Origin of the sequence: Acuticoccus kalidii (assembly GCF_021556395.1) — a bacterium.
Lineage (GTDB): Bacteria > Pseudomonadota > Alphaproteobacteria > Rhizobiales > Amorphaceae > Acuticoccus > Acuticoccus kalidii.
On the sequence record NZ_JAKGCS010000033.1, the window covers coordinates 168,525 to 261,354 of the forward strand.

87 protein-coding genes (1 of these 87 running past the window's edge) are annotated in these 92,830 nt (G+C 66.7%); 55 read left to right on the top strand and 32 right to left on the bottom strand.

The window, feature by feature from the left end; genetic code table 11:
- On the bottom strand, window positions 1-400 hold the beginning of the coding sequence (lptF, locus tag L1787_RS19300; protein ID WP_235710742.1) for an LPS export ABC transporter permease LptF. It extends 770 nt beyond the left edge of the window; 400 of the gene's 1,170 nt are visible here — the first part of the coding sequence; its start codon is at window positions 398-400; its stop codon lies beyond the left edge, outside the window.
- Window positions 401-618: 218 nt separating this feature from the next.
- Between lptF and L1787_RS19305 the strand changes: the two genes are divergently transcribed.
- From L1787_RS19305 to L1787_RS19315, 3 genes are read left to right on the top strand one after another with little or no spacing between them, the layout of a single operon-like run.
- A complete protein-coding gene (locus L1787_RS19305; RefSeq protein WP_235710743.1) occupies window positions 619-2,148 on the top strand; it encodes a leucyl aminopeptidase in 1,530 nt (509 codons plus the stop codon).
- 10 nt (window positions 2,149-2,158) lie between these two features.
- A complete protein-coding gene (locus L1787_RS19310; protein ID WP_235710744.1) occupies window positions 2,159-2,770 on the top strand; it encodes a glutathione S-transferase family protein in 612 nt (203 codons plus the stop codon).
- Between the two features lie 5 nt (window positions 2,771-2,775).
- Window positions 2,776-3,228 (top strand): DNA polymerase III subunit chi, encoded by a 453-nt coding sequence (locus tag L1787_RS19315; protein ID WP_235710745.1) that lies wholly within the window; start codon window positions 2,776-2,778, stop codon window positions 3,226-3,228.
- Window positions 3,229-3,231: 3 nt separating this feature from the next.
- Here the strand turns inward: L1787_RS19315 and L1787_RS19320 are convergent, their stop codons facing one another.
- Entirely contained in the window at window positions 3,232-4,290 is a 1,059-nt protein-coding gene (locus tag L1787_RS19320) for a hypothetical protein (protein WP_235710746.1), read from the bottom strand.
- A 307-nt stretch (window positions 4,291-4,597) separates the two neighbouring features.
- Between L1787_RS19320 and rnhB the strand changes: the two genes are divergently transcribed.
- Window positions 4,598-5,179 (top strand): ribonuclease HII, encoded by a 582-nt coding sequence (rnhB, locus tag L1787_RS19325; RefSeq protein WP_235710747.1) that lies wholly within the window; start codon window positions 4,598-4,600, stop codon window positions 5,177-5,179.
- Between the two features lie 3 nt (window positions 5,180-5,182).
- On the opposite strand, the gene L1787_RS19330 is transcribed toward rnhB, so the two are convergent.
- Complete coding sequence (locus tag L1787_RS19330) at window positions 5,183-6,268, bottom strand: PA0069 family radical SAM protein (RefSeq protein ID WP_235710748.1); 1,086 nt, start codon at window positions 6,266-6,268, stop codon at window positions 5,183-5,185.
- A gap of 80 nt (window positions 6,269-6,348) precedes the next feature.
- The gene (gene moaB / locus L1787_RS19335) at window positions 6,349-6,879 is read right to left on the bottom strand and encodes a molybdenum cofactor biosynthesis protein B (protein ID WP_235710749.1); all 531 of its coding nucleotides are present in this window, start codon (window positions 6,877-6,879) and stop codon (window positions 6,349-6,351) included.
- 101 nt (window positions 6,880-6,980) lie between these two features.
- On the opposite strand from moaB, the gene L1787_RS19340 reads away from it, so the two are divergent.
- Window positions 6,981-9,257, top strand: a complete 2,277-nt coding sequence (locus L1787_RS19340; RefSeq protein WP_235710750.1) for an NADP-dependent malic enzyme — start codon at window positions 6,981-6,983, stop codon at window positions 9,255-9,257.
- Between the two features lie 70 nt (window positions 9,258-9,327).
- Here L1787_RS19340 and L1787_RS19345 read toward each other — a convergent pair whose 3' ends face one another.
- The 3 genes from L1787_RS19345 to L1787_RS19355 all read right to left on the bottom strand — a co-directional run bounded on the left by L1787_RS19345 (window position 9,328) and on the right by L1787_RS19355 (window position 12,235).
- Entirely contained in the window at window positions 9,328-10,629 is a 1,302-nt protein-coding gene (locus L1787_RS19345) for a TRAP transporter large permease (protein WP_439648303.1), read from the bottom strand.
- A 19-nt stretch (window positions 10,630-10,648) separates the two neighbouring features.
- Window positions 10,649-11,122 (bottom strand): TRAP transporter small permease, encoded by a 474-nt coding sequence (locus L1787_RS19350; RefSeq protein ID WP_235710751.1) that lies wholly within the window; start codon window positions 11,120-11,122, stop codon window positions 10,649-10,651.
- A gap of 102 nt (window positions 11,123-11,224) precedes the next feature.
- On the bottom strand, window positions 11,225-12,235 hold the full coding sequence (locus L1787_RS19355) for a TRAP transporter substrate-binding protein (protein ID WP_235710752.1): 1,011 nt from the start codon (window positions 12,233-12,235) through the stop codon (window positions 11,225-11,227).
- Between the two features lie 192 nt (window positions 12,236-12,427).
- On the opposite strand from L1787_RS19355, the gene hemH reads away from it, so the two are divergent.
- Window positions 12,428-13,516 carry a ferrochelatase gene (gene hemH, locus L1787_RS19360; protein WP_235710753.1) on the top strand — a complete coding sequence of 363 codons (1,089 nt, stop codon included), beginning with the start codon at window positions 12,428-12,430 and terminating at the stop codon, window positions 13,514-13,516.
- On the opposite strand, the gene L1787_RS19365 is transcribed toward hemH, so the two are convergent.
- On the bottom strand, window positions 13,500-14,855 hold the full coding sequence (locus L1787_RS19365) for a UDP-glucose dehydrogenase family protein (protein ID WP_235710754.1): 1,356 nt from the start codon (window positions 14,853-14,855) through the stop codon (window positions 13,500-13,502). The genes hemH and L1787_RS19365 overlap by 17 nt on opposite strands.
- 291 nt (window positions 14,856-15,146) lie before the next feature.
- Here L1787_RS19365 and L1787_RS19370 point away from each other — a divergent pair, with 291 nt between their 5' ends.
- The 4 genes from L1787_RS19370 to L1787_RS19385 all read left to right on the top strand — a co-directional run bounded on the left by L1787_RS19370 (window position 15,147) and on the right by L1787_RS19385 (window position 19,966).
- A complete protein-coding gene (locus tag L1787_RS19370; RefSeq protein WP_235710755.1) occupies window positions 15,147-16,331 on the top strand; it encodes a Gfo/Idh/MocA family protein in 1,185 nt (394 codons plus the stop codon).
- A gap of 248 nt (window positions 16,332-16,579) precedes the next feature.
- Window positions 16,580-16,915 carry a Sec62 family protein translocation protein gene (locus L1787_RS19375; protein ID WP_235710756.1) on the top strand — a complete coding sequence of 112 codons (336 nt, stop codon included), beginning with the start codon at window positions 16,580-16,582 and terminating at the stop codon, window positions 16,913-16,915.
- Window positions 16,912-19,371 (top strand): pyrroloquinoline quinone-dependent dehydrogenase, encoded by a 2,460-nt coding sequence (locus tag L1787_RS19380; protein ID WP_235710757.1) that lies wholly within the window; start codon window positions 16,912-16,914, stop codon window positions 19,369-19,371. Before L1787_RS19375 ends, L1787_RS19380 begins: the two co-directional genes overlap by 4 nt.
- Window positions 19,372-19,513: 142 nt before the next feature.
- The gene (locus tag L1787_RS19385) at window positions 19,514-19,966 is read left to right on the top strand and encodes a GNAT family N-acetyltransferase (protein ID WP_235710758.1); all 453 of its coding nucleotides are present in this window, start codon (window positions 19,514-19,516) and stop codon (window positions 19,964-19,966) included.
- 21 nt (window positions 19,967-19,987) lie between these two features.
- Here L1787_RS19385 and cls read toward each other — a convergent pair whose 3' ends face one another.
- The 4 genes from cls to L1787_RS19405 all read right to left on the bottom strand — a co-directional run bounded on the left by cls (window position 19,988) and on the right by L1787_RS19405 (window position 23,544).
- Window positions 19,988-21,412 carry a cardiolipin synthase gene (cls, locus tag L1787_RS19390; RefSeq protein ID WP_235710759.1) on the bottom strand — a complete coding sequence of 475 codons (1,425 nt, stop codon included), beginning with the start codon at window positions 21,410-21,412 and terminating at the stop codon, window positions 19,988-19,990.
- 7 nt (window positions 21,413-21,419) lie between these two features.
- A complete protein-coding gene (locus L1787_RS19395) occupies window positions 21,420-22,121 on the bottom strand; it encodes an endonuclease/exonuclease/phosphatase family protein (protein WP_235710760.1) in 702 nt (233 codons plus the stop codon).
- A gap of 100 nt (window positions 22,122-22,221) precedes the next feature.
- Complete coding sequence (locus L1787_RS19400; protein WP_235710761.1) at window positions 22,222-23,274, bottom strand: patatin-like phospholipase family protein; 1,053 nt, start codon at window positions 23,272-23,274, stop codon at window positions 22,222-22,224.
- A 48-nt stretch (window positions 23,275-23,322) separates the two neighbouring features.
- Window positions 23,323-23,544: a lipopolysaccharide assembly protein LapA domain-containing protein gene (locus L1787_RS19405; protein ID WP_235710762.1), complete on the bottom strand. Its 222-nt coding sequence runs from the start codon at window positions 23,542-23,544 to the stop codon at window positions 23,323-23,325.
- A gap of 185 nt (window positions 23,545-23,729) precedes the next feature.
- Between L1787_RS19405 and L1787_RS19410 the strand changes: the two genes are divergently transcribed.
- The 5 genes from L1787_RS19410 (at window position 23,730) to L1787_RS19430 (ending at window position 30,258) form a co-directional block, all read left to right on the top strand.
- The gene (locus tag L1787_RS19410) at window positions 23,730-24,632 is read left to right on the top strand and encodes a LysR family transcriptional regulator (RefSeq protein ID WP_235710763.1); all 903 of its coding nucleotides are present in this window, start codon (window positions 23,730-23,732) and stop codon (window positions 24,630-24,632) included.
- Between the two features lie 105 nt (window positions 24,633-24,737).
- Entirely contained in the window at window positions 24,738-25,640 is a 903-nt protein-coding gene (locus L1787_RS19415) for an HTD2 family dehydratase (protein ID WP_235710764.1), read from the top strand.
- Window positions 25,637-26,860, top strand: coding sequence for a CaiB/BaiF CoA transferase family protein (locus L1787_RS19420; RefSeq protein WP_235710765.1), 1,224 nt, complete (start codon window positions 25,637-25,639; stop codon window positions 26,858-26,860). The genes L1787_RS19415 and L1787_RS19420 overlap by 4 nt, the downstream gene beginning before the upstream one ends.
- 91 nt (window positions 26,861-26,951) lie before the next feature.
- Window positions 26,952-28,046, top strand: a complete 1,095-nt coding sequence (locus L1787_RS19425) for a Bug family tripartite tricarboxylate transporter substrate binding protein (protein WP_235710766.1) — start codon at window positions 26,952-26,954, stop codon at window positions 28,044-28,046.
- A 241-nt stretch (window positions 28,047-28,287) separates the two neighbouring features.
- Window positions 28,288-30,258 (top strand): tripartite tricarboxylate transporter permease, encoded by a 1,971-nt coding sequence (locus L1787_RS19430; protein ID WP_235710767.1) that lies wholly within the window; start codon window positions 28,288-28,290, stop codon window positions 30,256-30,258.
- A gap of 67 nt (window positions 30,259-30,325) precedes the next feature.
- On the opposite strand, the gene L1787_RS19435 is transcribed toward L1787_RS19430, so the two are convergent.
- The 5 genes from L1787_RS19435 to pdxH form a co-directional block, all read right to left on the bottom strand.
- On the bottom strand, window positions 30,326-31,093 hold the full coding sequence (locus L1787_RS19435; RefSeq protein WP_235710768.1) for an SDR family oxidoreductase: 768 nt from the start codon (window positions 31,091-31,093) through the stop codon (window positions 30,326-30,328).
- A gap of 13 nt (window positions 31,094-31,106) precedes the next feature.
- The gene (locus L1787_RS19440; RefSeq protein WP_235710769.1) at window positions 31,107-32,132 is read right to left on the bottom strand and encodes an ABC transporter permease; all 1,026 of its coding nucleotides are present in this window, start codon (window positions 32,130-32,132) and stop codon (window positions 31,107-31,109) included.
- Window positions 32,133-32,207: 75 nt separating this feature from the next.
- Window positions 32,208-33,257, bottom strand: a complete 1,050-nt coding sequence (locus L1787_RS19445) for a sugar ABC transporter substrate-binding protein (RefSeq protein ID WP_235710770.1) — start codon at window positions 33,255-33,257, stop codon at window positions 32,208-32,210.
- 16 nt (window positions 33,258-33,273) lie between these two features.
- Complete coding sequence (locus L1787_RS19450; protein WP_235710771.1) at window positions 33,274-34,074, bottom strand: ATP-binding cassette domain-containing protein; 801 nt, start codon at window positions 34,072-34,074, stop codon at window positions 33,274-33,276.
- A 272-nt stretch (window positions 34,075-34,346) separates the two neighbouring features.
- The gene (pdxH, locus tag L1787_RS19455) at window positions 34,347-34,961 is read right to left on the bottom strand and encodes a pyridoxamine 5'-phosphate oxidase (protein ID WP_235710772.1); all 615 of its coding nucleotides are present in this window, start codon (window positions 34,959-34,961) and stop codon (window positions 34,347-34,349) included.
- A gap of 104 nt (window positions 34,962-35,065) precedes the next feature.
- On the opposite strand from pdxH, the gene L1787_RS19460 reads away from it, so the two are divergent.
- Complete coding sequence (locus L1787_RS19460; RefSeq protein ID WP_235710773.1) at window positions 35,066-36,079, top strand: DnaJ C-terminal domain-containing protein; 1,014 nt, start codon at window positions 35,066-35,068, stop codon at window positions 36,077-36,079.
- Between the two features lie 37 nt (window positions 36,080-36,116).
- Here the strand turns inward: L1787_RS19460 and L1787_RS19465 are convergent, their stop codons facing one another.
- From L1787_RS19465 to L1787_RS19490, 6 genes are all read right to left on the bottom strand, one after another.
- Entirely contained in the window at window positions 36,117-36,656 is a 540-nt protein-coding gene (locus L1787_RS19465; RefSeq protein ID WP_235710774.1) for a pyroglutamyl-peptidase I family protein, read from the bottom strand.
- Window positions 36,653-37,612, bottom strand: coding sequence for a methylmalonyl Co-A mutase-associated GTPase MeaB (gene meaB, locus L1787_RS19470; protein WP_235710775.1), 960 nt, complete (start codon window positions 37,610-37,612; stop codon window positions 36,653-36,655). Before meaB ends, L1787_RS19465 begins: the two co-directional genes overlap by 4 nt.
- Entirely contained in the window at window positions 37,597-38,148 is a 552-nt protein-coding gene (locus tag L1787_RS19475; RefSeq protein ID WP_235710776.1) for a DUF1131 family protein, read from the bottom strand. Before L1787_RS19475 ends, meaB begins: the two co-directional genes overlap by 16 nt.
- A gap of 192 nt (window positions 38,149-38,340) precedes the next feature.
- Entirely contained in the window at window positions 38,341-38,784 is a 444-nt protein-coding gene (locus tag L1787_RS19480) for a cytidine deaminase (protein ID WP_235710777.1), read from the bottom strand.
- A 16-nt stretch (window positions 38,785-38,800) separates the two neighbouring features.
- A complete protein-coding gene (gene scpA, locus L1787_RS19485; RefSeq protein WP_235710778.1) occupies window positions 38,801-40,951 on the bottom strand; it encodes a methylmalonyl-CoA mutase in 2,151 nt (716 codons plus the stop codon).
- A gap of 4 nt (window positions 40,952-40,955) precedes the next feature.
- Window positions 40,956-42,425: a methylmalonyl-CoA mutase family protein gene (locus L1787_RS19490; protein ID WP_235710779.1), complete on the bottom strand. Its 1,470-nt coding sequence runs from the start codon at window positions 42,423-42,425 to the stop codon at window positions 40,956-40,958.
- Window positions 42,426-42,487: 62 nt separating this feature from the next.
- On the opposite strand from L1787_RS19490, the gene L1787_RS19495 reads away from it, so the two are divergent.
- Together L1787_RS19495 and L1787_RS19500 are read left to right on the top strand one after the other, a co-directional pair.
- Complete coding sequence (locus tag L1787_RS19495) at window positions 42,488-43,870, top strand: dipeptidase (RefSeq protein ID WP_235710780.1); 1,383 nt, start codon at window positions 42,488-42,490, stop codon at window positions 43,868-43,870.
- Window positions 43,871-44,127: 257 nt separating this feature from the next.
- A complete protein-coding gene (locus L1787_RS19500) occupies window positions 44,128-44,790 on the top strand; it encodes an HdeD family acid-resistance protein (protein WP_235710781.1) in 663 nt (220 codons plus the stop codon).
- A gap of 68 nt (window positions 44,791-44,858) precedes the next feature.
- Here L1787_RS19500 and L1787_RS19505 read toward each other — a convergent pair whose 3' ends face one another.
- On the bottom strand, window positions 44,859-45,515 hold the full coding sequence (locus tag L1787_RS19505; RefSeq protein ID WP_235710782.1) for a haloacid dehalogenase type II: 657 nt from the start codon (window positions 45,513-45,515) through the stop codon (window positions 44,859-44,861).
- Window positions 45,516-45,652: 137 nt separating this feature from the next.
- Here L1787_RS19505 and L1787_RS19510 point away from each other — a divergent pair, with 137 nt between their 5' ends.
- On the top strand, window positions 45,653-46,507 hold the full coding sequence (locus L1787_RS19510) for a branched-chain amino acid aminotransferase (RefSeq protein ID WP_235710783.1): 855 nt from the start codon (window positions 45,653-45,655) through the stop codon (window positions 46,505-46,507).
- A 114-nt stretch (window positions 46,508-46,621) separates the two neighbouring features.
- A complete protein-coding gene (locus tag L1787_RS19515) occupies window positions 46,622-47,218 on the top strand; it encodes a superoxide dismutase (protein WP_235710784.1) in 597 nt (198 codons plus the stop codon).
- Between the two features lie 78 nt (window positions 47,219-47,296).
- Here L1787_RS19515 and L1787_RS19520 read toward each other — a convergent pair whose 3' ends face one another.
- From L1787_RS19520 to msrB, 4 genes are all read right to left on the bottom strand, one after another.
- Window positions 47,297-47,620, bottom strand: a complete 324-nt coding sequence (locus L1787_RS19520) for a hypothetical protein (protein ID WP_235710785.1) — start codon at window positions 47,618-47,620, stop codon at window positions 47,297-47,299.
- A 186-nt stretch (window positions 47,621-47,806) separates the two neighbouring features.
- Window positions 47,807-48,124, bottom strand: a complete 318-nt coding sequence (locus L1787_RS19525; protein WP_235710786.1) for a hypothetical protein — start codon at window positions 48,122-48,124, stop codon at window positions 47,807-47,809.
- A 92-nt stretch (window positions 48,125-48,216) separates the two neighbouring features.
- Window positions 48,217-50,331 carry a S9 family peptidase gene (locus L1787_RS19530; RefSeq protein ID WP_235710787.1) on the bottom strand — a complete coding sequence of 705 codons (2,115 nt, stop codon included), beginning with the start codon at window positions 50,329-50,331 and terminating at the stop codon, window positions 48,217-48,219.
- Entirely contained in the window at window positions 50,328-50,756 is a 429-nt protein-coding gene (msrB, locus tag L1787_RS19535) for a peptide-methionine (R)-S-oxide reductase MsrB (RefSeq protein ID WP_235710788.1), read from the bottom strand. The genes L1787_RS19530 and msrB overlap by 4 nt, the downstream gene beginning before the upstream one ends.
- 148 nt (window positions 50,757-50,904) lie before the next feature.
- Between msrB and L1787_RS19540 the strand changes: the two genes are divergently transcribed.
- The 11 genes from L1787_RS19540 (at window position 50,905) to L1787_RS19590 (ending at window position 60,431) form a co-directional block, all read left to right on the top strand.
- Window positions 50,905-53,292, top strand: a complete 2,388-nt coding sequence (locus L1787_RS19540; RefSeq protein ID WP_235711022.1) for a putative monovalent cation/H+ antiporter subunit A — start codon at window positions 50,905-50,907, stop codon at window positions 53,290-53,292.
- Complete coding sequence (locus L1787_RS19545; RefSeq protein WP_235710789.1) at window positions 53,289-53,702, top strand: Na+/H+ antiporter subunit B; 414 nt, start codon at window positions 53,289-53,291, stop codon at window positions 53,700-53,702. Before L1787_RS19540 ends, L1787_RS19545 begins: the two co-directional genes overlap by 4 nt.
- Window positions 53,702-54,337 (top strand): NADH-quinone oxidoreductase subunit K, encoded by a 636-nt coding sequence (locus L1787_RS19550; protein ID WP_255720649.1) that lies wholly within the window; start codon window positions 53,702-53,704, stop codon window positions 54,335-54,337. Before L1787_RS19545 ends, L1787_RS19550 begins: the two co-directional genes overlap by 1 nt.
- Window positions 54,338-54,345: 8 nt before the next feature.
- Complete coding sequence (locus L1787_RS19555) at window positions 54,346-55,977, top strand: proton-conducting transporter transmembrane domain-containing protein (RefSeq protein ID WP_235710790.1); 1,632 nt, start codon at window positions 54,346-54,348, stop codon at window positions 55,975-55,977.
- 4 nt (window positions 55,978-55,981) lie between these two features.
- Window positions 55,982-56,458: a Na+/H+ antiporter subunit E gene (locus L1787_RS19560; protein ID WP_235710791.1), complete on the top strand. Its 477-nt coding sequence runs from the start codon at window positions 55,982-55,984 to the stop codon at window positions 56,456-56,458.
- The gene (locus L1787_RS19565) at window positions 56,455-56,778 is read left to right on the top strand and encodes a cation:proton antiporter (RefSeq protein WP_235710792.1); all 324 of its coding nucleotides are present in this window, start codon (window positions 56,455-56,457) and stop codon (window positions 56,776-56,778) included. The genes L1787_RS19560 and L1787_RS19565 overlap by 4 nt, the downstream gene beginning before the upstream one ends.
- Window positions 56,771-57,109, top strand: a complete 339-nt coding sequence (gene mnhG / locus L1787_RS19570) for a monovalent cation/H(+) antiporter subunit G (RefSeq protein ID WP_235710793.1) — start codon at window positions 56,771-56,773, stop codon at window positions 57,107-57,109. Before L1787_RS19565 ends, mnhG begins: the two co-directional genes overlap by 8 nt.
- 423 nt (window positions 57,110-57,532) lie before the next feature.
- On the top strand, window positions 57,533-57,979 hold the full coding sequence (locus tag L1787_RS19575) for a Ros/MucR family transcriptional regulator (protein WP_235710794.1): 447 nt from the start codon (window positions 57,533-57,535) through the stop codon (window positions 57,977-57,979).
- A gap of 796 nt (window positions 57,980-58,775) precedes the next feature.
- Window positions 58,776-59,084 (top strand): helix-turn-helix domain-containing protein, encoded by a 309-nt coding sequence (locus tag L1787_RS19580; protein WP_235710795.1) that lies wholly within the window; start codon window positions 58,776-58,778, stop codon window positions 59,082-59,084.
- Window positions 59,081-59,842 (top strand): DUF6456 domain-containing protein, encoded by a 762-nt coding sequence (locus L1787_RS19585; RefSeq protein WP_235710796.1) that lies wholly within the window; start codon window positions 59,081-59,083, stop codon window positions 59,840-59,842. The genes L1787_RS19580 and L1787_RS19585 overlap by 4 nt, the downstream gene beginning before the upstream one ends.
- Before the next feature lie 175 nt (window positions 59,843-60,017).
- Window positions 60,018-60,431, top strand: a complete 414-nt coding sequence (locus L1787_RS19590; protein WP_235710797.1) for a SufE family protein — start codon at window positions 60,018-60,020, stop codon at window positions 60,429-60,431.
- Between the two features lie 6 nt (window positions 60,432-60,437).
- On the opposite strand, the gene L1787_RS19595 is transcribed toward L1787_RS19590, so the two are convergent.
- The 3 genes from L1787_RS19595 to L1787_RS19605 all read right to left on the bottom strand — a co-directional run bounded on the left by L1787_RS19595 (window position 60,438) and on the right by L1787_RS19605 (window position 63,627).
- Window positions 60,438-61,535, bottom strand: a complete 1,098-nt coding sequence (locus tag L1787_RS19595; protein ID WP_235710798.1) for an FAD-dependent monooxygenase — start codon at window positions 61,533-61,535, stop codon at window positions 60,438-60,440.
- A gap of 124 nt (window positions 61,536-61,659) precedes the next feature.
- Window positions 61,660-61,920: a zinc-finger domain-containing protein gene (locus L1787_RS19600; protein WP_235710799.1), complete on the bottom strand. Its 261-nt coding sequence runs from the start codon at window positions 61,918-61,920 to the stop codon at window positions 61,660-61,662.
- Between the two features lie 45 nt (window positions 61,921-61,965).
- A complete protein-coding gene (locus L1787_RS19605) occupies window positions 61,966-63,627 on the bottom strand; it encodes an electron transfer flavoprotein-ubiquinone oxidoreductase (protein WP_235710800.1) in 1,662 nt (553 codons plus the stop codon).
- A gap of 147 nt (window positions 63,628-63,774) precedes the next feature.
- Here L1787_RS19605 and L1787_RS19610 point away from each other — a divergent pair, with 147 nt between their 5' ends.
- From L1787_RS19610 to L1787_RS19710, 21 genes are all read left to right on the top strand, one after another.
- Complete coding sequence (locus tag L1787_RS19610) at window positions 63,775-64,581, top strand: uracil-DNA glycosylase (RefSeq protein ID WP_235710801.1); 807 nt, start codon at window positions 63,775-63,777, stop codon at window positions 64,579-64,581.
- Between the two features lie 76 nt (window positions 64,582-64,657).
- Window positions 64,658-65,473 carry a S49 family peptidase gene (locus L1787_RS19615; protein ID WP_235710802.1) on the top strand — a complete coding sequence of 272 codons (816 nt, stop codon included), beginning with the start codon at window positions 64,658-64,660 and terminating at the stop codon, window positions 65,471-65,473.
- A 407-nt stretch (window positions 65,474-65,880) separates the two neighbouring features.
- Entirely contained in the window at window positions 65,881-66,882 is a 1,002-nt protein-coding gene (locus L1787_RS19620; RefSeq protein ID WP_235710803.1) for a LysR family transcriptional regulator, read from the top strand.
- A gap of 104 nt (window positions 66,883-66,986) precedes the next feature.
- Complete coding sequence (rfbA, locus tag L1787_RS19625) at window positions 66,987-67,862, top strand: glucose-1-phosphate thymidylyltransferase RfbA (RefSeq protein ID WP_235711024.1); 876 nt, start codon at window positions 66,987-66,989, stop codon at window positions 67,860-67,862.
- A 101-nt stretch (window positions 67,863-67,963) separates the two neighbouring features.
- Window positions 67,964-70,462: a glycosyltransferase gene (locus tag L1787_RS26145; RefSeq protein ID WP_235710804.1), complete on the top strand. Its 2,499-nt coding sequence runs from the start codon at window positions 67,964-67,966 to the stop codon at window positions 70,460-70,462.
- 1,066 nt (window positions 70,463-71,528) lie between these two features.
- On the top strand, window positions 71,529-72,218 hold the full coding sequence (rpiA, locus tag L1787_RS19635) for a ribose-5-phosphate isomerase RpiA (protein WP_235710805.1): 690 nt from the start codon (window positions 71,529-71,531) through the stop codon (window positions 72,216-72,218).
- Window positions 72,219-72,228: 10 nt separating this feature from the next.
- Complete coding sequence (locus L1787_RS19640) at window positions 72,229-73,905, top strand: TRAP transporter large permease subunit (RefSeq protein ID WP_235710806.1); 1,677 nt, start codon at window positions 72,229-72,231, stop codon at window positions 73,903-73,905.
- A 45-nt stretch (window positions 73,906-73,950) separates the two neighbouring features.
- Window positions 73,951-74,919 (top strand): TRAP transporter substrate-binding protein, encoded by a 969-nt coding sequence (locus L1787_RS19645; RefSeq protein ID WP_235710807.1) that lies wholly within the window; start codon window positions 73,951-73,953, stop codon window positions 74,917-74,919.
- Window positions 74,920-75,012: 93 nt separating this feature from the next.
- A complete protein-coding gene (locus L1787_RS19650) occupies window positions 75,013-76,107 on the top strand; it encodes a dipeptidase (protein WP_439648304.1) in 1,095 nt (364 codons plus the stop codon).
- Window positions 76,108-76,135: 28 nt separating this feature from the next.
- Window positions 76,136-76,579, top strand: coding sequence for a baeRF12 domain-containing protein (locus L1787_RS19655; RefSeq protein WP_235710809.1), 444 nt, complete (start codon window positions 76,136-76,138; stop codon window positions 76,577-76,579).
- A gap of 218 nt (window positions 76,580-76,797) precedes the next feature.
- Window positions 76,798-78,696: a 1-deoxy-D-xylulose-5-phosphate synthase gene (dxs, locus tag L1787_RS19660; protein ID WP_235710810.1), complete on the top strand. Its 1,899-nt coding sequence runs from the start codon at window positions 76,798-76,800 to the stop codon at window positions 78,694-78,696.
- Window positions 78,697-78,704: 8 nt separating this feature from the next.
- Entirely contained in the window at window positions 78,705-79,586 is an 882-nt protein-coding gene (locus L1787_RS19665) for an SMP-30/gluconolactonase/LRE family protein (protein ID WP_235710811.1), read from the top strand.
- Window positions 79,587-80,031: 445 nt separating this feature from the next.
- Window positions 80,032-80,463 (top strand): universal stress protein, encoded by a 432-nt coding sequence (locus L1787_RS19670; protein ID WP_235710812.1) that lies wholly within the window; start codon window positions 80,032-80,034, stop codon window positions 80,461-80,463.
- Window positions 80,464-80,626: 163 nt separating this feature from the next.
- Window positions 80,627-82,264 carry a BCCT family transporter gene (locus L1787_RS19675; protein WP_235710813.1) on the top strand — a complete coding sequence of 546 codons (1,638 nt, stop codon included), beginning with the start codon at window positions 80,627-80,629 and terminating at the stop codon, window positions 82,262-82,264.
- A gap of 130 nt (window positions 82,265-82,394) precedes the next feature.
- The gene (gene dusA, locus L1787_RS19680; RefSeq protein WP_439648305.1) at window positions 82,395-83,402 is read left to right on the top strand and encodes a tRNA dihydrouridine(20/20a) synthase DusA; all 1,008 of its coding nucleotides are present in this window, start codon (window positions 82,395-82,397) and stop codon (window positions 83,400-83,402) included.
- Window positions 83,399-84,166, top strand: coding sequence for an adenosylcobinamide-GDP ribazoletransferase (gene cobS / locus L1787_RS19685; protein ID WP_235710814.1), 768 nt, complete (start codon window positions 83,399-83,401; stop codon window positions 84,164-84,166). Before dusA ends, cobS begins: the two co-directional genes overlap by 4 nt.
- A gap of 60 nt (window positions 84,167-84,226) precedes the next feature.
- Window positions 84,227-84,952, top strand: a complete 726-nt coding sequence (locus tag L1787_RS19690; RefSeq protein ID WP_235711026.1) for a retropepsin-like aspartic protease family protein — start codon at window positions 84,227-84,229, stop codon at window positions 84,950-84,952.
- The gene (gene cobT / locus L1787_RS19695; RefSeq protein ID WP_235710815.1) at window positions 84,949-85,989 is read left to right on the top strand and encodes a nicotinate-nucleotide--dimethylbenzimidazole phosphoribosyltransferase; all 1,041 of its coding nucleotides are present in this window, start codon (window positions 84,949-84,951) and stop codon (window positions 85,987-85,989) included. The genes L1787_RS19690 and cobT overlap by 4 nt, the downstream gene beginning before the upstream one ends.
- A gap of 68 nt (window positions 85,990-86,057) precedes the next feature.
- Window positions 86,058-86,639 carry a uracil-DNA glycosylase family protein gene (locus L1787_RS19700; RefSeq protein WP_235711027.1) on the top strand — a complete coding sequence of 194 codons (582 nt, stop codon included), beginning with the start codon at window positions 86,058-86,060 and terminating at the stop codon, window positions 86,637-86,639.
- A 137-nt stretch (window positions 86,640-86,776) separates the two neighbouring features.
- Window positions 86,777-87,325 (top strand): hypothetical protein, encoded by a 549-nt coding sequence (locus L1787_RS19705; RefSeq protein WP_235710816.1) that lies wholly within the window; start codon window positions 86,777-86,779, stop codon window positions 87,323-87,325.
- Between the two features lie 405 nt (window positions 87,326-87,730).
- Window positions 87,731-88,882, top strand: coding sequence for a nitrogen regulation protein NR(II) (locus tag L1787_RS19710; RefSeq protein ID WP_235710817.1), 1,152 nt, complete (start codon window positions 87,731-87,733; stop codon window positions 88,880-88,882).
- A gap of 138 nt (window positions 88,883-89,020) precedes the next feature.
- Here L1787_RS19710 and rpsB read toward each other — a convergent pair whose 3' ends face one another.
- The gene (rpsB, locus tag L1787_RS19715; protein WP_235710818.1) at window positions 89,021-89,914 is read right to left on the bottom strand and encodes a 30S ribosomal protein S2; all 894 of its coding nucleotides are present in this window, start codon (window positions 89,912-89,914) and stop codon (window positions 89,021-89,023) included.
- A 347-nt stretch (window positions 89,915-90,261) separates the two neighbouring features.
- Here rpsB and L1787_RS19720 point away from each other — a divergent pair, with 347 nt between their 5' ends.
- The 3 genes from L1787_RS19720 (at window position 90,262) to pyrH (ending at window position 92,801) form a co-directional block, all read left to right on the top strand.
- A complete protein-coding gene (locus L1787_RS19720) occupies window positions 90,262-90,879 on the top strand; it encodes a carbonic anhydrase (protein WP_235710819.1) in 618 nt (205 codons plus the stop codon).
- A 258-nt stretch (window positions 90,880-91,137) separates the two neighbouring features.
- The gene (gene tsf, locus L1787_RS19725; RefSeq protein WP_235710820.1) at window positions 91,138-92,061 is read left to right on the top strand and encodes a translation elongation factor Ts; all 924 of its coding nucleotides are present in this window, start codon (window positions 91,138-91,140) and stop codon (window positions 92,059-92,061) included.
- A gap of 20 nt (window positions 92,062-92,081) precedes the next feature.
- Entirely contained in the window at window positions 92,082-92,801 is a 720-nt protein-coding gene (gene pyrH, locus L1787_RS19730) for a UMP kinase (protein ID WP_235710821.1), read from the top strand.
- Window positions 92,802-92,830: the final 29 nt, after the last annotated feature.

A 92,830-nucleotide genomic window follows, 5' to 3' on the forward strand; every position in this document is an offset into this window, starting at 1 on the left:
TCAGCAGGACGCGGGCCTCGGCGAGCCCTTTGGGGCCGAGATAGGCCGTTCCGAACGCGACGAGCGCGGCGCACACCGCGGCGGCGACCAGCGCCGGCTGAAGGAGGCGCAGCCGACCCGCCCCCGCGGCGCCGATGACGACGAGCTCGCTGTCACGGTTCATCGAGTCGTAGACGACGATCATCGCGATCACGAAGGCGATGGGCGCGAGCATCGTGGCGAGGAAAGGGACGGCGAGGGCGGTGAGGCCGAAGAAGACGGCGAAGGTCTGACCCTTCGCGGTGACGAGGTCGAGCCGCTGCAGCGCCTGGGTGGACCAGATCACTGCGGTCAGGATCAAAAGCGCTGCCGGAAAGATCGTCAGAATCCGCCGACACATATACCGATTGATCAGCGGCATGGACCTTCCAGACACCTCGGGCCAACACAAGCGCGCCGCAAGAGAAGGCATACGGCGCGCCCCACCCAATTCGCCTACACTAAGGATTGCCAGGGTTGAAGAATCGCTCGCAAGAACGGTGAACGAATGATTGAGAGCGTGGCTTCAGGGCCGCACTCCTAGCGGTTGTGAACAGGGCGGAAACGGTCTAGGTGCGAACGAGCATCGAAAGGATCGTCATGGCCAAGAGCCCCATCATCCAATTCCGCCCTGTAGAGTTGCCGAAATCCGGGACGCTGGTCGTCTTTGCCGGGGACAATATGGCCCTCGGCGAAGCGGCGCGACGCGTGGATGGGGCGACCGACGGGCTGATCACCTCCGCCGCAAACAGCCAGGGGTTCAAGGGAAAGCGGTCCGCGACGATGCTCGTGCCCTTGCCGCGCGGGCTCGATGCGAACGCGCTTCTCGTCGTCGGTCTCGGCGATCTCACGAAGTTGAAGGAGGCCGACTGGTCGAAGCTCGGCGGCACCGTGATGGGCGCGCTTCCCGGCGGCCCGCAGCGTGACGTCACCGTCTTCGCCGAAACGCCGGATGCGCCGTTCACGGCCTACCAGGCGGCCGATTTCGCGCTCGGCATGAGCCTGCGCGCCTACACGTTCGACATCTACAAGAGCAAGAAGAGCGACGAGGACGACGCCGTGCCGCGCACCGTCACGATCGCGCTCGCCGATGCCGCCGCCGCCGAGGCGCGTTGGACCGCCGCCGCCGCCATCGGCGAGGGTGTCTATGTCGCGCGCGATCTCACCAACGAGCCGCCCAACATTCTCGGCCCGGTGGAGTTCGCCGAGCGCGCCGCCCAGCTTCGCGATCTCGGCGTCGAGGTCACGATCATGGAGCCGGACGAGCTCGAGCGTCTCGAGATGCGCGCCCTTCTGGGCGTCGCGCAGGGGTCTTCCCGTCCGGCCCGCGTCGCCGTGATGGAGTGGAAGAACGGCCCGGCCGAGGTGAAGCCCGTCGCCTTCGTCGGCAAGGGCGTCGTGTTCGACACCGGCGGCATCTCGATCAAGCCGGCCGCCGGCATGGAGGACATGAAGGGCGACATGGCGGGCGCCGCCGCCGTCGTCGGAACGATGCACGCCCTCGCCGCGCGCAAGGCGAAGGTCAACGCGATCGGCGTGATCGGCCTCGTCGAGAACATGCCCGACGGCAATGCCCAGCGGCCCGGCGACATCGTGAAGTCGAAGTCCGGCCAGACGATCGAGATCATCAACACCGACGCCGAGGGCCGTCTGGTCCTCGCCGATCTCCTCACCTACACGATCGAGCGTTTCTCGCCGAGCGTCGTCATCGACCTCGCGACACTGACGGGTGCGATCATCGTCGCCCTCGGCAACTATCATGCGGGCCTTTATAGCGATGACGACACCGTCGCCGCCCAGCTTTCCGACTCGGGCAAGGCGACCGGCGATCTCGTCTGGCGGATGCCGCTCTCCAAGGACTACGATCAGCTTATCGATTCCAAGGTCGCGGACATGAAGAACACCGGCGGACGCTGGGGCGGATCGATCACCGCCGCGCAGTTCCTGCGCCGTTTCGCGAGCGATGCGACCTGGGTCCATCTCGACGTCGCGGGCACCGCCATGGGCTCGCCGTCGAACGAGACGAGCCGGACGTTCGGCTCGGGCTTCGGCGTGCGGCTCCTCGAGCGCTTCGTCGCCGATTTCTATGAAGACGGCGCCGACGCGATCCCGCGTGGCCCCGCGGCCTGAGGACACGCTGATGAAGCTCTACACCACACGGGCGACCCCCTTCGGTCGAACCGTCGAAATCGTCGCCCACGAGCTCGGCCTCCACGAGGATATCGAGCTCGTCGAGACGGTGGTCGCGCCGGCGAAGCCGAACCCCGATTATCTCGCCGTGACGCCGTTGCGGAAGATCCCGGCCCTCGTCGTCGAGGATGGAACGCTGATCGTCGATTCCGCGGTGATCACGGACTATCTCGCCGCCCGTGTCGGGGACACGCGCCTCTTCGCCCGTTCTTCGCCCGACCATTGGAAGGTGTTGAGCCGGTACGCGATCGCCCGCGGCATCGCCGATTGCGCGGTCGGCTCTCGTTACGAGATCGCCGCCCGTCCCGAGGACAAGCAGTGGCCCTTTTGGATCGAAGACCAGTTCGAGCGCGTGACCGCAGGGCTCGGCGTCTTCGAGGCCGATTTGCCGCCGGCGAGCGGGTCGATCACGATCGCCGACATCGCGCTCGGCGCGGCGCTCGGCTATCTCGACTTCCGCTTTGCGGACTATGGCTGGCGTGATCGCTTCCCGAACATCGCGGCGTGGATGAAGCCGATCGAGGCGCGCCCGTCCTTCGTCGCGACGTGCCCGCCGATCTGAGGGCGATGGCGGAGGTCCTCTTCTACCATCTGGAGCGGCAGACCCTCGAAGAGGTGCTGCCGACCCTTCTTGAAAAGACGCTCCAGCGCGGCTGGCGGGCGGTCGTCCAGGTCTCGGACGACGCGCTGCGCGATGCTCTCGACCGGCATTTGTGGGTCTATCGCGATGACAGCTTCCTGCCGCACGGGAGCCGGGCGGACGGCCACGCCCCCGACCGCCAGCCGATCTGGCTGACCGTCGAGAACGACAATCCGAACGGCGCCGAGGTCCGCTTCCTCGCCGATCGCGCGGTGCCGACCGACGTCGACGCCTATGAGCGGGTCGTCATCCTGTTTTCGGCCGATGATCCGGCCGCCGTGCAGGAGGCGCGGCGCCACTGGTCGCCGCTCAAGGCGGCCGGCCATACCTGCACCTATTGGCAGCAATCGGCGGGCGGGCGTTGGGAGAAGAAGGGCTGAGCCTCAGCGCCAGAGGCGGCGAGGCGTGGTGCGGGGCGGCGTGAACGGAAGCTCGATCTCGTCGCTCGGCGTAGCCTTTGCCGGCGTCACTGGCGCGGCGGCGATCTTGCGCGTCTGAATGCGCGCGTTCGCCGGTTGGCCGATTTCCGCGATGGCGCTCACCTTGGGCTTTGCCGGCTCGACGAGGGCGAGGCGTTCGGCCCGCCGCTCGGCGCGGATGTTCGAGCGGTTCTCCTCGAGCGCGAGGACGCGGCGCATCAGATGCGTGAGCATTCCTTCAAGCCGCGTGACGTCCGCCTTGGTGGCGAGAACCGCAAGCTCCTTCTGGATCACCGCGAGAAGCTCGTGATCGCGCGGCATCGGGCTCGCTTCGCGCCGGGTCGGCGCCTCGCCGTTGGCGGAGGAGGTTGCGTTCGCCCGCTGGGTGGTGCGGGCCTGCGCCGGCATCGCTCCTGCGGTGGCGGCGGCCCGGAACGGTTCCGGCTGCCGTACGGGTGCGGCTCGATCCTCGCTCAAGGGGCGCCGCGGGGAAGCCGCCGTCCTGCGGGCCGGCTCGGGGGCCGCGTTGCGATAGGTCTCGCGCACATCGTCGAGCCAGGACGCGGGGCGCGCCGTATCCTGCGGCGCGTCATGACGGTTCATCGGCCAGACGCGGCCGGTGGGGCGGACGGGCGCCTCGCCCGCGAAGGGGGCGCGCTCGCGCCGTGTCGACGCGGGGACATGTTGCGCCGGCCGCTGTGCGGCGGCAGCCTCGCCCGCCGGCGTCGCGGTGCGGCTCTTGATGCGCATCCGCTCGATGGTGCGGGCGAGATCGCGGAAGGTCTCGGCGCTCGCGTCGGCGCCGGAGGCAAACGAGGCGCGGATCGCGCTCGGCCGTTGCGGCTGTGGCTCGCGGGGTGTGTCTGCGGCGGGGGTGTTTCGGTTCGAGACGGGCCAGTCGCGCGCCTCGGCCTCGCGCCGGTCGGTCGCGATCGGGCGGAGGTCCGGCGCATCGTCCTCCCAGGCTTCGATCTCACCCTCGAAGACGGGATAGACGCTGTGTTGCGACATCGTTTTGAACATCGGCGCCCCTAAATCGTCCCAAAGTTCGGTCCCGTTGTGGAGGCGAATCAAGCAGCCGTTCCACGTATTGCATCGAAATTAGGACTAGGGATGATGCGGCAGCGCAAAGGCTCCCGGGCCTTTTGCACAGTCGGTGAGGGTGGCTGTCGCCCCGTCGTGGAAAACGGCGAATTTGTGGCAACGCGTTTACCATTGGTTCGTCATTCGCGACGCGCTCGCGTATGCTGATTCTCCTCCCCAGATAAACGCACGCTGAGGTGCCGAGGTGGCGTTGCGGATGACGCGCTATTGCCAAACGATATGTGGAGTGGACGAGGCCGGACGCGGACCGTGGGCGGGGCCCGTCGTGGTCGCGGCGGTGATCCTTCCCCGTGAGCGGCTGATCGACGGGATCGCCGATTCCAAGGTCCTCTCCCCGCAGGTCCGCAACGAGATTTATGAGATGATCGTGCGCGAGGCGATGGTCTCCACCGTCGTCGTCAGCGCGCCGCGGATCGACCGGATGAACATCCGCGCCGCGACGTTGTGGGGGATGGTCCGCGCCGTCGAGACGCTGCCCGACGCGCCGACCGTCGCGCTGATCGACGGGCGCGATCTACCGAATGGCCTCACCATCAAAGGGCGCGCGCTCGTCAAGGGCGATGGTCGCTCCACCGCGATCGGCGCCGCTTCGATCGTCGCCAAGGTGACGCGCGACCGGATGATGACCCGTCTCGCCCGCGCCTTTCCCGGTTACGGCTTCGAGCGCCACAAGGGGTACGGCACGGCCGAGCACCGTGAGGCGCTCGATAGGCTCGGCCCATGCCTCCATCACCGCCGCAGCTTCGCGCCGATCCGCGAGGCCTATGCGCGCCTCGCCGGCGAGACGATCGGCGAAGCGGCGGAGTAGGGCTCAGCCGAAGAGATCCATCTGCGCCGACGGGGCGCGGGGATGGACGAAACGGGTCGTGTCGAGCCGCACCGTGCCGATATTCATCCCGTGCCGCTTGGCCGCCAGCGCGAAACGCTCCGCGACGGCCTTCGCGAACGGTCCTTCGCCGCGCTGGCGCAGGCCCCATGTCGCGTCATAGTCCTTCCCGCCGCGCATCGCCTGCATCACCGACATCACCCGCCGCGCGCGGTCGGGGAAGTGCTTGGCGAGCCAGTCGCGCACGATGTCCTTCACCTCGTGCGGCAGGCGCAGGATCACGAAATTGACGTGCGTCGCGCCGGCGGCGGCGACCTCCGCGACGATCGCCTCGATCTCGTGATCGTTGATGGCGGGCAGGATCGGGGCGATGAGTGCGCTCACCGGCACCCCCGCATCGGCGAGCGCCTTGATCGCGGCGATGCGCTTTTTCGGCGTCGGCGCGCGCGGCTCCATCGTGCGGGAGAGGGTGGGGTTCAGCGTCGTCACCGAGAGGCCGACCTTGGTGAGGTTTTCGGCCGCCATCGGGGCGAGAATGTCGAGATCGCGCAGGACGAGGTCGGACTTCGTCACGATGCCGACGGGATGTTTCGTCTCCCGCAGGACCTCGAGGATCGAACGCGTGATGCCCCGCTTCTTCTCGATCGGTTGGTAGGGGTCGGTGTTGGTGCCGATGGCGATCGAGCGGCAGCGATAAGACGGCGCCGACAGCTCCCGCCGCAACAGTGCCGCGGCCTCGGGCTTGGCAAAAAGGCGCGTCTCGAAATCGAGGCCGGGGGAGAGGCCGAGATAGGCGTGGGTCGGCCGAGCGAAGCAATAGACGCAGCCATGCTCGCAGCCGCGATAGGCGTTGATCGACCGATCGAAGCCGATATCGGGCGAGGCGTTGCGGGTGATGATGGTCTTCGCCCGCTCCTCCGTCACCACGGTTTTCGGGCGGGTCTCGTCCTCCTCGATGTTCCATCCATCGTCGAAGGCTTCGCGCTGTTCGGCGTCGAAGCGGGGGTGGGGGTTGATGTCGGCCCCGCGCCCGCTCTTGCGTGATTTGGGAACGAAAAGTGTTTCGACCATGCTCGGCCACCCTGTTGAGGGGCCAAGCTAGCGCCGCTTCCGACCGCTCGCAAACACTTTTTGTTCCCTATTTGATCGCATTATTTTTCGGCGATCCGCGGCATGATCTCGATGAAATTGCACGGCTTGAAGCGGGAGTCGAACTGCTCGACCAGGATGTTGTCCCACGCGTCTTTGCACGCCCCGGGCGAACCCGGCAGCACGAAGACGAAGGTCTCGCCGATGAGGCCGGCGGTGCAGCGCGACTGGATCGTCGACGTGCCGATCACGGCGCGGCTGACGGCGTGGAACACGGCGGAAAAGCCGTCCATCCGCTTGTCGAACATCGGCTCGATCGTGTCGGGCGTAACGTCGCGGCCGGTGAAGCCGGTTCCGCCGGAGGTGATGATCACGTCGACCTCGGGGTCGGCGACGCCCGCCTCGACGGCGGCGCGGATCGCGGCCCGATCGTCCGGCACGATGGTCCGCGCGGCGAGGCGGTGGCCGGTGCCCTTGATGCGGCCTTCCAGCGTGTCGCCCGACTTGTCCGTCTCCGGATCGCGCGTGTCGGACACGATGATGACCGAAAAGCCAACCGGCTCGAATGGGAGCGTTTCGTCGATATGAGGCATGGTCGTCCTTCCTCTTTCCCCAGTGGCATCACCGCGCGGCACTCGTGCCCATTGCGCTTATGCCCCCGCGCCGCCTAAAGCCTATGGACGGGAGGGCCACGATGACCGAAGAACCGACAGCCGCCGACGCCGCAGCGCTCGCCTACCATAGGCTGGATCCTCCCGGAAAGCTCGAGGTCCGCGCCACCAAGCCGCTTTCGACCCAGCGCGACCTTTCGCTCGCTTATTCCCCCGGCGTCGCCGCGCCGAGCCTCGAGATCGCCCGCGATCCTCTGACGGCGCTCGATTACACCAATCGCGGCAACGTCGTCGCCGTCGTCACCAACGGGACGGCGGTCCTCGGGCTCGGCTCGATCGGACCGCTCGCCGCCAAGCCGGTGATGGAGGGCAAGGCGGTCCTCTTCAAGAAATTCGCCAATATCGACGGCATCGACATCGAGGTCGACGAGACCGATATCGACCGCTTCGTCGACATCGTGGCGGCGCTGGAGCCGTCCTTCGGCGGGATCAACCTCGAGGATATCCAGGGCCCCGCCTGCTTCGCGATCGAAGAAAAGCTGAAGGCGCGGATGGCGATCCCCGTCTTCCACGACGATCAGCACGGCACCGCGATCATCGTCTCCGCGGCGATCAAGAACGCGCTGCTGATCTCCGGCAAGGAATTGTCCGAGGTGAAGATCGTCACCGCCGGCGCGGGCGCCGCGGCGATCTCCTGCCTCAACCTCCTCGTCAGCCAGGGGGCGAAGCCGGAGAACATCATCGCGACCGACCTTCACGGCGTCGTCTATGAGGGTCGCGAGGTCGAGATGGACCCGTGGAAGGCCCGGCACGCCGTCAAGACCGACAAGCGCACCCTCGCCGAGGCGATCGAAGGAGCGGACATCTTTCTCGGCCTCTCGGCCGCCGGCGTCCTGAAGCCGGAGATGCTGAAGGGGATGGCGGCGAACCCGCTCATTCTGGCGCTCGCCAACCCGAATCCCGAGATCATGCCCGAGATCGTGGCCGAGCTGCGGCCCGACGCGCTGATGTGCACCGGCCGGTCGGACTATCCGAACCAGGTGAACAACGTCCTGTGCTTCCCCTTCCTGTTCCGCGGCGCGCTCGATGCCGGTGCGACCGGGATCGACGAGGCGATGAAGATCGCCGCCGTCGAGGCGATCGCCGCGCTCGCGCGTGAGCGGCCGACCGAGGAGGTGGCGCGCGCCTATGGCGGCACCGCGAAGAGCTTCGGGCCGGATTATCTGATTCCCGCGCCGTTCGATCCGCGCCTCATCCTGCGCATCGCCCCCGCCGTCGCCGAGACCGCGGCGCGCAGCGGCCTCGCCCAGCGCCCGATCACCGACCTCAAGGCCTACAAGGACCGCCTCAACCGCTTCGTCTTCCGCTCCGGCTCCATCATGAAGCCGCTCTTCGACAAAGCGAGCCAGTCGAAGACGCGCGTCGTCTATGCCGAGGGCGAGGACGAGCGCGTCCTGCGCGCCGCCGAGATCGTGCTCGAGGAGGGGATGGGGGTTCCGATCCTCATCGGCCGTCGCCGTGTCGTCGAGGCGCGGGCGCAGCGGGCGGGCCTGCGGCGCGTTCCGCGCGAGCTCGAGATCATCGACCCCGAGGACGACCCGCGTTATCGCGAATATGTCGACACCTATTTCTCCGTCGTCGGCCGCAAAGGCGTGACGCCGGAGGCGGCGCGCACGGTGGTGCGCACCAACTCGACGGTGATCGGCGCCCTCGCGGTCAAGCGCGGCGAGGCGGACGCGATGATCTGCGGCGTCGAGAGCCCGTTCAGCCAGCACGTGCGCGCCGTCCGGGACGTGATCGGGATGCGCGAGGGGGTGAGCGAGCTCGCCGCCCTGTCGCTCCTCCTCGAGGATCACGGGCCGCTCTTCCTCCTCGACACGCAGGTCTCCGACGCGCCGTCGGCCAAGCAGGTCGCCGAGATGACGCTTCTCGCGGCCGAGCAGGTGGAGGCCTTCGGCATCACCCCGCGCGTCGCGCTGTTGTCGGCCTCGCGCTTCGGTTCGCGTGACATCGAATCGGCGCGGGTGATGCGCGAGGCGCTCGAACGCCTCCACGCCGCCAAGCCCGATCTCCAGGTCGACGGCGAGATGAACGGCGAGGACGCGCTCGACGAGGTGGTGCGCAGCCGCGCAATGCCCGACGGCTCGCTGTCCGGCGCGGCGAACCTTCTGGTGTTCCCGAACATCGATGCCTCGCACATCGCGATGACGCTGCTGAAGTCGGTGACGAAGGCGCTCCATGTGGGGCCGATCCTTCTCGGCACGCGCCTTCCGGCGCACATCATCACCCAGTCCTCGACGGCCCGCGGCGTCCTCAACATGACGGCGATCGCGATCGTCGACGCGGAGTCGCGGACTTAGAGCGCGGCTGGGCGCCGGAGGACGAGAAACCGAAAGAGGGTCGCGCGAACGCCGGTTCGCGCGACCGGCTTTACCCCATCAGACTCGGCAGCCAGAGCGCGAGCCCCGGAATCGCGAGGATCAGCGCGACGCGCACGATGTCGGCGAGGATGAACGGCCCGACGCCGCGGAAGATCGTCCCGAGGGGGACGTCGGGCAGCACCGTCTTCAGGACGAAGACGTTGAGGCCGACCGGCGGTGTGATGAGGCTGATTTCCGTCATCACCACCACGAGAATGCCGAACCAGACGAGATCATAGCCGAGCCCCGCCACCAGCGGCGCGAAGATGGGCACCGTGAGGAGCACCATCGACAGGCTCTCCAGCACCATTCCGAGAAAAAGATAGATCGCGAGGATCGCGATCAAAATGACGAAAGGCGGCCAGGCGAGCGCCTCGACGAAGCCCGTCATCGCGGCCGGCAGGCCGGCGATGTTGACGAAGTTCGCGAAGATCAGCGCGCCGATCAGGATCGAGAACATCATCGTCGTGGTGGTCGCCGTCTCGGCGAGAACCTCGCCGAAGGTGCGCAAAGTGAGCTTGCCGCTGAAAAGGGCGATCAGAAACGCGCCGAACGCGCCGATGCCGGCGGCCTCGGTGGCGGTGAAGACGCCGGCATAGATCCCGCCGATGACCAGGACGAAGAGGCCGAGCACCCCGATCACCCCCCGCGTCGCGGCGAGCTTTTCGGCCATCGTCGTCTTCGGGCCGCGCGGGCCCGCGGCGGGGTTGATGAGGCAGGTGACGCGCACCGCCGCCATATAAAGCGCGATGCCGAGAAGCCCCGGAATGATGCCGGCGATGAAGAGGGCGCCGATATCCTGGCTCGTCGTCACCCCGTAGAGGATGAGGATGACCGAAGGCGGGATCAGGATGCCGAGCGTGCCGCCGGCCGCGATCACGCCGGCGGCGAGGCTGTCGGCGGTGCCATAGCGGCGCATCGAGGGCAGGGCGACCTTGCCGATCGTCGCCGCGGTCGCGAGGGAGGAGCCGCACACGGCCGAGAAGCCGCCACAGGCGACGGCTGTCGCCATCGCGAGGCCGCCGCGCCGGGCGCCGAGCCAGGCATAGCAGGCGGCATAGAGCTTATCGGACAGGCCCGCCCGGGTGACGAAATTGCCCATCAGGATGAAGAGCGGCACCACCGACAGCGTATAGGACAGGCCGGTATCGAAAAGGGTCTGGCCGGTGATCGACCAAGCGCCACGCGGCCCGAGGATCATCACGAGGCCGACACTGCCGACGAGCCCCATCGCGAAGGCGATCGGCAGACCCGCGAGAATGAGGAGGACGAGGGCGACGAGCCCCGGCACCCAGGGGTCGAGACCCATCATGAACGAAACGCTCCGGCGTTCATCGCGCGGCCGCGAGGCATTGGAGAACGAAGCGCACCGCCGCGACGAGCGAGGCGGCCGCCGAAAGCCCCATCAGCGCGAACGCGACCGGGGCGAGGGGAATGCGCAGGAGAACGGTGGAATCGCCATAGGAGGCGAGCGACATGCCCCGCTCATAAAGAAGATAGGCCGCGCCCGCGAGCAGCAGCGCGACGGCGAGCTCGACCACACGGTCGACGACAAAGCGAACGCGTTGCGGCGCGCGGTCGACGAGCAGGCGCACGGTGACGTGGTCGCCGCGCGCGGTGACGATCGGCAGCCCCGCGAAGATCGACAGAGCGAGCATCACCTCGGTCGCCTCGAAGGCGCCCGGCACCGGCGAGTTGAAGACATAGCGGCCGACGACGTCCACGACGGTGAGGAGCATCATCGCCATCAACAAGACGCCGGCGATGGCGATCAGCAGGATCGATGTGAGGGGGATGAGTTTCACGAGCGTCCTTCCGGGACCGAGCGCGGCGTGGCGCGTGGCGCGATGGCGCGGGAGGCGTCCGGGCCTATCGTGCGGCCCGGACGCGGTCGGTTGGTCCGTCGATCAGGAGCCGGCGGCCTTCTCGCGCAGCGCTTTCAGCGCCGCCTCGCCATCGATGCCCTTTTGCGCCGCGGCGTCGAGGAAGACGCTGTCGACCCCGTCGAGCGCACCCTCGATCTCGCCCATGAAGGCCTCGCTCGCGGTGATGGTTTCCATGCCTTCGGCGTTCATGGTCTCGCGGCCGGCGGCGTCGGCGGCGTCCCAGGCCTGACCGGCACGGCGGGCGAGCGCGACGCCGGACAGTTCGTCGATCGCCGTCCGGTCCTCTTCGGAGAGGCCGTTCCAGGTCTCTTCGTTCATGATCATGAAGAAGGAGGTGTTGTAGAGCCCGCCGGGAACCTCGGTCGCATGCTTCACGACCTTGTCGATCTTGAAGAAGGGCACCGATTCGGGCGGGAAGAGGATGCCGTCCGCGACGCCGTTCGACAGGATCTCGTAGACCTGCGGGGAGGGGGCGGAGACCGGCACGATGCCGAGCCGCTCGGCGACGATGTTGGCGAGCCCGCCACCGACGCGCATCTTCTTGCCGGAAAGGTCCGCGAGCGAGGTGACTTGCGAGTTCACCATGTAGATCTCACCCGGCCCGTGCGTCCAGACGGCGAGGAGCTTCACCCCCTCGTGTTCGCCGGCGGGGGCGAGATAGGCGTCGTAGACTTCTTGATAGGCAACGGAGAGCGCCTCGGACGAGTCGCCGAGGAAGGGAAGTTCGGCGATCGTCGTCAGCGCGAAGCGGTTCGGCGTGTAGCCGTGGACGCCGAAGCCGATATCGGCCGCGCCGTCGCGCACGAGGTCGTACTGGGCGGGCGGCTTGCCGATCGGTGCGGCCATCACCTCCACCGTGACGCGCCCGTCGGTCGCCTCGCTCACCGCCTCACCCCAGGGGATGACGATGTCGCGCACGATCGGGTGACTGGGCGGAAGCCAGTTGGACACGGTGAGCGTGGTGTCGGCGAGCGCTTGGGACGCGCCGAGCGCGAGAATGGCGGCGAAGGAAAGGGCGCGCACTGTTGGCATGTCGTCTGTCCTTGTCATAAGCCGGCGCCGTCGCGGGGCGCGGACGGGCGAGAGATTAGGGGGCAAGGCCGGTCTCTGTCGACAAGAGGCACGTCACGTGCCGGACCTTCGCACATGAGGCGACGTCATTTGCTCTGTCATAGGCGCTTTGCCGCTCTCGCATCGGCCGCATCTTCGCCTTAGATCAGTTCCATGGATCAGGAACTCGCTCCCGACGCCGCATCGTCGACCGGCCGCCCCTTCGCCGGCCGCGAAGGCGGCCCCCGCCCGGCCGATCACCCCGCCGCCCCGTTCGGCAGGATCGGCGTTCTCCTCGTCAATCTCGGCACGCCGGAGGCGACCGATTATTGGTCGATGCGACGCTATCTGAAGGAGTTCCTCTCCGATCGGCGCGTCATCGAGGTGCCGCGCCTCATCTGGTGGCCGCTGCTCAATCTCGTGATCCTGTCGCGTCGCCCGCAGCGCTCGGGCGAGGCGTATGATCAGGTCTGGAACAAGGAGCTCGACGAATCGCCGCTGAAGACAATCACCCGCAGCCAGTCCGATAAGCTCGCGGCGTCCTTGATGGCGGCCGATCCACGGATCGAAGTCGACTGGGCGATGCGTTACGGCCTTCCGACGATCGCCGATCGGCTCGAGGCGCTGCAGAAAAAGGGCTGCGAGCGCACGCTCATCGTGCCCCTTTATCCGCAATACGCGGCGGCGACGACGGCGACGGTGAACGATAAGGCGTTCGACGCGCTGAAGACGATGCGCTGGCAGCCGGCGATCCGCACCGCGCCGCAATGGTGCGATGACCCGGTCTATATCGACGCGCTCGCCCGCTCATTGGAAGAACACCTCGCGACGCTCGATTTCGAGCCGGAGATGGTGCTCACCTCCTATCACGGCGTGCCGCTGTCCTATCTTCTGAAGGGCGACCCCTATCACTGCCAGTGCCACAAGACGACGCGGCTTCTGCGTGACCGGCTCGGCTGGCCGGACGAACGGCTCAAGGTCACGTTCCAGTCTCGCTTCGGGCGCGAGGAATGGCTCCAGCCCTATACCGACGAGACGGTGAAGGCGCTCGCGCGCTCGGGCGTCAAGCGGCTCGCGGTGATGATGCCGGGCTTCGTCTCCGATTGCCTTGAGACGATCGAGGAGATCGGCAGCGAGAATGCCGGCTACTTCATGGAAAACGGCGGAGAACATTTCTCCGCCGTGCCGTGTCTCAACGATTCAGATCACGGAATGCGCGTGATCGAGAATGTGGTGCGCCGCGAGCTTATGGGTTGGCTTTGACGAGCGAGGCGAGCGGCGCCGGCTCGGGAACCTGATCGGGCCGGCCGAGGCTGCGATAGACGAAGCCCGCCTTCTCGGCGTCCACGCGGTTGAAGACGTTGCGAAGGTCGACGAGAACGTCGCCGTTCATCGACCTGCGCATCGCTGTGAGATCGAGCGCGCGATACTCGTTCCACTCCGTCATCAGGACGAGGACGTCCGCGTCCTTGGCGACCTCGGCGGCGCTGTCGCACCAATGGGCGCCCTCAAGGAGGGGCTCGGCCTGCCGGCGGCCTTGCGGATCGTGGACCTTCACGGTCGCGCCTTTGTCCATCAGGCGCGGCAGGATCACGAGGCTCGGCGACTCGCGCATATCGTCGGTGTTCGGCTTGAAGGTGACGCCGAGGACGCCGATCGTCTTGTCGCGCACCTCGCCGCCGGCGGCGCGCACGATCTTCGTCACCATCGACTGCTTGCGCTCTTCGTTGACGATCTGGACCTGTTCGATGAGCGACAGGGGAGAGGAGGCCTCGCGCGCCGTCCGCACGAGGGCCGACACGTCCTTCGGGAAGCAGGAGCCGCCATAGCCGGGGCCGGTGTGCAGGAATTTGTCGCCGATGCGGCGGTCGGAGCCGATCGCGTTCGCGACCTGCTGCACGTCCGCGCCGACCTCCTCGCAAAGGTCCGCGATTTCGTTGATGAAGCTGATCTTGAGGGCGAGGAAGGCGTTCGCCGCATATTTCGCGAGCTCGGCCGATTCGCGGGAGGTGAAGATCAGCGGCGCGTTGCGCAGGGCGAGGGGCTTATAGAGCCGCGACATCACCTCTTGCGCCCGCTCGTCGTCGCAGCCGACGAGGATACGGTCGGGATGGGTAAAGTCCTGGATCGCGGAGCCCTCGCGCAGGAACTCCGGGTTGGAGCAGACCGCGAAGTCGCCGTCGGGCCGCAGCATGCGCAGGCGGCGCTCGATCTCGCGGCTCGTGCCGACGGGGACGGTCGATTTCGTGGTGATGACCGTGAAGCCGGTGAGATGCGGGGCGAACTCTTCGACCGCGGCGTAGATGTAGGACAGGTCCGCGTGGCCGCTGCCGCGCCGCATCGGAGTGCCGACGGCGAGGAAGACGAGATCGGCGTCCTTCACCGAGCTCGCGACATCGCCGGTGAAGGTGATGCGTCCCGCGGCGCGGTTGCGCTCGACGAGGGTTTCGAGGCCCGGCTCGAAGATCGGGATCTGGCCGTCGAGGAGCATGGCGAGTTTGCCGGCGTCCTTCTCGACACAGGTGACGGACCACCCGAATTCAGAGAAGCAAGCGGCCGACACGAGGCCGACATACCCGCCGCCAATCATGCAAATCTTCATGAAATCAACTCTCGGATTGACTGTTGTTCGGCGCGAAGGGCCCTCTGACCGTTTCCCGTCGTCCTATGCCTACAACACGCCTCGCGGGATCTGAAGTGGCCGTTGGGCATAAGCTCCCCAAGATGTTCGCCAGCCGGACGCCTGTATAGAACGATGCCCGACGACAGGTTGTAGGAAGATACATTGACATCAATCATGGCGGGATTGAGGATCGCGCCGGAGTTGACGTCGGAATTGATGAATTCCTGGTGCGTTCGCCGATTGCCGGCGTCGTCGAGACTGGAGTTGCACATGGCAATCGGATCATCGCCCACCAGCGGGCAACACCGCAGATTGCGTCTCGGCATGGTGGGCGGCGGACATGGCGCCTTCATCGGCGCGGTCCACCGCATGGCCGCCCGGCTCGACGATCGGTATGAGCTCGTCGCCGGCGCACTCTCGTCCGATCCGGACAACGCGCGTCGCTCCGCACTCGATCTCGGCATCGCGCCGGACCGTGCATACGCCTCCTTCGCGGCGATGGCCGAAGCCGAGGCGGCGAGGGAGGACGGGATCGACGTCGTTTCGATCGTCACGCCCAATCATCTCCATTTCGCACCAGCGAAGGCATTTCTCGACGCCGGTATCAATATCATTTGCGACAAGCCGATGACCTTCACCCTCGAGGAGGCGAAGGAATTGGTGGCGACGGTCCGCGCAAAGGATCTCGTGTTCGTTCTGACGCAGAATTACACCGGCTATCCGATGGTGCGCCAAGCGCGGGAGATGGTCGCCGCGGGTGCGATCGGCGACATCCGTGTCTTGCAAACCCACTATGCACAGGATTGGCTCGCCACCGCGATCGACCAAGAGGGCCAGAAACAGGCCACGTGGCGGACCGATCCGAAGCTTGCCGGCGCGGGCGGGTCGATTGGCGATATCGGCGTGCACGCCTTCAATCTCGCCGCGTTCGTCTCCGGGCTCGAGATCGAGGCGGTGTGCGCGGATATCCGCAGCACGGTCCCCGGCCGCCGGCTCGACGACAATGCGAACGTGCTCCTGCGCTACAAAGGCGGCGCGACGGGAACGCTGTGGGTCTCGCAGGTCGCGCCGGGCAACTACAATCACCTCACGCTCGGCGTCTACGGCACGGCCGGCGGCCTGCAATGGAACGGGGAGGACAACGACAATCTCGTCTACAGCCCCCTCGGCGAGCCCTCGCGCATTCTGACCCGTGGCGGGCCGGGTGTCGGTGAGGCGGCGAACCGGGTGACGCGGCTTCCGACACGCCACCCGGAAGGCTTCGTCGAGGCCTTCGCCAACGTCTATTCGGACGCCGCCGAGTTGATCCTCGCCAAGCGCGAAGGACGCGCGCCCGACCCCGGCGCGACGACCGTTCCGACCGTCGAGGACGGGGCGCGCGGGCTCGCATTCATCGAAGCGTGCGTGCGATCGAGCACCGGCGGCGCCGTCTGGACCGACGCGTCCTTCGACTGACGCGCACGCGGCTTCGCGACCCCGTCATGGGGTGCGCGAGATTTTAAAATCTCGAAACGGCGCGCATTCCGTTCGGATCGTTCGTCGGCATGATTTTTTGCGGAACGGTCGCACGCCGGGAACCATTAGATCGTTAGACGCCGGTTCCGTCCGGACGCCTCTTGCATGCATCCGCTCAAGAGATCGAGGTTTCCATGTCAAATATTCGCGTCGCCCAGAGGTCCCACGGTGTGGGCCATTGGGCGGTTATGCTCCTTGCCCTCGTCATCGGCGCGCTCGGCGTCGTTTTGATTGGCGGCGGGGTCTGGCTCATCACGCTCGAAGGCAGTTGGTATTACGCCATCGCCGGAGCGGGGCTCCTGATCACCGCCATCCTTCTCGCACGGCGTCAGATGGCGGCGCTCTATGTCTACCTGCTCGTCTGGATCGGGACGCTCGGCTGGGCCTATTGGGAGGTCGGCTTCGACTGGTGGGCGCAAGTCCCCCGCGTCGTCGCGCCGACGGTGCTCCTGATCTTCGTCCTTCTCGCAACGCCGGCCCTCGGCAATCGTTACCGCGCCACCGTCCACGAGGTGCCAGCATGACCCGTCACCCGAAGCTGAGCCTCTTCGTCTCGGCTCTCGCCCTCACCCTCGCGGCGCCGGCCGTCGCGCAGGACACGGCCCCGCCCGCCGCGACGACCGAACCGTCCGCGCCGACCACCACCGATCCCGCGACGCCCGCTTCGCCGGCCGAGACGAGCCCGCCGGCATCGAGCGAGTCGAGCGTGCCGGACGCCTCGTCCGCCGGCGACAGCGCCGCGAGCGAGACACCCACCGCGCCCGAGACCGCCACCCCGGCGGACGCGGCGGCGACCGACACCGCCGAAACGCCGACGACGCCCGCCGACACGCCGGAGGCGGACGCCACCGCCGAAGACGCGACGCCGAGCGCCGAGACGGCGGAGGAGGCGCCCGCCGACACAGCCACAGAGACCGCCCCTCCGTCCGCCGGACAGACCACCGTCGCGCCCGAAGGCGAGGCGATGCCGACGGCGGAGACCGCTCCGACCGGCACCGGGGACAGCGCCGCCGCCGAGACGCCGCAGAGCATGGCGCGGAACGCGGCCCCGCAGCCCGAGGTCGGCACAGACTGGCCGTTCTATGGCGGTGATGCGCACGCGCTGCGCTATTCGCCGCTCGACCAGATCACGCGGGACAATGTCGGCCAGCTCGAACGCGCCTTCGTCTATCGCACCGGCGACATGCCGAGCGAGGCAGCCGCGGGCAAATACGCGCCGGAGACGACGCCGCTCAAGGTCGGCGATGCGCTCCTGATGTGTTCGGCGATGAACATCCTCATCTCGATCGATGCCGCCACCGGCGAGGAAAACTGGCGCTACGATCCGCAAGTCTCGGATGACGCGATCCCGTATTCCGCCTCCTGCCGTGGCGTCTCGATCTACACCGACCCGGACGCTGCGGCCGACGCGCCGTGTGCGACCCGCGTCATCGAGGCGACCCTCGATGCGCGTCTCGTCGCCGTCGACACCGCGACCGGCGAAGTCTGCGCCGATTTCGGCGAGAATGGCGAGGTCGATCTCTGGGACGGGATCGGTGAGCGCGTTCCCGGCTGGTACGCCGTGACGGCGCCGCCCGCCATCGTGCGCGGCATCGTCGTCACCGGCGCGCAGGTGAAGGACGGGCAGGCGGAGGATGCGCCCTCGGGTGTCGTCCGCGGCTATGACGCCGTGACGGGCGAACTCGCATGGGCCTGGGATCTCGGCGCGCCCGAGGCGAACAAGGACGGCCCGCCCGAAGGCGAGACCTACACCCGCGGCACACCGAACATGTGGACCGCCGCCACCGGCGACGAAGAGCTCGGCTATGTCTATCTGCCGATGGGCAATTCGTCGGTCGACTATTATGGCAGCAACCGGAGCGAGCAGGAGAACGAGTATTCGACCTCGCTCGTCGCGATCGACGTGACCACCGGCGATCCGGTCTGGACCTTCCAGACGGTGCACCGTGACGTGTGGGACTACGATCTCGGCAGTCAGGTCTCGCTGATCGACTTCCCCGCCGATGACGGACCCGTGCCCGCCATCGTCCTGCCGTCCAAGCAGGGGGACATCTACATCCTCAATCGCGAGACCGGCGAAAGCCTCTTCCCGGTCGGCAGCATCGAGGCCCCGACGGTCGGCAGCGTCGAACCGGACTATCTGTCGGGCGAGCAGCCGGTGTCGGAGTATCACACGCTGCGCAAGGCGGACCTTACCGAGCGCGATATGTGGGGCTTCACGCCGATCGATCAGATGGTGTGCCGCATCCTCTTCAAACAGGCGAACTATGCCGGCTTCTTCACGCCGCCATCGACCGATCGCCCGTGGATCCAGTTCCCCGGCTATAATGGCGGGTCGGACTGGGGCTCCGTCGCGATCGACCCGGAGCGTGGCGTCATCATAGCGAACTACAATAATATCCCGAACCACAACCGGCTCCTGACGCGCGAGCAGGCCGACGAGCGCGGCTTGCGCCCGATCAACGAGCAATCGCCGGGCGAATCCGGTGGCTCGAACGCCGAGGGTGCTGGCGATCCGCAAGCGGGCTCCCCCTATGCGATCGACGTCAATGCCGGTTGGCGCGCGCCGGGCACGGGCGTTCCCTGCACCCGTCCGCCCTATGGCGGGATCCGCGCGATCGACCTCAAGACCGGCGAAACGCTGTGGGATACGCCCCTCGGCACCGCCCGTCGCAACGGGCCGTTCGGAATCCCGTCCTATCTGCCGTTCAAGATCGGCACGCCGAACAATGGCGGCTCGGTGGTGACGGCGGGCGGTCTCGTCTTCATCGCGGCGGCGACGGACAATCTGTTCCGCGCGATCGACATCGAGACCGGCGAAACGGTGTGGGAGGACCTCCTTCCGGCCGGCGGGCAGGCGAATCCGATGGCCTATGAGGTCGACGGCCGCCAGTACATCCTGATCGCGCCGGGCGGGCACCACTTCATGGAAACCCCGATCGGCGACTATGTGATCGCCTACGCCTTGCCCCAAAACTGAGGGCTCCGACACGATGCCGCCGCGCCGAGACGGTGCGGCGGCGCTTCCGCCGAACAGGACATTCTTCAGGGATGGACAGGATCGACGGCGAAGTCGCATCCTCCCGCTTCGGCCGGCCAGACCGGCATCTCTGGAGAGCGACATGAACACCGCCGTGACGATCCGCCGACTGACGCCTCGTGACGAGGAGGATTGGCGGCAATTGTGGTCCGGCTATCTCGCCTTCTACGAGACGAGCCTTCCCCCCGTCATCTACGCCACCACCTTCGCGCGCCTCTTGGGCGACGATCCGATGGCCCCTCGCGCCTTCGTCGCCGAGGCGGACGACCGGCTCGTCGGCCTCGTGCATTATTTCTTTCATCCGCATTGCTGGCGGATCGAGCCGGTCTGTTATCTCCAGGATCTCTTTGCCGACGAGAGCGTGCGCGGCCAGGGCGTCGGCCGGGCGTTGATCGAGACGGTCTATCAGGCGGCCGACGAAGCGGGCGCGCCCTCGGTCTATTGGTTGACGCAGGAGTTCAACACGAACGCCCGCCAGCTTTACGACCGGATCGGCACGGTGACGCCGTTCATCAAATATCAGCGCCCTCACTGAGGGGCGCTGTCCCGGATTGCGTCAGAGAAGGGGGCCGAGAAGGCGCGCGGCGGGCGCAAGGATGCGGATCTTGCGCGGCCGGGCGGCGTGGGCCTCCTCGTCATAGGACTTCGAGCGGGCGATGTCGTTCTCGAGCATCGCCGCGACCTCCTCGTTGAAGGTCGGGTCGAACACGTAGACCATGTTCTCGAAGTTGAGCCGTAGCGAGCGGCTGTCGAGATTGACCGTGCCGATCCCTGCCGCCCAATCGTCGATCAGCACCGTCTTCTGGTGCATGAAACCCGGCTGATAGCGGTAGATCTTCGCCCCGGTGCGCAGGACGTCCTCGGCATAGGCGAAGGCGGCGTACCAGACGATCTTGTGATCGGGGATGTCTGGAATGATGATGCGCACATCGACGCCGCGCAGCGCCGCGACCCGCAACGCCGTCAAAACGTCGAGGTCGGGCACGAAATAGGGCGTCGCGATCCAAACCCGTTTCTGTGCCTCGGTGATGAGGTGGATGAGGCCGAGCGAGCAGGCGGGGAGGGCATCCGCCGGGCCGGTCGGGTAGAGGAGGATCGGTGAGGTCTGCCCCGCTTCACCCGGCTCCGGGTCGAGGAAGGGACGGTCGAGGGTGCCGCCCGTCCACACCCAGTCCTCGAAAAAGGTCGTCGTGGCGATTGCGGCCGCGGGGCCGGTCAGGCGGACCGCCGTGTCGCGCCAATCGGGAAACCATTGGCTGGGGCCGAGATACTCGTCCGCCAGGTTCGGCCCGCCGACGATTGCGACGCGCCCGTCCGCGGCGACGATCTTCCGGTGGTTGCGGAAGTTGATATAGAGGATGCGCGACATGCGCCGCCGCACGTCGAAGCTGCGCACCTCGACGCCGGCATCGCGTAGCGCGCGCCAATAGGCCGAGCCCGCATTGCGCGCGCCGATGCTGTCATGCAGGAGGCGGACGCGGACGCCCTCGCGCGCCCGCGCGATCAGCGCGTCGCGGAATTTGGTGCCGATCTTGTCGCTGCGCATGATGTAGAACTGGATCGACAGATCCCGCTCCGCGCTCTCCACCACATCGAAAAAGTGCTTGAAGATTTCCGGCCCGTCGACGAGCAGTTCCGGCTTCGGCGAACGGGTGATCGGCGTCGGGCCGAGATCGGCGAGGAAGTCGAAACGCGGCGCGGTGTGGTCGTCCGGCACGAAGGCCTCGGGCGGGACGGCGACGAGCATCGGCGGCAGCGCCTGGCTGCGCACATTCTGGAGCTGCATCGTCAGCGTGTTCGAGGCGGGCGGCCCGAAGAGGGCGTAGGCCGGCAGCGCGAGCCAGGGAAAGGCGATCAGCGAGACCGCCCAGGCGATGCCGCCCTCCGTGGTGTGCGCGTGATAGGCCGCGTGGAGGGCGCATAACGATCCGCTGATGTGCGCAAGCGGAACGACGAGGGCGATGAACGACTCGATGGACATGCGAAACTCAGTCGGCGCTCGGCAGGACGATATCGGCCCAGAGCGGGAGGTGATCGGAGGCACGCCGGGCCGTCTGGCTGCGGTGAACGCCATGATCGAGGAAAGCGATGTCCGGGCTCGCTGCGATCCGGTCGAAGGCGGCGACGGGGCGGCTCGCATGATAGGTCGGTGCCGGGTTGGCGAAGACCAGTGATTTCGACAGGATCGCGATGCAGCCGGCCTGTGCGCGCCACTCGTTGAGGTCGCCCATGAAGATCGTCGGCCGGGCCGGGCGGGAGGACAGCATTTCGGCGATGAAGCGCGCCTGCGCCGTGCGTCGGTCGGGCGTCAATCCGAGATGGGTGCCGACGATGCGGACCGGCTGCCCGTCGATCCGGGCATCGACGAGGACGGCCCCGCGCGGCTCATAGGCCGGAAGGTCGGTCCGGTGGGTGTCCTCGATCTGGACGCGGGCGCTGAGGAGGATCGCGTTGCCGTGCCAGCCGAGCCCGCCTTCGTGCATCGCGACGGAGGCGGGGCGCCAGCCTTCCTCCATCAGCGTCGTGTGCGACAGCGTGGTGATGCGTTGGCCGAAGCGCCGGTCGGCCTCTTGCAAAGCGACGATATCGGCGTCGAGCTCGTTGATGACGCGCAAGATCCGATCAGGCTGACGACGCCAGTCGAGGCCGACACATTTGCGAATATTATACGTCGCGACGCGAACGCGCATGGATGTCTTCCGATCGTCGCCGCCGTCAGCTCGGGGGCAGGGGATGAAGGCCGCAAGAGCCCTCCGAGATTATGGGAGCGCGCGGCGCGATATCGAGGGGTCAACACTCATTGAGGAGGACGTCGAGGTCGCTGGTCGCGCGCTTTCCGAGGTCTTCGCCATGGACGAACAGGAATTCGTCGGCGGCGCGATAGCCCTCGGTCTTCAGCATCGAGATGAAATCCCATTCGGCGTTGAGCTTCGAGGATGCGCCGAAATCGGCGAGATTGTCGCTCATGATCCGGTGCGGCCGCATCCGCGCCCAGCGTGCGCCTTCACCCGTTCCGGGATCGGCGGCCTGACGCATCAGCGCGATCATCCGCAATTCCTTCATCAAGGGGGAGTTGAAGGAAATTTCGTTGAGGCGGTTCAGGATCTCGCTCGCCGAGCGCGGCGTCTTCTCCCGGACGCGGGGATTGATCTGGACGAGGATCGTGTCGTCCGCATCGCTCTCGCGCACCAGCGGCGTGATGGTCGGATTGCCGGCAAAGCCGCCGTCCCAATAGGGTTCGCCGTCAATCTCGATCGCCTGGAACATCGTCGGAAGGCAGGCGGAGGCGAGGAGCACGTCCGGCGTGATCTCCGCATTGCGGAAGATGCGGCCGCGGCCGGTGTGGACGTTGGTCGCGGTGATGAAGAGCTTGATCGGCGCGGCGCGCAGCCGGTCGAAGTCGATGCAATCGTCGAGGATGCGGCGCATCGGGTTGAAGCCGAGCGGATTGAGGTCGTAGGGCGAGGCCATCCGCGTGAGGAGATCCACCACGACGTAAGCGGGGGAGGTGTCGAGCGTCCATCGGCCGAGCGCCCGGTCGATGGGGGAGCGCTGGAACGGGCTCGCCTCGGCCGCCCGCGCGACGCGCCGCCAGTAGGTTTCGAGGTTGGCGCGCGCGCCGGCCGCGCCGTCTTTCGCCCAGCCGTCGGCGAGGACGGCCGCGTTCATCGCCCCCGCCGAGGTGCCCGAGATCGCGTCGATGACGATCCACGTCTCCTCGAGCAGCCGGTCGAGGACGCCCCAGGTGAAGGCGCCGTGCGATCCGCCGCCTTGCAACGCGAGATCGATCCGCAATTGCGAACGCGATGCTTCCGCCGGCGCCGCGTCCGCTTCGGGAGTCATGGCTTGATCCATCGCGTGTATCCGCTTTTGGAATGAGCGTCACATGGGTTAGTGAACGACCTTGGACTTGCTGTAGGAATATCGCAGAAATCCGTAAAGACTGCCCCCCGTGATCGCGCCGAGCACGTATGCGACGACGACGAGCAATGCGAGCGGCAGCGTGAAGCGCAGTCCGAGGAACGCCACCGTCACCGACGTGAAATTCTGCAGCGCGAAGATCACGATGAGGACGACGAAGATGATGATCAGGGCGAGATAAAGGTATCGCATCGGAAGCCTCCGTTCGGGATCTGAATTGCAGATCGGATCCACCCGTGACGAGGGCGGGCGGCCGGGCGCAATGCGTCGACAATAGTGGCTCTCCGGGGCATCGGTCGAGCCGCCGCGATCGGATTTGAGGGACGCCGCGCGGCCGGCCGTCCGAAGCGGAGGCGCGATGCGGCAGGGAGGGACGGTTGGAGCGCTTCGATATTCTCGGCCTGCAGGCCTTCGTGGGGGTCGCCGAGCAGGGCAGCTTTCGCCTCGCCGCCGAGCGCTTGAACCTATCGGCGACGGCGGTGAGCCGCCGGCTTCAGAAGCTCGAGGACACGCTCGGCGTCGTCCTCGTCAGCCGCACCACCCGGCTCGTGACGCTGACGCGCACCGGGGCGGAGTTCCTGCCGCGCGCGCAAGAGGTGCTGTCGAGCCTCGAAGGGGCGATCAGCGACCTGCGTGCGCAAAGCCATTTCGGCGCCGCCGACGTGCGGATCGCCTGCCTGCCGACCATCGCCGCGCAGCTCCTGCCGCGGATCATCGCCGAGTTCCCGGAAGACGCGGCGAACCGCGTTCAGATCACCGACCTGTCGGCGATGGAGATCCTCGAACGGGTGCGCGACAAGCGGGCCGATTTCGGCATCAGCTTCATCGGCGCCGATCATTTCGACCTCATCATCGAGCCGCTTTTCTCCGAGCCTGTCGTCGCGCTGGTGCGGGCCGACCACCCCCTCGCCGCGAAGGGCACGATCACCTGGCAGGGGCTCGAGGGGGAACGCCTCATCTCGATCGGCCAGCGCAGTGGCACGCGCCGGCTCATCCAGACGGCGCTCCAATCCCATTCGATCGCCCTCGACTGGGTCTATGACGTGCAACATCTCGCGACGGCGGTCAGCCTCGCCGCGGCGGGGGTGGGGATCGCCGTCCTGCCGGCGATCGCCGGGGAGATGGTGACGCCGCCGCTGACGCCGGTCGGGCTCACCGAACCGCGCGTGGAGCGGGCGATCGGCCTCATCCGGCGCAACGACATGCCGCTTTCGCCGCCCGCCCGGCTGATGCGCGAGATCGTCATGAAGCGGCTGAAGCGCGCCTCGGGCGGACGGTGATCGGTTGGTCGTCGATTGTTGCGCACCACGCAGCGAAAGCGCAGATAATTGCATTGGAAGCAGCTCAGCATCGAGCGCTAGTCTCCTTTCAACGATACCAATGACGTGTTGGGAGACACCAAGGTGAATGCCTTCGACCGCATTTCCGCGGACGCATCGACATGGATCGGACGCGAGGAGATCGCGACGGACGAGGTCTCGGGCACCGAAGCGCGCCGCCTCGCCGCGACGCTGAACCTCGACCCGGCCCCTTTCGTCCCCGGCGCGACGCTGCCGATCGGTTGGCACGTGACGCTCTTTCCCCCGCTCGCGCCTTCCGCGCAGATCGGCCCGGACGGCCACCCGAAAAAGGGCGACTTCCTTCCCGATCTCGGCTTGCCGCGCCGCATGTTCGCCTCGCGCAAGCTGATCTTCCGGGGCGACCTCAAGATCGGCGAGCCCGTCCGCCGGGTCTCGCGCATCGCCGAAGTGACGCCGAAAATGGGCCGCACGGGCCTCCTCGCCTTCGTCACCGTGGTGCACGACATTCACGGCGAAGACGGCCGGATCGCCGTCACCGAGGAACAGAAGATCGTCTATCGCGAAGAGGCGGCTTCCGGCGCCAAGAAAGGCCCCGCCGAGGATCGGCCCGAGGGCGATTTCGAGTGGCAGCGCGAGGTGACGCCGTCGCCCGCGCTCCTCTTCCGGTATTCCGCGATCACCTTCAACGCGCACCGCATCCACTATGACGGCGACTATACGCGCGAGGAGGAAGGCTATCCCGAGCGCGTCGTGAATGGCGGGCTGACGGCCATTCTCGGACTGACGATGATCGCCGAGAAACACCCCGCGCCGCTCGCCGAATTCGCCGTGCGCAACCGTCGCCCGCTCTTCGTCAACCGCAAGGTGACGCTGATGGCGCGGCGCACCGGCGAAAACGAGACGGGCGAGACCGGCGAGTTCTGCGCCGTCGACGCCGACGGCTTCATCGCGGCCACCGCCGATCTCGTCTGGACGCGCCCCTCGTGAGCGCGCTTCCCCTCGACGGCGTGCGCGTGCTCGACCTCACTTCGGTGGTGGTCGGCCCGCTCGCGACGCGCTGGTTCGCCGATTATGGCGCCGATGTCGTCAAGCTCGAGCCGCCGGAAGGCGACCTGATGCGCACCCTCGGCGGCGCCTCGCCGAGCGGCGCCTTCTCGCCCAAATTCCTGAACCTCAACCGCAACAAGCGGTCGATCGGCGTCGACCTCAAGAAGCCGGGTGCGACGGCGTTGATGGAGCGGCTCATCGCCTCGTCCGACGTGGTTTTGACCAATATGCGGCCGAAAGCGCTGAAGAAACTCGGCCTCGATGCCGACAGCGTGCGGGCGATCAACCCCGAGGCGATCCATTGCGCGATCGTCGGATTCGACCAGCGTGGGCGCTATCGCGACAAGCCGGCTTACGATTCCATCATCCAGGGCGCCTCCGGCATGGCGGCGACCAACGAGCGGATGACCGGCGAGCCGCGCTATGTGCCGATGACGATCTGCGACCGGATCGTCGGCCTCATCGCGGTGCAACAGGTGATGCTCGCGCTCTTCAACCGGACGAAGAGCGGGGAGGGGCAGGCGATCGAGATCCCGATGCTCGAGACGATGAGCGAGTTCGTCCTCAACGAGCATATGGGTCAGCGCGTCTTTGTCGGCTCGGACGGGCCGACGGGGGATCTGCGCATCCTCAACCCGCTCGCCCAGCCGATCCCGACGGCGGACGGCTATGTCTGCGTCACCGCCAACACCGACAAGCAGGCCTTCGGCCTCTTCGATGCGATCGGCCGACCGGACTTGAAGGACGATCCGCGCTTTTCCTCGGTCAAGCAGCGGCTCAAGAACGTCCAGGCCTATCACACGGTGCGCGGCGAGGCGCTCATCGAGAAACCGACGGCCTACTGGGTCGAGGAGCTCGGCAAGCGTGACGTGCCGGTGCTCGCTTATCAGACCTTCGAGAGCCTTCTCGACGATCCGCACCTCAACGAGGTCGGCCTCTTCGAGGAGATCGAGCATCCGGTCGAAGGGCCGATCCGCAACATGCGCTCACCGAGCCGGTTCTCGTCCGGCTGGGCTGCCGGACAGCGGCCCGCCCCGGTTCTCGGCGCCGACACGCGCGCCGTCATGGCGAGCCTCGGCTATGCCGATGACGAGGTGGACGCGCTCGCGCAGGCGGGCGTGGTGATCGAGGCGCGTGACGCGGCGCACGCCGCGCCGTGAGCAAGGCCGATGGCGCGCGTCGGCGCGCCGGTCAAAAAGGAGGGGCCGACAAGGCCCGACGGACGAGAAACGCCAAGGGAGGACAATGGCGATGACACGTTACACACCCAAAGCGACGGCGCTGACCGCAGCACTTTCATTGACGGCTTCGATCGCGATGGCCGGAACGGCCGCGGCCGACTTCTCGCTCGAGGGCGAGCAGATCGAGGTGATCGTTCCCTATTCGCCTGGCGGCGCGGCCGACGCCTATGGCCGCTTCATCAGCGCCCAGCTCGGCAAATTCCTGCCCGGCAGCCCGACGGTGATCGTGCGCAATGCGCCGGGCGCCGGGGCGATCGCCGGCACCAACGGGTTCCAACAGGACGCCGATCCCGACGGCCTCACGCTCCTCGTCACCTCGACGTCGACCCTGATGAACGCGCTTCTCGAAGACCCGCGCGTCAAATACGACCTGTCGACGATGACGCCGGTCGTGGTCAATCCGCTCGGCATGATGGTCTATGGCCATGAAAGCCTCGGCATCGAGGATGTCGGCGGGCTCGCCGATCTCGGCGGGGACACGCCGCTGCGCTCGGGCGCGCATACCCCGACCTCGGCCGATCTCGTCCAGCTCATCGAGTTCCACATCCTCGGTCTCGACGTGACGCCGATCTTCGGGCTGCAGCGGGCCGACGCCAAGCAGGCCTTCGAGCGCGGCGAGATTTCGATCTCGTATGACAACCCGCTCTCCTACAACACCTATGTCGCGCCGATGGTGGAAAGCGGCATCGCGATGCCGCTCTATGCGATGGGCTATGTCGATTCGAGCGGCGAGCGCGTGCGCGATCCCGCCTTCCCGGACCTGCCGACCTTCCCGGAAGCGGCCGAGACGGTGCTCGGCGAAGCGCCGTCCGGTCCCGCCTATGATGCGTGGCAGACGATGTTCTTCAGCCGCGTGATGGCCTCCAAGGCGGTGCTTCTGCCGGAGGGAACGCCGGACGAGATCGTCGCCGCCTATCAGGCCGCCGCCGAGGAGATGGCGCAGGATCCCGAGTTCATCGCCGAGACGGAAAAGATGTTCGGCGGGTATCCGACCCTCACCGGCGCCGAGGCCAAGGACCGCTGGCTCGCCGCGCTGAAGTTCGACGACGAGGCGCGGGCCTGGCTCTATGGCTGGCTGGAAGAGTCCTTCGGCGTCAGCCGCTGACGGTGACACGATTGGAACGGGCGGCGCCGTCGCCGCCCTTCCCGACGGATCCGGGGCGCACTCGGCGGCGGCCCGTCTCCCTGTCGCGGCCCGATCGGGGCGCTGATCCCGTGCGCCGGCCGTCGTGCCGCGCGCGGACGGTCGAGGCCGCACGCCGACGTCGCTACCATCATCTTCATCATCATCCGAATGCGCCGGGCCCGCGTCATCGCGAGCGTCCCGCGCTTCTCGAGGCATTCTCATGAATGGTCCGTTCGAGACCATGCTCGCCGCATGGGCCCAGCTCTTCGAGCCGGTACACTTTCTTTATCTGACGGGCGGGGTGTTCTTCGGCCTCGTCATCGGCATCCTGCCGGGGCTCGGCGGGATCGCCGGCCTTACCCTGCTGCTTCCCTATGTCTACGGGATGGAGCCGAGCCTCGCGCTCGCGATGATGGTGGGGATGCTGTCGGCCACCGCGACGTCGGACACCTTTCCCTCGGTGCTCATGGGCATTCCCGGCACCAGCGGCTCGCAGGCGACGGTGGTCGACGGCTTCCCGCTCGCCAAGAAGGGGGAGGGCGCGCGGGCGCTCGGCGCGGGCTTCGCCGCCTCGCTCTGTGGCGGTCTCTTCGGCGCCTTTCTCCTCAGCATCGCGATTTTCGGCGTCCGCCCCGTCATCCTCTATTTCGGCTTTGCCGAGCAGTTCATGCTCGTCGTGTTCGGCCTCTCGATGGTCGGCGTCCTCACCGGGCGCAGCGTCTTCAAGGGGCTCGCGGCGTGCTGTGTCGGGCTGATGCTCGGCTCGGTCGGCGCCGCGCCGGCGACGGGCGATCTGCGCATGTCCTTCGGCTCGACCTATCTGAGCGACGGCATTCCCCTCGTGATCGTCGGCCTCGCGATGTTCGCGATCCCCGAGGTGATCGACCTCCTGTCCCGCCGCAAGGCGATCGTCGAGAACCAGAAGCTCGGGCTCGGGATGCTGACGGGCGTGCGCGACGCGATCCGCCATCGCTGGATCATCCTGCGCTGTTCGGCGATCGGCAGCCTCGTCGGGGCGTTGCCGGGCCTTGGCGGCTCGGTGGTCGACTGGATCGCCTATGGCCACGTCGTCCAGACGAGCCGCGACCGGGACAATTTCGGCAAAGGCGACATTCGCGGCGTGATCGCGCCGGAATCGGCCAACAACGCCAAGGAGGGCGGCGCGCTGGTGCCGACGCTCCTGTTCGGTATTCCGGGCTCGGGGGCGATGGCCGTGCTGCTCGGCGGGTTCATCCTCGTCGGCGTCGAGCCGGGCGTCGGGATGCTGCGCAATGATCTCGACCTCACCTTCATCATCATCTGGTCGCTCGCGATCGGCAACGTGATCGTCGTTCTGATGTGTCTGGGGCTCGCGCGCCCGGTCGCGCTGTTGACGACCGTTCCCTATACGGTGGTCGGCCCCTTCATCCTCGTCATCGTGATGTTCGCCTCCTTCCAGGCGACGCGCTCCTGGAACGACGTTGCGACGCTCGCCGCGCTCGGGGCGGTGGGGCTCTTGATGATGCGCTTCGGCTGGCCGCGGCCGGCGCTCCTCATCGGCTTCGTGCTGTCGAGCCGGCTCGAGGCGTCGGTCTATCAGACGGCGCAGATCTACGGCCTGTCGATCTTCGAGCGGCCGATCGCCCTCGTCCTCCTCGCCCTCACGATCGGCGTGATCGTGCTCGCCGTAATCCAGCGCCGCACCAATCCGAAAGAGGAGGTGGAGAAGCTCGCTTTGACGACGCGGCCGCTTCAGATCGCCTTCGCGCTGGTGCTGTTGGCCTTCGCCGGTTTCGTCGCCTGGGATGCGTCGGGCTTCGGCTTCATGGCGCGGGTCTATCCCCTTTCGGTCGCGACGCTCGGCCTCATTCTCATCGCTATCGTGATCGGGCGGCAGGCGATGACGCATCGTGTCGTGCCGGAGCTTGCCGACAGCTCGGCCACCGCGCCGCGCGAGACGCCGCTCGGGCTGCAATTCGCCTGGTTCCTCGGGCTCGGGCTGCTCGGCTATCTCGTCGGCTTCCCGATCGCGGCGGGCCTCTTCCTGATCGCCTATCTCGCCCTCGGCGCGCGGCTCAGCCTCGTGAAATCGGTGGCGATCGGGGTGGCGACGAGCGTGATCTTCATGCTCCTCGCGCGCTATCTCTCCGTCGCGTTCCCGGCCGGCCTCATTCCGGACATGTTGAACGCGCCGCGTTGGATCGGCGGGTAAGGCGCACCAACCATCCGGGCGAGGGACGCCCGCGCGGGCCGGGCGTCGTCACCGCGGGAACGGCGGGTCAGCGGGGCGGCATCTCGATCATGCCGCCTTCGGGCAGGATCTGGCCGCCGTCCACGACGATCGTCGTGCCGGTGATGTAGGCGGCTTCCTCGGAGGCGAGGAAGAGCGCCGCGTGGGCGATCTCGCGCGGCGTGCCGAGCCGGCCGAGCGGCACCGAGGCGGACATCTCGCGGATGAATGCCTCGCCGCGATCCTCCTTCATGCCCTCGGTGAGGATGTTGCCGGGTTCGATCGCGTTGACGGTAATCCCGTCACGCGCCCATTCGAGCGCCGCGGAGCGCACGAAGCCGACGATCCCCGCTTTCGAGGCCGAATAATGGCCGTGACCGGGGCTCGTCACGCGTGGGCCGGTGATCGAGGAGGTGAAGACCATCCGCCCGCCGCCGGCCGCCCGCATCGGGCCGAGCGCGGCCTTCGCGGTCATGAAGGTGCCGCGCAGATTGACACCCAGCACCGCGTCCCATTCGGCCGGCGAAATGTCCTCGATCAGCGTCCAGGGATAGATGCCGGCATTCTGGACGAGAATATCGAGCCCGCCATGCGTGGCGACGGCCGCCGCGACCGCCGCCTCGGCGCCTTCGGGCGTTGCGATGTCGGCGGCCACGAAATCGGCGCCGATCGCCTCCGCCGTCGCCGCACCCGCCGCGCTCACGTCGCTGATCGTAACGCGAGCGCCTTCCTCGACGAAGCGTTCGGCGATCGCGCGGCCGATCCCGCGCGCGGCGCCGACGATGAGGGCGCGCTTGCCCTGAAGGCGTCCGGTCATGGCCATTCTCCGATCATAGATAGCGCCGCCGCACCGCGCCTTTGAGGGCGTCGAGGAGGACGGCGAGGAGGACGAGGCTGCCTTGGATCATCTGCGTATAATGCGGCGGCATCCCCATCACGTTGATCGCGGTCTGGATCGAGGTGAGGAGGAGGACGCCGGCGAAGACGCCCGATAGCCGCCCCTGTCCGCCCTTGAGGCTGACGCCGCCGATGACCACCGCCGCGAACGCCTGAAACAGCATCCCGATGCCGAGATTGGCCGTCGCGCCCGCCGTGCGTGAGGCGAGGAGCCACCCGGCGAGCCCCGCGAGCGCGCCGGAGAGGACGAAGGCGATCGTCACCGTCCGCTTGACGTCGATGCCGGCGCGGTAGGTGGCGACGGCATTGCCGCCGATCATCATGAGATGCCGCCCGAACGGCGTCCTTCCGAGAATGAAGGCGAAGACGGTGAAGGTGAGGATGAGCGCCCAGGCGGTGAGGGGGACGCCCGCGATCCGCTCGACCGCCATCACCCGCAGAATATCGGGGAGCCCGTAGACAGAGCGCCCCCCGGACAGCGCGACCACCATGCCCCGCACCAGGATGTAGGAGCCGAGCGTCACGATGAAGGCGTTGATGCCGAAGCGGACGACGAGCGTGCCGTTGAAGAGGCCGATGAGCGCACCGACCGTGAGGGCCATCGCGAGGGAGACCGGAAAGGCGAGAAAGGCCGGCGTCAACTCGAGGCCCGACCCCGCGCCGCCGGTGCCGAAGGTGAGGGCGACGATCATCGCCGCGAGCGCCATCACCGATTCGACCGAAAGGTCCATGTGTCCCGCGATCAAGGTCAGCGAGAGGCCGACGGCGATCACGCCGACGAAGGTCGATTGCTCCAGAATGTTGAGCAGAATGCCGATCTGGAAGAAGCGCGGGATCGTCAGCGAGAAGACGACGAGCACCACGAGGAGGATCAGCCAGACGAGATTGTCGAGCGCGAACTCGAGAACGGCCCGCCGGCGGGGGCCGAGACGCTGGCTGTCGTCGGTGATGGCAGTCATGGAGGGCGCTCGACGCTCGACAGGATTGGCGGACGGTTGGCCGGAAGCGGGCGGCTGAGCGCCGCCCGCCCGAAATCACTCGACCGGCGAGACCGGCTCCGCGGGCGGCTGCAGGTTGCCCCAGAATTTCGGGTCGTCGACGTTGTCGGCCGTGATGACCGCGCCCGGAATTTTGATGTTCGGGCCCCATTCCTCGACGGTGAGGGTGGAGGGAAGGCCGGTCACCTCGTAGGTGCCGGGCGTCAGCTCCTCGCCGTTCACCACCTTGTCGGCGAACATGGCGAGGGCGGCGGCCTGGGCGTAGAGCGGCTGTTCGACCTCGACTTGCTCCCAGCCTTTGCGGATGAGGTCGAGGCCCACCGGCGCGCCGTTCGACGACACGAGCATGATCTCGCCCGGCGCCTTGCCCTGCGCTTCGAGGACGGCCGCCACGGCGACCGCGAGGTGCGCGGCGTGGACGAAGATGAGGTCAATATCGGGATTGGTCAGGAGCTGGTCCTGGGCGATCGACCCGGCGTTCGAGGCCTCCCACTGCATCGCCGCCTGGGTGATGATGTCGACGTCGGTGCCGGCCATCGTGTCCTCGAAGCCCTTTTGGATGTCGAGGGTGTAGGGATCGCCCGGATCGCCGAGGATCTGGAGAACCTTGCCGGTGGCCGAGCCGTTCTTCTCCTCGAGGAGGCGCTTGATCTCTCCGGCGGCGAGCTCGCCGATCTCGACCGTTCCGGCGACGGAGGTGAGGTCCGAGGGGGTCGAGGTGATCTGACGGTCGAAGATCATCACCGGAACGCCGGCCTCGCGCGCTTTCTCGATCCCGGGCTTGATGGCGTCGAAATCGACCGCGGCGATGATGAGGGCGGCGGGGTCGAGATTGAGGACGTCGTCGAGCTGGTTGAGTTGAAGGTCGGTGCGGTTCTGCGCGTCGAGCGACTTCACCTCGTAACCGACATCACCCATGAACTTCTCGATCGCCGAGACCGAGCCTGTCTGGAACTCGTCGAGAAGGGTCGGGACGAGATAATAGATCGTCCCCTTCGTATCCTGCGCGGAGGCGGGGGAGATCGGTGAGACGGCGATCGCCGCCGCAAGGACGGCGCCTGCGCAAAGGCGCAAAAACTTCCTCATGATGGTCGTTCTCCTCTTATGGGTTCCGCGTCCCGACGGTTTCGATTTCGCCGGTGATCATGTGGACGACCTCGTCGGGACTGGTGTCCCTCGTCGCGAGGTCGCCGGCGACCGCGCCCTGACGCATCACGACGATCCGGTCGGCGATCGCGAAGGCCTGGGCCATGATGTGGGTGATGAGAACGACGCCGATGCCGCGCTGGCGGACGCGGTCGATCATCTCGAGCCCGCGCCGCGTCTGCTCGACGCCGAGCGCGGCGAACGGCTCGTCGAGGAGCACGAGCTTGCCGCCCCAGTGGACGAACCGATTGAGTTCGATCGCCTGGCGCTGTCCGCCCGACAGATGCTCGACATGGGTGCGCAAGGAGGGAATGCGCGTGCCGCCGTCTTCGAGTGCGCGGGCGGTCTCCTCGCGCATCCGCCGCTCGTCGAGCACCGGGATGCCGAGAACGCGCTTGGTGATCTCGCGCCCCATGAAGAAATTCGCCACGACATCGACATTCGTGCAAAGCGACAGGTCTTGATAGACGGTCTCGATGCCGGCGGCCTTGGCCTCCGCGGGGGAGCCGAAATGGCGAGGCACTCCCTCGAAGACGACCTCGCCCGATGTGGGCTCGAGGCCGCCCGAAATGATCTTCACCAGGGTGGACTTGCCGGCCCCATTGTCTCCGAGAAGGGCGACGACTTCGCCGGCCGCGATCGAGAAAGTGACATCGCGAAGGGCTTCGATCGCCCCGAACCGCTTGCGAATCGACCTGAGCTCGAGCAGCGCGCCGTCGGTCGACGGGCCGGGCGTCGGGAGGCTGGCGGTCGTCATCTCAAGCGATGCCCTCGTCGCTCGTATTTGTTCGCTCACCGCACCATAGGCGTCGTGGCGCGAATATGGCAAGCGGATGTGCAGTGCATTGCGCTGCACAAAAGCGCGTCAACGCGAGCCGAAAGCGTGGCGGGATCGCGGCGGGCAGGCAGGGGCGCGGCGGCCGAGCCGCTGAAATTTTTACGGGGTGTGGCGGATCTTGCCGCAGTGCAACCCGGCGGAGCCGGGAGGGGAGAGGCGGGCGCGTCCCGCCTCTCTTGGTGTTGCTGGCCTCAGGGGAAGAGGCGCGTTATCGTCCACCCGTTGCCGTTCGGGACGTAGCGGAACCGGTCGTGCAGGCGATAGTCGCCATTCTTCCAGAACTCGATTTCCGCGGGCGTGATCCGGTAGCCCGACCAGTGTGGCGGGCGCGGCACGTCGGTCGGATATTCCGCTTCGCGTTCGGCGACGCGGCGTTCGAGCTCGGCCCGGTCCTTGGCGGGGCGGGATTGGTCGGACGCCCATGCGCCGAGCTGACTGCCGCGCGGCCGGCTGGCGAAATAGGCGTCCGCCTCCTCGGTCGTCACCGGCGTCACGGGTCCGCGCACCCGAACCTGTCGGCGCAAGCTCTTCCAATGGAACAGCAAGGCGGCTTTTGCGTTCGCCCCGAGTTCGCCACCTTTCACACTCTGCGTGTTGGTGTAGAACACGAAGCCGTCCGAATCGTGGCCTTTCAGCAATACGGTGCGCACATTGGGCATTCCGTCACGGTCGACGGTGGCGAGCGCCATGGCGTTGGGGTCGTTCGGTTCGGCGGCGTTGGCTTCGGCGAACCATTCGTCGAACAGCGCGAACGGATCCGGGGCTTGTCCCGCAAGGATGGAGTTGTCGGTGAGGGTCGCGCTCATGATGCGCTCACACTACATATGGGTGTCTTCATAATCACACCGTTGTTGGGGATGACGGGGCGAGCCACCTTGCTCCGGGTCCCGTTTCGCAAGATTGGACAAGGATGGCGCGCGATCCATACACTGTTCTTGGGGTATCGAAGTCCGCTTCGGAAAGCGAGATCAAGTCCGCTTACCGACGGCTTGCCAAGCGCTATCATCCCGACACGAATTCCAACGATCCGAAGGCGCAAGAGCGTTTCTCCGAGGTGAACGCCGCCTATGAGATCATCGGCGACAAGGACAAGCGCCGTCAGTTCGACCGCGGCGAGATCGATGGGGCCGGCCAGCCGCGTTATAGCGGCTTCAGCGGCGGCGATCCGTTCGCGGGCTTCGGCGGCTTTTCCGGGTTCGGCGGTGGTCGCGCGGGCGCGGGCTCGGCTGGTGCGGGAGCTGGGGCCGGGGCGAGCGCCGGTGGTGCGGGCGGCGGCCGTTTCCGCTTTTCGACCGACGGCACGGCCGGTGTCGACGAAATCCTGCGCGAGTTCATGAGCGGGGCGAGCCGCAGCTCGGAGCGTCAATCCGGTTTCGGCAGTGCACCGCCGCAGCGCGGTCAGGATCTCGAGGTCGTCGTCACCGTGACGCTCGAGGATATTGCGAGCGACGAGAAATTGCGCGTCTCGCTGCCGACGGGGCGGACGGTCGACGTCAAGATCCCGGCGGGCGCCGAGCAGGATCAGCAGATCCGCCTGCGTGGCCTCGGCCATGAAAGCCCGCGCGGCGGCGCGGCCGGTGACGCGATCCTGACCTTGCGGATCGCCGCGCACGCCGAATTCGTGCGGGATGGCGCGAACTTGAAGCTCAACCTTCCGGTCACGCTCTATGACGCGGTGCTGGGCGCCAAGGTGCGGGCGCCGACGCTGACGGGGTCGGTGAACATCACCATCCCGCCGGGCTCCTCGGGCGGAAAGACGCTTCGTCTTCGCGGGCTCGGCCTGCCGACCAAGTCGGGCGGCAAGGGCGACCTCCTCGTGACCTTGCAGATCGACCTGCCGCGGGACCTGCCGCGCGATTTCGTCGAGATGATGCGCCGCTGGCGTGAGGACGAGCCTTACCACCCCCGTCCCCCGGCCTCTTAACGGGCGAGCGGGGCCGGCTCCGGCTTCGCCTCTGCCTTCAGTCGCCGATTTCGGCCAACAGCCAGGCCGCGTGCCGCTCCAGCCCGCGCTGCGAGAGCGGGCCATAGGGCCGCGCCTGCGGCACGTGGACAAAGAGCGTGCGCGGGTTCGCGGCGAGCGCCGCCCCATAGGACGCATTGCAGATATAGGCCCCCGCCGAGGCGCTCGTGACGACCGGGAAACCGGCGGCGCGCGCCGTGTCAGCGAGGCGGTCGACGTCGAACACCGTCCGGCGCGAGCGGGAGGGCGGCGCGTCCGCGGTCCGGCCCGCCGCATCGGGGTTTTGCGAGGCGGTCGGCAGGGAAACGCGCTCATAGCGGATGCGGTGCGCCGTCCCCGCGACTCCGAACATGATGACGGTGCGGTAGCCCGCCACGATCTCGGCGAGCGTGTCGCAGACGGCCCATTCGGTCGCAAGGAGGAGCGCGTCGACGCCCGGTGGCGGGTTCGCGCCGAGGGCGCGCACCAGATGGCTCGTCGGATTGTCCGCCATGCCGGGGAAGGGGCCGAAGCCCGTCACGAGGGTGTGGGCCTTCATGGGAGCCGCCTCAGGATGGTTTCGGCCGCGGCGCTCGGCGCGAGGCGACCATCACGCACAGCGGCGACGGCCTCGTCGAGCTCGGTGCCGGCGTGGCGCGCGAGATAGGCGTCGAGGCCCTCCCGGATCATATCCTTCATCCAGACCACTCCCTGATCGCGGCGTCGCTTGTCGAGCCGCCCGTCGGCCTCGAGCCTTGCGCGGTGGTCGAGTATGGCCTGCCAGAGCGCGTCGAGCTTGTCGCCCGTCGCGGCGGACAAAGTGAGGACGGTGGGCGGATCCTCGGCGGCGAGGATCTTCACCGCGCTCAACAGCTCCGCCGCCGCCTGGCGTGCCGGATGAAGGGCCGCGCCATCGGCCTTGTTGACGGCGATGATGTCGGCCCGTTCCAACAGGCCCTTCTTGATGCCCTGCAATTCGTCGCCTGCGCCGGGGAGCATCAGTGCGAGGAACGTGTCGACCATCTCGGCGACCGCGACCTCCGATTGGCCGACGCCGACGGTCTCCACGATGATGATGGTGAAGCCCGCCGCCTCGGCGAGAAGCATCGCCTCGCGCGTCTTCGCGGTGACGCCGCCGAGCGATCCGGCGGACGGGGAGGGGCGGATGAAGGCGTCCTTCTCCGCGGCGAGGCGCGTCATGCGCGTCTTGTCGCCGAGGATCGCGCCGCCGGTGCGGGTGGAGGACGGATCGATCGCGAGGACCGCGACGCGATGGCCGTCGTGGACGAGGCGGGTGCCGAGGGCGTCGATGAGGGTCGATTTGCCGACGCCCGGAACGCCGGTGATGCCGATGCGGATCGCTTTGCCGGTGCGGTCGAGGAGGCGCTGGATCAGCGCGCTCGCTTCGGCGCGATGCTCGGCCCGGCGCGATTCGACGAGGGTGATCGCCCGGGCGAGCGCGGCCCGTTCGCCGGCGGCGACGCGGGCGGCGAGGTCGTTCAGGTCGCGCGCCACACGATGCGCTGGAGTTCGGCCTCGTTCAGCACCTCGCCGGAGGGGAGGCGATCGAACGGACCGTCGAAATCGGGAATCGAGAAGACGAGCTCGACATGGCTCGCCCCGCGCGCCTTGCAGATCGCCATGCCGACCCAGAGCGACTTGCCCGGCCGGCAGCTTCCGCGATTGACGCGGGCCTGGGCGAAGGTCATCCCGATCCGCTCGCCATTGGGGCCGGACAGATGCTGTGCGACGCCGTGGATCTCGCCGACGGTGTTGCCGGGGCCCTTGAAGAATTGCACGGCCTGCACGTCGCCGACAAAGGCGGCCTGGGTCCACACGGTGGTGCTTTCCTTGGCCGTCTGGATCGGGCGGATCTCCGCGCCGGGCGCCACCGTGGCGAGCGCCGATTCCTGGAACGGCGTGCCCTTGTGGATCGTGCCGACGCCGTCATCCGTGATCGTGAGCCATGTGCTCGACGAGACGGTCGCGTCGGTCGGCGGCTCCGCGGCCACACAACCAGACAGTGCGAGAGCGATTGCGAAAAGGGACAATGAGCGGACCATGGCCGAGCCCGTAGCAGGAGAGAGCGCTTCTGTCAGCGACGAGAAGCATCCATCGTCAATGCTTCGCGAAAGCGTTTTATGCAATCCTTCAAGTCGTTGAAAGGGACTGGAAAGGTGGGGCTGTCGGTCACATTCGGCTGAACGGTGCGGCGCGCCCCGCGATCATGGCACGGACGGCCCTCACGTGTCGGCCGGCGGCGTCCCGACGAGGGCGGCGCGGCCGAAAGCGAGGGGGAGGAGCTCTTCGATCGTGTGGGTCGTGACGCGGGTAAGGGCGCGGTTCGCCAGGTGGATCCGGGCGCCCGAGGCGGCGAACTCGGCGATCATCTGGCGGCAGCGGCCGCACGGGGCGGCGAGCGTGTCGTCCGGCGGAAGGTTCGCGGGATAGCCCACCACGGCGACCTCGGTGATGACGCGGGACCCGGCGACGGCGGCGGCCGCCACCGCGTTCGCCTCGGCGCACAGGCTGAGCCCGTACGATGCATTCTCGACGTTCGCGGCAGTAAAGACGCGCCCGTCCGCCGTGCGGATCGCGGCGCCGACATAAAAGTTCGAGTAGGGCGCGTAGGCTTGCCCGGCGGCCGCGCGGGCCGCCTCGACGAGCTCCTTCGCCGTTTCGCTCACGGGCGCCGCGCCGGGCCTATTCGGCGGCGTCACGGTTGGCGTATCCGTGGCGCTGGCGCAGCGTCTCGATGAGGCTTTCGGCGGCGTCGGCGATCACCGTGCCGGGGGGGAAGACCGCCGTTGCGCCCATTTCCTTCAAAATCGGCACGTCGGCCGGCGGGATGACGCCGCCGATGGTGATCAGGATATCGTCGCGCCCCTCCTCCGCGAGCGCCTTCTTGAGCTCGGGCAGAAGCGTCAGGTGCGAGCCCGCGAGCGAGGAGACGCCGACGACGTGAACATCGTTGTCGACGGCCTGACGGGCGCATTCTTCGGGCGTTGCGAAAAGGGGGCCGATATCGACGTCGAAGCCGAGATCGGCGAAGGCGGAGGCGATGACCTTCTGGCCACGATCGTGCCCATCCTGGCCCATCTTGGCGACGAGGATGCGCGGGCGGCGCCCATCGGCCTCGGCGAAGGCGTCGGCCTGGCGGCGGACTTCCTCGATGCGCACGCCCATATTGCCGGCCTCCCGCTTGTAGACGCCCGTGATCGACCGCAGCTCCGCCGTGTGCCGCTGAAAGGCGGCCTCCATCGCATCGCTCATCTCGCCGACGGTCGCCTTGGCGCGGGCGGCCTCGATCGCGAGGGCGAGGAGATTGGCATTGCCGCGCGCGCCTTCCGTCAACGCGGCGAGCGCGCGCTGGGTCGCCGCCTCGTCACGTTCGGCGCGCAGGCGCTCGAGCTTTTCGATCTGGCGGCGGCGCACATCCGCGTTGTCGACCTTGAGGACGTCGATCGCCTCTTCCTCGCGCGCCTTGTAGCGGTTGACGCCGACGACGGTTTGCTCGCCCGAATCGATGCGGGCCTGCGTCTTGGCGGCAGCCTCCTCGATGCGCAATTTCGGCGTTCCCGCCTCGATCGCCTTCGCCATGCCGCCGAGCGCCTCGACCTCCTCGATATGCTCCATCGCGCGCGCCGCGAGGTCGCGGGTCAGCGCCTCGATCGCCGGCGAACCGCCCCACGGGTCGATGAAACGGGTGGTCTGGCTCTCCTCGGCGATCACGAGCTGGGTGTTGCGGGCGATGCGGGCGGAAAAGTCCGTCGGCAGGGCGATCGCCTCGTCGAGCGCGTTGGTGTGGAGGGATTGGGTGCCGCCCTGGGTCGCAGCCATCGCCTCGATCATCGTACGGGCGACATTGTTGTAGACGTCTTGCGCCGTGAGGGACCAGCCGGAAGTCTGGCAATGGGCCCGCAGCGACAGCGAGCGGGGATCCTTCGGCGCGAAATTCTTCTCCATGAGCGTCGCCCAGAGATAGCGCGCGGCGCGCATCTTCGCGACTTCCATGAAGAAGTGCATCCCGATCGCCCAGAAGAAGGACAGACGCGGGGCGAACGCGTCGACATCGAGGCCGGCGGCGACGCCGGTGCGGACATATTCGAGCCCGTCGGCGATGGTGTAGGCGAGTTCGAGGTCGGCCGTCGCCCCGGCCTCCTGCATGTGGTAGCCGGATATCGAGATCGAGTTGTATTTCGGCATGTTCTTCGCCGTGTAGGCGAAGATGTCCGACACGATCCGCATCGACGGGCGCGGCGGATAGATGAACGTGTTGCGGACCATGAACTCCTTCAGAATGTCGTTCTGAATGGTGCCCTTAAGGTCCTTCTGGGCGACGCCCTGTTCCTCGGCGGCGACGATATAGAGCGCGAGGACGGGAAGGACCGCGCCGTTCATCGTCATCGAGACGGTCATCTCATCGAGCGGGATGCCGTCGAAGAGGGTGCGCATGTCGAGGATGGAATCGATCGCGACGCCCGCCATGCCGACATCGCCGGTGACGCGCGGATGATCGGAATCGTAGCCGCGATGGGTCGCAAGGTCGAAGGCGACCGAGAGGCCTTTTTGCCCGGCGGCGAGATTGCGCCGGTAGAAGGCGTTCGATTCCTCGGCCGTCGAGAAGCCGGCATATTGCCGGATCGTCCAGGGCTTCTGGACGTACATCGTCGGGTAGGGGCCGCGCAGATAGGGGGCGATGCCGGGGAAGGCGTCCGCCGCGAACGCGTCGAGCGCGCCGGGCGGGGTGTGGGGGTGGATGACGATCCCTTCCGGGCTCGTCCAGGCGGGCGAGGCGCTGTAGGTCGAGAGGGGATCGGCGCGATAGGCGATCTTCGCGAAATCGGGAACCATGGGGTCAACCCTCCAATGGTGCGGCGACGCGCGAGGGAGCGATCGCCGGCGCCGTCAATATGTCGCCGTTTGCCAGCGCTCCGGCAAGATCCGCGATCGACGCACCGCCCATCGCCGCGGCGAGAAGGGCGCCGAACTCGGCCGAATCGGGGCGAATGTAGGTTTCGAGCGGCATGGCGGACGCGGGCCGCACCGCGATCGGCGTCTTTGTTTCCGGCGGATGGCGCGTGACGCCGATCATGACGGCTTCGCCCGCGGCGAGTGCGGCGGCCTCCCGCTCGGCGGATGCGCCGACGATGCGGGCGACGGTGCCGTCGGCGATCCGCTCGATGAGGCCGCCGGCGTCGTGGGCCTGGAATTTTTCCCAGGCGGCCGCGGCGATCGTGTCGGTATAGGCCTCGATCGCCCCGGATCCTGCACCGGGATCGGCAATCGCGTCGACGTGGGATTCTTCGAGGAGCAGCGTCTGGATATTGCGGGACATGCGCCGGGCGAAGGGCGAGCCGATCCCGTCAAAAGGGAGCACCGTGACGGCGTCCGCGCCGCCGACGCCTGCCGCGAAGGCGGCGATGGTGAGGCGCAAAAGGTTCGTCTGCGGATCGCTCAGCGAGAGCATACGCGCCGCCGTGGTGGCGTTCAGCGTGAGCGGGGCGTTGACGCCGCAGGCCTCCGCGACGAGGGCGAAAAGGCGCCGCGCGGCGCGGAATTTCGCGATCGTCGCGAATTGGTCGGCCGTCGCGGTGAGCGTCATCTCGATGCGCGGCAGGATGGTCTCGGCGGCGATCCCCTCTTTGTCGAGGGCGCGCAGCATGGCGGTTACGCTCGCAAGGGCGAAGGCGAGTTCCTCGGCGGGCGTCGCTCCGGCCTCGGCGACGATCCGCCCGTCGGCGCGCACGAGGGTGCCTTCGGGAGCGAGGTCGATGAGGGTGCGCACCGTCTGCGCGAGGCGGGGAAAGAGGGTGTCCGGATGCGCCATCGTCCCGGTCGCGGCGAAGGCGCCGATCGGATCGATGCCGGCGTGGAGATATTGCGGCCGGCTCGCCCGCGATTCGGCGAGGGCGATGAACATCGTCAGCGCGGCGATGCTGTTCGCGCCGGCTTCGAGATGGACGGGAAAAAGGCCGAGATGGACACCGTCGAGCGCGCTGTCGAGCGCGGTGACGGTGCCGGCGGACAGACCGCCCCCGAAGGCCGACGGCGCCCCGGCGAAGACGATCGACAGCGCGTTCGCCCCGCTTTCGAGATCCTCACGCGCCTGTGCGGCGGCGTTCGCATCGGTGTCGACGCGCTGGACGATGTCCCATCGGCCGTGACTGGCGCGACCGGAATAGACCGGCTCAGCCGGCCGATAAAGCGGCTGCAGCACCGCTCCGTCGGCGGTCGTCGTGGTCAGCGTCTCGAAGGGGGCACCCTTCAGCGCCTTGTCCACCAGCGCGCGCCAGGCGTCCGCGCCAGCTTTTACCGTGTCGACCATATCTGTTCCTCCAGGCCGGAGTATGATCAAGGAACGCCGGAAGGCAACACGAAGGATGTAGCATGGATATCGACGCCATCTTGAAGCGCATCGACGACAATCTCGACGAAAGCCTCGGCCGGCTTTTCCAGCTTTTGTCGATCCCGTCGATCTCCACGGACCCCGCCTATGACGGAGAGTGCCACCGTGCCGCCGCCTGGTTGCGCGAGGATCTTGCCGCGCTCGGCTTCCTCGCCGAGGTGCGGGAGACGGAGGGCAAGCCGATGGTGCTCGGCCTTGCGAACGAGGTCGCATCGAGCGATTCGCCGCACATCCTCTTCTACGGCCATTATGACGTGCAGCCCGTCGACCCGCTCGACCTTTGGGAGGACGACCCGTTCGCCCCGCGCCTCGTCTCGCGCGAGGACGGCTCGCAGATGATCGTCGCCCGCGGCGCTTGCGACGATAAAGGTCAGCTCATGACCTTCATCGAGGCGATGCGGGCGATCATCGCGGTGGAGGGGCGCCTTCCGGTTCCCGTCACGGTGCTGATCGAGGGCGAGGAGGAGTCCGGCTCGCCGTCTCTGCCGGGCTTCCTCGCCAAGGCGGCGGACGAGATCCGGGCCGATGCCGCGTTCGTCTGCGACACGGGGATGTGGGACCGCGACACGCCGGCGATCGCGATGTCGCTACGCGGTCTCGTCGGGGACGAGATCGTTATTCGCGCGGCGAACCGGGATCTCCACTCTGGTGTGTTCGGCGGGGCCGCGCGCAACCCCAACCATGTCCTCGCGCAGATTCTCGCCGACCTTCATGACGAGACGGGCAAGGTCATGATCCCCGGCTTCTACGACGGTGTCGGCGAGCCGGCGCCCGAAACCAAGGCCAACTGGGAGGGGCTCGGCATGACGGCCGAGAAATTCCTCGGCCCGATCGGCCTTTCGCAACCGGCGGGGGAGGAGGGGCGGACGGTCCTCGAACAGACCTGGTCGCGGCCGACCTGCGAGATCAACGGCATGATCGGCGGCTATACCGGCCGCGGCTTCAAGACCGTCATCCCGTCCGAGGCGAGCGCCAAGGTCTCCTTCCGGCTGGTCGGCGAGCAGGATCCCGACACGCTGCGGAAGAATTTCCGCGCCTTCGTGACGGAACGCGTTCCGGCCGATTGCACCGTGACGTTCCACGCTCACGGCGCCGGCCCCGCCCTCAGCGTGGACGAGGATTGGCCGATGCTGAAAAAAGGCGCGGAGGCGCTGGCGAAAGAGTGGGAGACGACCACGGCGATGGTCGGCATGGGCGGCTCGATCCCGATCGTCCACGACTTCAAGCACAAGCTCGGCATGGACACCTTGATGATCGGCTTCGCGCTCGAGGACGACAACGTGCACTCGCCGAACGAGAAATTCGACCTCAAGTGCTTCCACAAAGGGATCCGCTCGTGGGCGCGGGTGCTCGCCGCGCTCTGACGGACGCGGAATGACGGCGGGCGGCCCGCCACAGTGCGGCCGCCCGCCTTTTTATAAAAATGCTATTTGTGAACGTCGCCACTCCGCCGCCCGACACGGGGCGAATGCGGTTCGGAACGGTGACGAAGCGTTCACTCCTTTTGCGATTATGGAAGAATGAACCGCCTAAATTTGCTAAACGTAACTTGCGTCACCGCAACATTCGCGATTGACGAATACGGATCGTGGGCACCCCCACTCGAACCATGAGGGACGTTATGAGCAGCAGTGATTTGTCGACCGTGTCCGACCCGGTCTACGGCGAACTCACGATCAACTGGAAGTGGATGCTGGCGCTCGGCATCCTCATGGCCGTTCTCGGCGTGATCGGCCTCGGCCTCACCTACGGGTTGACGATCATTTCCGTGCTTTGGTTCGGTGTTCTCTCGCTCATCGGCGGCGTCGCCCAGCTCATCGACGCCTTCAAATGCAAGGGCTGGAAGTCGATCGCCTCGCACGTGATCCTCGGCCTTCTTTATATCGCGGCCGGTATCGTCCTCATCACGATGCCGGTTCAGTCGGCTTGGTGGCTGACGCTCCTCATCGGCGCGATGTTCTTCGTGACCGGCATCATGCGCATCATCCAGGCCATCCAGATGGAAGGCTCGGGTGGGTTCCGCGTCTTCCTCGGCCTGTCCGGCCTCGTGTCGATCCTTCTCGGCGTGATGATCTACTCGATCGTCGATTTCCCCGGCGCGGAAGCGCTCGCCACCGTCGAGACCGCGGTCGCGTGGTTCCGCGAATGGGGTTGGGTGATCGGCCTCTTCGTCGCGATCGAGTTCATCGTGCACGGCGCGTCGCTCATCGCGCTCGCGCTCGCCGCGAAGAAAATGTCCGAGAAGCCCTCCGGCCCCGGCGGGGCGACCGCAGCGATGGCCTGACAGGGCCACCCTCCGGCGCCGTCGCGCCCATTTTGAAAGCGGGGCCTCGGCTCCGCTTTTTTTGTGCCTCAGACCGTCTCTAGGCCGACGAGCGAGGCGAGGGTCGCGGCCGGCGGCATGTCGGCGAACTCGTCCGGCTCGTCCGTGCGGTTGATCCAGACGCTGCGAAAGCCGAAGGCCGACGCGCCGGCGATGTCCCACCGGTTCGAGGACTGGAAGGAAACCGCGTCCGGGAAGACGCGGAAGCGGGTCGTGACGAGCTCGTAGACCGAGGGCAGCGGCTTGTAGGTGGCGAGGGGGTCGACCGAGATCACCGCGTCGAGACAGTCGCCGAGGCGCGCGGCCTCTACCGCGAGGTCGAGCATCTCGGGGCTCCCATTCGACAGGATCGCCGTCTTCGCCCCCGCCTGCTTCAGGCCGGTGAGGGTGTCGATTACCTCTGGATAGGCGTCGAGCGTGCGATAGGCGTCGAGAAGGTCGTCGCGCTTGGCGCGCGGCGCGCTCGGAATCTTGGCGAATGCGTAATCGAGCGCATCCTCGGTGAGCCCCCAGAAATCGCGATAGCGATCGGTGAGGGCGCGGACCCAGGAATATTCGAGCTGCTTGGTGCGCCATAGGGCGGAAAGGCGGTCGGCGTCCGGTCCGATCTCGCCGGCATGGCGGCGCACGGCGGCGTGGACGTCGAACAATGTGCCATAGGCGTCGAAGACATAGATGGCGTGCATGGGCTTTCCCCTTCTCCGCTGTCGTCCTACACCAATTCGGTGCCCGTCCTGAGGTTGAAACGATCTGTCGGGACACGGAGGCGGGGTCATCGTGCCGATCCTCGGCGCGTCGCCCTCCGGCTGAGGAGTTGAGGACGATGGTGGACTGGTCGGCGACATGGACGTGGATAGACGGCGAATGGCTTTCGGGAAATCCGTCGATCATCGGCCCGAGAACACACGCTTTTTGGCTCGGCTCCTCGGTGTTCGACGGTGCGCGCGCCTTTGAAGGGGTGACGCCCGATGTCGACCTCCATCTCGAACGGGTGAACCGCTCGGCCGAGGCGCTGTTGCTGAAGCCGACGATGAGCGTCGGTCAGATGATGGATCTCGTGTCGGACGGGATCGAGAAATTTCCCTCCGGCACCCCGCTTTATATACGGCCGATGTACTGGGCCGAGGATGGCGGCCCGAGCGCCGTCGCGCCGAATGTCGAGACGACGCGATTCCTCCTTTGCCTTTATGAAACGCCGATGCCGGAGCCGCAGGGCTTTTCCATCACCGTCTCGCCCTATCGCCGGCCGACTATCGAGACGATGCCGACGAACGCGAAATCCGGCTGCCTCTATCCCAACAACGCGCGGGCTCTGATGCGGGCGCGGGAGAAGGGCTTCGACAATGCGCTGGTGCTCGACATGCTCGGCAACGTCGCCGAGCTCGCGACCTCGAACGTCTTCATGGTGAAGGACGGGATCGTCCTGACGCCGCGCGAGAACCGCACTTTTCTCGCCGGAATCACCCGCTCGCGGGTGATGTCGCTCCTCAGCGCGGCGGGCTATCGGGTGGAGGCGACGACGCTCACCGTTGCCGATTTCCTCGACGCGGACGAAATTTTTTCGACAGGCAATTACAGCAAAGTGAGCCCGATCACGAAGATCGAGGATCGCCGGTTGCAGGTCGGACCCGTGTCACAAGCTGCGCGGACCCTTTATTGGGAGTACGCCCACGCTTAAAGCATAGGGACGCGTTGGGATTGGAGGGGCCGTGCTTGAAGGCGGCGCCATCCGGCCTAATTCGCGCTGCAACGAAACCGCGCGGGCTTTGCCGCGCGACAATGGAGGACGCACATGTCGTTCCAACTTCCCGACCTGCCGTATGCGTACGATTCGCTGGCGCCTTACATGTCGGCCGAAACGCTCGAGTTTCATCACGACAAGCACCACCAGGCCTATGTGACGAACGGCAACAAGCTGCTCGAAGGCTCGGGCCTCGAAAATGCGTCGCTCGAGGACGTGGTGAAGAAGAGCTTCGGCACCAATGCCGGCCTCTTCAACAATGCGGCCCAGCACTACAACCACATCCATTTCTGGAAGTGGATGACGGCGAAGGGCGGCAAGGGCACGATGCCCTCCGAGATTGCCTCGAAGATCGATTCCGATCTCGGCGGCTACGACAAGGCGCGTGACGATTTCCTCGCCGCGGGCGCCGGTCAGTTCGGTTCCGGCTGGGCCTGGATCGCGCTGAAGGACGGCAAGCTCGAAATCATGAAGACGCCGAACGGCGAGAATCCGCTCGTCCACGGCGCGACCCCGCTTCTCGGCGTCGATGTGTGGGAGCACTCCTATTACATCGACTACCGCAACGCGCGTCCGAAATATCTCGAGGCCTGGTTCGACAATCTCGTGAACTGGGAATACGTCGCGGAACTCTATTCCAAGGCGTAAGCCTTCGCGCGATCGTGCCTTGACGGCGTGACAGGGCGGCGGGATCGAAGGGATCCCGCCGCCTTTCGTTTGTCCCGATCAGGAACGGACGTCGCAGCTCGACTGGATCAGCCGGCCGGAGATCTTACCGGAGACGGGACCCTTCCACGCCTCGCACGCGCCGATCGAGGGAAAGCAGCCGGTGAAGCTGACGCCGCGCGCCGGGCTCCCGCCGACGATGCCGGAGACCCGGCCCACAAAGCCGAACTCGGGATAATCCCGGCATTGCGGCGTCTCGGCGTTCACCTCCGCGATCAGGAAGGCGGTGCCGACGCCTTGTGCCGCGACCGGGCTTGCCGCGAGGCCGGTGATGGCGACGGCGAAGGCGACGACGGAAAATGCGGAATTGTTGAACGTCTTCATGGTTTTGATCCCTTCCGTGGCCGCCCGATCGCGGCTGGTGGGACCGATATGTGCGAGCCGTTCGGCGGCGGAAGACGCCGGGCGGCGCCATACAACCGGGCTGTGACGCGGGTCACGTCGACGGGGGAAATTTCCTCGGATCGAGGATGCGGGGCGGCCGGGCGCGGCGGCCCGGCCGTCCACGCGTCAGCGTTTGCGGCGCGCCTCGCAGCGATTTTGGATGAGCCGGCCCTCGATATGGCCCGACAGCGGTTGGCGCCAGGTCTCGCAGGCGGCGTAGCTCGCGAAACAGCCGGTGAAGGAGACGCCGCGGGCCGGCGAACCGCCCATGATGCCGGACACCCGCCCGACGAACGGCGCGTCCGGATAGTCGCGGCATTTCGGCGTCGCGCGGTCGACCTCGGCGATGAAGAATTGCGTGCCGACGCCCTGCGCCGTGGCGGGAAGTGCCGTCGCGCCGCATGCGGCGAGGACGAGGGCGAGGGTGGCGAAGGGTTTCGTCATCGACGGGCCTCTTGGACGTATCGGAACGGGAAGGGGGCGCACCGCCGGCCGCGCGGGCCGGGGGTGCGCCGACGGATCGGCGCTGCCGCGCCTCACGCCGGCTCGTGGCCGAGGACGGCGAGCACGAAGGCCTGGATCAAGGCGATCTCTTCGAGCCGCTTGAAGCGGCCCGAGGCGCCGCCATGGCCGGCCTCCATGTTGGTTTTCAACAGGATCAGCGGATCGTTGGTGGCGGCTTCCCTGAGGCGGGCGACCCACTTTGCCGGCTCCCAATAGGTGACGCGCGGATCCGAGACCCCGGCGAGGACCAGCATCGCCGGGTAGGCCTGGTCCGTCACATTGTCGACGGGCGAATAGGACTTGATCCGCTCGAATGCGATCTGGTCGCGAATAGGATCGCCCCATTCGGGCCATTCGGGCGGGGTGAGCGGCAACGTTTCGTCGAGCATCGTCGTGAGCACGTCGACGAAGGGGACTTCGGCGACGATCGCGCCGAAGCGATCCGGTGCGATGTTGGCGACCGCGCCCATCAGAAGACCGCCCGCCGAACCGCCCTGCGCGGCGATGCCGCCGACATGCGTATAGCCCTCGGCGATCAGATGGTCGGCCGCGGCGATGAAATCGGTGAAGGTGTTGGTCTTATGCTCGCGCCGGCCTTTGTCGTACCAGGCAAAGCCCTTGTCCATGCCGCCGCGAATGTGGGCGATCGCGAACACAAAGCCGCGATCGACGAGGCTCATTGCATTGGCGTTGAAGCTCGCCGGGATGGTGATGCCATAGGCGCCATAGCCATAAAGGAGGCACGGGGCGGAGCCGTCGATCGGCGTATCGACATGGTGAATGAGGCTGACCGGCACGCTGTCGCCATCGGCGGTCGGCGCCATCAGGCGGCGGGTGACGTACTTCGCCGGCTCATGCCCGCTCGGGATCTCCTGGCGCTTTCTGAGACGCCGCTCGCGCGTCGCCATGTCGTAATCCCACACCTCGGTCGGGGTCGTCATCGAGGAGTAGGAAAAGCGCAGGATGTCGGTCTGGAACTCGTAGCCGACCTGGAGACCGAGTGCGTAGGCCTCTTCGTCGAAGGCGATCTGGTGCTCGTCCCCGTCGGCGAGGCGGCGGATCACGATGCGCGGCAGCGCGTTCTCCCGCTCCAGCCAGACGAGATAGTCGGCGAAGACGACCATATCGACGATGAGAACGCCCGGCCGGTGGGGGACGATGTCCTCCCAATTCTCGCGGCCCGGACGGTCGGCCGGGGCACGCACGATGCGGAAATCCTGCGCGTCGCGGTTGGTGCGGATGAAGAGGGCCTCGCCATGATGGGCGACGTCATATTCCTCGCCCTCCAGCCGCTCGGCGACGCAAAGTGGCGTCGAGGCGGGGTCGAGCGCATCGAAGAGGTGGACTTCGGAGGTTTGGTGGTCGTGCGCGTCGACGACGATATAGCGGCCGGACAAGGTGCGGCTCACGCCGACGAAGAAGCCGGGATCGTTCTCCTCGTAGATCAGCATCGGCGGCTCGCCGGGGCGGCGCGCATAGACGCGGGCGGGCCGGTGATTGTCGTCGAGCTCGACGGCGAGAATGGTCTCGGCGTCTGCGGCGAAGGTGTGGGCGGGCGTGACGCGCTCGAAAAGGGTGACGTCCTCTCCGCTTTCGATGTCGCGGACATAGAGCGTGAAGAGCTCGCCACCGGTGCGATCCGCCGTCCAGGCGAGGCGCTTGTGGTCGGGCGAGTGGCTCGCCGAGCCGAGGCGGAAATAGCCCGCGCCCTCGGCCTCACGATTGGCGTCGAGGAGAATGTCGGGATCGCGCGGTCCGGCCTCCGGGCCCACCGCCTCGGCGACGTGACGCGCCATTCGGATGAGGCGCGGATGCTCGGCCCCGTGCGTATAATCCGACCCATAGCCGAAATGACCGTCGAGGAGCGGGACGGACCAATCGTCCTCGGCGATCCGGCCGCGCATCTCCGCGATCAGTTTTTGTTGAAGCGCGGCGAGCGGCTTCAGGACGGCTTCGGTATAGGCGTTCTCACCTTCGAGATAATCGCGAATCGCCGGGTCGAGGACGCTGGGGTCGGCCATGACCTCGCGCCAATTGACCGCACGCAACCAGGAGTAGGGGTCTTCGACCGTGATCCCGTGATGGGTGACCGTGGTGGGGTGCCGGGCCGCGCGAGGCGGCTCGGCTGCATTTTTGTCAAGGCTCATTGATCGGATTTGCTATCGTCTGGCTGAAAATTAAGGGCGGCGCCATTCATGCAATAGCGCAATCCGGTCGGTTGCGGACCATCGGGAAAGACGTGTCCGAGATGAGCCTCGCAACGGGCGCATCGTGTTTCGGTTCGTTGCATGAACAGGGACCGATCCTCGTGCGCTTCGACCGCATTGTCTTCGACCGGGGCGGTGAAGCTCGGCCATCCGGTTCCCGAATCGAATTTCGCTTCGGATCGGAAGAGCGGTTGGCCACAACACACGCATGTGAACGTGCCCGCGCGCTTCTCTTGATTTAACGGGCTGGTGAATGCGCGTTCGGTACCATGCTTGCGCGTGACCCGATACTGCTCGTCAGTCAGCTCCGAGCGCCATTCGGCGTCGCTTTTCTCAACTTTCTCGGGTGTGTCTTGCGTCGGCATACTTGTGCTCCGTCTTAATCATCCTGCATATGCGCCGACTTAGGTGTTCTTCTAGTGGGATGGCCCGTCCAATCGCGCCGTGCCAGCGTCTTTGGCGTTTTTCCCGTTCCTCGATCGGAGCTTCCATTTGTCGCTTCAACCGGACCTCATGCTGTGGCTCGCACTTGCCCCATTCGTGGCGGCCCTGTTCGCACCGGCGCTCGTGCGCCGGATCGGCTCGTCTGCCGGATGGGTGCTCGCCATCGTGCCGGCGGCCCTCTTTCTCATGTTCGTCACGATGGTGCCGCAGATCGCTGCGGGCGACACCGTGTCATACGGAGTGGATTGGGCGCCATCCTTCGCCGTTCGCTATAGCCACCTCATCGACGGCCTGTCGCTGACATTCGCGCTCCTCGTCACCGGCATCGGCACCTTCATCGTCATCTATGCCGGCGGTTATCTGAGCGGCCATCATCAGCAGGGGCGGTTCCTCGCCTTCCTCCTCCTCTTCATGGGGGCGATGCTGGGTCTCGTGATCGCGGACGACCTCGTGTCGATGTTCGTCTTCTACGAGCTCACCTCGATCACCTCTTTCCTCCTGATCGGGTTCGACCACACCCGCGCCCCGGCACGGCGCGCGGCCCTTCAGGCGCTCGTGGTGACGGGGAGCGGCGGCCTCGCGCTCCTCGCCGGTTTCATCCTCATCCGCGTCGTCTCGGGCGAAACGAGCGTCTCGGAGCTGTTCGCCTCGCCGGACGTTCTGCGCGACGCCGCGCTCTACCCGGCAATTTTCGTTCTCGTGATCCTCGGCGCCTTCACCAAATCAGCGCAGGTGCCGTTCCATTCGTGGCTGCCGAACGCGATGGAGGCGCCGACCCCGGTTTCGGCCTATCTCCATTCCGCGACCATGGTGAAGGCCGGCGTCTTCGTCCTGATGCGCTTCTCGCCCGTGCTCGGCGACACCGCCCTTTGGGAGACGGTGCTTCCCCTCTTCGGCGGCGCGACCTTCCTGACCGGCGTGCTCCTCGGCGTACGGCAGACGGACCTCAAGCAGATCCTCGCTTATACGACCGTCGCCTCGCTCGGCCTGCTCGTGATGCTGACCGGCGTCGGGACGGAATATGCGCTCGCCGGCGCGGTCCTCTATCTCGTCGCCCACGCGCTGTTCAAAGGCGCACTCTTCATGGTCGCGGGCGCGATCGACCACGAGACCGGCACGCGCGACATCACGATCCTCGGCGGTCTCCTGAAGTCGATGCCGATCACCTTCGTCGCGGCCATTCTCGGCTGCCTGTCGATGGCGGGCCTTCCGCCGATGATCGGCTTCATCGCGAAGGAGGTGCTCTATGACGGCGTCTGGGAGGCGGGCGGCGTCTCGGCCGTGACGGTCACCGCGCTCGTCGGCAACGCGTTGATGTTCGCGCTCGCCGCGGCGGTGCTGATCCCGTTCTTCGCCAAGCCCGGCGAACTGCCGAAGAAGCCGCACGAGGCGCCTCCCTCGCTCTGGCTCGGGCCGATCGTTCTCGGCGTTCTCGCCCTCGTCGGCGCCTTCATGATCGAAGGGACGGCCCACTCGCTCATTTCCCCGATGACCTCGGCGATCGCAGGGGAGGCGGTGGAGCTTCATCTTCATTTGTGGCCGACCGGGCTTTATCCGCCGGTCATCCTCACGATGATCACGATCGCCCTCGGCATCGTGTTCTTCATCTTCTTCAAGACGCTGCGCCTTTTGATGGTCGACCTCCTCGAGACGGTCGGCTGGGGGCCGGACGTCGGCTTCGACCAGTTGATGCGCGGTCTCGTGAAGGGCTCCCACGCGCTGACGAAGCGGCTCCAGTCGGGGGCGATGCAGCAATATGTGACGCTCACCTTCGTCATCCTCGCGGCCGTTCTCCTTCTGCCGATCGCGGTGGATGGGCTGCCGGACTTCCGCTTTGTCGGCGAGGTCGATCAGCCGTTCGATCTCGTCATCCTGGGGCTCGCCGTGGCCGGGCTCTGGGTGGTGATCATCTCGAAATCACGGCTCGTGGCGATCGTGTCGCTCGGCGTTCAGGGCGTGATGGTGGCGTTGATCTTCATGCTCTACGGCGCGCCGGATCTCTCCTTCACGCAGTTCATGGTGGAAACCTTGTCGGTCGTCATCCTGGCGCTGGTGATGACCCGGCTCGACCTCAAGACGGTCGATCATCGTCTGCCGGCCGACGCGATGAAGGATGGCGTGATCGCGCTCGCGTGCGGCCTCGGCTTCGCGCTCGTCCTCTACAACACCGTGCAGCAGCCGTTCGACGATCGGTTGTCGCAATTCTTCCTGAAACACGCCTACGAGATTGCGCACGGCCGCAACGTGGTGAATGTCATCCTCGTCGACTATCGCGCGCTCGATACGCTGGGTGAAATCTCCGTCGTGATGGCCGCCGGGCTCGCCATTCTCGCCCTCATCCGTATGGGGCCGCGATTGAAGAGCGCCGTGGTCGGCCCGCCGGCCGATCGGGCCGACGCCACGCGCGTCGGCGCCGAGCCCAGCGCAGCAACGATCGCCGCAGAGAGGCCGTCATGAGCACACTCATCTTTCGGACCATCGCGCCGTATCTCTCGGCGTTGATGGTGTTGTTTTCGGTCTTCGTGCTCCTGCGCGGCCACAACGAGCCCGGCGGTGGATTCATCGGTGGGTTGATTGCGGCATCCGCCCTCGCGATCTACGGCATCGCCTACGGCGTGGACGTCGTGCGCCGCGCGCTGTGGGTCGATCCGAACGCCCTCGCGGGGTTCGGGCTCTTCATGGCGGCGGTCGATGGTCTGTCGGCGATCCTTGCCGGCAAGCCGTTGCTGACCGGGCTCTGGTTCGTCCCGGTGATCTTCGGCGTCGAGATCCCGCTGTCGACCGTGCTGGTCTTCGATGTCGGCGTCTACTTCGTGGTCGTGGGGTCGCTCGCGTCGATCGCACTGGCGCTTGAGGAGAGCGACTGATGGAAACCATCCTTTGCGTCGTCGTCGGGCTGTTCTTCGCGGCGAGCATCTATCTGATGCTCTCGCCGCACCTCATTCGAATTCTTCTGGGCGTTGCGATCTTCGGCAATGCCGTGAACCTTTTGATCTTCACCTCCGGCCGGCTGACGGCGGCGGTGCCGCCCGTCCTGTCCGATCACGGTCCGCCGACATTGCAGACCGTCGAAGGGGAACGGGTGATCGGGATGACCGACGGTGGACCCGTCGCGGGGCACGGCGCGCCGGTGGTGGCCGATGGTGCGCCGGGCGTGGCCGATAGTACGCAGGCCGCGGCCGACGCCGTGACCCCCGCGACGCAAGTGGCCGCTGACGCCGCAGCGCATACGGGGGCCGCGGCGAACGCGGCGGCCGATGCCGCGGCGCACACGGCGAACGCGGCCGCCAACGCCTCCAGCGCGGCCCTCGACGCGGCTCTCTCGGTCACGGCGAACCCGTTGCCGCAGGCGCTCATCCTCACCGCGATCGTGATCTCCTTCTCGATCTTCGCCTTCCTGCTGGTGCTGACCTTCCGCGCCTACCAGTCGCTCGAAACCGACAATGTCGACGACATGCGCCTCGCGGAGCCGTCGCCCACCGTGCCGCCGCTCGGCTACTGAGGACCAGAATGCCGCATCGTCTCTTGCCGGTTCTTCTGGCGCTCTTCATCCCAAGCCTCGCCGTCGCCGCTCCCTCGGGTGGCGAGGTCGACCGGTCGGTCGCCATGTTCGAGGGCGCGACAGGCCTCATTCCCTGGCTCGTCGTCTTGCCGATCCTAATGCCGCTGATCGGGGCGGGGCTTTCGCTCACGGTTCGCTCGCGCAGCAGTGTCCAGCATCGGATCGCGTTCGTCGCGCTCCTCTTCGGCGCGATCGCCGCGCTCGCCTTGTTCCTTCAAGTCTCGGCCAATGGCCCGCTGACGATGGTGGCGGGCAACTGGTTGCCGCCCTTCGGCATCGTGATGGCGGTCGACCCGTTCGGCGCGCTTCTCGTCCTCGTGACGGCGCTCGTCGGCCTCGCCGGCCTTGCTTATGCCCGGGGCGACGTCGACGAGGCGGGGACGCACTTCGGCTTCTACACCTTCTACTGCCTGCTTATCGCGGGTGTGACGGGCGCCTTCTCCACCGGGGATATCTTCAACCTTTATGTCTGGTTTGAAGTCTTCCTGGTGTCGTCGTTCGGGCTGATCGTCCTCGGCGGCCGGCGCGTCCAGTTGGACGGCGCGGTCAAATACGGCGTCCTCAACCTCATCGCGACGACGATCTTCCTGATCGCGGTCGGCGTCCTCTACGGCTTCACCGGCACGCTCAACATGGCCGACATCCACCTCGTGGTGGCCGAGCTCGACGGCGCGCCGATCGTCACCGTGGGGGCGATGTTCGTGATGGCCTTCGCCATGAAGGCGGCGGCGATCCCGCTGCATTTCTGGCTGCCGGCCTCCTATCACACGCCCAAGGTGATCGTGTCGGCGCTGTTCGCCGGTCTTTTGACGAAGGTGGGCATCTACTCGCTGATGCGGGTGATGATCATGCTCTTCGCCGACCAGGGCTCGATGTTCATTCCGATCATCGGTTGGCTCGGGGTGATCACGGCGATCTTCGGTGCGGTCGGCGCGCTCGCGCAGGTCGATCTGAAGCGCATGGCGGCCTTCCTGGTGGTCTCCGGCGTCGGCGTGATGCTGATCGGGCTCGGTTACGGGACGGAGGCGGGCCTTACCGGCGCGATCGTCTACGCCGTCCACTCGATCCTTGCGATGACCGCGATCTTCCTGGTGCTCGGCTATGCGCAGCGTCTGTCGGGCGTGACGCATCTGACGACGGGCACCAACCTATATGCCGTCCACGGGCTCGCGGCGACGCTCTTCCTGGTGTTCGGCTTCGCCGCCGCCGGGCTGCCGCCCTTTTCGGGCTTCTGGCCGAAATTGATGCTGGTGGAGGCGGGTTATCAGACCGGCGACGTGTTCGGGATCGCCGGGATCGTCGGTATCATCCTGTCCGGCCTCTTCACGACGATCGCGATCGGGCGGGCCTGGGTGCTCGTCTATCTGCGTCCGCCGCAGGAGGACGGGGTGCCCGATCCCGAGCCGACGCTGGAGCCGGGAGCGTCCACGAGGCCCTTCGCCCTCGCACTGGTCGCGCTGGCGGCGCTCATCGTCGCGATGGGTCTCTTCCCGAGCACGGTGATCGATGCGGCGCGCTCCGGTGCGCAGGGGCTTCTCGATCCTGCCGCGTATCTCGAACGCGTCCTGAAGGTGGAGTGATCCGATGGCCATCATCCTCGTCAACATCCTCCTTGCGATCGCATGGGCGGCGGTCAGCGGCTCCTTCTCGGTGGTGCAACTCCTGTTCGGCTTCGTCCTCGGCGGCGCGGCCCTGTGGCTCATCCGCGAGCAGATCGGCGGCGTCCGCCACTTTCGCGGCGCCTGGAACGCGCTGAAACTTGGCGTCATATTTATTATTGAGCTGATCAAGTCTTCGATCCACGTGGCCATCTTGGTGTTGTCGCCGTGGCGCCAGCTTCAACCGGCGATTATTGCCTATCCGCTGACGGTGGAGAGCGACGCCGAGATCACGCTGCTTGCCAATCTCATCACGCTGACACCGGGCACGTTGTCGATCGACGTCTCCGACGATCGTCGAACGCTCTACGTCCATGCGATCGATGCTCCGAACCCGACGGAGGTGATCGAGGACATCAAAACCGGCTTCGAGGAGCTTATCTTGAGGGTCTTCAACCCATGACCGGCGCCGATTTCCTAACCGTTTGTTTGATCATCTCGTTCGCGATGCTGTCGGCCGCGTTCGTTTTGATCATCGTGCGAATCGTCCGGGGCCCGACCTTGCCCGATCGGATCCTCGCACTGGATCTTTTGGTGTCGTGTGCGGTGAGTTACATCGCCGCATTCGGTATTCGGACGGGTTTCTCCATTTACGTCGATATCGCCATCGCTCTCGGTATTGTCGGATTTCTTTCGACGATTGCGCTCGCACGGTTCGTGTTGCGGCGCGGCGAGTTGTCACTAGACGACGGTAGTACGAAGAAGGATATCAGCGATGCCTGAGTGGGCTCTATACACGACCGGTGTGTTGGCTGTTATCGGCTCGTTTTTGGTTCTCGCCGCGGCGATCGGCGTGCTCCGTCTCAATGACCTCTACATGCGGATGCATGCGGCCAGCAAATCCGGCACTTTGGGTTCCGGCCTGCTGCTGATCGCGCTGGCCGTGTATTCGCAGCAAAGTGAAGTTGTGTTGCGGGCGCTGGCCGGCGTCGCTTTCTTCATGCTGACGACGCCGATATCGGCCCATCTCTTGGCCCGCGCGTCGTACACGGTCGGCTACCGGCCGTGCGATCTCACGAAGCATGACGCTCTGTCGCACCGCACGGAATCGTGAGAGTGTTCTATCGGTCCGCTTTTTTCGGCAGTGATTCGACTGTTCAGTAAGAAAACCCGCCAAATTTTGCGGCATACGGATCACTGAGCTGACCGATTTGAACCAATTCTTCGACCCAAACGTGTCCGCGAATTCATGTCACAGGCGCGTGCCAGCGATGCTTTGATGCATACATAGGCGCAACGCCTAGTCTCTGGCCGGTGGTGGATCTTAGCATCTGTGGCTAAATTGGGACCGCGCTAGAGAAGCTGCTAATCGGTTTTCTTGCTCAATTGTGAATTTACGGATGGTGTCGGGAAAACTTGCCATGTGATCTTGCAGACGACATGCCACTCTAATAGATGGTATGTGGTCTGAACGAGAGCGCCGCGCGAGACCGATAATGGACACGCAGTGGCGCTCATTTACAAGAATGAGTGACAAATGTCGGAACCGTTACAAGACTCTAATCTTATCGATCTCGCAGCAGAGATCGTTTCGGCGTATGTGAGCAACAATTCGGTCGCGTCGCATGACCTGCCGAATCTGATCTCCGACGTGTATGCGGCCCTCCAGAAGACCAATGGTGGTGAGCCCGAGCCCGAGCCCGAGCCCCTGAAGCCCGCCGTTTCGATCAAGAAATCGATCACGCCCGATTATCTGATCTGCCTGGAAGACGGTAAGAAGTTCAAGTCGCTGAAGCGTCACCTGCGCACGCATTACAACCTGTCGCCCGAAGAATATCGCGAGCGCTGGAATCTCCCGAACGACTACCCGATGGTCGCGCCGAACTATGCGGCCGCGCGCTCCGAGCTTGCCAAGCGCATGGGTCTCGGCCAGCAGCGCAAGAAGCCGACCCGCGCCTCGCGCAGCAAGGCCGCCGCGTCCTAAGACCGGCCGGGCCGCTCGGGCGGCCGTCACCCACCTTGGTGGGGTAGGGATCGAGCGTCCTGTGCGCCGCGGTCCATGCGAGACGATGTGCGGTGTCGCCGCCCGGTGGCACTGTGGTTGAGCCGTACGCCCGTCGCCTGGCCATCCGCCGGGCGCGGCGCGTATCTGTCGGACCGGCGCGCGCGATGACCGTTGCCGGACGCGCCGACATCATCCGGCGGAAGGGGCGATCATTCCCTTCCGCCGCAATGCGGTTTCCGCCTCCCGCAACGCCCGCGCAAGCGCGAGATGGCGCGTCAGATCATACGTCCAGTGCCCACAGCGCGCGCGCGCCCGTTCGCGCCGCAGGGCGCCCCTCAGCTTCGCGACAGCGACACACGGTTCCGGCGCGCCCGCTTCACTGCGCCCCGATGGCGCAGAATCACGCCGGATGGCGGTCTGGACAATTCCAAATTGTAGAGATTTGTGCGGCTCTGCGACGAGCATCGGCTTTCCCCTGAGCGTTGCGTTGACCCAGAGGATAAAAGTCGCCTTCGGCACGGGGATAAGCGCCGCAAAAAATGGCGGATTTATTCGGATTTGCTAAATTTCGAAAGCAATAGTTAATGTCTCTTTCTGAAAAGTTATCCCCGCTTTCGCGACCAACTTTAGATTGCATTTGCTGGCCGGGAAAATGGCCCGCCTTCGAGGAACGAGGCGAGGGGCTGAGGGAATGCAGACGAACGGGATCGCGGTTCTGGATGCCAAACCGCTAAACTACCCACGACAAACGATTGATCGGCGCACGATCCGCCGGATGATCGAGGTCACGGTCGCCGCGGCGCTCAATCTTCCGGTCGAGGAGCTCGGCGCCAAGACGCGCCGCACCGCGCCGGTGGCCTTCGCGCGGCAGATCGCAATCTATTGCGCCCATGTGACGTTCGGCTGGTCGCTGACCGAGGCCGGCGCCATCTTCAGCCGGGACAGGACCACTGCGGCGCACGCCTGCCGCGTCGTCGAGGATCGGCGGGACGACGATGAGATCGATACCATCGTCCAGCGGGTCGAGGACGTCCTGTCGATGTGGCTCGCCACCATGGAAAGCTGCCAGCGGGGCGTCGAATGAGCACGAGCGAGGCGTTCGTCCGCGCCCTGCGCATCATCGGTGAGCGCGAGGTCGACATTTGCACGCTCGCGGCGGCGCGCGAGGGCGGTGTCGATGAGGGCGCAGTCGCCGCAATGGTGGGGGAGGGGCTCCTCATGCGGACTGGCGGCCGCGTGCGGCGGAGCGATGCGGGACGCGCCTATCTGCGCCGCGCGCTCGCCGGCGGCGGCGATGCGGGGTTTGCCGGACAGCACCGGGTGGTGGAGCCGCGCCGTGTGACGGCGGACGCCGAGCCGGTGGCGGTGAACGCGCTCGAGAGCCCGCTCGCTTGGCTCGCGACGCGTAAAGACGGGACCGGCGAGCCGATGATCACGCCGACCCAGTTCGAGGCCGGCCGCCGGCTTCATGCCGACTATCTGCGCGGCCACCGGCAGGAGCGGGTGACACAGAGCTGGGATCCGTCAGGCGTTGCAGGCGAGGCGCCGCGTGACCGGCTTTCGGCGAGCGAGGCGGTTCTGGAATCCCGGCGGCGGGTGGAACATGCGCTCGGCCATGTCGGTCCGGGCCTTGCCGACATTCTCCTCGCCGTGTGCTGTCACGAGATGGGGCTGCAAGCGGTGGAAAAGCGCCACCGATGGCCGACCCGCAGCGCGAAGGTCGTCCTCCGGCTCGCGCTCGACCGGCTCGCGGCTCATTATGGGCTCGCCGCCTTCGCCAAGGGCCGTATGCGACAAGGCATCGTCCAATGGGGGACGGAGGATTTCAGGCCCACCGCCTGAAACGCGCCCGAGGGGCCCGCCGCCCGAGTGGCGTCCGACGGCCCGCGCCGCGCATTGTCGGGGGGCGCATCGACGACGATGGACCGGAAAATTCCAGCGCGGGGCGATGTTTGTGCCTCGTGCGGATTTCATGACGGCGCAAGCTGCTCTATCTCCAGCATCGAGAGGGAGCCAAATGACCGACGCTGACGACATTGCCGAAGCCTTCGAGCTGATCGACGACTGGGAAGAGCGCTATCGCTATGTGATCGAGCTCGGACGGGAGCTGCCCGATTTTCCCGACGCGTTGAAGACCGACGCGACGAAGGTCGAGGGCTGCGTGTCGCAGGTGTGGCTGATGACGGGCGTCGAGACGGACGGTCTCGTCGTCAAAGGCGACAGCGACGCGATGATCGTGCGCGGCCTCGTCGCGATCCTGATCGCCTTTTATACCGGCCGCCGCGTCGAGGAGGTGCCGACGCTCGACGTCGAGGCGTTCCTGAGGCGTCTTCAGCTCGGCGAGCATCTCACCCCGCAGCGCTCCAACGGCCTCGCCTCGATGGTCAAGCGCATCCGCCAGGACGCGGCGCGCCTCGCCGCCGAGGCCTGAGCGGGGCTAGACCGCGCCGGGCGCCGGCGGCGCCCAGCGATAGATCCAGTCGACCCGCGAGAGGATTCCCTCCGCGCCGAGCCGCCGCATCGCGAGATCGCGTGCCAGTGAGAGCGGAGCGGGAAGGTGGTAGATCCGCCCCTGGTTCACGGTCTGCGCCGCGAGGCGCCGCGTGCGGGGCTCCCGCGCCGCCTCATAGGCGGCGAGCGCCGTCTCGCCGACCCCGTGGGTGGTGATGGCGGCACGCAGCACCGCCGCATCCTCGATCGCCATCGCGCCGCCTTGGGCGAGGAACGGCAGCATCGCGTGCGCCGCATCGCCGATGAAGGCGACCTTGCCGGCGCGATAGATGTGGCGCTGCCGCACGCTCATCGGCCAGGCCATCCAGTCCGTAACGTCGCGCAGATGGGCGCCGCTGCGGGTCTTTGCGAGCGCGTCCGGTCCGCGCTGGCGCTCATGCGCGACGAGGACGCAATTGTCGTTCTCCGTGCTCAGCGCGTAGCGAACCACATGGTGGTCGTCGGCGAGGACGAGCTCGGTCTCGTTGCCGGGCCGCGTCCGGCCCTTGCCGCGCCAGGCGATCCACCCGGTCGGTCGCGCCGTGTCGCCGACGAGGCTTTCGCGCAGCGCCGAGTTGACCCCGTCGGCGGCGACGATCAGCGCCGCGGGCGTATCGATGCCGTCGACGCGCCATCCGTCGCCATCGGCCGCCAGTCGGGTCGAACGCCAATCATAGCGGATCGTGATCGACGGGCGCGCCGCGGCCTCGGCGAGGAGCGCGCCGTGGAGGGGAGCGCGCGCGGCGGTGAGATAGGGCGCGCCATAGCGGGCCTCCATCGTCGAGCGGTAGTCGAGGAGGGAGAGGGGGCGAGGGCTGCCGGCGGCGCGCACGCAAAGGCCGTCCGGCCGGTTCGCGGCGGCGGCGACGCGGTCCGCCGCGCCGATCGCCTGCAAGGCCTTCATCGCATTCGGGGCGAGCTGGATCCCTGCGCCGGAATTGGCGGCCTCCGCGGCGCGCCGCTCCAAGACGAGGATCTCGTCGAGATCGCTGAGCGCCAGAGCGGCGGACAGTCCAGCGATGCCCGCGCCGACGACGATGATCATAAAACGCTCCGACGCGGGTGTGCCGGTCGCCCGGCGCCGTCTCTTGGGCCGATCCCCGCGTCGCGGCCGGTGAGGCTCGGGCGCGAGGCCGGCTGCGATGCGCGTCCGCGCACCGCGTCCCTCTTCAGATCACGCTGCCGTGGGCCGCGGTCGCGGAGGCGATGCACTCCTCGGGATCCGCCTCGTTCGCCTTCAGCGCCGGGTCGTAGACATAGACGGTCGAGCAATAGGGGCAGATCGCCTCGGTGTCGCCGCCCATGTCGAGGAACTCGTGCGGATGGTCGAAGGGCGGCAGCGCGCCCATGCACATGAATTCGCGCGCGCCGATGCGGACGCGGCGCACGCCCGGCGTGTTGTGGAAGAGCGGGGTCGACCCCTCAGCCATGATGTCACTCCATATCGGCCGTCGTCGGCGCAGCGCCGGCCCGGCTCACATTCCGAGATAATTCGGGCCGCCGCCGCCTTCGGGCGGAACCCAGTTGATGTTCTGGTTCGGATCTTTGATGTCGCAGGTTTTGCAGTGAACGCAATTCTGCGCATTGATCACATAATGCGGCTCGCCGTCCTCGAGGTTCCATTCGTAGACGCCCGCGGGGCAATATCGCGCCGACGGCCCGCCGAACACACCGAGTTCGGACGACTTTTGCAAGGCCGGGTCCAGCACCTTGAGGTGGACCGGCTGATCTTCCTCGTGGTTCGTGTTCGACAGATAGACCGAAGACGGCCGGTCGAACCGCGTGACGCCGTCCGGCTTGGGGTAGGCGATGGGCTTGGTTTTCGCCGTCGGCTTCAATTTCGCAAAGTCCGGCCCGCCGTGGGACTGGGTGCCGAACAGCGAGAATCCGAAGAGCGAATTCATCCACATGTCGATGCCGCCGGCCATCAGGCCGCCGAAGGTGCCGAATTTCGACCAGAGCGGCTTCACGTTGCGCACTGGCCTCAGGTCCGCACCGATGGCGGAGCTGCGCCAGGCGGCCTCATAGCTATCGAGCGTGTCGTTGGCGCGGCCGGCGGCGAGGGCGGTCATGATGTGCTCGGCCGCGAGCATGCCGGAATGAACTGCGTTGTGGCTGCCTTTGATCCGCGGCACATTGACGAAACCGGCCGCGCAGCCCACGAGACACCCGCCGGGAAAGACGAGCTTCGGCACCGACTGATAGCCGCCTTCGGAGATGGCGCGGGCGCCGTAGCCCTCGCGCTTGGCGCCGACGAGCATCGGAGCGATGGCCGGATGGTCCTTGAGGCGCTGAAGCTCCATGAAGGGGTCGAGATGGGGGTTTTGGTAGTTGAGATGGACGACGAACCCCAGCGCCATCATGTTGTCGCCATAATGGTAGAGGAACGAGCCGCCGCCGGTCGAATTGTCGAGCGGCCAGCCCATCGTGTGCATCACGAGGCCGGGCTCGAACACGTCGTCCGAGACGCGCCAGAGCTCTTTGAGACCGATGCCGTATTTTTGCGGCTCACGGCCTTTGTCGAGCCCGTATTCGGCGATGATCCCCTTGGTGAGCGAGCCGCGCACGCCCTCGGCGAGGACGACATATTTGCCGCCGAGCTCCATACCGGGCGTGAATCCGTCCTTCGGCTCCCCGTCGCGGCCGACGCCGAAATCGCCGGTGACGATGCCTTCGATCGTCCCGTCTTCGCGGCGGATGAGGCCGGCGGCGGGAAAGCCCGGATAGATCTCGACACCGAGTCCTTCGGCGACCTCGCCGAGCCAACGGCACAGATTGCCGAGCGAGCCGACATAATTGCCGTGATTCGACATCAGCTTCGGCATCATGAAATTCGGCAGGCACATGTCGCCGGCCGGGCCGAGAAAGCGGAAGACGTCCCGCGTGACGGGGGTTTTCAACGGGCAGGCCTCGTCGGTCCGCCATTCGGGCACCAGCGCGTCGAGGCCCGAGGGGTCGATGACGGCGCCGGAGAGGATGTGCGCGCCGACCTCCGAGCCCTTCTCGACGACGACGACGGAGATTTCTTCCTCCCGCTCGGCCGCGAGCTGCTTCAGGCGGATGGCCGTCGCGAGGCCGGCTGGGCCCGCTCCGACCACGACGACGTCATAGTCCATGCGCTCGCGCTCGATGGTCATCGGTCTCCTCGATATCGTTCGTGTTGGGCGCCGGCCTCGACAGTGGTGTCCCGCGCCTCTTACCTTTGTCTACGTTGAAGGTAGGCGAGTATGGAAGAGGGACACCCCACGCGCGACCCTTTAGAGGACTTTCTCAAGGCCTGCGGCGTGACCGTGCGGCTCGAGGAGGCGCCGCAAGACCGCTTTGCCGAGTTGCCGCCGATCCCGATCGCCGCGCATCAGCCGGCGAAACTGCCGAAGGCCCATCCCCGCCAGCCCGTCGTGCCGGAATGGGAGCCGCCGGTGGAGGCGGCGCCGCCGGCCGCCACCGCGGCGGGCCAGGCCGCGATCCACGCCGCGCGTGAAGCCGCCCGCGCGGCGACGACGCTCGACGCCCTCCATGCCGCGCTCGCGAGCTTCGAGGGATGCCCCCTCAGGGAGACGGCGCGGTCGACCTGCCACGGGGAAGGGCCCGTCGGCGCGGCGATCATGTTCGTCGGCGAGGCGCCGGGGCGGGACGAGGACGATGCGGGCCGGCCCTTTGTCGGCCGGTCGGGGCGGCTCCTCGAAAAAATGCTCGCCGCGATCGGCCTCGGCCGTGACGAGGTCTTCATCTCGAACGTCATTCCGTGGCGCCCACCGCTCAACCGGACCCCGAGCCCGATCGAGACGGCGACGTGCGAGGTCTTCGTGCGCCAGGAAATCCGCCTCGTGCGGCCAAAAGTCCTGGTGCCGCTCGGCGGGGCGGCGGCGAAGACGCTGTTGCAGGTCGATCAAGGCATCGTGCGCCAGCGCGGGCGCTGGGTGAGTTACGCGCTCGACGAGCACGCGCCGGACGATACGATCGATGCGGTCGCCACGTTCCACCCCGCCTACCTCCTCAGAACGCCGGCGGAGAAGCGGCGCGTCTGGTGGGATCTCCTCGCCATTCGCGAGCGGCTCGAAAGCCGGCACGGCTTGCCTCCGGTTCGCTGAAGGCTCACATCCTCGCCGACGACGAATTTCCACCCGGACACGCGCCGCGCCCCGCCGGCGAGACGAGGAATTTTCCATGAGGTTTTGGCGTTCGAGCAAGGTCACGGTGCCGGTGGTGCGCCTCAATGGGGTGATCGGCATGGCCTCGCCGCTGCGTTCGGGCCTCTCGATGGCGGGGGTCGAGGCGGCCCTCCACAAGGCGTTCGCGGTGAAGGGGCCGGCCGTCGCGCTCCTCGTCAATTCGCCGGGTGGCTCGCCGGCGCAATCCTCGCTCATCCATTCGCGCGTGCGGGCGCTCGCGGCAGAGAAAAACAAGCGCGTCTTCGTGTTCGTCGAGGATCTCGCGGCCTCGGGCGGCTATTGGATCGCCACCGCCGGTGACGAAATCTACGCCGACGCGACGTCGATCGTCGGCTCGATCGGGGTGGTGAGTGCGAGTTTCGGCTTCACCGAGCTCATCGAGAAGCTCGGCGTCGAGCGCCGGGTGCATACGATCGGCGAGAACAAGGCGATCCTCGACCCCTTCCGCCCGGTTCGCCCGCACGATGTCGAGATCCTTCATTCGGTCCAGCAGGACGTGCAGGACGCGTTCGTCGCCCTCGTGAAAGCGCGTCGGGGCGACAAGCTCGCCGACGACCCGGAGCTGTTCTCCGGCCGCTTCTGGTCGGGCGCGAGCGCCGTCTCGCTCGGCCTCGTCGACGGGCTCGGCGAGGCGCGGACGGTCCTGCGTGCCCGCTATGGCGAAAAGGTCAGCCTGAAGACGATCCCGCTCGGTAAACAGCCGTTCTGGCGCAAGGGGCTCGGCCTGTCGGCGGGCCTTTCAGCCTTGTCGGCGGACAGCCTGATCGGCGCGTTGCGGGCTGACCGGATGTGGGACCGTTACGGCCTCTGATCGCCGGCCGCGGCGGGCGGCAATCCCCGCACCATCCTCCGCCTTTATGGTGCGGGAAGGTCTCATCGGGCAGACGGCGCGCTTGTAACGGCGCCATCCATCGAGCCCGACGGACGCGGTCTTTCGCGTCCCTGGCCGCCATGAGTCGGGCGGCCGGACTGACGATGCAGACGATCCCCGAACCATCGCCCCTTGCCGCGCCATGCCGTCCGCATGGCGCGCCGAGGCGCCGCATCGATCGCCCTACGGGTGGTCGACCCCTCGCGGTTCGCCGTGAGGGACCTCGCGTCGTCGCGGCACGGTCGAAGGCCATGCAAGGCCGATATTTCGGGATTTGAGACGGTGAGGAGATCGAAGCGCGACACACGAGGCTCTGTGCGTCGCCGGAGCCATTGCGGGGACGGAAGATGGAAATCAAGCAGCTTCGCTATTTCAAGCGTGTCGCCGATACCGGCAGCGTGTCGCGCGCGGCGGCCGCGCTTTCGGTGGCGCAACCGGCGGTGAGCCGGCAGATCGCCAACCTCGAAGAGTCGCTCGGTACGCCGCTTTTCTTCCGCAATGGGCGCGGCGTGAAGCTCACCGACGCCGGCCAGCAGCTCTACACCCACACCAGCGAGATCCTCGATGCGATCCGGCAGGCCGAGCAGAATGTGCGCGACACGATGGGCATCGCGCGCGGCACCATCCTCCTCGGGTCGATGCCGACGGTGATCCGCTATCTCGCCCCGCCGCTGCTCGCCCGGATCGCGACGTCGCATCCCGAACTCGTCCTCGAATTCACCGAAGGCCTGTCGGGCTATGTCAACGAGTGGCTCTCGAACGGCCTTCTCGATGTCGCGATCCTGCACGATGCGGCGCGCACCCAGCATTTCCTGACCGAGCCGCTGATGCGGGAGGAGCTCGTCTATGTCGTCGCGGGGGAGGCGCGGATCGGGCCGACGGTGCCGTTCCGCGAACTCGCCGCGCAGCCGCTCGTCCTGCCGCGCAAAGCGCATGGTCTGCGCCTTCAGGTGGAGCGTGTCGCGAATCATTGCCGCTTGCCGCTCACGATCGTCGGCGAGGTCGATTCGCTGGCGGCCATCAAGGCGATGCTGCATGAGGGGGACAAGGGCGCGGTCCTGCCCCGCGGGGCGGTGCTGCCCTCCGACGGGCTGACCGTGCACCCGGTCACCGATCCGCCGCTGAGCCGCACGCTTCTCCTCGCCACCTCGTCCCAGCGGCCGGTCTCGCAGACGACGCGGGCGGTGATACAGGAATTGAAGCAGGTGGTTCGCGCCTACACCGCCTCGAACGGGGGATGGGCGGGGGCCGAACGCTATGTCGATCGCCCGGCGGCGACCCAGGCCGCCGACCTCGTTCCGGTCCGCGCGGGCGAGATGCGGCCCGAGCGTTATGGGCATGTTGCTTGACCATTTCAGCACACTCGCCCGCGAAGGCGCGCGAGAAGGGTTGATCAGTCTTCGGTGTGACCGTAAGCCAACGCGGATTCACCGGAGAGATCAGCGTGACGAAGATCAAAGGTATCGTGTTGGCCGGCGGTGCGGGCACGAGGCTGCGCCCTATCACCAATGTCATCTCCAAGCAGCTCCTGCCGGTTTATGACAAGCCGATGATCTATTACCCCTTGGGGGTCCTGATGCTCGCCGGCATCCGCGACATTTTGATCATCACCACCCCGGAAGACGCCCCGCTCTTCCACCGCCTCCTCAAGGACGGTTCCGACTGGGGGATATCGATATCCTACGCCATCCAGCCGAAGCCCGAAGGGCTCGCGCAGGCGTTCGTCATCGGCCGCGAGTTCGTCGGCGACGACAAGGTCGCGCTCGTCCTCGGTGACAACATTTATTATGGTCACGGCCTCGAGGATCTGCTCGCTTCCGCCGCGTCTCGGGAGGAGGGGGCGAGCGTGTTCGCCTACTACGTGAAGGATCCGGAGCGTTATGGCGTCATCGCATTCGACGCGGCGGGCAAACCCTCCCGCATCCTCGAAAAGCCGAAGTCGCCCCCGTCCAACTACGCCGTGACAGGGCTCTATTTCTATGACAACCAGGTTCTCGACATCGCGGCGGACATCAAACCGTCCCCTCGTGGCGAACTCGAGATCACCGACGTGAACCAAGTCTATCTCGACAAGGGCCAGCTCCACGCCGAAACCATGGGACGTGGCTATGCCTGGTTCGACACGGGCACGCACGACAGCCTCGTCGATGCGGCGATGTTCATCCGGGCGCTCGAACAGCGTCAGGGCCTGCGTATCTGTTGCCCCGAGGAGATCGCCTGGCGTCGTGGCTGGCTGTCCGACGATGGGCTCGCCGAAATCGGCGCGCTCCAGGAAAAAAGCGGTTATGGCCGCTATCTCCTCGACTTGCTCGATCAGGGGAAAGTGTGAGTCTTCTTCAATCGATCCGTCAGGTTCTACCGTTCCTCATGCATCCGAGGTCGGCTTGGCTGCACCTGAGGTGGCACCTGAATGGTCGACATAACCGCCGCGTGCGGCGGGAGCTCCGCAAGGAGTTCGACGATGCCTTTTATCTGCGCACCTATCCGAAGGTGCGCAAGCTGAAGATCGGACCTCTTCGGCACTACATCCTGGTCGGCTGGAAGGAGGGCAAGGATCCGTCCGAGCTCTTCTCCACCCGCGCCTATCTCGACATGTACCACGACGTCGCCGCGCAGGGCATGAACCCCTTCCACCACTTCGTGGCCTATGGCCGGGAGGAGGGGCGCATCGCGACAGTGTCGACCGCGCGCCGGCGCAATCTCCACCGGCCGACGGAGCCGCTGCGCGTTCCGGTGCTGCCGAGCGTCGCGGCGTGGGCCGCCGCGCCCCGCCGCGTCGTCGACCCGGAGACGGCGCCGGCGGTCAATGTCGTGATCCCGGTCTATAAGAGCCTCGAACACGTCGCTGCGACGATCTACAGCGTCCTCACCGCCGAGTGCGAGGTGCCGTTCGAGTGCCTCGTCATCGACGATTGCTCGCCCGAGCCGGAGGTGAGCGCGCTTCTCGCCAAGCTCGCCGCGTCCGGTCATATCCGCCTCATCGTCAACGAGACGAACCAGGGGTTCGTGCGCACCGTCAATATCGGCATGGCGCACAACACCCACCGCGACGTCGTCCTCCTCAACGCCGATACGGTGGTCCATGAGGGTTGGCTCGACCGCCTGATGCGCCCCTTGCGGGACCATCCCGATATCGCGACCGTCACCCCACTCTCCAACAACGCAACGCTCGCGAGCTATCCGAATACCGCCGTCGACAATGCCTTCGAGCTCGAATGCGATTCGGCGATGCTCGATCGGCTCGCCTTCAAGGCGAACGGGACGACGGTGGTCGACGTGCCGACCGGCGTCGGCTTCGCGATGGCGATCCGCCGCGCCTCGCTCGACGAGCTCGGCCTCTTCGATGCGGAGACCTTCGGCCTCGGCTACGGCGAAGAGTGCGATTTCTGTATGCGCGCCATCAAGGCGGGCTGGCGCAACGTCCTCGCGACGGGCGTCTATGTGCGCCATTTCGGCTCGATGTCCTTCGGACCGAGCCAGCTCGCCCGCTCGGAAAAGGCGCAGGAGCTTCTCGCCACCAAGCATCCCGACTATGCCGGCCGGATCGCCCGCCACATCGCCGCCGACCCGGTGCTGCCCTCGCGCATCCTCCTCGACATCGCGCGCTTGCGGGAGATGATGGGGCCCGTCTCCGTCCTCTTCTTCAGCCACACCCGCGGCGGTGGCATCGAGACCTATCTCGAAAACACCGCGAAGGCGCTCATCGAGAACAATATGCGCGACGTCGCGCGCCGCTCGATCGTGGTGCAGACCCAGGTGCAGGGCTTCGTGAAGATCGGCCCCTTCGGCCGCAAGCCGTTGCCTTATCTGCCGAACCTCGAAGCGCTCAATCTCGAGCGCCACAAGGATCTCCTCGCGCCCTTCATCGAGCTCCTCGATCCCGAGCTCGTGCACATGAATTCGTTCGCGGGCCTATCGGTCCCGTCGATCTCGCGCCTGATGGAGGCGCTGATCTCGTCGGGCCGGCCATATTGGCACATCTGGCACGACCATCAGCCGCTCTGTCCGCGCCTGACCTTCCTCGACGCCGAGGACCGCTATTGCGGCGAGACCGATTCGACGCGCTGCAGCTCCTGCCTCGCGGCGACGAGCACGTCGTTCGAATGGGTCCGCATCGCCGATTGGCGTGAGCGTTTCCGCACCTATCTCGCCCATGCCGAGCTGGTGAGCGCGCCGAGCGAGGCGGCCGCTCTGCGCGCCCGCAGGCTCGCCGACGTCGCCAAGGTGGAGGTTCACCCCCACGCCGAGCCGCACCTTACGGACGTGACGCCGATCACCCGCGCCCAGCACGCCGACGGGAAGCGCCATATCCTCATTCTGGGGGCGATCGGGCCCCACAAGGGCGCCTATCTCATCCATTCCATGTTGCAAGATATCGAACGGCGCAATCTGCCGCTGCATCTCGATATCGTCGGCTACACCGCGCTCAAGGAGATCGCGACCGGGCCGAACTGCACCCTTTATGGGAAATATCATGGCGACGCGGACGCGATCGCGCGCATCCAGGCGATCCAGCCCGATGTCAGCCTCTTCGCCTCGATCTGGCCGGAGACCTACCTCTTCACCATGTCGGTGACGATGGCGCTCCATTTGCCGACGGTCGCCTTCGATCTCGGCGCGCAGTCGGAGCGCTTGCGCGAATATGCGCGCGGGGCGGTGCTGCCGGAGCGGCTGATGGAGGATCCGGTCGCGCTGAACGATGCGCTTCTCGCCCTCGACCTCGACGCATTGTGGGAGGCGAAGGCCGACATCGCCTTCCCGAACGATAGCACGCTCTCCGACTATTTCAGGGCGAAGGCGGCTCTGCAGGCTCCGGAGACGGCTCCGGCGGAAGCGACGACGCCGCCGTCACCGCATGTGAAAACAGCGGTCCATCCTGCTTCAGGAAACGGGTCGCAATCAGCCGGTCCGATACCTCTGCCTCTTTGAAGATCGTATCGCGCTCGGTGTCGGTCATCAGGAGCGACATCGAGCCGCTCGCCCGGTGGGCGCCCATGACCTGTTTGCGCTGCTTCGCCTTCTCCGCCTCGTCGGCATCCGAACGGTTGATCTCGAGGAGGAGGGCGAGGCCGTCGGCGGTCGGCGAAGGGTTCACGCGGGCGAGGGGAATGTTCGTCTCGACGTTGATGCCGAGCGTGTCGCAGAACGCGGCATAGACGTTCTCCTTCACATCCCCATAGCGCAGGACGTGGACCGCCTCGGCATCGAGGAAATAGGCCCAGCGGTTGATCACGCGGAAATAATGCAGCCCGCTATTGGTGCGCTGGAGGGTCTTTTCGAACCATTCCTCGAAGGGCCGCGCCTCGCCATTCTTCACCGCCTGAAGGTAGGAGGACATCGCCCACTCGTCCTGTCGGCGGATGAAGGCGACGACCTCGAAGCGGGCGGGGCGAAAGGCGTCGGCGAAGGCCTTGTAGACCGTCGGCGGGAGCGAGCCCCAGAAATATTCGCTGGAGACGACGATCGTGTCGGCGCCCTTCTCCTCCGCCTCGGCCTTGATGGCGGCGACGGTCTCGTCGAAATAGGCGGCGCGGTCGGACGGGAGTTCGTCCTTGTGCATCTGCCAGGCGCCGGGATGAATTGACGCGGCGAGGAGATGGTGGGCCCCGGCGGCAACACCATGCGCGCTGTAGAGGGCGCCGGCTTCGGCGAGCTGGTCACGACGTGCGTTCAACGTCGCCTGAAGGGCGGAGCTGCCGGTTTTCGTCGATCCGATGTGTAGAATGAGCCGCATCGCTTGGCGATCTGTTCCGTGATTAGGACACGAGGGTCGGGCGGAGAGGCCGAACGTGGCCGCGAGGCGTCGTAGCGGAATTTGCGCCACACTCCAACGTCACTTGGTGTCCTGGGACGTGCTGGCCACTGTGCGCACGCCAGCCTTGCACAAGTCAGTCTTAAGCTTTCCCCCCGGATGACGCTATGAGGGGAAACGCGCGACGCGCGGATAAGAGACGCATCGCGATCATGCCGTGGACGATGCGCGAGAGGAGGGGACATGTCGGAGGCGAAACGCCAGGTGGCCGAAGCGGCCGCCGCGATGGTGAAGCCCGGAATGAGGCTCGGCCTCGGCTCGGGATCGACGGCGCTCTTGTACGTCGAAGCGCTCGGACGGCGCGTCGCCTCGGGTCTCACCCTGCCGCCGGCGATCGCGACCTCGAAGGCCACCGAGGAGGCCGCCCGCGCCGCCGGCATTCCGCTCGCCGACATGATGTCCGCCGACGCGCCGACCCGGCTTGATCTCGCGGTCGACGGGGCGGACGAGGTCGATGCGGACCTGTCCGCCATTAAAGGCGGCGGCGCGTGCCTGCTGCGCGAAAAGATCGCAGCCACCATTGCCGACCGATTCGTGATGATCGTCGACGCGTCCAAGCGCGTCGAGCGGCTCGGCCGCTTCCCGCTTCCGGTCGAGGTGGTCCCCTTCGGATGGGCGGCCGCATCCGCCGCGATCGCGACGGGCCTCGGCGTCACCCCCGTTCTTCGGATGGCCGAAGGCGGGCCGCTGGTGACGGACAATGGAAATTATATCCTCGATTGCCCGCTCGAGGCGATCGCCGATGCGCGGGCCGTGGCGGATCTCCTCTCACCGATCCCCGGCGTCGTGGAGCATGGTCTCTTCGTCGGGTTGGCCGAAGAGGTCCTCATCGCGGGGCCCGAGGGCGTGACCAGGCTGACGCGTACCCCCTGATATGGAGCCCATGGCGGACCGCCTGCGCTTCCTGTCGCACCTGACGGCCTCGCTGCTTCTCGGCATCATCGTCCTCGCGCTGACGACCAACGTGGTGGCGCGGACGTTCGCCTTGCCGATCGTCGGCGCGAGCCTCGTCGCGCAATGGGCGCTGCCGGCGCTCGCCTTCGCCTCCCTCGCAACGCTCGCGACCTCGGCGCCGGGCCGGCGGCGTTGGCCGGGGCAGGTGATTCTCGGCTTCGTCTTCGCCACCCTCCTTGCCGGTCTCCTCTCGGCGGGGGAGCGTGTCGGCGGGGTGGAGGCGGTTCTCGGCATCCCGACCGCCTGGCGCTATCATGTCGCCGCGGCGCTGACGGCGCTCGGCTTCGCGGTGGCGTTGTTGCGCGGCGGGCCGTGGCTCGCGCTCGCCGGTCTCGCGGGGGCGGCGCTCGTTCTTCTGCCGCTGCCGCAACTGCCGCTTTGGGTGGCGCTCGCCGTCTTCGCCCTGGCGCTTGCCTTCGAGGTGCCGGTGGCGCTCGCACTCGTCGCCGGCGCTGCGCTCGCGCCGGGGCCGCTCTCCGACGCCGCGATGGCGCAGAGCGTGATGCGCGGCCTCTCGCCCTATGTCCTCCTCGCGATCCCGCTCTTCGTGTTCGCCGCCGCGTTGATGGTGGCGGGCGGGATCGGCGCGCGCATGGTGGTCGCCGCGCGATGGATCGCGCAGCGCCGGGCGAGCGCGCTCGGCGAGGCGAACGTGGTGACGAGCCTCCTCTTCGGCGGCGTCTCGGGATCGAGCATCGCGGACGCCGCCCTTGGCGCGCGGCTCCTCGTTCCCGGCATGGTGGCGGCGGGTTATCGGCCGGGCCGTGCCGCGGCGATCACCGCGGCCTCCTCGGTCCTTCCGAATGTCCTGCCGCCGTCGATCGCGCTCCTTTTGGCCGCTGCGGCGACCGACCAGTCGGTCGGCGCATTGTGGCTCGCGGGCGTCGGCGCGGGGCTCACCCTCACGGCAGCGCTGTGGATCGCCGTGCGCCTGACCCCGCCCCAACCCGCCGCTGAGACCGTGGAGGCCGAGCCGGTGAGGGGGCGCGACGCGCTCCTCGGCGTCCTGCCGCCGGTCGCGATCGCGATCGTGGTCCTCGGGGGCCTCCGCCTCGGCATCGTGACGGCGGTGGAGGCGGGGCTTCTCGCGGTCTTCATCGCGGCCGCCTTCGCCGCGGCCTTTCGCGGGCTCGGCGCCTTCTTGGCGGCGATCTCCGAGGCGGCGGTGCAGACCGGGCGCGTCGCCTTCCTGATCGGTGCGGCGACACCGATCGGCTTCCTCTTCGCCACGAGCGGCCTCAAGGCAGCGGCCTTCCTGCCCGCCGGACCGGCGCTCCTCGTCCTCCTCGCCGCCGCAGGGCTCTGCATCCTCATCGGCACGGTGCTCGATGTCGGCGCGGCGATTCTTCTGATGCTTCCGGTCCTGTTGCCGGCCGCGGTCGCCGCCGGGTTCGACCCGATCCATGCGACGCTCGTCCTCACGACGGCGCTCCTTCTCGGCGGTCTCACGCCGCCGGTGGGCGTCCTCGTCCTCGTCGTCAAAGACATCACCAAGGCGCGCGGCGTCTATCGTGCGCTCATTCCCTATTTCGCCGCTCTCGTTCTCGCGGTGGGGGTCCTCCTTCTCGTGCCGGCCTTGACGGTCGGACTCGTGAAGACCCTCTAGAGGAGGCGCCGAAATCCATGAGACCCAAGTGATTGGATCCCAAAAATGATACGTCTCGCTGTCACGATCTGCCTGAGCCTTGCCGCCGGCACCGCTTCGGCCCAAGCGCCCATCACGCTCGCCTCCCAATACGGGCAGGACAAGCCGCAGACCCAGCTCTGGGTCCGTTTCGCGGAGATCCTCGAGGCCGAGCGCCCCGACGCCTATCGCGTCACGATCACCACCAACGGCGCGCTCGGCGGCGAAAAGGAGGAGGCCGAGGCGATCCGCCTCGGCGCGATCACCGGCGCTGAATCGACCATCGCCAACCTCACCACCTGGGTGCCGGAGGGGGCCGTCCTCGACTTGCCCTTCCTGTTCGACGGACCGGAGGAGATCGAGCGCGTTCTCGCCGGGCCCGTCGGCGATCGGCTGAAGGCCGCCTATCGGGCGGAAGGCTTCGAGGTGCCGGCCTTCATCATCTTCGGCTCGCGTCACCTCCTGTCGGACCGTCCGCTCGCCGATCCGCAGGATGTCTCCGGCCTCACGATGCGCGTCCTCCAGAGCGATCTTCACGTCGCGCTGTGGCGCTTTCTCGGCGCCAACCCGACGGCGCTGCCGATCACCGAAGCCTACACGGCGCTCTCCAACGGTGTCGTCGACGCTATGGACATGACGAAGTCCGGCTATGACGCGTTGAAGCTCTTCGAGGTCGCCCCGGTGCTGACCGAAACGGCGCACATCTGGGCCGTCGGCGTCGTCTATTTCGACGTCGCCTTCTGGGACGGGCTCAGCGAGGAGGACCGCGCGCTCTTCGACCGCGCCGCCAAGGAGGCCGCCGCCCACTTCAACGAACTCGCCGCGGCCGAACAGGATGCGGCCATGGAGGCGACGCTCGACCAGGGGGCGGAGCTGATCGAGGTCGACCAGTCGGTCTGGCGGGCGGCGGTCGCACCCTTCGTCGACGATTATGTGGCCGAGCTCGGCGACCCGAACGCGCTCGCGGTGCTCGAAGCGATCCGCGAGGCGCGCTGAGGGCCTGCCAGCATCCCAATTCGGCGAAACGTTGACGTTGCGGGGGGGCGCCGCCACATCCCAATCATAAGATAGGGATTGATGGGACCGCCCGTGACGCAACGAATCTTCGACGGGCACAATGATGTGCTCCTTCGCCTATGGCAGCGTGACCGCACCGGGCGGCGCTTTTTGGAGGGCGGTGACGACGGGCACGTCGATCTCTTGCGTGCACGGCGAGGTGGGCTGAAAGGCGGCCTTTTCGCGACATTCGTGCCCGATGCCCCACGCGCGCCGCAAGAGCGGCGCGCGCCGGGCGCGGATGGGCGGATCGAAGCGCCGCCTCTCGCCGCGCTCGGCAGGGAGCGGGCGCTCGACGTGACGCTCGCCCAGCTCGCGGTTGCCTTCCGCGTCGAACGCGCGTCTGACGGCGCGGTCAAAATCTGCCGGACCGCCGATGAGATCGCCGCCGCCGCCGCGGACGAGGCGTTCGCGATGATGCTCCACCTCGAGGGCGCCGAGGCGATCGGCCCCGATCTCGACGAACTCGATGTCCTTCATGCCGCGGGTGTCCGCTCGATCGGTCTCGTCTGGAGCCGGCCGACCATCTTCGGCCACGGCGTACCCTTCCGCTTTCCCGCGACGCCCGATATCGGCGACGGGCTCACCGAGCGCGGCGTCGCGCTGGTGAAGGCCTGCAACGCGCTCGGCGTCATGGTCGACGTCAGCCATCTGAACGAAAAGGGCTTTTGGGACGTCGTGCGCGTGTCCGATGCGCCCATCGTCGCGACCCATTCCAATGCTCACGTGATCTGCCCGGTGTCCCGCAACCTCACGGATGCGCAGATGGACGCGATCCGCGACAGCGAAGGCGTGGTCGGGCTCAATTTCGCGACCTTCTTCCTGCGCGAGGACGGCCAGCGCTCCGTCGAGACGCCGCTTTCGACGATGACGCGGCACCTCGACCACATGCTCGAAAAGCTCGGGCCGCGCGGTGTCGCGTTCGGTTCGGATTTCGACGGCGCCTTGATCCCGGCGGCGATCGGCGATGCGTCCGGGCTTCAAAACCTCGTCGCGGCGATGGCGGCGGCCGGTTATGGCGACGATCTGATCGACCAGATCGCCTACCGCAACTGGCTCGACGTTCTCGCCAGAACGCAGCGAATTGCCGCAAGGTCGACTGGAACGGCCGAGCCACTCACCAGTTGACCTTGCGCCAACACGGGAGGCTTTTTCGATGACGAAATTACCAGCCGACGCTTGGGTCATGGTCGGCGACGGCGAAAAGGCGCTGTTTCTGAAAAACGAGGGAGACGAGGTGTATCCCAACCTCGTCGTGGTCCGCACGATGGAGCAATCCAACCCCTCGACGCGTGAGCAGGGCACCGACGCGCCGGGCCGCTTGAAGGACGGTCCGGGCCATCATTCGAGCGCGGTGGAAGAGGCGGATTGGCACCGCCTCGAAAAGGAGCGGTTCGCCAAGGACATCGCCGAACGTCTCTACAAGGCCGCGCACAAGGGGCAGTATCGTCACCTCGTGGTTGCGGCGCCGCCGCAGGTTCTCGGCGAACTCCGCAAGGCGCTTCACAAAGAAGTGTCCGAGCGCATCCTCTTCGACGTGCCGAAGGAGCTGACCAATCATCCCGTGAACGAAATCGAGAAGGCATTGACGTCACATTGACGCGCCTTTTCGGCCTTTTGGTACACGATTTGAAACAAATCGGAAGGTCGCGGCTCTATCGCCGCGGCTTTCATTCGTTCTAAACACGGGTTCGGGCCGTATGTAGGGTTCGACGGCGAATCTCGACGCCCACCGGAAACGGCAAGCGTTGCACTGCGGTTGATTCGACGGATGCAGAATTTATCCTCTGTGCAAGAGACAAGAACGAAGGGCAAACCGTGCGTGAGCTTCTGGACCGGGTAAATTCCCCTAGGGATCTGCGGCTTTTGTCCGAGGCGGACTTGCGTCCTCTGGCGGACGAGTTGCGCCAGGAGCTGATCGAAATCGTCTCCCAGACCGGCGGGCATCTCGGTGCCGGCCTCGGTGTCGTGGAGCTGACGATCGCGCTCCATTATATTTTCGATACCCCGCGCGACACGCTGATCTGGGACGTCGGCCATCAGTGCTATCCGCACAAGATCCTGACCGGCCGGCGCGAGCGGATGACGACGCTGCGCCAAGGCGGCGGCCTGTCCGGCTTCACCAAGCGCTCCGAGAGCCCTTACGACCCGTTCGGCGCGGCCCATTCCTCGACCTCGATCTCGGCCGGTCTCGGCTTTGCGACGGCGCGCGACCTCCAGGGCGGCAACAACGAGGTGATTTCGGTCATCGGCGACGGCGCGATGTCGGCGGGTATGGCCTATGAGGCGATGAACAATGCCGGCGCGCGCGATGCCCGGCTGATCGTCGTCCTCAACGACAACGACATGTCGATCGCGCCGCCGGTGGGGGCGATGAGCGCCTATCTCGCGCGCCTCGCCTCGGGCGAGCCGTACACGACGATGCGCGAGGCGCTCAAAGGTCTCGTTCGCCGCCTGCCGCGTTTCGTGGAGCGGGGCGCCGCGCGGGCCGAAGAGTTCGCCAAGGGCATCACGATGGGCGGCACGCTCTTCGAGGAGCTCGGCTTTTATTATGTCGGCCCGATCGACGGGCACAATTTCGATCACCTTCTGCCGGTGCTGCGCAACGTGCGCGATGCCGACAACAAGCCCGTCCTCGTCCATGTCGTGACGCAGAAGGGCAAGGGTTATAAGCCGGCCGAAAGCTCGAGCGACAAGTATCACGGCGTCTCGAAATTCGACGTCATCACCGGGCAGCAGGCCAAGGGCCAGTCGAACGCGCCGAGCTACACCAAGGTGTTCGGCAACACGCTCGTCCAAGAGGCCCGCAAGGACGACAAGATCGTCGGCATCACCGCCGCGATGCCCTCCGGCACCGGCATCGACCTCTTCGAGAGGGTGTTTCCCGAGCGGACCTTCGACGTGGGGATCGCCGAGCAGCACGCCGTCACCTTCGCGGCCGGGCTTGCCGCCGGCGGGATGCGCCCGTTCTGCGCCATCTACTCGACCTTCCTGCAGCGCGGCTACGATCAGGTCGTCCACGATGTGGCGATCCAGAAACTGCCGGTTCGCTTCGCGATCGACCGGGCGGGCTTTGTCGGCGCCGACGGGTCGACGCATGCCGGTTCGTTCGATGTCGCCTATCTCGCCTGCCTGCCCGACATGGTGGTGATGGCGGCGGGCGACGAGGCCGAGCTCGTCCACATGGTGACGACCGCCGCGCGCTATGACGACGGTCCGATCGCCTTCCGCTATCCGCGCGGGGAGGGGATCGGCGTCGAGATGCCCGAGTTCGGCGAGCCGCTTCAGATCGGCAAGGGTCGCATCCTCAGGGAAGGCAACTCGATCGCCATTCTGTCCTTCGGGGGGCGGCTCGGCGAGGCACTCCAGGCGGCGGAAGATCTCGGCAATCGCGGTCTTTCCGCGACGGTCGCCGATGCCCGCTTCGCCAAGCCGCTCGATCGCGACCTGATTTTGCGCCTGGCGCGCGAGCATGAGGTGCTGATCACGCTGGAAGAGGGCTCGATCGGCGGCTTCGGCAGCCATGTCCTCACCCTTCTTGCCCGTGAAGGGGCGCTCGATCGCGGCTTGAAGGTGCGGCCGCTCACATTGCCCGACGCCTATATCGATCAGGACAAGCCGGAGGTGATGTACGCCGCGGCCGGCCTCGATGCGGCGGGTATCGTCGCGACGGCGCTCGCCGCGCTCGGCGTCGAGGCCGTCGCCCACAGAGCCTGAGAGAACCCATGACGACAATTGAATGCGTGGACGATACGCGCTCGCTGCTGGGCGAGAGCGCGGTGTGGGACGTTGCCGACGGGCTCCTTTATTGGGCCGATATCGACGGCGGCCTCCTCCATCGCTACGACCCGGCCGCCGGCAGAGGGCTCGCCCCGCACGATGTCGGCGAGAAGGTCGCCGCGATTGCGGTCCGCGAGGCGGGCGGTCTCGTCATCGGGACCGAATCCGGCATTTACACCTACGATTTCGACACCAAGGCGCGGGTGAAGATCGCCGATCCCGAGGCCGACCGGCCCGATAACCGCTTCAATGACTGCGTGACCGACCGGCAAGGCCGGTGGTGGCTGGGCTCCTTCGGGATGATGCGCCCCCAGCGGGCCGAGGCTGCCTTCTGGCGCTTCAATCCCGATCATTCCGTGACGCGCTGGCTCGACGGCGTCTACACCACCAACGGCCTCGCCTTCTCGCCGGACGGGTCGACGATGTATCTGTCCGACTCCCACCCCGATGTCCGCACCATCTGGGCGTGCGACTACGATATCGATACCGGAATGCCGACCGACCGCCGCGTCTTCTTCGACACGCGCGAGGTCGCCGGGCGTCCCGATGGCGGCACGGTCGACGCCGACGGATGCTATTGGATGGCCGGTGTCGGGGGCTGGCAACTCGTGCGTCTGACGCCGCGCGGCGAGATCGACATGATCATCGACATGCCGGTCGAGCGCCCGTCGAAGCCGATGTTCGGCGGGCCTGATCTCGCGACCCTCTTCGTCACCTCCATCGGCATCGGTCAGACCGAGGGGACGGAACAACCGCAGGCCGGCAGCCTCTTCGCGGTGACCGGCCTTCCCGTCGGCGGCGTACCGGCCGCGCGTTTCGCCGGCTGAGATCCGCCGACGTCCCGCATTCCGGCGACATTTGCCGACGCGTCATTCAATCGCCCGCCGTCCGGCGGGCGATTTTTTGTTTGAATTGCGATGTGGGGCGGACACATCGCGATCATTTTCGGATGTTTCCGAGGCGGCGATCGTATTCTTTCGCCCTCATGGCACATCGTTCGGCCCTATCCCCATCATTTTCAGCGAATGCCCGTTTATTGAGGCCACACGCGCCGCCGACAGGAGGCCATGCGGCTGCGAAACTTCAACGATGACGGGCTCGCAATTCCATCGAATGTTAGGGGCTCAACAGCGCCGAGTATTTCGTGCTAGGATTGGTCTGTGCCATTTCCGCGAAGCATGTATGTGCGCGAATGGACCGCGCTGCGCGCGGTCCGCGTGATGGCGGTCCCGTCTCCTCATTCGGGACATTTCGCAAAGAATTCGCCTCAAGTTGCTGAGGATACAGAAGTTGTACAAGAAAATTGTCGTGCCCGTCGATTTGGAGCACATCGATAAACTGTCAAAAGCGCTCGATGTTGCTGCAAATCTTGGGAAGTTGTTCGAAGCCGAGCTGATTTATGTCGGGGTGACGCCGACGGTTCCGACCACGGTCGCCCACAATCCGGACGAGTATGTCGCCAAGCTCAAGGCGTTCACGACGTCCGAATCCGGGCGACGCGGCCATCCGGCGACGTCGAAGGCGTTCACGAGCCACGATCCCAGCATCGATATCGATCAGTACCTGCCGCGGGCCGTCGCCGAAGTCGGCGGCGATCTCGTGGTGATGGCCTCGCACGTTCCCGGATTTTTCGACCGATTTTGGCCGAGCCACGGAGAAAACCTCGCGTCCCATACGAACGCGTCGGTTTTCCTCGTCCGTTAGACCGCGGTCCGGCGGCATGGAGCATGTCGCCACTCGACACGACACGACGCGGACCGGGGACGGGCGCCGACGACGCACGATCGCCCGTCTCCAGCGCGCCGGCCGCGCTTCATGCGGCACCGAACACAACGCCTGACACGACCCAAGACGAAGGACATCAACCATGTCGGTGGACACACCAGCCGAGGATCTCATCCCGCCCCCCGAAGGCGATGTGGATTTGATCGAGACCGATTACGAAATCGGTCAGGACAATATCCAACCCAAACTCGGGCCGCTCGGGTTCGACATCCACAACCCCGTCTTCGCGACCTCCGCCATCGTCATCACGCTCTTCGTGATCTTTTCCCTCGTCTTCCACGATAGCGCCGGTGACGCCTTCGAGGCGATGCGGACCTGGCTGACGTCCAATTTCGACTGGTTCTTCCTGCTCGCCGGCAACGTCTTCGTGATCCTCTGCATCGGCCTCGTTCTGAGCCCGCTCGGCTCGGTGCGCCTCGGCGGCAAGGACGCGACGCCGGATTATAATTATATCGGCTGGTTCTCGATGCTGTTCGCCGCGGGCATGGGCATCGGTCTCATGTTCTTCGGCGTGTCGGAGCCGATCTCGCATTACACCTCGTCCCTCGGCGGCATCACCGAAGAGGGCGGATTGCGGACCGACTGGGCCCCGCTTGGCGGTGCGCTCGAGGACCCGGAGGCCGCGCGGCGTCTCGGCATGGCGGCGACGATCTTCCACTGGGGTCTCCATCCGTGGGCGATCTATGCCGTGGTGGCGCTGGCGCTCGCGCTCTTCACCTTCAACAAGGGTCTGCCGCTCACCATCCGGTCGATGTTCTACCCGATCTTCGGCGAGCGGGTGTGGGGTTGGCCGGGCCATATCATCGACATTCTCGCCGTCCTCGCGACGCTCTTCGGCCTGGCGACCTCGCTCGGCTATGGCGCGCAACAAGCCTCGGCGGGCCTCAATTTCGTGTTCGGTATTCCGGGCGGCATCAACACCCAGATCATCCTCATCTGTGCGATCACCGGCGTCGCGACCTATTCGGTGCTGCGCGGCCTCGATGGCGGCGTGAAGGTGCTGTCGGAAATCAACATGGCGCTCGCCGCCGTGCTGCTCCTGTTCGTCCTCCTCGTCGGGCCGACCATCGGCATCCTCACCGGCTTCGGTGCGAACCTTGCCGCCTACGCGCAGGATCTCATCCCGCTGTCGAACCCGTTCGGCCGGGCGGACGACAATTTCCGCCAGGGCTGGACCTCGTTCTATTGGGCCTGGTGGATCTCCTGGTCGCCGTTCGTCGGCATGTTCATCGCCCGCGTCAGCCGTGGCCGCACGGTGCGTGAGTTCATCATCGCCGTCCTCGTCATTCCCTCGATCGTGTCGGTCCTGTGGATGACGGTGTTCGGTGGTACGGCGATCACGCTGATCAACAATGCCGGCCTCACGGAGATCGCGGATGCGGCGCTCGAACTGAAGCTCTTCGTCATGCTGGAAGGCCTGCCGCTCTCGGCGATCACCTCGCTCGTCGGCGTGATCCTCGTGATCGTCTTCTTCGTGACCTCGTCCGATTCCGGCTCCCTCGTGATCGACACGATCACCGCCGGCGGCAAGATCAACGCCCCGGTGAGCCAGCGCGTCTTCTGGTGCACCTTCGAGGGGCTGGTCGCGGTCGTCCTGCTGCTCGGCGGCGGGCTCGGCGCGTTGCAGGCGATGGCGGTGTCGACGGGCTTCCCGTTCGCGATCGTGCTGCTTCTCGCCTGCTACACCATCGTGAAAGGGCTGATGAGCGAGCCCCGCTGAGGCCGATACGCGCCGCGCGGCGCTTTTCCGCGCGGCGCGACGGTCCGTTCGGGCTGTCATCGGCTCAAATCCCCAACCCCGTCGCACAAAGGGTTGCGAACGGGCGCCCATCGTGGCCATTTGCGCCCCGATGAATGATTTGCCGCCCATCGCTGTCGCGCCGATGATGGATTGGACGGACCGGCACTGCCGCGTCTTCCATCGCCGGCTGAACCCCGCGCTTCGCCTCTTCACCGAGATGGTGACGGCGAAGGCGGTGCTGCATGGGGATCGCGAGCGGCTTCTCGGTTTCGCCGAAGAGGAAAAGCCGCTCGTCCTCCAGCTCGGCGGAAGCGATCCGGCCGAGCTCGCCGCCGCGAGCCGGATCGCCGCCGATTGGGGCTATGACGAGGTGAACCTCAATGTCGGTTGCCCGTCCGACCGCGTTCAGGGCGGGCGCTTCGGTGCCTGCCTGATGCGCGAGCCCTCGCTCGTCGGCGAATGCCTCGCCGCGATGGGGGAGGGCGGGCTTCCGGTGTCCCTCAAATGCCGCATCGGGGTCGACGATCAGGACCCGGAAGAGGCGCTCGACGCCGTCGCCGACCGTGCGGTCGCGGCGGGCGTGTCGGCGATCTGGGTCCATGCCCGCAAGGCCTGGCTCGAAGGCCTCTCGCCGGCCCAGAACCGGGATGTCCCCCCGCTCGATTATGACCGCGTCCACCGGCTCCATGCCCGGCTCGACACGTTCGTCGGCATCAATGGCGGTATCGGCACGGTCGAGGCGGTGCGCGAGGCGGCCGCGCGGGTCGACGGGGTGATGATCGGCCGCGCCGCCTACCAGCGGCCGGGGATCCTCGTGGCGCTCGCCGGGATCGACGGGGAGGGGTCTTTCGCCCACCGCATCCGCGTCGCCCGCTCGATGGTGCCTTATGGAGAGGCGTGGGTGGCGGCGGGCGGCCGGCTCGCGGCCATCACGCGCCACATGCTCGGCCTCTTTCATGGTGAGCCCGGTGCCCGCGCCTATCGCCGTACGCTCACGGTCGACACGCTCGGCGACGCCACGCCGGCGGTGCTGACCGGGGCGATCGATGCGATCGAAATCGAGGCGGAGCGGGCGCGCATCCGGCGCGCGGCCGCAGGTGAGAGCGTCGCTGCATGAGATCCTGGCGTGACGACCTGACGGTGGTCGTCGGGTTTTATTCCCGTCTTCCCGTTCCCCCGATCCGGCACGGCATCAACCTTGCCGAAGCGGTGTGGATCGTTCCCATTGCGAGCCTCGTGATCGCGCTGCCGGCGGCGCTCGGGCTCGGGATCGCCGCAAGCCTCGGCGCGCCGCCGCTCTTCACGGCGATCGTTGCCGTGGCAGCGGGTCTAATCGCCACCGGCGGCCTCCACGAAGACGGCTTTGCCGACTGTTTCGACGGTTTCTGGGGTGGCCACACCCATCCGCGCCGGCTCGAAATCATGCGCGACAGCCGCCTCGGCACCTACGGCGTGCTCGCGCTGATGATGGCGGTCCTCGCCAAGGTCGCGCTCGTCGAAGCGGCGCTCGCCGAGGGCACCGGCGCGGCGATGTGCATCGTTCTCGCCGGGGCGGTCGCGGGGCGGACCGTCGCACTCTATCCCTGGGTCGGGCTGCCGCACGCACGCGAGGACGGGATCGCCCGCACGATCGGCCGGCCCCGCGGCAGCGTCTTCCGCACGGCGCTGGTGCTCGGCATCCTGGTGACGGCGGCGCTCACCATCTGGCAGACGATCTTCGGCTTCGTCGTTGCCGGCATCGTCTCGGCCGTCGTCGCGATCGGCGCGGCGCGTCTTGCCGAGCGCAAGATCGGCGGCCATACCGGGGACGTGATCGGTGCCGCCGTCGTCGCAGGCGAATTGGCATACCTCGCGACGATCATTATCTGGCTGGGAGCCTAGAGCGCTCCGTCGGGGCTCTCACGGGCCCGATCGAACTCGAGCGGAGGGCTCTCGACCTTGATGCGCAACACGCTGCCGGTGACGCCGCAAACCGCATTCGCCGTTCTGACGCGGCTCGTGGCCGGGTTCGGCGTCCTCGCCTGTTTTGCCGGCACGGCGTTCGCGCAAAGCGTCCCCCCGATCGAGATCGACAACACCGCCCCGCGGATGGTGAAGCTCATCATCCTTCTGATCGTGTTCCTGGTGATCCTCTTCGGAATGCGCCGGATTGGGATTCCGCACATCATCCGCTCGGCGGCCATCTGGCTCGTCGCGATCCTCGCCCTCGTCGCGCTCTACGGCTATCGCGGGCCGATCGAGATGGCGGGGCGGGAGATGGTCGCCGTCCTCGTGCCGGGCGTTGCGGTCAATCAGGGGGGCAACGTCATCGTCCACCGCTCCTATGGCGGCCATTTCGTGCTCGACGGCGCGGTCGACGGTGCGCCGGTGCGCTTCCTTTTCGACACCGGGGCGAGCACGGTGGTCCTCTCCTCGGAGGATGCCGCGCGCGCCGGTTTCGATGTCGATCAGCTCGACTTCCGCATTCCCGTCACCACCGCGAGCGGCATGACCGAGGTGGCCCCCGTCCGCCTCGGTGAGATCCAGATCGGCGACATTCGGGTCAACGATGTGCGCGCGGCTGTTGCCAAGCCCCACGATCTCGACCACAGCCTCCTCGGCATGACCTTTCTCAACCGCCTCGACGGGTACGAGGTGCGACGCGACCGTTTGGTTCTCAATCCATGACTTCATCCTCTTCCGACACGACGAGCGACATTTCGCCGTTCGCCGATTTCCGCAAGCTGGCGTTCGCGCCCGGCCCCAATCACGCCGCCGCCCTCGCGGCGACGCGGGCGCGTGAGGCAGCGCTCACCAAGCCGGCCGGCTCGCTCGGCCGCCTCGAAGAGCTCGCCGAATGGCTGACCGCCGTCACCGGCCTCGCCCCGCCGAAGGTCGAGCGCCCGCGCGTCGTCGTCTTCGCGGCGAGCCATGGGGTGACGGTGGAGGGGGTCTCGGCCTTTCCCGCCTCGGTCAACGCGCAGATGCTGAACGGCTTCCGCGAAGGCACGGCGGCGATCAACCAGATCTGCGCCGCCGCGGGGATCGGTTTGTCGGCCTTCGACCTCGCGGTCGAGGTGCCGTCCGGCAACATCGCCGTCGAGGATGCGTTCAAGTCCGACCGGGAGGCCGCCGCAACGATGGCCTTCGGCCTCGAAGCGATCGCGAACGGCGTCGACTGTCTGGCGCTCGGCGAGATGGGGATCGGCAACACGACCGTCGCGGCGGCGCTCTTCGCAGCGTTGTTCGGCGGATCGGGGGCGGACTGGTGCGGCGCCGGAACCGGCGTCGCGGGCGAGGCGCTGGCGCGCAAGATCAAGGCCGTCGACCGGGTGGTCGAGCGGCTCGACGGGGAGAGCGATCCGCTCGTGATCCTGCAGCGGGCCGGCGGCCGGGAGATTGCGGCGATGGTCGGTGCGATCCTCGCCGCCCGAAGCCAGAACGTGCCGATCATCGTCGACGGCTTCGTCGCGACGTCGGCGGCCGCGGTGGTCCACAAGATGTCGCCCGAGGCGACGGCGCATTGCCTCTACGCCCACCGCTCGGCAGAGGCCGGGCACGGGCGTGCACTCGACGCGCTGGGGGCTGTGCCGCTGTTCGATTTCGGCATGCGCCTCGGGGAGGGGACGGGCGCCGCGCTCGCGATCTCGATCGTGAAGGCGGCCGCCGCATGCCATAGCGGCATGGGCACCTTCGCCGATGCCGGGGTCGACGGGCCGGTGTGACGCCGCGCGCGCGGGCGACGGCGGGCGGCGCCGCGGTCACCGCCGCCTGGGAGGCGGAGGCGGGCCGGATCCGCGCCTGCCGCATCTGCCGTGACGCGCCGTCGGGCGCCCCGTTGGCGCACGAGCCGCGGCCGATCTTTCAGCTCTCCGGCACCGCGCGGGTCGCGATCTGCAGTCAGGCGCCCGGCAATCGGGCGCATATCGCGGGGCTTCCCTTCTTCGATCCGTCGGGCGTCCGGCTCCGCTCCTGGCTCGGCGTCGACGAAACCATCTTCTACGACGCGGCGAAGATCGCGATCGTCCCGATGGGATTTTGCTTTCCGGGCTATGACAAGAATGGCGGCGATCTTCCGCCGCGCAAGGAATGCGCCGCGACCTGGCATGACCGGCTCTTCGCGGCGCTGCCCTCGATCGAGCTGTTTCTGTGCATCGGGCGTCATTCGATCGCCTATCACCTGCCGGAGCTGAAACGGCTGCCGATGACGGAGATCGTGCGGGACTGGCGCGCGATCGCGGAGCGGACCGCGCCACGCTCGCGGATCGTCCTGCCGCACCCATCCTGGCGCAACAATGCGTGGCTAAAACGCAATCCGTGGTTCGAGGAAGAGCTGGTGCCGGATTTGCGCAGACGTGTGCGCGTTGTTCTCTGAGGAAGGGGCGATCGCGGGATCTATTGTGTAACCGGGCATTAAATGTGTTGACCCGTTACGCGATTCTGCGCTGGCCCTGGATGAAATGGGACGATAATATGGCGGTGTTGCCCTATTTTTGGCGGAGGGAGAGAGCGATGGGTCTGGTGCAACGCATCAGCCGCACGAGAGGCCTGTTTCTCGGTGGCACGATCGCGACGTTGATGGCGTCGGCCGTTTCCGCTCAGACCGTCGTGGTCGCCCCTGTCGATGCGATGCCGGGGGACACGGAGCGCTATTTCGTCGACGGCCGGATCGTCGACCTGCGGGTCGATCAGACGGCGACCGTGGCGGTGCTCGACCAGGTGGCGATGAGCGGCTGCCCGTCGAACAATTATGTCTTCCCCCGCGACCAGGCGAAGTGGCTCTATCAGACGGGCCGGCTGATGGTCGCCGAGCAACAGGGGGCGACGATCCGCTTGTCTGTCTCCTGCGAGGACGGCGAGCAGAATATCAACGCGCTCCAATTCCTGACCCCGCCGCCAGCGTCCGACAGCGTGCGCAGAATGCCGAGCCGATCGAGCGTCGCGGCCTACCAGCCGACCACACGGCGCGCGGCGTCACGCCCACTCGATGGCTCATTTCCAGTCCCCTCGGGCGACCGGAACGCTGTTTCGGATCCGATGAGGATCGTTCCCCTTCCTTGATCCAATCGACCTCGGTCGATGCGACGCTCATCGATTCGGTATGGCGCGAACCGGCGCGCCATCGTGCGTCGGCACGTGGGGGTTGCGCATCCCCATTGTCCGGCAATTGAAGGAATTGCAAATACAGTTTTAGTGAATTCCTTGGTCGGTGCGTCTCTATGCCGAAACGTCATCGTCGTCTATTTTATATGGGCATAGCGACTTTGATCTAAATCAATATTGCGCCCCTAATTTTCTAATTTACGGTCGCAATCGGTCGATCGACCGGGTATCTTTTGGGCAAGTGCGCACCAAGCTGTTCAAGATCGCCCACCTTTTATTTATATGTTAAAGCGAATTATTTGACGGCAACCCTAAGCGGTGTCGCGAAAGGGCGATCCTCGGGGACGTGGCGGAGTGGGTCGCATGACCGTGTTGGACATCCAGTTCGAAGTGGACGCAATCGCGGAAAGTGCGTTTCGCGCGGTTGCCGATCCGTCGGGATGGGTGACTGTCGCCGACCGGATCAGGGCATTGTGCGAGGGGCCTGCGGTCGTCGCGCTGCGCACCTTCGGGACAGGCGGTCGCGACGAGCGGATTGTCGGCCTCGCCGGCGTCGAGGAGAGCTTTCTCGAAAGCTATGCCGCCCATTATCACACGACGAACCCCTACAACTCGCTGATTCACACCGCGCCCGTGGGGCGTCTCGTCCCCGATCGTGAGCTCGTTGCGCGCGAGATCGTGGCCAAAGGGGCGTTCTTCAACGAATGGATGAAGCCGCAAGGGATCGACGGGGGCGGCATACTCCTCAATGTCGCCCGCAACTCCCGAAGTGTGCTCGCCCTCTCGCTCGACATGGCGGACAGCGGCATCGCCGCCATGAACAACGGCCTGACGGACGTGTTGAAGCAGATCATGCTGCCGCTCGAGCGGGCGACCACACTCGCCCAGCGCGTGATGACGGAGAGCGTCACCGGGGCAACCGGCGCGGTGATCGCGACGATGTCGGTCGGCGCCATCGCGGTCGACAAGAATGGACGAGTCGTCAACGCAAACGATGCAGCAGAGCGGCTCTTCCGGCGTGGCTTCCTATTCCTCGATCGAGCGCGGCGCTTGCGGGGGATCACACCTCATGCGGAGGCGACCATCCAGCACCTTCTCGGCGCGGCGCTCGCGCCGAGGGCCAGGCTCTCGACGGCGCGGCTCAAGGATTTCGGCACCGACGGGGAGATCCTGCTGACCGCCGTGCCGATGGCCCGCAATGTCGATACGGTCCGCCAATGGGCGCTCATCCCGGTGGAGGATGCGCCGGTGGCGATCGTCTATCTGGCGACCGAGGCCCAGTCCCGGATCGAGATCATGAAGCGGCTCGAAGAGCTGTTCGACATGTCGCCGAACGAAGCGCGGCTTGCGCACGGCGTCTATCAGGGCGTTCGGATGGATGTGCTCGCCGCCAAGCTCGATCTGTCCGAGGCCGAGGCGATGGCCTGCTTCGCCGCCGCGATGCGCAAGATCGGCGTCGAGCGGGAGGTGGATCTCGTGCGCCGTGTTGGCCACCTCTCTTACATGACCGGCTGAACGGCGCGGCGGTCCATCAGCCGGCCGCCGAGCCGCAGGCGCAAACCGAGCGACGGACGCAAAAAAGGCGCCGCGAGGGCGCCTTTTTTCGATCGCGTGCGTCCGAGGGACGGGCCGGCCGGAGCCGGCGCGGAGGCCTCAGGCCTGCTGCGTTTCTTCGGTCGGGGTCTCGACGTCGCCGGGGGCCGGCTGCATCAGCTCTTCGACCGACGCGCCACCTTCGGTGGCCTCGGCAGTCTCGGCAGCGGCCTGACCTTCCGGCTCGGCTTCCGGTGCGGGCTCCACGATGGCGGTCTCGACCGGGGCCTCTTCGGCCTCGCCGAGGTCGTAACCGGAATCGCCCTGCGAGCGGAGCAGACCGTCGAGCGCGGCGCGGGCGATCAGGTCGCAATAAAGGGTGATCGCGCGGGCGGCGTCGTCATTGCCCGGGATCGGGTAGGTGATGCCGTCCGGGTCGCAGTTGGTGTCGAGGATCGCGACGATCGGAATACCGAGGCGGCGGGCTTCCTGCACGGCGATCGATTCGCGGTTGGTGTCGATCACGAACACGATGTCCGGAACGCCGCCCATCGACTTGATGCCGCCGAGGTTGCGCTCGAGCTTCTCACGCTCGCGGTCGAGGTTGAGACGCTCCTTCTTGGTGAGGCCCTGGGCCTCGCCGTCCATCATCTCCTCGAGATTGTTGAGGCGACGGATGGAGTTGGAGATCGTCTTCCAGTTGGTGAGCATACCGCCGAGCCAGCGGGCGTTCACATAATACTGGGCGGACTCGGCGGCGGACTGCGCGACGGCGTCCTGCGCCTGGCGCTTGGTGCCGACCATCAGGAGGCGGCCACCCTTGGCGACGGTGTCGGACACCGCCTTCAGCGCCTGGTGGAGGAGGGGAACGGTCTGCGCAAGGTCCAGGATGTGGACGTTGTTGCGGGCGCCGAAGATGTACTCTTCCATCTTCGGGTTCCAGCGGTGCGTCTGGTGACCGAAGTGGACGCCAGCCTCGAGGAGCTGACGCATCGTGAAATCGGGAAGTGCCATGGTCTTACCTATCCGGTTGAAATCCTCCGCGAGCCTTGTCCCTTCGGGGACACCGGAAATCCGCTGCTCGCGTGTGAGATGGGCGCGCATATACGTCACTGCCGGGAAAAGTGCAACGCTTGATGGATGGGGCGCCGGTCATGCCGCGCGTGCCGTACCCGCCTCGGGCGGCAAGGCGTTTGCGCGAAGCCATTCCCTATCGCGGCTTCTCGGCAGCTATGCGCAGGTCCTATGCAAGTTGGAATTGATCGCCATCCCGCCTGAGCCTACGAAGACGCGGCGCGGCCCGCGTCACGCGTGAGGCCCGCGTCAGAGTTCGAGCGCGACGTGTCCGGAGGTTTCGGCAAATGTGTGAAATCGAGAAGATTTTTGAGCGGAACCGGCTGTGGGCCGATCGCATCAAGGAAATCAATCCGGACTATTTCATCCGACTGTCCGAGCAGCAGGCGCCCGATTATCTGTGGATCGGCTGCTCCGACAGCCGGGTTCCGGCGAACCAGATCATGGACCTGCCGCCGGGCGAGGTGTTCGTCCACCGCAATATCGCGAACGTCGTCGTCCCGTCCGACCTCAACATGCTGTCGGTTCTTCAGTTCGCGGTGGAAGTCCTGAAGGTGAAGCACATCCTCATCACCGGCCATTATGGCTGCGGCGGCGTTCGGGCCTCCCTGTCGGACGAGGATCACGGCCTGATCGACAACTGGCTGAACCATCTGCGGCTCGTTCACCGCCTGCACCGCGCGGAAATGGCGGGGCTCGAGGGCGAGGCGGCGGTCGACCGGCTGTGCGAGCTCAATGTCGTCGAGCAGGTGCGCAACATCACGAACACGACGATCGTGCGCAACGCCTGGGCGGCGGGGCAATCGCTGTCGATCCATGGCTGTGTTTACGATTTGAAGGACGGGATCCTGCGCGAGATCCTGACCCACAAGGACGTGCAGCCCGGCGGCCGGTTCGAGGGCTGAGAGGCCGGCGGGGGAGGCGGGCGCGAAATCCAGCGAAACCGCCACCTTTGCGCGGGAAACCCTGGATTGCGTGAGGCAAAGGTTTAAATTCGGCGCGCCTTCGCATATGTGAGCGCGACAAGCCATCGCACCCACGAACGACGCCGGACGGGACGGTCCAGCGGCGTAAAGTGTCGTGCGGGGCTCGACACCGGCCGCTCAATCGACCAAGAGGGAGCGGCTTTTAGCGATATTCCAAGCACCCGGGAAAACGAGACAATGACGATTACGGCGCAGCAGGTAAAGGCGCTCCGCGAGAAAACCGGCGTCGGCATGATGGACTGCAAGACGGCGCTGAACGAAACCGGCGGCGACATGGAAGCGGCCGTCGATTGGCTGCGTAAGAAGGGCCTGTCGAAGGCCGCCAAGAAGGCCGACCGCGTCGCCGCGGAAGGTCTGGTCGGCGCCGTCGATGCCGGTCCGCGCGCAGCGCTCGTGGAGGTCAATTCCGAGACGGACTTCGTCGCCCGCAACGACACGTTCCAGGCGCTCGTGAAGAGCGTCGCCGAACTCGCGGTCGGCGCTGGCGGTGACGTCGAAAAGTTGAAGGCGATGCCCTTTCCGGGCACGGGCCGCAATGTCGGCGAGGAAGTGACCGAGGCGGTCGCCACGATCGGCGAGAACCTCGCGCTGCGTCGCACGGCGGAGCTCGGTGTCGAGGACGGCGTCGTCGCGACCTACCTTCACAACGCGGTTGCCCCCGGCCTCGGCAAGCTCGGCGTCCTCGTCGCCCTCCAGTCGACGGGCGATAAGGACAAGCTGAACGAGCTTGGCCGCAAGATCGCGATGCACGTCGCGGCGGTGAACCCGCTCGCCCTCAACGCCGACGAGCTTCCGGCCGACGCCGTGGAGCGTGAGCGTTCGGTCTATGCCGAACAGGCTCGCGCCTCCGGCAAGCCCGACCAGATCGTCGAGAAGATGGTCGAGGGCCGCATGCGCAAGTTCTACGAGGAGGTCTGCCTCCTGAAGCAGACCTTCGTGGTCAATCAGGACCAGACCGTGGAGCAGGCCGTGAAGGAGGCCGAATCCGATGTCGGCGCGCCGATCACGGTGACCGGCTTCGTGCGCTATGCCCTCGGTGAGGGGATCGAGCGCGAAGAGTCCGACTTCGCGGCGGAAGTCGCGGCGGCAGCCGGCGTCTGATCGCAGTGGCATCTTCCCGTATGAAGCCGGCGTCCGAGTGGCGCCGGCTTTTGATCAAAGTGTCGGGCGAAGCGCTGATGGGCGACGGCGCCTACGGCATTTCGCAGCCGACGCTCCAGCGCATCTGCGGCGAGATCGTCGAGATCGTGCGCCAGGGTCGTGAAGTCGGCCTCGTGATCGGCGGCGGGAATTTCCTACGCGGCGCCAACAACGCGTTGACCGCCGTGGACCGCGTCGCCGGCGACCAGATGGGTATGCTCGCGACCGTCATGAACGCCGTCGCCGTCGCCGCGCAGCTTCGTGCGCTCGGCACAGAGGCGGTCGTTCTTTCGGCGATCGACGTTCCGGTGATCTGCGATCGCTTCACCCACCGTGGTGCGTTGCAGCACATGGCGGAGGGGCGCGTCGTCCTGTTCGCCGCCGGCACCGGCCATCCCTTCTTCACGACGGACACCGCGGCCGCGCTGCGGGCGGTCGAGATGGGATGCGACGCGCTCTTGAAGGGCACGCAGGTCGATGGCGTCTACACGGCGGATCCGAATCGCGATCCGACCGCGACGCGCTATGAGACGCTCACCCACCAGGAAGCCTTGTCGAAGAATCTCGGCGTGATGGACGCGGCCGCGATCGCGCTTGCGCGCGACAACGACCTGCCGATCGTCGTCTTTTCGATCCAGGAGGTCGGTGCGCTTCCTATGGTGGCGCGCGGCGAGGGCGTCTGCACGATCGTCAGCGAATGATCGCGAGCGGCCGGACGGCGTGTCCGGCC

Excerpts from the sequence above, each read along its gene's own strand:
- mnhG (WP_235710793.1), top strand. The coding sequence starts at position 56,771 with ATGCCTGAGTGGGCTCTATACACGACCGGTGTGTTGGCTGTTATCGGC.
- L1787_RS19460 (WP_235710773.1), top strand. The coding sequence starts at position 35,066 with ATGGCGCGCGATCCATACACTGTTCTTGGGGTATCGAAGTCCGCTTCG.
- L1787_RS19305 (WP_235710743.1), top strand. The coding sequence starts at position 619 with ATGGCCAAGAGCCCCATCATCCAATTCCGCCCTGTAGAGTTGCCGAAA.
- L1787_RS19400 (WP_235710761.1), bottom strand. The coding sequence starts at position 23,274 with ATGACTCCCGAAGCGGACGCGGCGCCGGCGGAAGCATCGCGTTCGCAA.
- rpsB (WP_235710818.1), bottom strand. The coding sequence starts at position 89,914 with ATGGCACTTCCCGATTTCACGATGCGTCAGCTCCTCGAGGCTGGCGTC.
- L1787_RS19710 (WP_235710817.1), top strand. The coding sequence starts at position 87,731 with ATGACCGTGTTGGACATCCAGTTCGAAGTGGACGCAATCGCGGAAAGT.
- L1787_RS19310 (WP_235710744.1), top strand. The coding sequence starts at position 2,159 with ATGAAGCTCTACACCACACGGGCGACCCCCTTCGGTCGAACCGTCGAA.
- L1787_RS19320 (WP_235710746.1), bottom strand. The coding sequence starts at position 4,290 with ATGTTCAAAACGATGTCGCAACACAGCGTCTATCCCGTCTTCGAGGGT.
- L1787_RS19405 (WP_235710762.1), bottom strand. The coding sequence starts at position 23,544 with ATGCGATACCTTTATCTCGCCCTGATCATCATCTTCGTCGTCCTCATC.
- L1787_RS19330 (WP_235710748.1), bottom strand. The coding sequence starts at position 6,268 with ATGGTCGAAACACTTTTCGTTCCCAAATCACGCAAGAGCGGGCGCGGG.
- scpA (WP_235710778.1), bottom strand. The coding sequence starts at position 40,951 with ATGGTTCCCGATTTCGCGAAGATCGCCTATCGCGCCGATCCCCTCTCG.
- L1787_RS19370 (WP_235710755.1), top strand. The coding sequence starts at position 15,147 with ATGGCAATCGGATCATCGCCCACCAGCGGGCAACACCGCAGATTGCGT.
- L1787_RS19375 (WP_235710756.1), top strand. The coding sequence starts at position 16,580 with ATGCTCCTTGCCCTCGTCATCGGCGCGCTCGGCGTCGTTTTGATTGGC.
- L1787_RS19655 (WP_235710809.1), top strand. The coding sequence starts at position 76,136 with ATGACGAAATTACCAGCCGACGCTTGGGTCATGGTCGGCGACGGCGAA.
- L1787_RS19425 (WP_235710766.1), top strand. The coding sequence starts at position 26,952 with ATGACACGTTACACACCCAAAGCGACGGCGCTGACCGCAGCACTTTCA.
- L1787_RS19720 (WP_235710819.1), top strand. The coding sequence starts at position 90,262 with ATGTGTGAAATCGAGAAGATTTTTGAGCGGAACCGGCTGTGGGCCGAT.
- L1787_RS19645 (WP_235710807.1), top strand. The coding sequence starts at position 73,951 with ATGATACGTCTCGCTGTCACGATCTGCCTGAGCCTTGCCGCCGGCACC.
- L1787_RS19585 (WP_235710796.1), top strand. The coding sequence starts at position 59,081 with ATGAGCACGAGCGAGGCGTTCGTCCGCGCCCTGCGCATCATCGGTGAG.
- L1787_RS19640 (WP_235710806.1), top strand. The coding sequence starts at position 72,229 with ATGGCGGACCGCCTGCGCTTCCTGTCGCACCTGACGGCCTCGCTGCTT.
- L1787_RS19690 (WP_235711026.1), top strand. The coding sequence starts at position 84,227 with ATGCGCAACACGCTGCCGGTGACGCCGCAAACCGCATTCGCCGTTCTG.
- L1787_RS19580 (WP_235710795.1), top strand. The coding sequence starts at position 58,776 with ATGATCGAGGTCACGGTCGCCGCGGCGCTCAATCTTCCGGTCGAGGAG.
- L1787_RS19620 (WP_235710803.1), top strand. The coding sequence starts at position 65,881 with ATGGAAATCAAGCAGCTTCGCTATTTCAAGCGTGTCGCCGATACCGGC.
- L1787_RS19705 (WP_235710816.1), top strand. The coding sequence starts at position 86,777 with ATGGGTCTGGTGCAACGCATCAGCCGCACGAGAGGCCTGTTTCTCGGT.
- L1787_RS19380 (WP_235710757.1), top strand. The coding sequence starts at position 16,912 with ATGACCCGTCACCCGAAGCTGAGCCTCTTCGTCTCGGCTCTCGCCCTC.
- L1787_RS19440 (WP_235710769.1), bottom strand. The coding sequence starts at position 32,132 with ATGACTGCCATCACCGACGACAGCCAGCGTCTCGGCCCCCGCCGGCGG.
- L1787_RS19595 (WP_235710798.1), bottom strand. The coding sequence starts at position 61,535 with ATGATCATCGTCGTCGGCGCGGGCATCGCTGGACTGTCCGCCGCTCTG.
- L1787_RS19530 (WP_235710787.1), bottom strand. The coding sequence starts at position 50,331 with ATGAGCCTTGACAAAAATGCAGCCGAGCCGCCTCGCGCGGCCCGGCAC.
- tsf (WP_235710820.1), top strand. The coding sequence starts at position 91,138 with ATGACGATTACGGCGCAGCAGGTAAAGGCGCTCCGCGAGAAAACCGGC.
- L1787_RS19500 (WP_235710781.1), top strand. The coding sequence starts at position 44,128 with ATGAGCAGCAGTGATTTGTCGACCGTGTCCGACCCGGTCTACGGCGAA.
- L1787_RS19600 (WP_235710799.1), bottom strand. The coding sequence starts at position 61,920 with ATGGCTGAGGGGTCGACCCCGCTCTTCCACAACACGCCGGGCGTGCGC.
- pyrH (WP_235710821.1), top strand. The coding sequence starts at position 92,082 with ATGAAGCCGGCGTCCGAGTGGCGCCGGCTTTTGATCAAAGTGTCGGGC.
- L1787_RS19490 (WP_235710779.1), bottom strand. The coding sequence starts at position 42,425 with ATGGTCGACACGGTAAAAGCTGGCGCGGACGCCTGGCGCGCGCTGGTG.
- L1787_RS19525 (WP_235710786.1), bottom strand. The coding sequence starts at position 48,124 with ATGACGAAACCCTTCGCCACCCTCGCCCTCGTCCTCGCCGCATGCGGC.
- L1787_RS19435 (WP_235710768.1), bottom strand. The coding sequence starts at position 31,093 with ATGACCGGACGCCTTCAGGGCAAGCGCGCCCTCATCGTCGGCGCCGCG.
- L1787_RS19615 (WP_235710802.1), top strand. The coding sequence starts at position 64,658 with ATGAGGTTTTGGCGTTCGAGCAAGGTCACGGTGCCGGTGGTGCGCCTC.
- L1787_RS19315 (WP_235710745.1), top strand. The coding sequence starts at position 2,776 with ATGGCGGAGGTCCTCTTCTACCATCTGGAGCGGCAGACCCTCGAAGAG.
- moaB (WP_235710749.1), bottom strand. The coding sequence starts at position 6,879 with ATGCCTCATATCGACGAAACGCTCCCATTCGAGCCGGTTGGCTTTTCG.
- L1787_RS19550 (WP_255720649.1), top strand. The coding sequence starts at position 53,702 with ATGGAAACCATCCTTTGCGTCGTCGTCGGGCTGTTCTTCGCGGCGAGC.
- L1787_RS19510 (WP_235710783.1), top strand. The coding sequence starts at position 45,653 with ATGGTGGACTGGTCGGCGACATGGACGTGGATAGACGGCGAATGGCTT.
- L1787_RS19555 (WP_235710790.1), top strand. The coding sequence starts at position 54,346 with ATGCCGCATCGTCTCTTGCCGGTTCTTCTGGCGCTCTTCATCCCAAGC.
- L1787_RS19450 (WP_235710771.1), bottom strand. The coding sequence starts at position 34,074 with ATGACGACCGCCAGCCTCCCGACGCCCGGCCCGTCGACCGACGGCGCG.
- L1787_RS19495 (WP_235710780.1), top strand. The coding sequence starts at position 42,488 with ATGGATATCGACGCCATCTTGAAGCGCATCGACGACAATCTCGACGAA.
- L1787_RS19675 (WP_235710813.1), top strand. The coding sequence starts at position 80,627 with ATGTCGGTGGACACACCAGCCGAGGATCTCATCCCGCCCCCCGAAGGC.
- L1787_RS19355 (WP_235710752.1), bottom strand. The coding sequence starts at position 12,235 with ATGCCAACAGTGCGCGCCCTTTCCTTCGCCGCCATTCTCGCGCTCGGC.
- L1787_RS19395 (WP_235710760.1), bottom strand. The coding sequence starts at position 22,121 with ATGCGCGTTCGCGTCGCGACGTATAATATTCGCAAATGTGTCGGCCTC.
- L1787_RS19605 (WP_235710800.1), bottom strand. The coding sequence starts at position 63,627 with ATGACCATCGAGCGCGAGCGCATGGACTATGACGTCGTCGTGGTCGGA.
- L1787_RS19540 (WP_235711022.1), top strand. The coding sequence starts at position 50,905 with ATGCTGTGGCTCGCACTTGCCCCATTCGTGGCGGCCCTGTTCGCACCG.
- rpiA (WP_235710805.1), top strand. The coding sequence starts at position 71,529 with ATGTCGGAGGCGAAACGCCAGGTGGCCGAAGCGGCCGCCGCGATGGTG.
- L1787_RS19465 (WP_235710774.1), bottom strand. The coding sequence starts at position 36,656 with ATGAAGGCCCACACCCTCGTGACGGGCTTCGGCCCCTTCCCCGGCATG.
- L1787_RS19385 (WP_235710758.1), top strand. The coding sequence starts at position 19,514 with ATGAACACCGCCGTGACGATCCGCCGACTGACGCCTCGTGACGAGGAG.
- L1787_RS19515 (WP_235710784.1), top strand. The coding sequence starts at position 46,622 with ATGTCGTTCCAACTTCCCGACCTGCCGTATGCGTACGATTCGCTGGCG.
- dusA (WP_439648305.1), top strand. The coding sequence starts at position 82,395 with ATGAATGATTTGCCGCCCATCGCTGTCGCGCCGATGATGGATTGGACG.
- L1787_RS19340 (WP_235710750.1), top strand. The coding sequence starts at position 6,981 with ATGACCGAAGAACCGACAGCCGCCGACGCCGCAGCGCTCGCCTACCAT.
- msrB (WP_235710788.1), bottom strand. The coding sequence starts at position 50,756 with ATGCCGACGCAAGACACACCCGAGAAAGTTGAGAAAAGCGACGCCGAA.
- L1787_RS19575 (WP_235710794.1), top strand. The coding sequence starts at position 57,533 with ATGTCGGAACCGTTACAAGACTCTAATCTTATCGATCTCGCAGCAGAG.
- L1787_RS19560 (WP_235710791.1), top strand. The coding sequence starts at position 55,982 with ATGGCCATCATCCTCGTCAACATCCTCCTTGCGATCGCATGGGCGGCG.
- L1787_RS19445 (WP_235710770.1), bottom strand. The coding sequence starts at position 33,257 with ATGAGGAAGTTTTTGCGCCTTTGCGCAGGCGCCGTCCTTGCGGCGGCG.
- hemH (WP_235710753.1), top strand. The coding sequence starts at position 12,428 with ATGGATCAGGAACTCGCTCCCGACGCCGCATCGTCGACCGGCCGCCCC.
- L1787_RS19665 (WP_235710811.1), top strand. The coding sequence starts at position 78,705 with ATGACGACAATTGAATGCGTGGACGATACGCGCTCGCTGCTGGGCGAG.
- L1787_RS19545 (WP_235710789.1), top strand. The coding sequence starts at position 53,289 with ATGAGCACACTCATCTTTCGGACCATCGCGCCGTATCTCTCGGCGTTG.
- L1787_RS19430 (WP_235710767.1), top strand. The coding sequence starts at position 28,288 with ATGAATGGTCCGTTCGAGACCATGCTCGCCGCATGGGCCCAGCTCTTC.
- cls (WP_235710759.1), bottom strand. The coding sequence starts at position 21,412 with ATGTCCATCGAGTCGTTCATCGCCCTCGTCGTTCCGCTTGCGCACATC.
- L1787_RS19590 (WP_235710797.1), top strand. The coding sequence starts at position 60,018 with ATGACCGACGCTGACGACATTGCCGAAGCCTTCGAGCTGATCGACGAC.
- L1787_RS19565 (WP_235710792.1), top strand. The coding sequence starts at position 56,455 with ATGACCGGCGCCGATTTCCTAACCGTTTGTTTGATCATCTCGTTCGCG.
- L1787_RS19520 (WP_235710785.1), bottom strand. The coding sequence starts at position 47,620 with ATGAAGACGTTCAACAATTCCGCATTTTCCGTCGTCGCCTTCGCCGTC.
- pdxH (WP_235710772.1), bottom strand. The coding sequence starts at position 34,961 with ATGAGCGCGACCCTCACCGACAACTCCATCCTTGCGGGACAAGCCCCG.
- L1787_RS19505 (WP_235710782.1), bottom strand. The coding sequence starts at position 45,515 with ATGCACGCCATCTATGTCTTCGACGCCTATGGCACATTGTTCGACGTC.
- L1787_RS19345 (WP_439648303.1), bottom strand. The coding sequence starts at position 10,629 with ATGATGGGTCTCGACCCCTGGGTGCCGGGGCTCGTCGCCCTCGTCCTC.
- cobT (WP_235710815.1), top strand. The coding sequence starts at position 84,949 with ATGACTTCATCCTCTTCCGACACGACGAGCGACATTTCGCCGTTCGCC.
- cobS (WP_235710814.1), top strand. The coding sequence starts at position 83,399 with ATGAGATCCTGGCGTGACGACCTGACGGTGGTCGTCGGGTTTTATTCC.
- L1787_RS19365 (WP_235710754.1), bottom strand. The coding sequence starts at position 14,855 with ATGAAGATTTGCATGATTGGCGGCGGGTATGTCGGCCTCGTGTCGGCC.